The 86,084-nt window shown below is 64.0% G+C and carries 82 protein-coding genes, 1 tRNA gene, 1 rRNA gene, 1 pseudogene and 1 riboswitch (1 of these 86 only partly in view); of the genes and pseudogenes, 48 read left to right on the top strand and 37 right to left on the bottom strand.

Annotated elements, in window-relative coordinates; translation table 11 throughout:
• Positions 1 to 1,081 (top strand): annotated as a pseudogene (locus AC0L3J_RS13520) (caspase family protein); the annotation flags it as partial.
• A 32-nt stretch (positions 1,082 to 1,113) separates the two neighbouring features.
• On the opposite strand, the gene AC0L3J_RS13515 reads toward AC0L3J_RS13520, so the two are convergent.
• Entirely contained in the window at positions 1,114 to 1,632 is a 519-nt protein-coding gene (locus AC0L3J_RS13515; RefSeq protein ID WP_473347305.1) for an Ig-like domain-containing protein, read from the bottom strand.
• A 236-nt stretch (positions 1,633 to 1,868) separates the two neighbouring features.
• Between AC0L3J_RS13515 and AC0L3J_RS13510 the strand changes: the two genes are divergently transcribed.
• On the top strand, positions 1,869 to 3,701 hold the full coding sequence (locus AC0L3J_RS13510; RefSeq protein ID WP_473347304.1) for a caspase family protein: 1,833 nt from the start codon (positions 1,869 to 1,871) through the stop codon (positions 3,699 to 3,701).
• A 64-nt stretch (positions 3,702 to 3,765) separates the two neighbouring features.
• Here AC0L3J_RS13510 and AC0L3J_RS13505 read toward each other — a convergent pair whose 3' ends face one another.
• The 3 genes from AC0L3J_RS13505 to AC0L3J_RS13495 form a co-directional block, all read right to left on the bottom strand.
• Positions 3,766 to 3,999: a hypothetical protein gene (locus AC0L3J_RS13505; RefSeq protein WP_473347303.1), complete on the bottom strand. Its 234-nt coding sequence runs from the start codon at positions 3,997 to 3,999 to the stop codon at positions 3,766 to 3,768.
• A 161-nt stretch (positions 4,000 to 4,160) separates the two neighbouring features.
• The gene (locus tag AC0L3J_RS13500) at positions 4,161 to 4,463 is read right to left on the bottom strand and encodes a hypothetical protein (RefSeq protein WP_473347302.1); all 303 of its coding nucleotides are present in this window, start codon (positions 4,461 to 4,463) and stop codon (positions 4,161 to 4,163) included.
• A gap of 193 nt (positions 4,464 to 4,656) precedes the next feature.
• Positions 4,657 to 4,741: transfer RNA gene (locus tag AC0L3J_RS13495), tRNA-Leu, on the bottom strand.
• Between the two features lie 153 nt (positions 4,742 to 4,894).
• On the opposite strand from AC0L3J_RS13495, the gene AC0L3J_RS13490 reads away from it, so the two are divergent.
• Positions 4,895 to 5,434, top strand: a complete 540-nt coding sequence (locus AC0L3J_RS13490; RefSeq protein ID WP_473347301.1) for a disulfide bond formation protein B — start codon at positions 4,895 to 4,897, stop codon at positions 5,432 to 5,434.
• 3 nt (positions 5,435 to 5,437) lie between these two features.
• Here AC0L3J_RS13490 and AC0L3J_RS13485 read toward each other — a convergent pair whose 3' ends face one another.
• Together AC0L3J_RS13485 and AC0L3J_RS13480 are read right to left on the bottom strand one after the other, a co-directional pair.
• Positions 5,438 to 6,523 (bottom strand): AbrB family transcriptional regulator, encoded by a 1,086-nt coding sequence (locus tag AC0L3J_RS13485; RefSeq protein ID WP_473347300.1) that lies wholly within the window; start codon positions 6,521 to 6,523, stop codon positions 5,438 to 5,440.
• A gap of 97 nt (positions 6,524 to 6,620) precedes the next feature.
• Positions 6,621 to 6,902, bottom strand: a complete 282-nt coding sequence (locus AC0L3J_RS13480; protein ID WP_456767509.1) for a PsiF family protein — start codon at positions 6,900 to 6,902, stop codon at positions 6,621 to 6,623.
• 202 nt (positions 6,903 to 7,104) lie between these two features.
• On the opposite strand from AC0L3J_RS13480, the gene AC0L3J_RS13475 reads away from it, so the two are divergent.
• Complete coding sequence (locus AC0L3J_RS13475; protein WP_007615347.1) at positions 7,105 to 7,596, top strand: hypothetical protein; 492 nt, start codon at positions 7,105 to 7,107, stop codon at positions 7,594 to 7,596.
• Positions 7,597 to 7,643: 47 nt separating this feature from the next.
• Here AC0L3J_RS13475 and AC0L3J_RS13470 read toward each other — a convergent pair whose 3' ends face one another.
• A complete protein-coding gene (locus AC0L3J_RS13470; RefSeq protein ID WP_473347299.1) occupies positions 7,644 to 8,192 on the bottom strand; it encodes a TetR/AcrR family transcriptional regulator in 549 nt (182 codons plus the stop codon).
• A 108-nt stretch (positions 8,193 to 8,300) separates the two neighbouring features.
• On the opposite strand from AC0L3J_RS13470, the gene AC0L3J_RS13465 reads away from it, so the two are divergent.
• From AC0L3J_RS13465 to AC0L3J_RS13455, 3 genes are all read left to right on the top strand, one after another.
• Positions 8,301 to 8,729 (top strand): acyl-CoA thioesterase, encoded by a 429-nt coding sequence (locus AC0L3J_RS13465; RefSeq protein ID WP_473347298.1) that lies wholly within the window; start codon positions 8,301 to 8,303, stop codon positions 8,727 to 8,729.
• Positions 8,730 to 8,732: 3 nt separating this feature from the next.
• Complete coding sequence (locus AC0L3J_RS13460) at positions 8,733 to 9,209, top strand: PaaI family thioesterase (RefSeq protein WP_456767511.1); 477 nt, start codon at positions 8,733 to 8,735, stop codon at positions 9,207 to 9,209.
• Between the two features lie 98 nt (positions 9,210 to 9,307).
• Positions 9,308 to 9,967: a DsbA family protein gene (locus AC0L3J_RS13455; RefSeq protein WP_473347297.1), complete on the top strand. Its 660-nt coding sequence runs from the start codon at positions 9,308 to 9,310 to the stop codon at positions 9,965 to 9,967.
• 81 nt (positions 9,968 to 10,048) lie between these two features.
• On the opposite strand, the gene AC0L3J_RS13450 is transcribed toward AC0L3J_RS13455, so the two are convergent.
• From AC0L3J_RS13450 to AC0L3J_RS13440, 3 genes are all read right to left on the bottom strand, one after another.
• Complete coding sequence (locus AC0L3J_RS13450) at positions 10,049 to 10,255, bottom strand: hypothetical protein (protein ID WP_027514183.1); 207 nt, start codon at positions 10,253 to 10,255, stop codon at positions 10,049 to 10,051.
• Between the two features lie 82 nt (positions 10,256 to 10,337).
• A complete protein-coding gene (locus tag AC0L3J_RS13445) occupies positions 10,338 to 11,408 on the bottom strand; it encodes a phospholipase (protein WP_473347296.1) in 1,071 nt (356 codons plus the stop codon).
• A 28-nt stretch (positions 11,409 to 11,436) separates the two neighbouring features.
• A complete protein-coding gene (locus AC0L3J_RS13440; protein ID WP_473347295.1) occupies positions 11,437 to 12,408 on the bottom strand; it encodes a S1C family serine protease in 972 nt (323 codons plus the stop codon).
• Between the two features lie 269 nt (positions 12,409 to 12,677).
• Here AC0L3J_RS13440 and AC0L3J_RS13435 point away from each other — a divergent pair, with 269 nt between their 5' ends.
• From AC0L3J_RS13435 to AC0L3J_RS13400, 8 genes are all read left to right on the top strand, one after another.
• A complete protein-coding gene (locus tag AC0L3J_RS13435; RefSeq protein WP_473347294.1) occupies positions 12,678 to 13,295 on the top strand; it encodes a hypothetical protein in 618 nt (205 codons plus the stop codon).
• Positions 13,292 to 13,681, top strand: a complete 390-nt coding sequence (locus AC0L3J_RS13430; protein ID WP_473347293.1) for a hypothetical protein — start codon at positions 13,292 to 13,294, stop codon at positions 13,679 to 13,681. Before AC0L3J_RS13435 ends, AC0L3J_RS13430 begins: the two co-directional genes overlap by 4 nt.
• 153 nt (positions 13,682 to 13,834) lie before the next feature.
• On the top strand, positions 13,835 to 15,253 hold the full coding sequence (locus tag AC0L3J_RS13425) for a M20 family metallopeptidase (RefSeq protein ID WP_473347292.1): 1,419 nt from the start codon (positions 13,835 to 13,837) through the stop codon (positions 15,251 to 15,253).
• 261 nt (positions 15,254 to 15,514) lie between these two features.
• Complete coding sequence (locus AC0L3J_RS13420) at positions 15,515 to 17,305, top strand: peptide ABC transporter substrate-binding protein (protein WP_456767518.1); 1,791 nt, start codon at positions 15,515 to 15,517, stop codon at positions 17,303 to 17,305.
• A 28-nt stretch (positions 17,306 to 17,333) separates the two neighbouring features.
• A complete protein-coding gene (locus tag AC0L3J_RS13415; protein ID WP_106941042.1) occupies positions 17,334 to 18,293 on the top strand; it encodes an ABC transporter permease in 960 nt (319 codons plus the stop codon).
• Entirely contained in the window at positions 18,259 to 19,176 is a 918-nt protein-coding gene (locus tag AC0L3J_RS13410; RefSeq protein WP_007597392.1) for an ABC transporter permease, read from the top strand. The genes AC0L3J_RS13415 and AC0L3J_RS13410 overlap by 35 nt, the downstream gene beginning before the upstream one ends.
• Positions 19,176 to 20,171: an ABC transporter ATP-binding protein gene (locus AC0L3J_RS13405; RefSeq protein WP_473347291.1), complete on the top strand. Its 996-nt coding sequence runs from the start codon at positions 19,176 to 19,178 to the stop codon at positions 20,169 to 20,171. The genes AC0L3J_RS13410 and AC0L3J_RS13405 overlap by 1 nt, the downstream gene beginning before the upstream one ends.
• Positions 20,168 to 21,136, top strand: coding sequence for an ABC transporter ATP-binding protein (locus tag AC0L3J_RS13400; RefSeq protein WP_473347290.1), 969 nt, complete (start codon positions 20,168 to 20,170; stop codon positions 21,134 to 21,136). Before AC0L3J_RS13405 ends, AC0L3J_RS13400 begins: the two co-directional genes overlap by 4 nt.
• Positions 21,137 to 21,167: 31 nt before the next feature.
• Here AC0L3J_RS13400 and AC0L3J_RS13395 read toward each other — a convergent pair whose 3' ends face one another.
• The 3 genes from AC0L3J_RS13395 to AC0L3J_RS13385 all read right to left on the bottom strand — a co-directional run bounded on the left by AC0L3J_RS13395 (position 21,168) and on the right by AC0L3J_RS13385 (position 24,175).
• Positions 21,168 to 21,815 carry an HAD family hydrolase gene (locus tag AC0L3J_RS13395; RefSeq protein ID WP_473347289.1) on the bottom strand — a complete coding sequence of 216 codons (648 nt, stop codon included), beginning with the start codon at positions 21,813 to 21,815 and terminating at the stop codon, positions 21,168 to 21,170.
• Positions 21,816 to 21,880: 65 nt separating this feature from the next.
• The gene (locus AC0L3J_RS13390; RefSeq protein WP_473347288.1) at positions 21,881 to 23,785 is read right to left on the bottom strand and encodes a diguanylate cyclase domain-containing protein; all 1,905 of its coding nucleotides are present in this window, start codon (positions 23,783 to 23,785) and stop codon (positions 21,881 to 21,883) included.
• A gap of 168 nt (positions 23,786 to 23,953) precedes the next feature.
• Positions 23,954 to 24,175 (bottom strand): dodecin, encoded by a 222-nt coding sequence (locus AC0L3J_RS13385; RefSeq protein ID WP_018453224.1) that lies wholly within the window; start codon positions 24,173 to 24,175, stop codon positions 23,954 to 23,956.
• A 297-nt stretch (positions 24,176 to 24,472) separates the two neighbouring features.
• Between AC0L3J_RS13385 and AC0L3J_RS13380 the strand changes: the two genes are divergently transcribed.
• Positions 24,473 to 25,474: a glycoside hydrolase family 16 protein gene (locus tag AC0L3J_RS13380; protein ID WP_473347287.1), complete on the top strand. Its 1,002-nt coding sequence runs from the start codon at positions 24,473 to 24,475 to the stop codon at positions 25,472 to 25,474.
• Positions 25,475 to 25,548: 74 nt separating this feature from the next.
• On the opposite strand, the gene AC0L3J_RS13375 is transcribed toward AC0L3J_RS13380, so the two are convergent.
• From AC0L3J_RS13375 to AC0L3J_RS13340, 8 genes are all read right to left on the bottom strand, one after another.
• Positions 25,549 to 26,106 (bottom strand): HNH endonuclease, encoded by a 558-nt coding sequence (locus tag AC0L3J_RS13375; RefSeq protein ID WP_007597381.1) that lies wholly within the window; start codon positions 26,104 to 26,106, stop codon positions 25,549 to 25,551.
• 212 nt (positions 26,107 to 26,318) lie between these two features.
• Positions 26,319 to 27,296, bottom strand: coding sequence for a peptidyl-alpha-hydroxyglycine alpha-amidating lyase family protein (locus AC0L3J_RS13370; RefSeq protein ID WP_473347286.1), 978 nt, complete (start codon positions 27,294 to 27,296; stop codon positions 26,319 to 26,321).
• A 135-nt stretch (positions 27,297 to 27,431) separates the two neighbouring features.
• Positions 27,432 to 29,207, bottom strand: a complete 1,776-nt coding sequence (locus AC0L3J_RS13365) for an NAD(P)/FAD-dependent oxidoreductase (protein ID WP_473347285.1) — start codon at positions 29,205 to 29,207, stop codon at positions 27,432 to 27,434.
• A gap of 250 nt (positions 29,208 to 29,457) precedes the next feature.
• Positions 29,458 to 30,087: a hypothetical protein gene (locus AC0L3J_RS13360; RefSeq protein ID WP_473347284.1), complete on the bottom strand. Its 630-nt coding sequence runs from the start codon at positions 30,085 to 30,087 to the stop codon at positions 29,458 to 29,460.
• A 12-nt stretch (positions 30,088 to 30,099) separates the two neighbouring features.
• A complete protein-coding gene (locus tag AC0L3J_RS13355) occupies positions 30,100 to 30,420 on the bottom strand; it encodes a hypothetical protein (protein WP_473347283.1) in 321 nt (106 codons plus the stop codon).
• A gap of 223 nt (positions 30,421 to 30,643) precedes the next feature.
• Positions 30,644 to 32,152, bottom strand: coding sequence for an acyl-CoA synthetase (locus AC0L3J_RS13350; protein WP_473347282.1), 1,509 nt, complete (start codon positions 32,150 to 32,152; stop codon positions 30,644 to 30,646).
• Between the two features lie 22 nt (positions 32,153 to 32,174).
• Positions 32,175 to 33,359 (bottom strand): ABC transporter substrate-binding protein, encoded by a 1,185-nt coding sequence (locus AC0L3J_RS13345; protein WP_473347281.1) that lies wholly within the window; start codon positions 33,357 to 33,359, stop codon positions 32,175 to 32,177.
• A 33-nt stretch (positions 33,360 to 33,392) separates the two neighbouring features.
• The gene (locus AC0L3J_RS13340; protein ID WP_473347280.1) at positions 33,393 to 34,367 is read right to left on the bottom strand and encodes an NAD(P)H-dependent flavin oxidoreductase; all 975 of its coding nucleotides are present in this window, start codon (positions 34,365 to 34,367) and stop codon (positions 33,393 to 33,395) included.
• Between the two features lie 176 nt (positions 34,368 to 34,543).
• On the opposite strand from AC0L3J_RS13340, the gene AC0L3J_RS13335 reads away from it, so the two are divergent.
• Positions 34,544 to 35,431, top strand: a complete 888-nt coding sequence (locus AC0L3J_RS13335) for a LysR family transcriptional regulator (RefSeq protein ID WP_473289794.1) — start codon at positions 34,544 to 34,546, stop codon at positions 35,429 to 35,431.
• Between the two features lie 95 nt (positions 35,432 to 35,526).
• On the opposite strand, the gene AC0L3J_RS13330 is transcribed toward AC0L3J_RS13335, so the two are convergent.
• Positions 35,527 to 36,180: a DNA-3-methyladenine glycosylase family protein gene (locus tag AC0L3J_RS13330; protein WP_473347279.1), complete on the bottom strand. Its 654-nt coding sequence runs from the start codon at positions 36,178 to 36,180 to the stop codon at positions 35,527 to 35,529.
• Positions 36,181 to 36,291: 111 nt separating this feature from the next.
• On the opposite strand from AC0L3J_RS13330, the gene gluQRS reads away from it, so the two are divergent.
• Together gluQRS and AC0L3J_RS13320 are read left to right on the top strand one after the other, a co-directional pair.
• Positions 36,292 to 37,164, top strand: coding sequence for a tRNA glutamyl-Q(34) synthetase GluQRS (gluQRS, locus tag AC0L3J_RS13325; RefSeq protein ID WP_473347278.1), 873 nt, complete (start codon positions 36,292 to 36,294; stop codon positions 37,162 to 37,164).
• Between the two features lie 104 nt (positions 37,165 to 37,268).
• Positions 37,269 to 38,576: an ATP-binding protein gene (locus AC0L3J_RS13320; RefSeq protein WP_473347277.1), complete on the top strand. Its 1,308-nt coding sequence runs from the start codon at positions 37,269 to 37,271 to the stop codon at positions 38,574 to 38,576.
• Here AC0L3J_RS13320 and AC0L3J_RS13315 read toward each other — a convergent pair.
• Positions 38,503 to 39,396, bottom strand: a complete 894-nt coding sequence (locus tag AC0L3J_RS13315) for a YihY/virulence factor BrkB family protein (RefSeq protein ID WP_473289803.1) — start codon at positions 39,394 to 39,396, stop codon at positions 38,503 to 38,505. The two genes, AC0L3J_RS13320 and AC0L3J_RS13315, sit on opposite strands and share 74 nt — an antisense overlap.
• Positions 39,397 to 39,600: 204 nt before the next feature.
• Here AC0L3J_RS13315 and AC0L3J_RS13310 point away from each other — a divergent pair, with 204 nt between their 5' ends.
• The 6 genes from AC0L3J_RS13310 to AC0L3J_RS13285 all read left to right on the top strand — a co-directional run bounded on the left by AC0L3J_RS13310 (position 39,601) and on the right by AC0L3J_RS13285 (position 43,529).
• The gene (locus tag AC0L3J_RS13310) at positions 39,601 to 39,795 is read left to right on the top strand and encodes a twin transmembrane helix small protein (RefSeq protein WP_247427614.1); all 195 of its coding nucleotides are present in this window, start codon (positions 39,601 to 39,603) and stop codon (positions 39,793 to 39,795) included.
• A gap of 1 nt (position 39,796) precedes the next feature.
• Positions 39,797 to 40,369 carry a cob(I)yrinic acid a,c-diamide adenosyltransferase gene (locus AC0L3J_RS13305; protein ID WP_473347276.1) on the top strand — a complete coding sequence of 191 codons (573 nt, stop codon included), beginning with the start codon at positions 39,797 to 39,799 and terminating at the stop codon, positions 40,367 to 40,369.
• Positions 40,370 to 40,494: 125 nt separating this feature from the next.
• On the top strand, positions 40,495 to 41,244 hold the full coding sequence (locus AC0L3J_RS13300) for an electron transfer flavoprotein subunit beta/FixA family protein (RefSeq protein ID WP_018453239.1): 750 nt from the start codon (positions 40,495 to 40,497) through the stop codon (positions 41,242 to 41,244).
• Complete coding sequence (locus tag AC0L3J_RS13295) at positions 41,244 to 42,188, top strand: electron transfer flavoprotein subunit alpha/FixB family protein (RefSeq protein WP_027514159.1); 945 nt, start codon at positions 41,244 to 41,246, stop codon at positions 42,186 to 42,188. The genes AC0L3J_RS13300 and AC0L3J_RS13295 overlap by 1 nt, the downstream gene beginning before the upstream one ends.
• Positions 42,189 to 42,381: 193 nt before the next feature.
• Complete coding sequence (locus tag AC0L3J_RS13290; RefSeq protein WP_456767537.1) at positions 42,382 to 43,263, top strand: 3-hydroxybutyryl-CoA dehydrogenase; 882 nt, start codon at positions 42,382 to 42,384, stop codon at positions 43,261 to 43,263.
• A 71-nt stretch (positions 43,264 to 43,334) separates the two neighbouring features.
• Complete coding sequence (locus tag AC0L3J_RS13285; protein ID WP_007597338.1) at positions 43,335 to 43,529, top strand: putative motility protein; 195 nt, start codon at positions 43,335 to 43,337, stop codon at positions 43,527 to 43,529.
• Between the two features lie 11 nt (positions 43,530 to 43,540).
• Here the strand turns inward: AC0L3J_RS13285 and tlpA are convergent, their stop codons facing one another.
• Entirely contained in the window at positions 43,541 to 44,242 is a 702-nt protein-coding gene (tlpA, locus tag AC0L3J_RS13280) for a thiol:disulfide interchange protein TlpA (protein WP_473347275.1), read from the bottom strand.
• A 94-nt stretch (positions 44,243 to 44,336) separates the two neighbouring features.
• On the opposite strand from tlpA, the gene argH reads away from it, so the two are divergent.
• The 3 genes from argH to lysA all read left to right on the top strand — a co-directional run bounded on the left by argH (position 44,337) and on the right by lysA (position 47,407).
• Positions 44,337 to 45,734 (top strand): argininosuccinate lyase, encoded by a 1,398-nt coding sequence (gene argH / locus AC0L3J_RS13275; RefSeq protein WP_473347274.1) that lies wholly within the window; start codon positions 44,337 to 44,339, stop codon positions 45,732 to 45,734.
• A gap of 93 nt (positions 45,735 to 45,827) precedes the next feature.
• Positions 45,828 to 46,118 (top strand): LPS translocon maturation chaperone LptM, encoded by a 291-nt coding sequence (gene lptM, locus AC0L3J_RS13270; RefSeq protein WP_473347273.1) that lies wholly within the window; start codon positions 45,828 to 45,830, stop codon positions 46,116 to 46,118.
• Between the two features lie 23 nt (positions 46,119 to 46,141).
• The gene (gene lysA / locus AC0L3J_RS13265) at positions 46,142 to 47,407 is read left to right on the top strand and encodes a diaminopimelate decarboxylase (protein WP_473347272.1); all 1,266 of its coding nucleotides are present in this window, start codon (positions 46,142 to 46,144) and stop codon (positions 47,405 to 47,407) included.
• 57 nt (positions 47,408 to 47,464) lie between these two features.
• On the opposite strand, the gene AC0L3J_RS13260 is transcribed toward lysA, so the two are convergent.
• On the bottom strand, positions 47,465 to 47,983 hold the full coding sequence (locus AC0L3J_RS13260) for an SRPBCC family protein (protein ID WP_473289816.1): 519 nt from the start codon (positions 47,981 to 47,983) through the stop codon (positions 47,465 to 47,467).
• Between the two features lie 182 nt (positions 47,984 to 48,165).
• Between AC0L3J_RS13260 and AC0L3J_RS13255 the strand changes: the two genes are divergently transcribed.
• Positions 48,166 to 48,864 (top strand): winged helix-turn-helix transcriptional regulator, encoded by a 699-nt coding sequence (locus tag AC0L3J_RS13255; RefSeq protein WP_456767543.1) that lies wholly within the window; start codon positions 48,166 to 48,168, stop codon positions 48,862 to 48,864.
• Positions 48,865 to 48,998: 134 nt separating this feature from the next.
• The gene (locus tag AC0L3J_RS13250) at positions 48,999 to 49,325 is read left to right on the top strand and encodes a DUF1330 domain-containing protein (RefSeq protein ID WP_219680482.1); all 327 of its coding nucleotides are present in this window, start codon (positions 48,999 to 49,001) and stop codon (positions 49,323 to 49,325) included.
• A gap of 74 nt (positions 49,326 to 49,399) precedes the next feature.
• Here AC0L3J_RS13250 and AC0L3J_RS13245 read toward each other — a convergent pair whose 3' ends face one another.
• Positions 49,400 to 50,296 carry an NAD(P)-dependent oxidoreductase gene (locus tag AC0L3J_RS13245; RefSeq protein WP_473347271.1) on the bottom strand — a complete coding sequence of 299 codons (897 nt, stop codon included), beginning with the start codon at positions 50,294 to 50,296 and terminating at the stop codon, positions 49,400 to 49,402.
• A gap of 227 nt (positions 50,297 to 50,523) precedes the next feature.
• Complete coding sequence (locus tag AC0L3J_RS13240) at positions 50,524 to 50,907, bottom strand: carboxymuconolactone decarboxylase family protein (RefSeq protein ID WP_007615302.1); 384 nt, start codon at positions 50,905 to 50,907, stop codon at positions 50,524 to 50,526.
• A 176-nt stretch (positions 50,908 to 51,083) separates the two neighbouring features.
• Here AC0L3J_RS13240 and AC0L3J_RS13235 point away from each other — a divergent pair, with 176 nt between their 5' ends.
• Complete coding sequence (locus AC0L3J_RS13235; RefSeq protein WP_473347270.1) at positions 51,084 to 53,018, top strand: TIGR02302 family protein; 1,935 nt, start codon at positions 51,084 to 51,086, stop codon at positions 53,016 to 53,018.
• Positions 53,006 to 54,166, top strand: coding sequence for a DUF4175 family protein (locus tag AC0L3J_RS13230; protein WP_473347269.1), 1,161 nt, complete (start codon positions 53,006 to 53,008; stop codon positions 54,164 to 54,166). The genes AC0L3J_RS13235 and AC0L3J_RS13230 overlap by 13 nt, the downstream gene beginning before the upstream one ends.
• A gap of 105 nt (positions 54,167 to 54,271) precedes the next feature.
• Here the strand turns inward: AC0L3J_RS13230 and AC0L3J_RS13225 are convergent, their stop codons facing one another.
• Together AC0L3J_RS13225 and AC0L3J_RS13220 are read right to left on the bottom strand one after the other, a co-directional pair.
• Positions 54,272 to 54,646 carry a response regulator gene (locus AC0L3J_RS13225; RefSeq protein ID WP_063994095.1) on the bottom strand — a complete coding sequence of 125 codons (375 nt, stop codon included), beginning with the start codon at positions 54,644 to 54,646 and terminating at the stop codon, positions 54,272 to 54,274.
• A gap of 59 nt (positions 54,647 to 54,705) precedes the next feature.
• Positions 54,706 to 55,587, bottom strand: coding sequence for an MJ0042-type zinc finger domain-containing protein (locus AC0L3J_RS13220; protein ID WP_473347321.1), 882 nt, complete (start codon positions 55,585 to 55,587; stop codon positions 54,706 to 54,708).
• Between the two features lie 189 nt (positions 55,588 to 55,776).
• On the opposite strand from AC0L3J_RS13220, the gene ftsE reads away from it, so the two are divergent.
• The 4 genes from ftsE (at position 55,777) to AC0L3J_RS13200 (ending at position 59,186) form a co-directional block, all read left to right on the top strand.
• The gene (ftsE, locus tag AC0L3J_RS13215) at positions 55,777 to 56,436 is read left to right on the top strand and encodes a cell division ATP-binding protein FtsE (RefSeq protein ID WP_008135325.1); all 660 of its coding nucleotides are present in this window, start codon (positions 55,777 to 55,779) and stop codon (positions 56,434 to 56,436) included.
• A complete protein-coding gene (locus AC0L3J_RS13210; protein WP_027514144.1) occupies positions 56,429 to 57,397 on the top strand; it encodes a cell division protein FtsX in 969 nt (322 codons plus the stop codon). The genes ftsE and AC0L3J_RS13210 overlap by 8 nt, the downstream gene beginning before the upstream one ends.
• A 277-nt stretch (positions 57,398 to 57,674) precedes the next feature.
• Positions 57,675 to 58,379, top strand: a complete 705-nt coding sequence (locus tag AC0L3J_RS13205; RefSeq protein ID WP_473347268.1) for a YdcF family protein — start codon at positions 57,675 to 57,677, stop codon at positions 58,377 to 58,379.
• 33 nt (positions 58,380 to 58,412) lie between these two features.
• Positions 58,413 to 59,186 carry a lysophospholipid acyltransferase family protein gene (locus AC0L3J_RS13200; RefSeq protein WP_473347267.1) on the top strand — a complete coding sequence of 258 codons (774 nt, stop codon included), beginning with the start codon at positions 58,413 to 58,415 and terminating at the stop codon, positions 59,184 to 59,186.
• Here AC0L3J_RS13200 and AC0L3J_RS13195 read toward each other — a convergent pair.
• A complete protein-coding gene (locus AC0L3J_RS13195; protein ID WP_473347266.1) occupies positions 59,183 to 59,794 on the bottom strand; it encodes a gamma-glutamylcyclotransferase in 612 nt (203 codons plus the stop codon). The two genes, AC0L3J_RS13200 and AC0L3J_RS13195, sit on opposite strands and share 4 nt — an antisense overlap.
• A gap of 110 nt (positions 59,795 to 59,904) precedes the next feature.
• On the opposite strand from AC0L3J_RS13195, the gene AC0L3J_RS13190 reads away from it, so the two are divergent.
• From AC0L3J_RS13190 to AC0L3J_RS13170, 5 genes are all read left to right on the top strand, one after another.
• Positions 59,905 to 61,089 (top strand): DUF2125 domain-containing protein, encoded by a 1,185-nt coding sequence (locus AC0L3J_RS13190; protein WP_473347265.1) that lies wholly within the window; start codon positions 59,905 to 59,907, stop codon positions 61,087 to 61,089.
• A 242-nt stretch (positions 61,090 to 61,331) separates the two neighbouring features.
• Positions 61,332 to 62,675, top strand: coding sequence for a GDSL-type esterase/lipase family protein (locus tag AC0L3J_RS13185; protein ID WP_473347264.1), 1,344 nt, complete (start codon positions 61,332 to 61,334; stop codon positions 62,673 to 62,675).
• A 191-nt stretch (positions 62,676 to 62,866) separates the two neighbouring features.
• Positions 62,867 to 63,094, top strand: a complete 228-nt coding sequence (locus AC0L3J_RS13180; protein WP_456767553.1) for a hypothetical protein — start codon at positions 62,867 to 62,869, stop codon at positions 63,092 to 63,094.
• Between the two features lie 105 nt (positions 63,095 to 63,199).
• The gene (locus tag AC0L3J_RS13175; protein WP_473347263.1) at positions 63,200 to 63,352 is read left to right on the top strand and encodes a hypothetical protein; all 153 of its coding nucleotides are present in this window, start codon (positions 63,200 to 63,202) and stop codon (positions 63,350 to 63,352) included.
• 28 nt (positions 63,353 to 63,380) lie between these two features.
• Positions 63,381 to 64,949: a hypothetical protein gene (locus tag AC0L3J_RS13170; protein WP_473347262.1), complete on the top strand. Its 1,569-nt coding sequence runs from the start codon at positions 63,381 to 63,383 to the stop codon at positions 64,947 to 64,949.
• A 114-nt stretch (positions 64,950 to 65,063) separates the two neighbouring features.
• On the opposite strand, the gene AC0L3J_RS13165 is transcribed toward AC0L3J_RS13170, so the two are convergent.
• From AC0L3J_RS13165 to AC0L3J_RS13155, 3 genes are read right to left on the bottom strand one after another with little or no spacing between them, the layout of a single operon-like run.
• Positions 65,064 to 65,999, bottom strand: coding sequence for a prephenate/arogenate dehydrogenase family protein (locus AC0L3J_RS13165; RefSeq protein ID WP_473347261.1), 936 nt, complete (start codon positions 65,997 to 65,999; stop codon positions 65,064 to 65,066).
• Positions 65,996 to 67,090, bottom strand: coding sequence for a histidinol-phosphate transaminase (gene hisC / locus AC0L3J_RS13160; protein WP_473347260.1), 1,095 nt, complete (start codon positions 67,088 to 67,090; stop codon positions 65,996 to 65,998). The genes AC0L3J_RS13165 and hisC overlap by 4 nt, the downstream gene beginning before the upstream one ends.
• A gap of 34 nt (positions 67,091 to 67,124) precedes the next feature.
• Positions 67,125 to 67,973 (bottom strand): chorismate mutase, encoded by an 849-nt coding sequence (locus tag AC0L3J_RS13155; protein ID WP_473347259.1) that lies wholly within the window; start codon positions 67,971 to 67,973, stop codon positions 67,125 to 67,127.
• Positions 67,974 to 68,177: 204 nt separating this feature from the next.
• Positions 68,178 to 68,257: riboswitch (SAM riboswitch) on the top strand.
• A gap of 92 nt (positions 68,258 to 68,349) precedes the next feature.
• Between AC0L3J_RS13155 and metX the strand changes: the two genes are divergently transcribed.
• Both metX and metW read left to right on the top strand, forming a co-directional pair.
• Positions 68,350 to 69,549: a homoserine O-acetyltransferase MetX gene (metX, locus tag AC0L3J_RS13150; RefSeq protein WP_473347258.1), complete on the top strand. Its 1,200-nt coding sequence runs from the start codon at positions 68,350 to 68,352 to the stop codon at positions 69,547 to 69,549.
• A gap of 13 nt (positions 69,550 to 69,562) precedes the next feature.
• Positions 69,563 to 70,225 carry a methionine biosynthesis protein MetW gene (gene metW / locus AC0L3J_RS13145; protein WP_007597293.1) on the top strand — a complete coding sequence of 221 codons (663 nt, stop codon included), beginning with the start codon at positions 69,563 to 69,565 and terminating at the stop codon, positions 70,223 to 70,225.
• 123 nt (positions 70,226 to 70,348) lie between these two features.
• Here metW and AC0L3J_RS13140 read toward each other — a convergent pair whose 3' ends face one another.
• A complete protein-coding gene (locus AC0L3J_RS13140) occupies positions 70,349 to 71,212 on the bottom strand; it encodes an alpha/beta fold hydrolase (protein ID WP_473347257.1) in 864 nt (287 codons plus the stop codon).
• Between the two features lie 200 nt (positions 71,213 to 71,412).
• On the opposite strand from AC0L3J_RS13140, the gene AC0L3J_RS13135 reads away from it, so the two are divergent.
• On the top strand, positions 71,413 to 72,237 hold the full coding sequence (locus tag AC0L3J_RS13135) for a TIGR02594 family protein (RefSeq protein WP_473347256.1): 825 nt from the start codon (positions 71,413 to 71,415) through the stop codon (positions 72,235 to 72,237).
• A gap of 113 nt (positions 72,238 to 72,350) precedes the next feature.
• On the opposite strand, the gene AC0L3J_RS13130 is transcribed toward AC0L3J_RS13135, so the two are convergent.
• The gene (locus AC0L3J_RS13130) at positions 72,351 to 73,139 is read right to left on the bottom strand and encodes an MOSC domain-containing protein (protein ID WP_473347255.1); all 789 of its coding nucleotides are present in this window, start codon (positions 73,137 to 73,139) and stop codon (positions 72,351 to 72,353) included.
• Positions 73,140 to 73,396: 257 nt separating this feature from the next.
• Here AC0L3J_RS13130 and clpB point away from each other — a divergent pair, with 257 nt between their 5' ends.
• The 3 genes from clpB (at position 73,397) to AC0L3J_RS13115 (ending at position 79,905) form a co-directional block, all read left to right on the top strand.
• Positions 73,397 to 76,036, top strand: a complete 2,640-nt coding sequence (gene clpB / locus AC0L3J_RS13125) for an ATP-dependent chaperone ClpB (RefSeq protein ID WP_473347254.1) — start codon at positions 73,397 to 73,399, stop codon at positions 76,034 to 76,036.
• 380 nt (positions 76,037 to 76,416) lie between these two features.
• Positions 76,417 to 77,748 (top strand): hypothetical protein, encoded by a 1,332-nt coding sequence (locus AC0L3J_RS13120; RefSeq protein WP_473347253.1) that lies wholly within the window; start codon positions 76,417 to 76,419, stop codon positions 77,746 to 77,748.
• A 42-nt stretch (positions 77,749 to 77,790) separates the two neighbouring features.
• Positions 77,791 to 79,905, top strand: coding sequence for a DUF2272 domain-containing protein (locus tag AC0L3J_RS13115; RefSeq protein WP_473347252.1), 2,115 nt, complete (start codon positions 77,791 to 77,793; stop codon positions 79,903 to 79,905).
• A 148-nt stretch (positions 79,906 to 80,053) separates the two neighbouring features.
• Here the strand turns inward: AC0L3J_RS13115 and AC0L3J_RS13110 are convergent, their stop codons facing one another.
• Together AC0L3J_RS13110 and AC0L3J_RS13105 are read right to left on the bottom strand one after the other, a co-directional pair.
• On the bottom strand, positions 80,054 to 81,673 hold the full coding sequence (locus AC0L3J_RS13110) for a hypothetical protein (protein ID WP_473347251.1): 1,620 nt from the start codon (positions 81,671 to 81,673) through the stop codon (positions 80,054 to 80,056).
• Between the two features lie 155 nt (positions 81,674 to 81,828).
• Positions 81,829 to 83,892 (bottom strand): peptidoglycan DD-metalloendopeptidase family protein, encoded by a 2,064-nt coding sequence (locus tag AC0L3J_RS13105; protein WP_473347250.1) that lies wholly within the window; start codon positions 83,890 to 83,892, stop codon positions 81,829 to 81,831.
• A 1,033-nt stretch (positions 83,893 to 84,925) separates the two neighbouring features.
• Here AC0L3J_RS13105 and AC0L3J_RS13100 point away from each other — a divergent pair.
• Positions 84,926 to 86,084 (top strand): 16S ribosomal RNA (locus tag AC0L3J_RS13100); it runs 330 nt beyond the window's last position.

Below are 86,084 nucleotides of genomic sequence, written 5' to 3'. Positions count from 1 at the left end.
GCTGAAGAGCACGGGGCGGCGGCAGGAGCCCTTCGTCTACGGATCGCTCGGCGGCGATACCGTGGCGCTGGTGCCGCAAATTGCCCCAAAGGTCGATCCGGACGCGGAGTCCCAGCGGGACTACGAATTTGCAGCGCAGATCGGCACAAGGGAGGCATGGACCTCGTTTCTCGGCGTTCACGGTAGCGGCCCCTACGCTACGTCTGCTCATACGGCCCTCGACAAGCTGAATGCGGCGGAGAAGGCCCGTGAAAACGCAGACTTGCTGAGGCGGCAAGCCGAACAGCAGGCGAGGCAGAAGAACGAGGACGCCAAGAAGCAGATCGAGGAGCAGGCTGCGCGCCAGGCCGAACAGGCCAAGCTTCAGATCTCCGAGCAAGCCGGGCGCGATCTGGAGAAGGAGCGCCAACGCATCGCCGACCAGGCCAAGCGCGAGCTCGACGATGCCCGGCGGCAGGTTGCGGAGGCGCGCCGGCAGGCCGAGGACGCGGCCCTTCAGGTCGAGCAGGCGAAGAAGCAGGCCGCGCTGGACGCGCAGCAGCAGATCGAGGCCGCAAGGCGCGAACAGGAACAGCGCGAGCGGGAGCGACAGGCCACACTCGCCGCGCTAACTCCGCCGGCTGCGCCCGCCCCTGCGCCGGTTGTCGTACCGGCAATGGATCCAGCGGATATTGCACGCCTGCTCCAGGCCCATCTGAAGCGCGTCGGCTGCGATCCCGGGACTACCGACGGTGCCTGGACGGCGCCGTCGCAAAAGGCGCTCGACAATTTCAACCGAAACGCCGGCACCAAATTCGACGTCAAAGTTGCAAGCCTCGACGTGCTCGATGCGGTGCGCGGCCGGCCCGATCGTGTCTGTCCGCTGGTGTGCGCCAAGGGACAAAAGGCAGAAGGCGATCGTTGCGTCCAGATCGTCTGCGACGGCAATGACGTGCTGGATGCTCAGGGCGTGTGCCGCCGGCGCCCCGATCCGCCGCAGCAGAAGCCAAAGGCGGTATCGCGCCAGGAGCCGAGCCCGCGCGGTCGCGCACGTCCGTCCGGCGGAGCCGATTCATGCGGAGGCAGCTGTGAGGGCGATTGAGACCGGTGCCGAGGGCACGGTGCCTCGGCAGCTCACAGGCTGGGAACGACGTTGACGTTGACTTTCAGATTCAGGAACGTGCGCTTGCCGGCACCGTCCTCGAAGTAGAGACGGCTCTCGAAGCGGTCGCTGCCGGTAAAGCCGGAGTTCGGCCGGTACACAGCCTTTGTCGAGTTGACCAGGCTGTAAGACCCGTTCGCCGGAGCGACGACGACGTCCTGGCCCACGAACGGACCCAGCGACTGGAAATTGAATCCGCAACCGCGATCCTGCGCGACCCGCATCGGGATGACGACATTGCAACCCTGGCAGATGTTGAAATGCGGGCGACGGCAAGCGGTGTTGGCATTCAAACCGTGAGCGTTTTGGTAGCTCTTGTAGCCTGGGCGCATCTTGTCGGCGCTCGCAGTGTCGGAAAGCAGCAACAAGGCGGGGGTTGCGAGCGACAACACAATTGTCATGAAAGGACGGATCATTCTGAACACCCCTTGTCTGAAAACCCCTTGGCGGCCAATGAAGCAAAAGCGATTTATGCCGACATAGAAGCTCAAGCGCCCGAGGGAGGCAAGTATCCCCGGAAGGTTGCAGGACGGCTTCCCAATGCCATGCCCCTTCCACTATCATTTCGGGCAGGGAGTCGCCGGCAGGACGCGGCGCGGCGGCGACCGTCCGCCTGAAGGCCGGGCTGATATGTGACCGATGGCACAGACCTAAGGGCGGACCGCTACCGAAATAGTATTCATACAGATTGCAGCCCATTGCCGAAGCGTGGAACGAAGCCCGCATCATGGTCCGATTGAGCCCTTCAGTCCCGACGTTGCGCTCGAGCCGGTTGGCCTGCCGGCTGGCGCTATCGGTCTTGTGGATGCTGGTCGCGGCGTCGACCGCGCAGGCCGACAGGCGGGTGGCGCTGGTCCTTGGCGTGTCCAACTACCAGAGCGTCGCGCGGCTAGCCAATCCCGACAACGACGCGGCCGCTATCAGCGACGTCTTCAAGCGGATGGGGTTCGACGTCGTCGATCTGCGCCGGGATCTCGGCGTCATCGAGATGCGGCAGGCGGTGCGCGATTTTGCTGCGGTTGCTGCGGATTCCGATATGGCGGTAGTTTATTACGCCGGTCACGGCATCGAGGTGAACGGCGCGAATTTCCTGATTCCGGCAGATGCCAGGCTGCAGAGCGATTTCGACGTCGAGGACGAGGCGGTCCCGCTGGACCGGATTCTCCAGGCGATAAATCCGGCGAAGCGGCTGCGGCTCGTCATCCTCGATGCCTGCCGCGACAACCCGTTTGCGGAGCGGATGACACGCAGTGTCGCCACGCGTTCGATGAACCGCGGCCTTGCCAAGATCGAGCCTGCGACGGCGGATACGCTGATTGCGTTCGCCGCCAAGGCCGGCGCGGTCGCTGGCGACGGCGACGGTGCGCACAGCCCGTTTGCGACCGCGCTTCTCAATCATTTGGCGACGCCGGGCCTCGACCTTCGCCTGACGCTTGGCCGGGTTCGCGACGAGGTGCTGAAGAGCACGGGGCGGCGGCAGGAGCCCTTCGTCTACGGATCGCTCGGCGGCGATACCGTGGCGCTGGTGCCGCCGGTTGCGCCGCCGGTCGATCCGAACGCGGGAGCCCGGCGGGATTATGAGCTTGCAGCGCAGGCCGGTACCAAGCAGGCTTGGCTTTCCTTTCTCGCCGTTCATGCCAGCGGCATCTATGCCAACTTTGCGCATGCGGCGCTCGACAAGCTCGATGCCGCCGAAAAAATCAGCGAGAACGCCGATGCCGTACAGCGGCAGGCTGAGCAGCAGGTCCGGCAGAAGAGCGACGATTTCAGGAAACAGATCGAGGAGCAGGCGGCGCGCGAGACCGAACGGGCCACGCAGCAGATCTCCGAGCAAGCCCGGCGCGATCTGGAGAAGGAGCGCCAACGCATCGCAGACCAGGCCAAGCGCGAGCTCGATGATGCCCGGCGGCAGGTTGTGGAGGCGCGCCGGCAGGCCGAGGACGCGGCAGCTCAGGTTGAGCAGGCGAAGAAGCAGGCCGCGCTCGATGCGCAGCAACAGATCGAGGCGGCGAAGCGCGAGGCGGAGCGGCGCGAGAAGGAGCGCCAGGCTACGCTTGCCGCCCTGACCCCGCCCGCCGCGCCGCCTCATGCTGTCGCCGTGGTGCCGACCACTGCGCCGGCGATGGATCCTGCGGACGTCGCCCGCCTGCTCCAGGCGCACCTGAAGCGCGTCGGCTGCGATCCCGGTGCGGCCGATGGCGCCTGGACGACCCCGTCGCAAAAGGCGCTCGACAGCTTCAACAGCTATGCCGGCACCAAGTTCGATGTGAAGGTCGCAAGCCTCGACGCGCTCGATGCGGTGCGCGCCCGGCCCGATCGCATCTGTCCCCTAGTTTGTGCGAGGGGGCAAAAGGCGGTCGGCGACCGCTGCGTCCAGATCGTCTGTGACAACAATTTCGTGCTGGATGCCCAGGGAATATGCCAGCGGCGTCCCGATCCGCCGCCCCAGAAGCCAAAGGCCGTATCTCGCCAAGAACCGAGCCAGCGTGCGCCGTCTGCTCCGGCCAGCAACGAAGGCGGCAAATGTTATACCTATGGCGGAAAGCAGTACTGCCAGTGATGCGGCGGTGCTGGCCCTGGGTTGAGGGCCGGCGAGATCCTCGCGTCCGTCCAGGATGGCCCGTCTACGAAGCCTCTCCCCGCGGCGGCGGATATCGCCGGGCCAGCGCCGACAACGGCAAGTGTCGCTCGCCCTCCGGCAGCGCCAGATAGGCGAGCACGAGCGGCCGTTTCCAGTCACCGACGCCGAAATCCATCGCCATCCATTTCTGCGGTTCGGGGCCTTCGAGGCCCCGGACCCAGACGAAGAAGCGGGGGAGATCGTCGGCTTCCGCTTCCGTCGCGCGTCTCCTGGCCATCGAAGCTGCTCGCTGCATCAACATACGTTGCCGCACGATATAGGGACTGGCTCTGCGAAGTCGAACCCGTCGAGGAAGGCTCGTGCAGGGAAGCACGCGGCCCTCTCCTGGCGAAGTGTCCCCAGGGATGCGGATGCGAGCCGTATGGCGGCCCGCTCTCGTCACTGCCAGAGTTCGCAGGTCGCAACCCGGTTGATGTCAGCGAGCCGCCGGCTGGTGTCGCCCTCGAGATCGATGTTTGCGACCAGCGCCAGCAGGCGATGATAGGCGCCGTCAGCGACCTCGACGGGCAGCGGGGCCTCATCGAAGGTCTCGACATAGCTGCCGACGAGACCGCTCAACAGACGGCACAGGCCGCGCTGTTCGGGGTCGTCGCGGCCGAGCGTCTCGAGCTTTTGCTGAAAGATCCGGAAGGTGCGCAGGCCGTGGTGCTGTTGCGAAAGCCACGTGTGCAGGTCGTTCATATGAGCTCCTTCGAATTGCGGAAGAAGCTACCGGTTTATACAGGTGGGATGTGACGATTGCCAGGGAGGGGGAGGTACTGGACTCGTTGAACCAGTCCGCCTTCGCCATGGCTTCGGCGGGACAGCCTTCGCTGCTTCGCATGGCTAGGATTTAGCCCGGCTTGCCAAGCCGTAGCTGCGAAGCAGCGAAGGCTGGTGCCCCTGGCCGGAATCGAACCAGCACTCCTTGCGGAACTCGATTTTGAGTCGAGCGCGTCTACCAGTTCCGCCACAGGGGCCCTCGGTCGGCCCTAAGCGGGCGTCGCGAAGCCGGCGGACTATAGCCATGGACCGGACCGGGTCAACCCGCGCCAAAGTGATCCCGCCCGTTCTCGACAGCCGCATGGGGCGGGGCTAGAGGCTTAGTCCGCATCCATCCGGAAGAGGCCGCCGTGACCAGTCAGAGTGCCGCAATACCTGCATTCAAACCGGCGGCCACGAGCCCCGCGCTGGTCGCTTCGCTCGCGGTCACGCTGATTGCAGCCGCGACCATCGCGGGCGCCTGGTTCTTCCAGCTGGTGCTCGGGATCGTGCCCTGTCCGCTCTGCCTGGAGCAGCGCTACGCCTATTACCTCGCGATCCCGCTCGGCCTGCTCATCGCACTCGCGGCGCGGGGCGGTGCACCGAGGCCGCTGCTGTTCGCTGGCCTTGCGATCCTTGTGCTGGCGAGCCTCGCCAATGCCGGACTCGGCACCTATCACGCCGGCGTCGAATGGGGCTTTTGGAAGGGGCCGACCGACTGCTCCGGTCCCGTCGTCAATCTCGGCAGCGCCACCGACCTGCTGTCGCGGCTCGACACCGTGAAGGTGGTCCGCTGCGACGAGGTGCAGTGGCGCTTCCTCGGCCTCTCGCTTGCCGGCTACAATTTGCTGATCTCGCTCCTGATGGCTGCGATCGCCGCGTGGGGATTCGTTGCAACGGCAAAGCGCTAAGGCTCAATCATCCACGTCGTCCTGCGTCCGGCCGAACAGGTGCACGATGCCCGGCGTCGCGATCGTCACGAAGACGAAACGCGAGAGGTGATGGGCGCCGACGAAAATCGGGTCGATGTGCAGCGTCAGGGCCAGCGCCAGCATGGCGTCCATAGCGCCCGGTGCATAGGCGACCACGACGTCGGAGAATTTCACCTGCGTGGTGAGCGCTACGATGCCGACGAAGATCGCGGAGACGGCGATGGCGACGGCAAACGAGCCCAGCGCCGCGTTGATGTGGCCGGCGAGCGTCTTGATCCGCATCCGTGCGAAGCGGCTGCCGATCAGGGCGCCGATGCCGACCAGCGCCACGCCGCGTACCCAGTCCGGCAGGCCGCCCTCGACCCAGCCTGCGCCATGCAGCACGCTTGAGCCGATCATCGCACCGAACATCCAGCTCGCCGGAAACTTGATCAGCCGCAGGAGGAGTGCCGCGGCCAGCGAGGCCGCGACCAGCTCGACCAGGTCGAGCGGTGAGGCGATGGTCGTCGTCAGCGACGGCGCGACGGAGGGGGCGACGCCGGCGAACGCCAGCACCATCGGCAGCGCTGCGGTGAGGATGATCACGCGCATGGTCTGCACCACCGCGATGCCCGGCAGGTCGGCGCCGCGCTCGACCGCCAAAATCGTGATCTGCGACAGCGCGCCGGGGCTGCCGGCGAGGAAGGCCGAGGTGCGGTCCCAGCCGTGGATGCGCTGGAGATAATAGCTGGAGCCGAAGGTCGAGCAGAAGGTCGCGAGCGCGAGCAGCCCGATGGTGAGCGGATAGGCACCGACCTGTTGAAGCAGGTGGCGCGAGACGACTGATCCTAACGAAATGCCGAGCAGCACCAGCACGGTCTGGGTCAGGATCGGCGGCAGCGTCAGCTGGCGACCGGCGATCGCAGCGATCCCGACCGCGATCATGGAGCCCGAGATCAATCCCCCCGGAAGGCCCGCGAGCAGAAACACGAGCCCCCCGGCGGTGCCGATGACAAGCGTTTCCACCGTGCTCAAGATCTTGGCACGGCTCGGCCATTCGAACGGCAGGGAGGCGGTGATTTGCTTCACACCGCCTTATCGCAAATCAGCGAGAGGCGCACAATTGCGGCCACGTCATGCCGCAATGCGCGCGCCTCTCCCGAAGCCGGCGAAAATCGTGACGGGTTTACTTCTTATCAGCAGGGGCAGCGGTCGCGCCGGCCTTGGCTTCCTTCATGCATTCGCGGCGGAATTTCTTGCGCTCCTTACCCTTCAATGCCTTGGCATCCGCCTGCTTGGAGCATTCGAGTGACTCGGCCGAGTGCTCCTTCGGCGCTTTTTTGTCGGCGGGGGCGGTAGTGGTCTTGGTGTCGGTCTTTGCTGCCGGCGCGGCGGTCTGTGCGAAGGCGGTGCCGGTGGCGAGCAGCGAGGCGAGAGCGACGACGGCGAGGCGGGAGGTGAAGGTCATTGTGCTGCACTCTATCTTGCGGGAATTGCGAAGGGCGCGAAAGTCGGCTGGCGTTGCTGAACGCGACATGAATAATTCGAACGTGGGGGATCACTATATTTTGGCGGCAGCAGCCATCGCTTCCTTGTCGCGAGCGGGCGGCACGCTAGGATAGCAATCCTCGGTTCACTTCCCTCGGGGAAGATCAAGGAGGAGACCAAGGATGACCATTCAATCAAAGTTGCTGTGTGCAGTTGCGCTGTCGGGCTTTGCCGCGCTGGTGGCGAGTGCGCCGGCGCAGGCGCTGACCTCGCAGGAGTGCAGCGCGAAATACCAGGCCGCCAAGAAGGACGGCTCGCTCGGCACCACGAAGTGGAATGACTTCCGCAAGGCCCAGTGCGGCGCGGATGCGACGCCAGCGGCTGCACCGACCGCGGCCGCTCCTGCTGCGCCCGCCGCTCCCGCCGAGCCGAAGCAGGCGAAGAAGGAGGCCGCCCCGGCTGCCGCGCCGACCCTGCCGGCCGGCCCCGCGATCTATCCGAACGCGGTCGATCCGAAATACGCCAAGGAGACCCCCGGCAAGGGACGCCTGCACACCTGCGTCGACCAGTACAACGCCAACAAGACCACCAACGGCAATGGCGGCATGAAGTGGATCGAGAAGGGCGGCGGCTATTACAGCGAATGCAACAAGAAGCTGAAGGGCGCCGCCTGAGGCTTCAAGACGACGCAGAGGCCGGAGCCTGGCTCCGGCCTCTTGCTTTAATCCAGTAGCTTCTCGGCCGATTTCGCCACGAGCTGCGATCGCTTGCGCGGGCCGCGCTCGACGAACAGCAGGCTCTGGCCGAAGATGAAGCAGTAGAACAGAAAGGCCTGCGCTTCAGCCGCCTCGGTATCGAGGCCGGTCGCGCGATAGAGTTCAGCGACGTGCTTCAGCCGCGCCGCGTCCACATTCGCCACCGCTGCCGCCGCGCCCTCGTCCGAGCGGGCCCATTGCCGGATCGCAAGCTCGATTGCCATCCCGTCCGGATTGAGCCGCTCCGAATAGAGCTGGATCACTGCCCGCAGCCGTTCACGGGGCTCTTGGCCATCGAGACTCGTCTGCTGCGCGATCGCCGTGGAGCGCCCCTCGCGCCAGCGCTCCAGCATGGCACCGAGCAGCGCGGCACGGTCGGCGAAACGGCGGTAGAAGCCGCCCTTGGTGACGCCCAAATTCTTGGCGAGCACCTCGACCCGAACCCCCTCGACCCCAGATCGGGCGAGCTCGGTGAACCCTGCCTCGACCCAGACATCGCCTTTGCCGTCACTCATGCAGGAAGCCTCGCCGATCCTTGATACGGTACCGTATTGCTAACGCGGGAGGAGGTTGATACGCTACCGTATCAACAATCAAAGCCAGAAAAGGCCAGGAGAATTGCGATGGAGCAGGAGGCGACCTATCGCGGCACGGTTTATCCGTGGCAGTGCGATCACGTCGGCCACATGAACATCATGTGGTATGTCGGCAAATTCGACGAGGCCAACTGGAATCTGTTCGCCCGCCTCGGGCTGACGCCGAGCTATCTGCGCGGCTCCGGCCGCGGCATGGCCGCCGTGCAGCAGAACATCACCTACAAGCGCGAACTGCTCGCCGGCGACATCGTCGAGATCCGCAGCCATCTGCTCGAGATCCGCGACAGATCGATCCGCTTCCGGCACGACATGACCAATGCCGAGACCGGCGAGATCGCCGCGTTCTGCGAGATCACGGGCGTGCACATGGACCGCAGCCAGCGCAAATCGGTGCCGTTCACGGACGCCATTCGCGAGATCGCCTTGAGACATCTCGCCGAGCCGGCGGAGGCCTGAGCCATGGCCGCATACGAGCCGAAGAACCCGGGCTATCGCGCGGCTGCCATCGCCATGTTCGATCGCCAGCCGGCAATGCACACGCTCGGCATCGCGATCGTCCGCCTTGCGCCGGGCGAGGCTGAACTCGCCATGCTGCATTCGCCGGCCCTCACACAGCAGAACGGCTTTGTCCACGCCGGCATCATTACCGCAGGACTCGACAATGCCTGTGGTGTCGCCGCCTTCACCCTGATGCCGCGCGAGGCCGATATCCTCACCGTCGAGTTCAAGACCACGCTGCTCGCGCCGGCACGGGGCGAGCGTTTCGTCTTCAAGGCCGAGGTGGTCAAGCCAGGCCGCACGCTGACCTTTTGCGAGGCCAAGGCGTTTGCCGAGCACGACGGCAAGGTCACGTTGATCGCCACGATGACCGGGACGCTGATGGCAATGCTGCCCCGCGTTGCGGCTGCGCAAGCGCCGACCCCGATACCCGCATAGCGTGGCCATGACATCGGCGCCGCGACACTCTATATGAGCTGTAACAATTCCCAGTCTCGAACCGTATCGCCGGAGATGGGACCGAAATGGAAAGAGATATGGCTGGATTCAGGAATAAGGGCCTTGTGCCGACGCGGCGCGCGGCGCTGACGCTGATCGGGGCGGGCGCCCTTGTCGCGGGTGGGATCACCGCGGCGCGCGCGGCGACCGACGAAGACGAGGTGCTGACCGAAGCCAAGGTGCTGCGCGACCCGGATGTTCCCGTCGCCGGCAATCCCGACGGAAATGTCAGCATTATCGAATGGTCCGACTATAACTGCCCCTATTGCCGCAAGCTCGAGCCCGAGTTGCGTCAGGTCATCCAGGACGACGGCAAGGTCAGGCTGGTGATGAAGGACTGGCCGATCCTCGGGCCGGTCTCGGTCACCGCGGCGCGGGCGGCCCTCGCGGCGAAATTCCAGGACAAATACCACCAGGCCCATGACGCCATGATGGGCGTCAGCTCGCGCCTGACCGAGCCACGCATCAACGAGTTGCTCGCGGCCGCCGGCGTCGACATGGATCGGTTGAAGCGCGATCTCGCCGACCACGCCAAGGACATCGACGCCGTGCTCAAGCGCAACAACGAGCAGGCCGAAGCCTTCGGTTTCCGCGGCACGCCATCCTTCATCGTCGGCAAGTACCGCGTACCGGGCGTGCTCAGCATGAACGAGTTCGAGCAGGTCATCGCCGACGCCCGCAAGGCCAAGATGAACTGAGCCGAGCGATATTCGCCGCGCAATACGAAGGCGCCGCCGCGGACCCGCGACGGCGCCTCATTTCATCATGATGCCACCTCGTTACTTCGAGGAGATGCGGACCCAGTCCTTGTGCGCGCGATCGCGCAGCGCGTCCCAATCGGCCTTGGCGACATCCCAGTTCACGATGGTGCGATTGGTGGTCGCGACCTCGCCATTGGCAACCGACGACGTCTGCATGGAGTCATAGACATACACGCCGCAGCCGAGCAGCAGCGCGCCCAAAATCATTCCAAGAAACATCCGCATCGCGAAACCTCCAATGACGGGCGATAACGTCGACCCGGATCGATTGTTCCGCGACAGTGCGGCGCAGGTAAGGAGAGGTTGTTCATTCTCCGTTCAGCCACTGCATCAGCTCCGCGTTGATCTCGCGAGGATAGGTGTGGCTGAGGTCGTCGATCTCGCGATAGGTGACATTCGCGCCGGCGGCGGCGAGGGCTGCCTGCGTCTGCCGCGCGGTCTGCACCGGAAACATCCAGTCGAGCTTGCCGTGCGTGATGAAGATCGGCAGGCGCTGCAGGCGTGTGGCGTCGGCCATCTCCGCCATCAGCGGGTGGAAGGTCGCCGACACTGGCGCGAGATGCGTGAAGGGCGAGGCGCCGTCAAGCCCGGTGACGTAGCAGAAGGTGCCGCCGTCGCTCATGCCGGTGAGCAGCATGCGCGAGGCGTCGATGGTCCAGCGGTGGCGCACGGTATCGAGAATGCGCATGAGGTTGGGCGTGTCGGAATCGTCACCCATCAGCGCCCAGGTCGGGCCGGTCGCGGTCGGCGCCACCAGGATCGCACCAAGACTGCGGGCGTCGCGCAGCCAGCTCCACAGAAAACCGCGGCCGTTGCCGCTGCCGCCATGCAGCGCCATCACCAGCGGCATGGCGCGATCGGGCGTATAATATTCGGGCACGTAGACCGAATAGCCGCCGCGGCTGCCGGGCTCGTTTTGATCGTGGATGATGCCGGTGTGCGCGTCCGCGCCGGCTTCGAGCCGTGACAACAGGTCGGCGTTCTCGCGATTGGCGGCGTTGAGGAAGAAGCTGCTGACCGGCGGAAACTGCACGGCCAGCGGATAGAGTGCCTCCTGCGCGCGCGGCAGATGGCGCAGCGCGCGGAAGACCGCGACGAGGTCGCCATTGCCACGCTCGACCTCGCGCAGGCCGGCAAAGGCGGCGAACGTTTCGTCGCAGGCACGATCGAGCCGCTGGCGCAGTCCGGTAAACTGCTCCGGCCATTCTCCGATTGCCGCGCGCGCCGTTTGCAACGCCTCGTCGGGAGCGCCGATCGCGTTCATCACGGAGCCGAAGGCCGGTGGGTGCAGGTTGCGCTGAAAGAAGGCGAGCGCTTCCAGCGCATTGAGCAGCGGCGGCAGCACGGCCAAGATGTCGTCAACGACGGCCTCGCTCATCGTCGTTTCCCTGCGTCAGTTCGCCTTGTCAGTGCAGCTTCGGCGCCTTCAAGAGCTTGAAGCGGTCGGTCGAGGTCACTGTGACATCGAAGGTGACGCCTTCATGATGTACCGTCAGCGGCACGTCGACGCCGGCAGCGCCGAGGCCCCACAGCTTCTTGTAGAAGCCGGTCTGACTTGTGACCTTCTCGCCGTCGACCGCGAGGATGACGTCGCCGGTCTTGAGCTCGGCGCGGGCGGCGGGACCATTGGCGGAGATCCCGATCACCACCACGCGGTTGTCGATCTCGGTCGAAAAGAGTCCGAGCCACGGCCGTGCCGGCTTGTTGACGCGACCGAACCTGCGCAGATCGTCGAGGATCGGCTTCAACAGGTCGATCGGCACGATCATGTTGACGTGCTCGGCCTTGCCGTCGCGCTCGCGTTCGAGCTGGAGCGAGCCGATGCCGATCAGCTCGCCGCGCTCGTTGAGGAGCGCCGTGCCGCCCCAGTTCGGGTGCGCGGGATGGGTGAAGATGGCCTCGTCCAACAGATATTCCCAGTAGCCGGCGAATTCCTGCTTGGCCACGATCTGGCTCGCGACCGAGCGCGTGCGTCCGCCAGCGCCGCCGACCACGACGCGGTCGCCGAGCCTGGTCTCGGCCGAGACACCGAGCGGCAAGGGGGCAACGTCGAGCTGGCCGAGCGCCTGCACCAGGCCAAAGCCGGTGACGGCGTCGAAGCCGAGCACATGTCCCTCCACCACGCGCCCGTCTCCGACATGCAGCCACACGGACTCTGCCTCGGTGATGAGATAACCGATGGTGAGCACCAGCCCATCGTCGATCACGACGCCGTTGCCGGCGCGTTCGGTCCCCAGCGTCTCGGCGCTGAAGGCGTCCGGCGGGATGATGGCATGCAGGCCGACGACGGAGGCGAGCGCGCGGTCCAGATCGAAACCGTAATCGCTCGCACGCGGTTGATTGGCCGGCGGCACTCTCCATTCGGTCAGGGCGGGCATCGAGTTCTCCTGGCTGAGAGCATCGCTCCGCTGTGGCTAGCGGAACGACGCACGAAGCAGAATTAATCTAAGCTGCGAATGATCGATTTTAAAGACTTGTCGCGACCATTTGCAGGAGATTGAGCACGATCCTCGCAAGTCCAGGCAGGAACGCCCCTTGGATCGGTCTATTCCCCAGTCGTTTCGATGGCCGGCGAGCTGCCGGGTGCGGAAGGCTATTGTCGGCCTTCTTTTGCAGACGTATCGTTCTGCGAGCCGCGGAAGAAACCATGAGCGACGACAAGAATTTCGATAGATCCACTCTGGAGTATGCGCTGGCTGAACTCGGCCGGAGGGCTTTTGCGGCCGGTCGCACCGTTGAAATCGTGATCTACGGTGGATCGGCCCTCCTGCTGACCTTGAACCGGCAGATCAACACCGGAGACGTCGATGCGGTATTTGAAGGAAACGGGGGGTTCATTAAGAAGCTGGCAGCCGAGATGGCCGAGGAGCTCGGGTGGGACGAAAACTGGTTGAACGATGGTGTGAAGGGGTGGCTGAGCAAGAGGGACGCTGATCCGGATGTGAAGGCTTTGTTTAAGACGTATCCAGCTGAGGACGAGCCCGGCCTCCGGGTCTATACGGCAAGACCGGAATACCTGTTCGCCATGAAATGCCGCGCCATGCGTGTCGGTGGCGTCGAATCGAACTCAGACATCGACGATATCAAGCTCCTCGCCCGCGCCATCGGTATCAAGAATAGCCAGGAGGCGTTGACGCTGGTCGAAAAATTTTATCCACAAAACATGCTTCAACCCAAAACACGGTTGGGTCTTGAGGAGATTTTTTCAAATCTCGAAGTTGGCCCCGACAATGATCAAACGCCCTCTTTGCCGAGTCAGCCATGAGCCTGTTTGACAAGAAGCCCGCAACGCTGAATGAGGTGGTTCGCCGCGCAAAAGCTGGCGAGCAGAAGTTTGACCCGTCGCTCCGCGAATTTCTCGATTGGTTTTACACGAACCCGCACGCGCGCCGGGAGGCGATCGAGGAACGGCCCGCTTCGATCGATGCCGTGCACGACGCCTATGCGGCTGCAGTGGCGGAGCACCTTGCGCGCGTTTACGGATTACAAATACCGGAATGGACCGAGGTTCACGGCAACGGGCTTCGCGAACCATTCTTCGCAGGGGGTCTGCAATCTCTGAAGGGAGTGCTGGTTGCCGAGAGCCCGACGGCCTTTCGGCGACGCCTCCTGTTCGTGAGCAAAGACGCGCTGTCGAGGCCGAGAATGTAGTCTCGCCGCGGCTTCGCGAGGCCAATCGCCTTGAGCCGTGCTATGAGACCCTGCCGGGGCCGCATGGCTGGTGTCCCCGCCGCTGCTAGGCGGACCATGCCGAAGCTGCTAACCATTGCCGCTTCGTTTGACCTAGGGATCACGGACCGAAGCATGGACAACCGCAGCGACATCTGGCGTGGCATCGACACGATCAAGGCACGTTTCATCGACCTCAGCGACAAGGTCTGGGGCATGCCCGAGGTCTGCTACACCGAGGCGCGGTCCGCCGCCGAGCATCTTGCCGAGTTGCGTCATCAGGGCTTTCGCATCACAGAGCAGGTCGCGGGCATCCCGACCGCGGTGATGGGCGAATGGGGCGAGGGCGGACCGGTCATTGCCTTCATGGGGGAATATGACGCGCTGCCGGGCCTCAGCCAGGAGGCGGGCGTCGCGGAGCATCGTCCGGTCGAGACCGGCGGCCACGGCCATGGCTGCGGTCACAATCTGCTCGGCTCGGCGGCGCTGCTGGCCGCGACCGCGGTGAAGGACTGGCTTGCCGAGAACAAGGTGCCGGGCCGCGTGCGCTATTACGGCTGCCCCGCGGAGGAGGGCGGCGCGGCAAAAGCCTTCATGGTGCGCTCCGGCGCATTTGAAGACGCCGACATCGCCATCACCTGGCACCCGAGCAGCTTCTGGGAGGTGGCGGTGACGCCGTCACTCGCCAACACCCGCGCCGATTTCATCTTCACCGGCCGCACCTCGCATGCGGCGGCCTCGCCGCATCTCGGCCGCTCCGCGCTCGACGCGGTGGAACTGATGAATGTCGGCGTGAACTATATGCGCGAGCACATGCCGAGCGATGCGCGCGTCCACTACGCGGTGCTCGATACCGGTGGCATCGCGCCGAACGTGGTGCAGGCCCACGCGCGTGTGCGCTATTCGATCCGCGCCCGCGACCTGCCCGGCATGAACGAGCTGGTCGGGCGCGTGAACAAGATCGCGCAGGGTGCAGCCTTGATGACCGAGACCAAGATGGAGATGAAGATCGTTTCCGCGGTCTCCAACATCCTGCCCAATGCTCCCTTGGAGCAAGCGCTGCACCGGATCATGGAAGAGCTCGGCCCGCCGCATTTCGACGACGCCGACAAGAACTTCGCGACCCAAATCCGCGCAACGCTGAGCGACAAGGACATCGCCGCGGTCTATTATGCGATTGGCATGGAGCCGACCGAGCGGCCGCTGGCCGACTTCCTGGTGCCGCTCGATGCCAAGCGTAACCCGCAGGTTGGCTCGACCGACGTCGGCGACGTGAGCTGGGTGGTGCCGACCGTGCAGGTCCACGCACCCACGGTTGCAATCGGCACACCCTTCCACACCTGGCAGGTGGTCGCGCAGGGCAAGAGCGCGCATGCGCACAAAGCCATGGTGCAGGCCGCCAAGGCGATGGCCGGCATCGGCATCAAGGCGCTGACGGACCCGGAGCTGATCAAGGCTGCCAAGGCTGACCTTAAGAAGCGGACGGCCAAGACGCCCTACGTCTGTCCGCTGCCAGACCACGTCGCGCCGCCGCTCGACATGTCCGTGGCGTAGAATTTCGCCTCGATACTTCGTCTGATGCGGCGATCAAATTTTCTGCAGTGCAGCGCGGAATTCAGCGTGTTTTGATGCTGGATTGCCGAACGGATGGGCTGCGGAATATGGTTTTGCCCAACAGACAGTCAGAAGACCGTTTGCATACACACGGTCGCAGTTGACGCGCACCCCATTCGGTGTGCCATCTACCGCCAGCCAAGCCCGGTGGTTGCCTCGCGCGACCGCCTGCATCCATACGGGAACCAGACGGGGACAACCATGCTGGACAAAGAACTGCGTTCGATGATCGGTGACGTGAAGGACGGGCGGATGGATCGCCGCGGCTTCATTCAGCGCCTGGCTGCCGTGGGTCTCACTGCGCCTTTGGCGAACCAGATCCTCGCGCTTGGCGGCGTCGCGATGGCCGAGGGCGTCTCGACCTACAAGCCGACCAAGCGCGGCGGTGGTGGTGCGCTCAAGCTGCTGTGGTGGCAGGGGCCGACCCTGCTCAATCCGCATTTCGCCACCGGCACCAAGGACCAGGACGGCGCGCGCCTGTTCTACGAACCGCTCGCCTGTTGGGATCCCGACGGCAACATGAAGCTGGTTCTGGCCGCCGAAATTCCCTCGATCCAGAACGGTGGCCTCGCCGCGGACGGCAAGTCGGTGACCTGGAAGCTCAAGCCCGGCGTCAAATGGCACGACGGCACGCCGTTCACAGCCGACGACGTCGTCTTCAACTGGGAATATGCCAAGGATCCGGCGACCTCCGCGCTGACCATCGCGACGCTCCGCGACATCACGGTCGAGAAGGTGGACGACCTCACGGTCCGCATCCTCTTCAATAAACCGACGCCGTTCTGGGCCGACGCCTTTGTCGGGGCTCCCAATACCATCATCCCGAAACATCTGTTCAAAGACTACATGGGGTCCAAATCGCGGGAGGCGCCGACCAACCTCTCGCCGGTCGGCACCGGCCCCTACAAGTTCGTCGAGTTCAAGCCGGGCGATCTTGTCCGCGGCGTGATCAATCCCGATTATCACATGGCCAACCGGCCCTATTTCGATTCGATCGAGATGAAGGGCGGCGGCGATGCCGTCTCTGCCGCACGCGCGGTGATCCAGACCGGCGAATATGATTTCGGGTGGAACATTCAGGTCGAAGACGACGTGCTGCTGCGCCTGGAGAAGGGCGGCAAGGGAAAGACCGTCTACGCCGTCGGCGGCGACACCGAATTCATCGCACTGAACTTCACCGATCCCAACACCGAGGTCGATGGCGAACGCTCCTCGATGAAGACCAAGCACCCGCTGTTTTCCGATCCGGCGGTGCGCAAGGCGCTCTCGCTGCTGATCGATCGCGAGTCGGTCAAGAAGGCGATCTACGGCCGCGCCGGCCGCACCACCGCCAACTTTCTCAACGGGCCCGAAAAATTCGTGTCCAAGAACACCTCGTGGGAGTTCAGCGTGGAGAAGGCCTCGAAGATCCTGGACGACGCCGGCTGGAAGCCGGGCGCCGACGGCATCCGCGAGAAGGACGGCAAGAAGCTGAAGCTCCTCTACCAGACCGCGATCAACGGGCCGCGCCAGAAGACGCAGGCCATCGTCAAGCAGGCCTGCCAGAAAGCGGGCATCGACGTCGAGCTGAAATCGGTCGTCGCCTCCGTGTTCTTCTCCTCCGACGTCGGCAATCCCGATACCTATTCCAAGTTCTACGCCGACATGGAGATGTTCCAGATCCCGCTGAGCCAGCCCGATCCGTCGCAACACATGCGGCGCTATCTTTCGAACCTCGTCGCGACCAAGGAAAATAAGTGGCAGGGCACCAACTTCCCGCGCTGGGTCAACAAGGAATACGACGCGACCATTCTGGCCGCGGATGGCGAGATGGATCCGGTCAAGCGCGCGGCGTTCTACATCAAGGCCAATGACCTGATGTACCAGGACATCGTGTTCATCCCGGTGCAGCACCGCCTGAAGGTGGAGGCAGCCGCCAACAACCTGCGCCCGGTCGTTTCCGGCTGGGCCAACGAGACCGACAATTTGTTCGACTGGTACCGCGAAGAATGATCACGCACGCCTAGAGCGGTCCTTCTTCATGAGCCAGTATGTCCTGCGTCGCCTCCTGATCGCGATTCCGAGCCTGCTCGGAATTTCGCTGGTGCTGTTCGTCGTGCTCGCACTAGCCCCGGGCGATCCCTTCTCGGAGCTGGCGACCAATCCGAACGTGCCGCCCGAAGTCGCTCTCGCGCTTCGGGCGAAGTTCGGCCTCGACGATCCGATCTACCTCCGTTACCTGCACTGGCTCAACGCCATGCTGCACGGCGACTGGGGTTTCTCCTTTGTCAGCCGGATGAACGTCGACACGCTCATTCTCCAGCGACTGCCAACGACGCTCTACGTGATCGGCTCGGCGCAGATTCTGGCGCTCCTGATCGCGATCCCGGTCGGAGTCTATGCCGCAACGAAACCTTATTCGCTGTTCGACCAGGTTGCCAACACGCTCGCCTTTGTCGGCTTCTCGCTGCCGACCTTCTTCACCGGCATCCTGTTCATCCTGATCTTCTCGGTCACGCTGGACTGGCTGCCTTTCGTCTACACGACCGACATCAAGGGCACCGGTATTCACTGGCTGGCGGAGACGATCCGTCAGGCGATCATGCCGGTGGCGGTGCTGGGCCTGTTCCAGGCTGCGTCGATGACGCGTTTCGTGCGCTCGGCGATGCTCGACGTGATCCGGCTAGACTATGTCACCACCGCGCGCGCCAAGGGCATCGGCCAGCGGCGGGTGATCATCAAGCATGTGATGCGCAACGCGATGATCCCGGTCGTCACGCTGATTGCGTTGCAAATCCCGGCGGTGTTCGGCGGCGCCATTGTCACCGAGCAGATTTTTCGCATCCCCGGCATCGGCTCGCTGCTGATCTCCTCCATCCTTTCCAACGACACGCCGGTGGTGATGGCCGTCACCTTCGTCTTCGCGTGCCTGGTCGTGCTGTTCAATCTCATCGCGGACGTTCTTTATGGCTGGCTTGACCCTCGCATCTCCCTCCGCTGAGCGGCGCGTCTACTCGCCCTGGCGCGAGACGTGGCGGCGCTATAGCCGGCACAAGCTTGCCGTGGTCAGCGCGTTCCTGCTCCTCGTTCTGATCCTGGCGGTGGTGGTCGGCCCCTTTATCTGGCGGGTCAAGATCGACGACATCGATATCGTGGCGGGCATGCAGGGGCCGTCGCTGGCCCATCCCTTTGGTACCGACGATCTCGGGCAGGATATCCTTGCCCGCATGATCTATGGCGGGCGCATCTCGCTCGCGGTCGGTCTCGCCGCGATGCTGGTCTCGGTCTTTGTCGGGGTGCTGATCGGCGCGCTCGCAGGCATGTCGCGCGGCGCGCTCGGTCATGGGCTGATGTGGCTCACCGATCTCTTTCTGTCGTTGCCGCAATTGCCCCTCCTGTTGCTGCTGATCTATCTCTTCCGCGACGGGCTGAAGGCCGCGTTTGGCCCCGAGGGCGGCATTTTCATCCTGATCGTGCTCGTGATCGGCGGCTTGCGCTGGATGCCGGTCGCCCGCCTCGTTCGCGCGCAGTTCCTGTCGATCCGTGAGAAGGAATTCGTCGAAGCCGCGCGCGCGCTCGGGGCAAGCCCGGTGCGGCAGGTGGTGCGCCATATCCTGCCTAATGCGCTGGGTCCGGTGATCATCGCCGGCACCATCGACGTGGCCGCCGCCATCATCGCGGAATCGACGCTGTCCTTCCTCGGCCTCGGCTTCCCTCCGGATACGCCGACCTGGGGCCGGCTGCTCTATGATGCCAAGGATTTTCTCGACATCGGCCCGCACTGGGCGCTGTTTCCGGGCGGCGCGATCTTCATCGCGGTGGTCGCCATCAACTTCATCGGCGACGGCCTTCGTGACGCGCTCGATGCGCGGCGGGTGATCTGATGGCGCCGTTGCTCGAGATCAAGGGACTGAAAACCCACTTCTCCACCGACGACGGCATCCTCCAGGCCGTCGACGGTGTCGATATCTCCATCAACCGGGGCGAGACGCTCTGCGTCGTCGGCGAATCCGGCTGCGGCAAGACCGTCACCGCGATGTCGATCCTGAAGCTGATCGCGATGCCGCCGGGCCGCATCGCGGCGGGCGAGATCATCTTCGAAGGCCGCGATCTCGTGCCGCTGACGAGCAGTCAGCTCGACGAGATCCGCGCCAAGGAGATTGGCTTCATCTTCCAGGAGCCGATGACCTCGCTCAATCCGGTGCTCACCATCGGCGAGCAGATCGCCGAAAGCCTGCGCCGCCATGAGAACGTCACCAGGAAACAGGCGCTCGAGAGCACCATCGAGATGCTCAAGCTGGTGCAGATACCCAACGCCGAAGGCCGCGTGCACAACTATCCGCATCAGTTCTCCGGCGGCATGCGCCAGCGTGTGATGATCGCGATGGCGCTCGCCTGCAAGCCGAAACTGATCATCGCCGATGAGCCGACGACGGCTCTCGACGTCACCATTCAGGCGCAGATCCTCGACCTGCTCCAGGACATGAAGGAACGCTTCGGCATGGCGGTGATGCTGATCACCCATGCCATGGGCGTCGTCGCCGAGACCGCGCAGCGCGTCGTCGTGATGTATGCCGGCAAGGTGGTGGAGGAGGCGTCCGTCGACGAGCTGTTCGGCAATCCCGGCCATCCCTATACCCAGGGACTGATCCGCTCGATCCCACGCATCGATCTCGCCAGCGAGCACAAGCTGCGGCTGGAGGCGATCGGCGGCTCGGTACCGATCCTGATCAATCCGCCGGTCGGCTGCCGCTTCGCGCCGCGCTGCCGCCACGCGATGAGCGTCTGCACCGAGAGGGAGCCGCTGCTGCGCGAGATCGCGCCTGGCCACCGCATGGCCTGTCATCTGGGCGATACGCAGTTGGGAGGCGCAGCATGACCGAGCCCTTGCTCCGCGTCAGCGGCCTGAAGAAATATTTCCCCGTGCATGGCGGACTGTTGTCGCGACAGGTCGGCAGCGTTTATGCGGTGGACGGGGTCTCGTTCTCCGTCAACCGCGGCGAGACGCTAGGCCTCGTCGGCGAATCCGGCTGCGGCAAGTCGACGACGGGACGCTGCGTGCTGCGCCTGATCGAGCCGACCGACGGCGAGGTCGTGTTCGACGGCCAGGATGTCGGCCAGCTCAGCGGCACCGATTTGCGCGCGATGCGGCGGAACATGCAGCTCGTGTTCCAGGATCCGTTCGCCTCGCTCAACCCGCGCATGACGGTCGGCGCCATCCTCGGCGAGGCGCTGATCATCCACAAGCTCGGCTCATCCGCCAAGGAGCGCGAGGATCGCGTCGCGAGCCTGCTGGTGAAGGTCGGGCTCAAGGCCGAGCACATGCGGCGCTATCCGCATGAGTTTTCCGGCGGCCAGCGCCAGCGCATCGTGATCGCGCGCGCGCTCGCGGTCGAGCCGAAGCTGATCGTCTGCGACGAACCTGTGTCCGCGCTCGACGTCTCGATCCAGGCGCAAGTCATCAACCTGCTGGAAGATCTCCAAGCCGAACTGAACCTCACCTACCTCTTCGTCGCGCACGATTTGTCGGTGGTTGAGCACATCTCCGACCGCGTCGCGGTGATGTATCTTGGCCGTATCGTCGAACTCGCCAAGGCCAGCGACCTCTACCGCAATCCGCAGCATCCCTACACGAGGGCGCTGTTATCAGCGGTGCCGGTGCCCGATCCGAAGCTCAAGCGCGAGCGCATCCGGCTCAAGGGCGACGTTCCGAGCCCGATGAAGCCGCCGTCGGGCTGCCACTTCCACACCCGCTGTCCTATCGCCCAGCCACGTTGCGCGGAAAGCGCACCGGAGCTGAAGGAAGGAGCGGGCGGGCACTTTGTGGCGTGCCATCTCGCCTGACGCCTGACGCCGAGAAATCCGGAGCGCGCATTCAAGCGTGAAGCAAGCCGTGCTCCGAAAGGGCCTGCCTGAAAGCCTCAACCGAGGTGTGGTGATGCGCGAACAGGCCCGCCTCCCGCGCGCCGGCGACATTGGCCATGAGATCGTCGACGAACAGGACACTCTCCGGTTTGACGTCGAGCTCCGACAGACAGAGGCGGTAGCAGCGCGGGTCCGGCTTCGCCGTCTTGAACCGGGCCGAGGCGTAGATCCGCGCGCCGAACAGCGGCGGCAATTCCGGCAGCAGCGCAGCGATATGGTCGGCGACCAGCGTGGTGTTGTTGGTCAGGACGGCAATGTCGACGGTTTGACGCAAGCTGCCGGCAATCTCCAGCATGGCATGATCGGCCTGCATTGACCGGCGTCGCGCCTCGATCCACTCGTCCAGTGACAGCGGATAGCCAATGCGGTCGCCGAAACCCCGCAAATAGTCCGCGGCATCGAGAGTGCCGGAATCGCCGAGCAGCTCGAAGCCGCTGTCCCAGATCGCCTTGTGGACGGATTCGCTCGTCGTCCCCGCAAGCTTCGCCAGCCATGCGACACGCTTTGCCCTGTCGTAGTCGCAAAGGACATTGTCCATGTCGAAGAGGACGAGCTTGATTCTACCAGTCACAGCGGCACTCTCGGATGGGCCGAACATCCGGCCGTGATCCAAGCCATACCGCGCTGAAGCGCCGGCGACAAATCGGGCCAGCGGTCGATCCGTCACGCGCTCCTGGCGGGCCAGGGAACGACCTGTCCCGACATCACCAGCCGGTCACGGCCGTTGTCCTTGGCGGCGTAGAGCGCGCGGTCGGCGGCGGCGACCAGCGTGCTGCAGTCCGTCGTGGTTTGGGATGGAAGGCTCGTCGCGCCGCCGACGCTTGCAGTCACCAGGCGGGAAGGGGGACTTTGCGCATGCAGCATGGCGAGATCGTGCAGGGCCTTGCGAATCCCATCGCCGACCTCGGCGCAGCCCTCGGGACCGGTGTTCGGCAACAGCACGGCGAATTCTTCGCCACCATAGCGTGCCGCGAGATCGGCCGGGCGCTTGGTGTGCGCGGACAGGATTCGGGCCAGCGCGCGCAGGCATCCGTCACCGGCCAGATGGCCGTATTGGTCGTTGAATTTCTTGAAATGATCGACATCGATCAGCAGGAGCGAGAGCTGCGTGCCGTCGCGCCTTGCGCGCGCCCATTCGTCTGCGAGACGCTCGTCGAAAGCGCGCCGGTTGGCGAGGCCGGTGAGGCCGTCGGTCGTTGCAAGCGAGGCGAGCTTGTCCTGAAGATCCTTTTGCTCGGTCATGTCGCGCACCACCGCGACGACGCCGTCGATCTCGCCGCTGTCCGACGCCAGGGTCACGTGCAACGCCGCCTCCGCCCAGATCTCGCCCTTGTCGCGATGACGCTGGCGATAGACGAACCGCGTCTCCTCGGCCTCGCCATTCTTCAGCGCGGCGATAGCCTGCTCGACCCGCTCCATGTCGTCGGCGTGAATGCCGGCCAGGGCCGAGGTGGACAGCAGTTCGTCGGAGGACCAGCCCGTGATGCGCACGCACGAGGGGGAAACGTAGAGCAGCCGGTTGTCCAGCCCGATCCGGGTCACCATGTCGCTGGATTGCTCGGCCAACAGGCGGAAGTTTGCTTCGCTGACGACAAGGGCCTGGGCCATGCGCTGCCGCTGCACGAGCTGACGGACCAGGTAAAAGCCGATCACCGCGATCAGCAGCACGAGGCCGAGGACGAAGATGGTGCGCGCAGCCGCGGCTTGCCGCCAGGGCGCCAGCACGTCGTCCCGCGACTTGCTCGCCAGCACCATCAGGGGATAGCGGCTGCTGCGTTGGTAATAGCTCAGCCGCTGGACGCCATCGAGCGGCGACTTGAAATAGTAGACTGCCGCGGCGGGACGACTCTCCCATCCCTTGAACAAGGGCGCACTGGACAGGTCGCGTCCGACAAAGGCGCCGCTGTCGTCGCGGCTGCGCGCCAGCATGATGCCGCTATCGTTGAGCAGCGATGCCGAGCCGTTGGTACCGATGTCAAACCGCTCGTAGAACTTGACGAAATAGCTGACGTCGATCGTGAGCAGGGCAACGCCGGCGAAGCCGCCGTCGGCATCGTTGATCCGGCGGGACGCGGTGACGACCCATTGGCCCCCGGCTCGACTCTTCACGGGCGGTCCGATCAACGTGCCCATCTCGGGCGAGTCGCGATGACGCTGGAAATATCCGCGGTCGCTGTTGTTGAGCTTGGAGAAGTCGAGCCGCTCGGTCGTGGCAAGCCACTGCCCGATCGCGTCATAAACGAAGATGCCGCGGATGCGGTCCGATGATTTCCGTGTCGGCAGATAGGCCTGAAGCTTGGTAATCGTGTCCGGACCCGTGCCGTCGAGTTCGAGCCGATGGACTAACCCGACGAGGATCGTATCAACGAGTTCGAAGGTGTCGTCCGCGTGCTGGATCAGCGAATGCGCCAGATTGGCGACGTCGATCTCGGCGTTCTTGAGATCGGCATTGCGTGTTTCCCATTCACGCCAAGCGCTCAAGCCGAGGATGGCGAAGCAGGTCAGAATGACGAAACCCGCTGCCCAGAGCGGAAGGCGCGTCTTTCCGAGTTCGCGGCCCGTGGTCATCAGGCTTGCTCCATTTCGGCGCAAACCTCTCACTTTGGCCTTAACGGCCTGTTGCAACATCCGCGCGGATTGTGCGCTTCCGGTTGGAACAATCCTCGGCAATGGACAGGCTATTGTCGAGCTAACCAGGCTGGCCCCTGGCGTCGGCTTCGCCCGGCGTTTTCTGCCTTACTCATCCAGCGTGAAGCCGACCCGTAGCGTCACCTGGTAGTGGCGCACGGCACCATTCTCGATATGGCCGCGCGTTTGCACCACCTCGAACCATTTCATCTCGCGAACGGTCTTGGCGGCCCGGCTGACCGCGTTCTTGATCGCGTCCTCGATCGATGTCTCGGACGATCCGACCAGTTCCAGGATCTTGTAGACGTGATCCGTCTCGCTTGTGGCCATGACTATTCTCCCCTTGTGCTGTGGCGGGGCCGGATATGTCTGTCGCGGACAACTGGCGTCCGCGCGACATCCGGCCTCGACTCTGAACGGATGCCGGCGCTTCGAGTTCCGTCCCCGAGGGAGACCCGCCGGTCGCCTGCCGCGTGCGGTGCTCCATTTTTTATAACTGCACGAAAATCTGGATGGTGTGGGCGGGTGGCGCTCCCGAATTGGTGCGCGGTCGCGGGCCCGCTCTTGCCCGTCCCGATATGGGCGAGCTAGCTTCCGGCCTTCCTCTGGCATCTTCGAAGAGCGGTGATGATCGCGCGTTGGACGAGGGGCGCTCTGGCTGCGATCGGTCTCTGCGTAGTGCCTGCGCTGGCCATCGCGCAGGACGATCTCGACGGTGCCTCGGTGAGCATGTCGCTGCAGGTGACGACCGATCCCTCCACCATCGAGTGCCGTCGGCTGGAAACGGTCAATCCGGCCTCGCTGGTCTTCTTGCCGCTACGCCGGACCTTCAACGAGGATTTTGACGAGCATCCGCTGGCGAACGGACGCTGGGTGCCGCATTACGCTGGCGGTGCGGCCTGGCCGGAGGCGCGCTATTGGGGTGGCGACGGCTCCGAGTTCAAGCGCAAGACCAGCGCCAATGGCGAGCAACAGATCTATGTCGATCCGCGCTACGCCGGGCGCGCGGCGGCGCCGCTCGGGCTCGATCCCTTCAAGGTCAAGGACGGCGTGCTGTCGATCGTCGCCAGCCGTACGCCGCCGGAATTGAAACCGGCGCTGTTCGACAACGAGTACATCTCCGGGATACTGACGACCCAGGGCACGTTCGCGCAGAAGCACGGCTATTTCGAGATCCGCGCCAAGGTGCCGGTCGGGCACGCGGTGTGGCCGGCGTTCTGGATGCTGGCGGATGACGGCGGCTGGCCGCCGGAGGTCGACGTGCTGGAAGGCCGCGGCGAAAAGCCGGGTGATCTCGTGATGACGACGCATTGGCGGATTCCCTCGACCCAGAAGATCCAGTCCTGCGGCTTCGACTTCGCGGTCGGCGACGCGTCGAGCACATTCCACACTTACGGTGTGCTGTGGGAGGAGGATCGCCTGGTCTATTTCATCGACCGCAGGCCGGTGTCCGACATCAAGGTCCCGATCGGTTTCGACGATCCCATGTACATGATCGTCAATCTCGCGATCGGATCGAAATTCTTTCTCGGCGTCGGACCGGTCGACGCGGAGTCGCCGCCTACCGTCGCATTCGAGATCGACCGGATTTCCGTCTATCAGATCGATCTGGAGCAGGCGCGCAGATAGCGACGCTCGCTGATCTCTCCCGGCGTTGAGCGGCGCGAGTCAACGATGGACTGCCGCGGGCCTGCGCGCCGACGCTACGGATCCAGCTCCGTATCCCAGTAGAGGTAGTCCAGCCAGCTGTCGTGCAGATAGTTCGGTGGGAACAGCCGGCCGTTACGGTGGAGCTGGTGCACGGTCGGCGCGAACGCGTGCTGGCGTGGAAACATCTTGGCTTGCACCGGCGTCAGATTGCCCTTGCGCAGATTGCAGGGCGAGCACGCCGCGACCACATTCTCCCAGGTGGTCTGGCCGCCTTTGCTGCGCGGGATGATATGGTCGAAGGTGAGGTCTTCGGGCGAGCCGCAATATTGGCAGGCGAAACGATCGCGCAGGAAGACGTTGAATCGGGTGAAGGCAGGGTGGGTGGTCGGCTTGACGAAGGATTTGAGCGAGACGACGCTCGGCAGCTGCATTTGCAGCGTGGGACTATGGACCGCCTGATCGTAATGCGCGACGATGTTGACGCGGTCGAGGAATACCGCCTTGATCGCGTCCTGCCACGACCACAAAGACAGTGGGTAGTAACTCAGCGGCCGGAAGTCCGCATTCAGCACCAACACCGGCCAATGGCCTTGCGAGACATGTGCGTTCAAGTAACGCTCCTGGCCTCCAATGTACGCTGCGAAGCAGCACGTAACTCACATACTACATGCAGCGTGACGGGATTGTGAAGCCCGGTGAGCGACTTATTCCGGCGCAAGCAATGCGGCCGGGGGGTGGCAAAGCGCGCAAAACGCCGTGATTTCCAGGTCCGAGGCGGTGGGCAGCGTCGTTCTGACAGCGCGACGTCGATGTGCCGAGGCAGCTACTCCCGCACCCGCTCCAGCTTCTGAAGACATCGCGTCGCGCGCACCGCGGCCGGCATCTCCTCATCCGGAAAGCTGGTCTTCCAGTCGGTGACGCCGACCTCGCCGACATAGATGTCGCCCCTGGAATCCAGTGCAATGCCGTGCGGCGCCAGGAATTTTCCGCTCGCAACGCCCGGGCCTGCCTCGCCGCCGAGCCGCGCGATGCGGTTGCCCTTGGCGTCCACGATCGAGAGCCGCGGGCCGAGATTGGGCACCTTGCGGTTGACCGCGAGGCCGGGGCCGAGTTCCCCGATAACGAAGGTCGGGCTCTTAGGCCCACCGCAGCAGCATAGCGCACAAGGGCGGTGCAGATTGTTCCATTGCGTCTCGTACTTGCCGTCGCCGTCGAACACCTGCACGCGGTGGTTCTCGCGGTCGGCGACATAGACAAAGCCGTCGGCATCGGTGGCGATGTTGTGCACGATGTTGAACTGGCCGGGATCGGTGCCAGGCTCGCCCCAGCTCGTCATCAGTTTGCCGCCGGGCGTGAACTTGTGCACGCGCGCATTGCCATAGCCGTCGGAGACGTAGATTTCGCCCTTGGGCGACAGTGCGGTGTGGGTACAGCGGTGGAACGGATCGCCGCTCATGAACGGCGACGGTTTCTCGGGGATGCCGATCGTCAGCAGCACCTTGCCGTCGGTGGTGCATTTGCGCACGGTGTGGTCGCCGTCATCGGTGCAATAGAGATTGTCGTCGGCATCGATGTGCAGGCCATGGGCGCGCGAGAACAGGCCTTCGCCCCAACTCCGGAGAAAATTGCCCTCGCGGTCCAGCACGACCATCGGATGGGCACCGCGATTGAAGACGTAGACGCGGTCCTTGCTGTCGACCGCGACCGAGGCGACGTCGGTGAGCTGCCATCCGTCCGGCAGCTTTGCGAAGTCTTCAACGACGCGGTAGCGGTGCTCGCCGGTGCCGAGAATGGCTGGCATGGGTGTTCTCCTCTTATTCATGTCGGCAATGCGCGATCGTCTCCACACTGTCATTGCGAGCGCAGCGAAGCAATCCAGTCTGTCTCCGGGGAAAGACGCTGGATTGCTTCGCTGCGCTCGCAATGACGAGGAGGCTCAAATTGCGCCCGCCTCACGCCCCAAAATCCCTTCCTCGATCGCCTTGATCTGGAGCGCGAGATATTTCGAGTTGATCCGGCATTGCGCGAGGCTGCCGGCGATGAACCAGAGGCCGGGCTGTCTGGTGCGCACGTACATGTTACGCAGCTCGAGGCCGTCGCCAAAGCCCCAGATCGGGCCGACCCGGTCGGCGACGCCGTCGCCGAACAGTTTCCGCACCAAATATTCCTGTGTCTTGTAACCGGTCGAAAGCACGATCAATTCGGCCGGAAGGATCGTGCCGTCCTTCATCCGGACGCCCTCGGTGATGAAGCCCTCGATGTCGGAAAACTGCCTGAGCTTGATCGCGCCCTCGACGATGAGGTTGGAGCAGCCGACATTGAAATAATAGCCGCCGCCACGGGTGAGATATTTGAACTGCCAGCCGGTGCCGGCCTCGCCGAAATCGAGCTTGAAGCCGACGCGCCGCAATCCCTCGAGCAGCTCCTTGTCGAGCTGCTTCGACTGCTCCGTCAGCATCACATGGGTCTTCTTCGCCAGCGGCGTCGGCATCGAGGTGGCGATCAGATCATTGTCCTCGAGCGTGCCCTCATTGTAGGTGGCATAAGCGAGTTGTGCCGACGGCTCGATATTGGTGACGAGCGTAGGTGAACGCTGCACCAGCGTTACGTCGGCGCCGCTGGAGTGAAGATCCTGCGCGATGTCGTGACCACTATTGCCGGTGCCGATGACGATGGCGCGTTTGCCTGTCCAGGTCTCGCCGTCCTCGTAGCGGCTCGAATGCAGCAGCGTGCCCTTGAAGTTATCGAGGGTTGGGATGACAGGCACATTGGCGATGCCGCTGACGCCGGTCGCCATTACCACATGGCGCGGGCGCATGGTCCGTTTGCCACCGTCGGCGCCTCGCAATGTGACGGTCCAATTGCCATTGGCATCGTCATAGGCGCCGCCTTCGAATTCGGTGCCGGTCCAGAAGTTCAGCTCCATCGCCTCGACATAAGCCTCGAACCAGTTGGCGAGTTTGTCCTTGGGAATATAGGTCGGCCAGCTCGGAGGGAACGGCATGTAAGGCATGTGATTGACCTGCACCTGGTTGTGCAGGGTTAGCGCATGATAGCGCTTGCGCCAATTGTCCCCGATCCGTGTCTCGCGATCGACGATCAGGGTGTCGATCTTCAACTGCTTCAGCCGCGCGGCAATCGCGAGCCCGGCCTGGCCGCCGCCGACCACCAGCACGGTGGGATCGCGATCGGCGTAGTCGCGCGAGGCGTTGCGCAGGTCGAGCCAGTTCGGTCCGCGGAAGTCGCGCGAATAGGCATGGCCGCGCGGCCGCGAGGTGCCGAGCTGCTCCTCGAAGCCCTTGAGCTCGTCGAGCGCGGTGAGGAGCGTCCACGCTTTCAGGCGATCGCCGTCGGCGGCGTCGGGTACGAGCCGGACGATGCCGCTACCGCGGCCGATTGCGGTCTCGAAATTGAAGATGGCTTCGATATTATTGGTGCCGGCACGCGTGACCCAGCGCGGTCGCGCCCGGTTCGGCGCGATCTTGAAGCTGCCCGGCGCGACGCCTGCGGCGAGCGTTGTCAGCTCCTGCTTGATCGAGTCGCCGCCGGCGATCGTTTGCAGGTTCCAGCTGAGTGCCAGCACGTCGCGCCAATAGCTGTAGGCGAGGAAAAGACGATCCAGCCCAGCGCCATCAGGTGCGACAAGCGTGCGCTCAAATTCGTCGAGCCAGGCTTGCGCGAATGCGGCAATGTCCTTCGTCCTGTCCAGCATGCGACCTCGTGCCGTCTTCGCGGCGTTTCCTCTGGGGTCGAACGCTATACTGTTTCGCAGCCGGCCAATAGCCGATTACCCGAGCAGTGAGAACATGTGCCCCTGCTTCAGCGGAATGCGCCCGTTGAGAGAGACCTGCGGCACCCTCATGGTGTTCGAGGAGGGCACGCGAAAAAGGCTCCACCTTGGTGGAGCCTCCCTCGCGCTCTTGGCATTCACAGCCGCTCGCGTAGCGGCGAGCGGAACATCCCTACCTACCCCGCACCCCAGTGCCGTACAGCTCGCGCTCACGGCCGACATCGTCAGGCGACAAGGGCGGGCTTGCGGCATCGAAGCCGTTCCAGCCGGACTTCTGCCAGGCGGTGCTGCGTTCCTGCAGGTTCACGGCCTTCTCGTGCAAAAGGGCATCGAGACGTGTGCGGTCCTGGTGGGGTACCCGCGCCGATACCAGCGTTCCGCCGCGACGGACGCCTTCCGCGTAGCGCGACGCATCGTCCTTGGAGACGCCGGCTTCGGTCAGCGCGCCAACGATGCCGCCCGTCGCGGCGCCGGCCGCGGCACCAACTGCGGTCGAAGCCAGCCATCCGGCGGCAACCACCGGTCCGAGTCCCGGAATAGCCAGCAAGCCGAGTCCTGCAAGCAGGCCCGCCGCGCTGCCGAGGCCAGCGCCGATCCCGGCGCCCGTGCCGGCACCTTCGGCGCGATCGTCGACGCCGTCGCGATCGCGGTCGACCTTGCCGGTGGAGGAGCCGTACCAATTATCGGAATTGTTCGCGACGATGCTGATGTCGGAGTGCGGCACGCCCGCGGCCTCCAGACGCCTGACCGCACGTTCCGCATCCGAATAGGTGTCATAAAGTCGAGAAATGGTGGTGGTCATGTTTTATCCTCCTTACTTGGCGGGGTTCACGTTGCCCTGGAAATCGACGCTCACGTCCGCCTTGGTCCCGGCCTTGTCGGCCTTGCCGCGCCAGACGCCATTGTCGTCCTTTTGCAGGCCGGAAACATTGGAATAGCCCGCGCCCTCGATCTTCGACTTCGCCTGTCCCTCGGTGAAGCTGTTGCGGCCTGCGACGGGTGCGTTTGAGTTGTTATGATCAGAGCTGTTGACGGCGTTGTTGCCCGGGGCGCTTTGTGCCTTTTGCGACTGCGCGCTTACGGGCATTGATCCGAGCAGCAGGACAGCCGCAGCGAGCGAAATTAGACGTGACATAGTTTATCCTCCGGCAGTGATTGTGCCGGTCGACAACAGACGAGATTCGAATTGGTTGCGGTTGCTCGGAAATCGAAGCGCGTGGATTCAACGTTCGCGAATTCTCAAGACTCCAGGAACGATTGCCGCTCTTTCCCGTTTATGCAGACTGCACTTTTGCCTGAGAAGTTCGTATTTCGAAAAGCTCGGCTGCATCGATCATGGGCCAAAGTGAGCTCCCGGCTCACGTGGCCCAATAGGACTCCCGCAGCTTGCGTTTGAAAATCTTTCCCGTTGCCTCGCGGGGCAGCGCGTCGCGGAATTCGACGTCCTTGGGCACCTTGAAATTGGCAAGCCGCTCGCGCAGGAACGATCGGACAGCGTCGGCCGAGAGCTCGGCATCCGCTTCAGGCTCGACAAAGGCGCACAGCCGTTCGCCGAATTCCGCGTCGGGGATGCCGAACACGGCACAGTCGCGCACGCCGGGCATTCCGATCAGCACGTTCTCGATCTCGGCGGGATAGATGTTGACGCCGCCGGAGATCACCATGTCGCGCTTGCGATCGCACAGGAACAGATAGCCGTCCGCGTCGAGGTAACCGACGTCGCCGACGCTGACGAGGCCGTCACGGCCGGCCTCGGCCCTTGCCTGCGACCTGCCGTGGTAGTCGAAATCGGGCACCGCCGTCTGGCGCATGTAGATTTCGCCGACTTCGTTGGCACCGCACGGGCTGCCGTCGTCGCGGAAGATCCTGACGATGCCGCCCTCGATGGCACGGCCGACCGTGCCGGGCTTCTTCAGTGCTTCCTCGGCCGAGTGCCACACCGGGATCCCGGTCTCCGTGGAGCCGAAATATTCGTTGATGACCGGTCCCCACCAGTCGATCATGGCGCGCTTGACGTCCGGCGGGCAGGGCGCGGCGCCGTGCACGACGAAGCGCAGCGACGACAGGTCGTAACTCTGCCTGACCGCTTCGGGCAACCGCAGCAGCCGGACGAACATGGTCGGTACCATGTGAATGTGCGTGACGCGGTGGCGCTCGATCAGCGCCAGCAGCTCCTCGGCATCGAACCGCGCCTGGAGGATGATGGTGCAAGCGCTGCGGAACGCCAGCATGCCGTAAGAATGCGGCGCCGAGTGATACATCGGCCCGTTGATCAGCACGATTTGGTCTTCGCGCGGCTTGATGCCATAGGCGATCCCGCCCACGCGTTCCGAGGCGGCCGCCTGTTCGGGCTGCATCGGCATGCGCCGCACACCCTTCGGCATGCCCGTGGTGCCCGATGTATAGATCATCGCTGCGGCCCGCCGCGGCGGCTCCTGCGCTTGCGGATGGTCGTCGCGCCAGCGGTCCCAATCGGTCAGTCCCACCGGGATCTCGGTCAGCTCCCGAGGGATCGAGAAGGTCGCCGCGAGTTCGGGCGGCGTCGCAACGACCAGGAGAAGGACATCCGCCGGTATGCCGTCGCGGATCTGCGGCAGCAAATCGGCATGGCAGACCAGGATCTTCGCCCCGCTGTCGGCCAGGATGTAACGCACCTCCTCGGCTTTGAGGTGCCAGTTGATCGGCACCACCGGACTGCCCAGCGCGGCGGAAGCGGCAACCACCTCGAACAGGGCGAAATCGTTGCGCAGCATCATCGCGACCGGCGCTGCCTCCGCAAGCCCGAGGGCGCGGAAGCCGCTCATCGCCCGCCTGATCCGGGCCCGGATGTCGTCATAGCTGATCTGGCGTTCGCCGCTGATGATCATGGCGTCTCCTCATCCCGCTCGTCTAGCGATCATCCAGCACGTCGCCGAAGCCGACCCAGCTCTTGCCGTTGAAGCGCCGGAGCTGAAGCTGCTGGAACGGTAGATAGTCGTCGGGGCCGGTCGCAACAGCCATTCCCGGCAGCAGCAGCGGCAGCTTCACATCCTTCAACGAGGCCGCCTGGCGCATGATGTTGTCGCGGCTGATATCATCCTTGCACGCGTTGAGCACCGTCATCAGCAGCGTGGCATAGTGATAGCCCGCGGCGTAGTTGGAGTTGGAGAGGTCCGCGGTCGGCATGTAGCGCTTCATGAAGGCGAAATATTCCTTCACGCCGGGATCGTCGGCCCATTGTGGGTCCATCGTGTCCTTCTGGTTGCTGGACGAGATCAGGCCGACCGCGTTGTCGAGCCCTGCCGGTTCCAGGAAAGAGATCGACGACGCCGAGGTCGGCACGAAGAACAGCTCCGGCTTCCAGCCGATCTCGGCCACGCCCTTGACCATCTGCGAGGTGAACTTGCCGAGCACGACGCCGAACAGCACGTTGGCGCCCGAGGCCTTCAAGGTCGAGAGCTGCGAGCTGATCGTCGGCGCGCTGGTCTCGTAGCTCGCTTCCGCGATGATCATGCTTGCGGCCTTGGTCCCGAGCGCGCGTTTGAACCCCGCGACATAGTCGCGGCCGAAATCGTCGTTCTGCGAGAGGATCGCGATCTTGGCGTCGGGCTTGGCCTGCAAAATGTATTTGGCATAGACCACGCCCTCGGATTCGTAGGCCGCCATGCCCGGCATGGTCCACGGGTTCTTCTGCGGATCGGCCCATTTGGTGGCGCCGGAGAGCACGAACAGCTGCGGCACTTTCTTGGCGTTGAGATAGCGCTGCACGGCGCTGTTGGTGGCGGTGCCGAGCGAGCCGAACATCATCAGCACCTCCTCTTGCTCCACCAGCTTGCGGGTCTGCTCAACGGTCTTCGGCGGCGAGTAGGCGTCGTCCAGCGTGATGAACTTGACCTTGCGGCCGTTGATGCCGCCTTCGGCATTGACCTTCTCGAAGAACGCTTCCTGCGTCCGTCCGATCGCGCCGAAGCCAGACGCCGGACCGCTGTAGGGCAGGGTCTGCCCGATGCGAATCTCGTCGCTGCCTTCGGCATGAGCACTGCCGCCCGCGAGCGTCAGCAACGACATGCCGATCAGTGCGGCTGCCAGCTTCATGGTGTCCTCCCGTTTTATTGTCGGTCCGAGCCCTTAGGCGCTGACGCGCATCAGGAAATCCTGTCGGGCCTGGTCGAACTCCCGTTTCATCCGATCGACGAGCTCGGCGACCGGCGGCGCGTCTGCGATCTGGCCGATACCCTGGCCCGAGCCCCAGATGTCGCGCCACGCCTTGGACTTCATGTTGCCACCGGATCCGAAGTTCATCTTCGTCTTGTCGGCGGCCGGCAGATTGTCCGGATCGAGCCCGGCCGCGGCGATCGAAGGCCCGAGATAGTTGCCGTGCACGCCGGTGAAGAGGTTGGTGTAGACGATGTCGTGTGCGGCGTGCTGTGTCAGGGCGGACTTGTAGGCTTCGTCGGCATTGGCTTCCTTCGTCGCGATGAAGCGCGTGCCCATATAGGCGAGGTCGGCGCCCAGCGTCAGCGCGGAGGCAATTGCGAAGCCGTCGCTGATTGCGCCCGACAGCAGAATCGCGCCGTCGAACCATTGCTTGACTTCACGTACCAGCGCGAAAGGCGAGAGCGTTCCTGCATGTCCTCCAGCGCCTGCGCAGACCAGGATCAGGCCGTCGACACCTTGCTCGGCGGCCTTGCGCGCGTGCTTGACGTTGATGACGTCGTGGAACACGAGGCCGCCGTAGGAATGTGCGGCCTCGACGAGCTCGGCGGGCGGTCGCAGCGAGGTGATGATGATGGGCGCCCTGTGCTTCACACAGGTCTCCATGTCCTTCATCAGCCGGTCGTTGGAGGCGTGGCAGATCTGGTTGACGGCGTAGGGTGCGACCTTCTTGCCGGGATTGCGCGATTTGTATTCACCGAGTTCGTCCTCGATGCGGCTCAGCCACTCGTCGAGCTTTTCCACCGGACGGGCATTGAGCGCCGGAAACGAGCCGACGATGCCGGCCTTGCACTGGGCGATCACCAGCTCAGGGCCCGAGACGAGGAAGAGCGGCGAGCCGACCACGGGCAGCTCGAGCGAATCCTTCAAGAGAGCGGGCAGCGCCATGATGTCCTCCCGGAAACGCAGTCCGCCGGCAGGCGGATGACGAGGCGTTTCCCTGTTGATCGTCGCGGGCGAGTTGCCGCCCATGTTTCATTTCACGCCATTATAGGGGTTGGAGTGCGGCCTCCCATCGTTCAATATTGAACGAACGACTATTCAGATTTGAACAGAGGCCGCTCATGGACTGGGACCTTTGCAAGACCTTCGTCGCGGTCGCTGATACCGGCAGCTTCACCGGCGCGGCGCGCCGGCTGCACAGCAGCCATCCCACCGTCAGCCGCAAGATCGCGGCGCTGGAAGCCCAGCTCGGCACCAGGCTGGTGGCACGCGCCGCCGATGGCTTGGCGCTCACCGCGGATGGACGGACGCTGCGCGAGCACGCTGAAGCGATGGCGGCGGCCGCGCTGAGGGCCGAGACGGCAGTCTCGGCCGGAGGGCATAAGGCGCGCGGAACCGTCAAGCTGTCGATCGGCGCGACGCTGGCGTCGCATTGGCTGATGCCGTGCCTGCCTGCTTTCCTGCGCGCGCATGATCACGTCCAGCTCGAGATCATCACCCATCCGTTTCCGGCGAGCGTGCGCCGGCGCGAGGCGGACGTGGTGCTGCGGCCCTTCGACAGCGGCGAGGAAAATCTGGTCGGCCGCAAGATCGGCCGTCTCGGCACCGGGTTCTACGCCTCGCGGGACTACGCCGGCGGGCGGTCCTTGCCGGAACGGCGCGGCGAGTGGAAGGGGCACAGCGTCATCGGTTTCGCCGATCAGACCTCCAACGTCCAGCTTGCGCGATGGAGCGACGTCGTCACGCGTCAGGCCAGGGTGGTGATGCGCTGCTCGTCGCAGGGCGACATGCTGGCGGCAGTCCGCGCCGGACTCGGAATCTCCGCCCTGTCGTGTTTTGTCGCCGAAAGCTATCCCGATCTCGTGCGTGTCGCGCCGCAGAAGCTCGCCAGCGTGGCGGACCTGTGGCTGCTCGCCCATCCCGACCTCGTCGAGCTGCCGGCGGTGCGGGCCGTCATCGACTTCGTCGCCGATTGCGCCCGGACCGATCGCGTCAGGCTGCGGGGCTAGAGCGTTTTCGAGCGAAGTGGACACCGGTTCGCGTCAAGAAAACGCGTCAAAACAAAATAGAGCCCAGTTCCGATTCCATCGGAACGGAACTGGCTCTAGGTTGATCCCGCGATGACGCCCTCACGTTTTTTCACCGCGCGATAATAGCTCCACCACAGATGCGCCGCCGCGCCGCGCAGGGGGCGCCAGGGTTCGGCGAGCGGCGCCATCTGCTTCTCCGTCGGCCGCGCCTGCAAGCCGAGCCCGATGCGGATGCCTTCCTGCACGGCGAGGTCGCCGGCCGGCCAAGCGTCGCCATGGCCCAGGCAAAACAGCAGATAGACGTCCGCGGTCCACGGTCCGATGCCGGGCAGCGCGATCAGCGTGTGATGCGCGGCATCGGCGTCTTCTTCTGCGAGCACGTCGAGGTTCAGCCGCTGTGCGGTGATCTCGCGCGCGAGATGTTTCAGCGTCTTGATCTTGGCGGCGGACAGGCCGAGCCGCCCCAGCCGGTCGGTGCGGGCGCGGCGGATCGCCTCGTGGTCGAACGGATCGAACGCGGCGGACAGCCGTCCCCAGATCGCTGCGGCGCTTGCTGTGGAGAGCTGCTGCCCGCAGACGATATGGGCAAGCCCCGCAAAGCCCGGCTCGCGCCGCCGCAACCCCGGCATGCCGGCGATTGCGAGCACCGGCTTGAGCCGCGGATCACGCTTGACCAGTGCGTGGACGGCCTCTTCGAGATCGGATTGGGTTTCGAGGTGGATGGTCATCGCTTGCTCAACTTGTCATGCGCGGACTTGACCCGCGCTTCCATCTCCTATCGTAACAGAGTGTTGGAGATGGATGATCGGGTAAGTCCGGCCATGACGAGATTTGTGCATATGTCGCCACCCGTTTTCCGATTTGCTCCCAGTCCGAACGGCTACCTGCACCTCGGCCACGCCTATTCCGCGCTGTTGAATTCCGACCGCGCGCGCGAGACCGGTGGGCGGCTATTGCTGCGGATCGAGGACATCGACGCGACGCGTTGCCGGCCGGAATATGAGACAGCGATCTACGAAGACCTCGCCTGGCTCGCCATCGCCTGGGAGACGCCGGTGCGGCGGCAGTCGGAGCATCTCGACGCTTATCGCGCGGCGCTGGACAGGCTCTCGGCGCTCGGCCTGGTCTATCCCGCCTTCGAAAGCCGCGCCGAGATCGCAAGGCTGGTTGCGGCGCGTGAAGCGGATGGGCCGTGGCCTCGCGATCCCGACGGCGCGCCGCTCTATCCCGGCGACGCAAGATTGCTGTCCGCCGACGAGCGCGACCGCCTTATCGACACCGGCGCGCCTTATGCGCTTCGGCTCGACATGGCGGCGGCCTGCCGCCGCGCCGCCGGCCTGAGCTGGAACGAACTGGGCGAGGGGCCCGATGGTGAGCGTGGCGTCGTCCCGGCGCGGCCAGAAGCCTGGGGCGACGTCATTCTGGCCCGCAAGGAGACGCCGACCAGTTATCATCTGTCCGTCGTTGTCGACGATGCGCTCCAGGACATCAGCGAGATTGTGCGGGGCCAGGACCTGTTCCACGCCACCTCGGTCCACCGTCTGCTGCAGGTTCTGCTCCGCCTGCCCGAACCCGTCTACCGCCACCATGGGCTACTTCGCGACGAGGGCGGCCGGAAACTGTCGAAATCAACCAGCTCGACTGGCCTTCGTGAGCTGCGCGCTGCCGGCGCCACGCCGCCCGGTATCCGCCAGTTGGTGGGATTAGATTAAGTTTCTCTGGGGGTTAGCCAAACGCCGCCGTGACTCCGGGTGTTCCGCCGTGCCATGCTCACCTGACGGCCCGGGGTTCGAAGGGGATACTTCGAAGGGGAGTTATGGCGGCGAAAACGCGCGCAGCGCGCACTACGGGGACGTCCAAGCGAGTGGCTCGGAAGCGCTCCGGGCCGACTGCCCGGTTGCGCAAGCGCAGCACCAAGCGGGTCGAGCCGGACGTCGTCCAGGCCGCGCTTGCCGCCTTTGCCCATGAGGTCCGCACCCCCCTGACCGGCATTCTCGCGATCAGCGACCTGCTCGCGACTTCGGATCTCGGGGAACGGGAAAGACGCTGGGCCGACACGATCAAGGCCGGGGCCGAGCATCTGGCGAACCTTGCCACCCTGTTCGTCGATGCCGCCCGAAGTGGCAAGGGGACCGGAAAGACGGTCGGGGGTGGAAGCTCGCTGCGGCAGGATTTGTTCGACCTGCGGACGCTCGCCCGCAACGCCGGCGATTCGCTGGCCGGTCGCGCCGCGGCCAAGGGCCTCCAGGCCGAGGTCAATATCTCGGAGAAGCTGCCGGGGCTGGTGGTCGGTGATCCCGTCCGCCTGCGCGCGGCGCTCGAGAACCTGATCGACAATGCCGTGAAGTTCACCGAGCACGGCGGCGTGGCGCTCACGGTCGCGCCTTGGCGTTCCGGCAAGAGCAACAGCAAGGGCAACACCAAGAGCAAAGGCAAAGCAAAGAGCAAAGGCAGCGTCGGTGTCGCCTTCGCGGTGTCCGACAGCGGCATCGGCCTCACCATGGCCGAGATCAAGCGGCTGTTCCGGCCGTTTACCCAGGCCAATGTGACCATTGCCTCGCGCTTCGGCGGCGCCGGCCTGGGCCTGTCCTCGGTGAAGCAGTTGGCGCGCGCGATGGGCGGCGATATCACGGTCGCCCCTCGGCCCGGCGGCGGCGCCACCTTTACGTTGACGGTGTCGGTGGATGCCACGGGATCGGGCAAGTCCCGCAAGTCGAAGGGCGAAGCCGAGATGGATGCGGTCCCGGCGCTGCGCTTGCTCAGCGTCGAGGACAATCCGTTCGGCCGCGTCGTGCTCAACACCATCCTGACCGAGCTCGGCCATCATGCCGAGTTCATCGGGCGCGGCGAGGACGCGGTAAACCGGCTCGCGCAGGGCGCCTTCGACGCGGTGCTGATGGATATGGTGCTGCCGGGCATCAATGGCGTCGAGGCGATCAGGCGGATCCGCACCATGGCGACGCCGCTGGCTCAGATCCCCATCATCGGGGTGTCCGGCCGCGGCGAAGACGAAGTCGCCTCACGCGAGGCCGGCGCCGACGCATTTCTGGTCAAGCCTGTGTCTCCGCGGGCGCTAGCGACTGCGCTGCTTGCAGCGACACGCCGTGAGGAAGCCGCGACTTGATGATCGCGGCATTGAGCTCGCCGCCGAAAACGAAGATCGCGGCGATGAAGTACAGGAACACCAGCGCGATGATCACCGAGGCGAGCCCCGCATACATCGTCACGTAATTGTTGGCGAAGCGTGCCAGATATTGCCCGAACACGATGCCGGATATCAGCGACGCCACGATGGTGAAGACGATGCCGGGCAGGATCTGGAGGAACCGGCGCCGTCCCGCCGGCAGCCAGGTATGCAGGATGATGAGCGCCACCACCAACGCGCCGACGGTGATGCCGTAGCGCAGCCAGGTGAGGATCCTCTCGTTGGATTCAACGAACAGGGGAATGTGGGCGCGCGCGGCCTCGATGAGCAGCGGCCCGAGCACGATCAGGAATGCCATGGCGAGCGCGGTGAAGGCCGCAATCAGCGTGTAGGCGATCGATTCCAGCCGTAGCCAGTACCAGGGCCGCATCTCCACGACCGCATAGGCGCGGTTCAGTGCGACCCGCAGCGCCTCGACGCCGTTGGAGGCGAAGTAGACCGACAGCACCGCGCCGATGGTGAATAGGCCGGTGCGGGTCGTGGTCAGCACGTCGTGGACTTCCCCCGAGATCGAATCCGCGACCTGCTTGGGCCAGACCTGGAGCATCAGGCTTGCAGCCTGGTCCGCGAGTTCCTTGGAGCCGAAGAAGCCGGCGAGCGAGGTCAGCACGATCAGGAACGGGAACAGCGCCATCAGCGTCGACAGAGCGATGTGGCTCGCGATCGCCCAGCCATCGTCGGCCAGGAACGTGTAGAACGCGTCCATCGCGACGACGTAGATGGCACGGATTGCCTTCACGCACCACCTGCACTGCTGTTGTCGTTTCCTCTTCCCGCGCGGGGGAAACGCATTCCGACCTCTCGCCGCAGGCGGGGAGAGGCGAAGAGGATGGGCAATTCGCGCAAATCCAGATTCATCCAGCTAGCTTCTGATATTATTGGCTTAAAAGCCAGATCGGGAACGCCATGGCGGACCGGCGCGGAGGGTGTTATTTACCCTCGAATGGCATCTCTTCTGAGTACTTTCATCCTGCCGATCGCGGTCGGCGCCGTGGCGTTGGTGCTGCTGCTAGGTCTCATCAACATGATGCGCGGCGGCTCGCCCAGCACCTCGCAGAAGCTGATGCGCTGGCGCGTGCTGCTTCAGTTCGTGGCGATCGTCATCGCGATGGTCGCCGTGTGGGCGATGGGGCGTTAACATGGTCGTGCTCAACCGCATCTATACGAAAACCGGTGACGACGGCACGACAGCGCTCGGCTCGGGCGAGCGCCGGCCGAAATACGATCTGCGCATCGAGGCCTATGGCACGGTCGACGAGACCAATGCCGCGATCGGCGTGGTCCGGCTTCACACCAGGGATGCGCCCGAGCTCGACGCGATGCTTGGCCGCATCCAGAACGATCTATTCGACCTCGGCGCGGACCTCGCGGTGCCCGAACGTGAGGGCAAGGCGGAGCGGCTGCGGGTGGTGGCGAGCCAGGTCGAGCGGCTCGAGCGCGACATCGACGCGCTCAACGACAAGCTGGCGCCCCTGACCTCCTTTGTGTTGCCGGGCGGCACGCCGGCCGCCGCCTACCTCCATGTCGCCCGTACGATTTGCCGCAGGGCGGAACGCATAATGGTGGAACTGGCGGCCCGGCCGGAAGAGCCTGTTGGTATCGCTGGCATCCAGTATATGAATCGCCTGTCAGACTTCCTGTTCGTGGCCAGCCGCGCCGCCAACGATGACGGCGCCGGCGACGTGCTCTGGGTTCCGGGCCAGAATCGCTGACCCATTAGGCGGCGCATTTCTGAGCGCCAAAATTAGACCCCTTCGCGCGTTGACCGGGCCGGATCAGGCCTTTAGGTTCCGCGCCAGTTGATAAATCCCCTCCCAGATTGAGTGAAAGAGGATCGATGAAGGTCTTGGTGCCGGTAAAGCGGGTGGTCGATTACAACGTCAAGGTCCGCGTCAAGAGCGATGGATCGGGCGTTGAACTCGCCAATGTCAAAATGTCGATGAACCCGTTCGACGAAATTGCGGTCGAAGAAGCGCTGCGCCTGAAGGAAGCCGGCAAGGCGACCGAAGTCGTGGTGGTCTCCATCGGACCGGCGCAGGCGTCGGAGACGATCCGCACCGGTCTCGCCATGGGCGCCGACCGTGGCATCCTGGTGAAGGCAGAGGGCGCCGTCGAGCCGCTCGCCGTCGCCAAGATCCTGAAGAAGATTGCGGACGAAGAGCAGCCGGGCCTGATCATTCTCGGCAAGCAGGCAATCGACGACGACAGCAATCAGACCGGCCAGATGCTGGCCGCGCTGCTCGGCTGGTCGCAGGCGACCTTCGCCTCGAAGCTCGAGGTCGAAGGCAGCGACTTCAAGGTCACCCGCGAAGTCGACGGCGGCTTGCAGACCGTGAAGCTGAAGGGACCGGCAATCGTCACCACCGATCTCCGTCTCAACGAGCCGCGCTATGCCTCCCTGCCCAATATCATGAAGGCCAAAAAGAAGCCGATCGCAGACAAGACCGCCGCCGATTACGGCGTCGATCTCACCGCGCGCCTCGAGGTTCTCAAGACGACCGAGCCGGCGGGCCGCAAGGCGGGCGTCAAGGTCAAGGACGTCGCCGAGCTGGTGTCGAAACTCAAGAACGAAGCCGGGGTGCTCTGATGACGACGCTTCTGATTGCCGAACACGACAATGCGTCGCTCAAGGATGCGACCAACAAGGCCCTGACCGCGGCGGCCGCGCTCGGCGCGGACGTCGAGGTTCTGGTGGCCGGCGAGAACGCCAAGGCCGCGGCGGACGCAGCCGCAAAGCTTGCCGGTGTGAAGAAGGTGCTGCTCGCCGACGGCGCGCTTTACGCGCACGATCTGGCGGAGCCACTGGCCGCGCTGATCGTCTCGCTGGCGCCGTCCTATGACGCCATCGTCGCGCCCGCGACCTCGCGCTTCAAGAACGTGATGCCGCGCGTCGCGGCCCTGCTCGACGTCATGCAGGTCTCGGAGATCACCAAGGTGGTCGCCCCCGACACCTATGAGCGTCCGATCTACGCCGGCAATGCCATCCAGACGGTGAAGTCGAAGGACGCCAAGAAGGTTATCACGGTGCGCACCTCTACCTTTGCCGCAGCCGGCGAAGGCGGCAGCGCGTCGGTCGAGAGCGTCGCGGCGGCGGCGGATCCGGGCCTATCGTCCTTTGTCGGCGAGGAAGTCGCAAAGAGCGACCGTCCCGAGCTGACCTCGGCCAAAATCATCGTCTCCGGTGGCCGCGCCATGCAGAGCCGCGAGAACTTCGCAAAGTACATCGAGCCGCTCGCCGACAAGCTCGGCGCCGGCGTCGGCGCTTCGCGCGCGGCAGTGGATGCGGGCTATGCGCCGAACGACTGGCAGGTCGGCCAGACCGGCAAGGTCGTAGCGCCCGAGCTCTATGTCGCGGTCGGCATTTCCGGCGCGATCCAGCATCTGGCCGGCATGAAGGACTCCAAGGTGATCGTCGCGATCAACAAGGACGAGGACGCGCCGATCTTCCAGGTTGCCGATTACGGCCTGGTCGCCGACCTCTACCAGGCGGTTCCGGAGCTGACGGCCGAACTCGGCAAGCTCGGCAAGTAAAACGCGCTAAAACACCGGCCGGAGCTATAAACTCCGGCCGGTGTTGCTTTTTGAGGCGTTTTCTTTGGCGCGGGACACGCCTTCGAAGCGATCCAATCTAGGTTTCGAGGCCGGGTTCTGATTAAATCAGACCTCCCGGCTCAGGGGGATAGGCAGGCGCGGTTGATAGCGCGCCGTTCCGGTGGATGACATTATGGCGGCAGTAATCAAGAAGGTCGGCGTGATCGGCGCGGGGCAGATGGGCAATGGCATCGCGCATGTCGCTGCGTTGGCCGGCTTCGACGTGGTGCTCAACGACATTTCGACCGACCGCCTCAAGTCAGGCATGGCCACGATCAACGGCAATTTGGCGCGCCAGGTCTCCAAGAAGGCCGTCAGCGAGGACGACAAAGCCAAGGCGATGGCGCGTATCGTGGCCGGCGAGAAGCTGGACGACCTCGCGGACTGCGATCTCGTGATCGAGACCGCGGTTGAGAAGGAAGAGGTCAAGCGCAAGATTTTCCATGATCTCTGCGCCGTGTTGAAGCCGGAGGCGATCGTTGCCTCCGATACCTCCTCGATCTCGATCACGCGGCTCGCCGCCGCCACCGACCGGCCCGAACGCTTCATCGGCATTCACTTCATGAATCCGGTGCCGCTGATGGAGCTGGTGGAGCTGATCCGCGGCATCGCCACCGACGACCAGACCTTCGAGGCGTCAAAGGAATTCGTCGGCAAGCTCGGCAAGCAGGTCGCGGTCTCCGAGGATTTCCCGGCCTTCATCGTCAACCGCATCCTGCTGCCGATGATCAACGAGGCGATTTACACGCTGTACGAAGGCGTGGGCAACGTCGAGGCGATCGACGCGGCGATGAAGCTCGGGGCGCACCATCCGATGGGCCCGCTGGAGCTCGCCGATTTCATCGGCCTCGATACCTGCCTGTCGATCATGCAGGTGCTGCATGAGGGCCTCGCGGACTCCAAGTACCGCCCGTGCCCGCTACTGGTGAAATACGTCGAGGCGGGCTGGCTCGGTCGCAAGACCCAGCGCGGTTTTTACGACTACCGCGGCGCCAAGCCGGTTCCAACGCGCTGATCCGCTTCGTGACAATTCATGTCCCGTTAACCGCTCGCATCTAGGTTACGCGCGGTACGAGGGTTTGCGTAATGGACATGATGGCGATGGTCAGCAGCATGCTGGCCTCTCAGCAAGGCGCGCTGCAGTCGAATATCTCGGCGACGCTGATGAAGCAGAACGCGGATGCGGAGAAATCCACCGTCCTGACGCTGCTCGGCGCCGGACAGCCATCGCTCGCCAATGTCGGCGCCGGCGTAGGCGGCAACATCAACGTCACCGCCTAAAACATCATCGCTTAGAACGACGCGGCGGCTTTGCCCGTCGCAGCCCGGATCAGCTTGAGCGCATCCTCGCTCGCCCATTCCGCCGGCCCCGCGATCGTCGCGATCTCGCAGCCTTGGGGATCGACCAGCACCGAGGTGGGCATGCCCAAGGCTCGGCCTATCGCCTTAAGATCCTGAAAAACCTTGGCTTTTTGGTCGTTGAAATAGCCGAGCCTGATAAGATTGGCCTCTTTCAGGAACGTCTTGGGCTTCTCGGGGTCGCGGGTGTCGATATTGATCGCCAGCACCTCGAAATTCGGACCTGAAAGCTTGCCCTGGAGCTCGTCCAGCGCCGGCATTTCCTTGCGACAGGGCACGCACCAGGTGGCCCAGAGGTTCACCAGCAGCGTCTTGCCGCGGAAATCCGACAGCTTCTTCGGCTTGCCGTCGGCGTCCTCGAAGGCCAGGTCCGGCAGCTTTAGCGGTGCCGTTGCCATGGTCAGCGCCGCCACCTCGCCATGGGCGAGCGGGGCGATCTTCTGTGCGGTGTTCACCGCCGCACGGCAGGCGGGATCGCCGGAGGGGGCCCGGCCAAGGCCGAGCCCGTACAGCGCGGCAAAGCCAGCCAGGCCCCCGACCACGACGGTAGCGATGACGACGGGGATGCGGCGCGTGGCCGACCCTGCTTTCGTTTGGTCGAGCCTGTCGTTGGGGTCGAGCATATCGTTTGTCATCCGGTCGCAGATATGGCTATCAGAGGCCTCTTAATACGGCTGGCAGCCGTCAGCAAACGTGTGGCGGCGACAGGCAAGGCGTGAGCAGGGGATCATGAGCAACAAGATGTGGGGCGGCCGGTTCTCGGAACGTCCCGACGAGATCATGGAAGAGATCAACGTCTCCATCGACGTCGATCGGCACCTCTTTGCCCAGGACATTGCCGCGTCCAAGGCCCACGCCGCGATGCTGGCCGCACAGGGCATCATCACGGCCTCTGATGCGAAAAATATCGGCAAGGGTCTAGACACGATTTTGTCAGAGATCGGCAAGGGCACCTTCGAATTCAAGCGCGCGCTCGAGGACATTCACATGAATGTCGAGAGCCGCCTGTCCGAGCTGATCGGCCCTGCCGCCGGCCGCCTGCACACCGCGCGCTCGCGCAATGACCAGGTCGCGACTGATTTCCGTCTCTATGTCCGCGATGTTCTCGATGAGACCGACGCCGCGCTCGCCGCATTCCAACGGGCGCTGGTGGAGCGCGCGCTGGTGCATGCCGGGACGGTCATGCCCGGCTTCACGCACCTGCAGACCGCGCAGCCGGTGACCTTCGGCCACCATCTGCTCGCCTATGTCGAGATGGCCGCGCGCGATCGCGGCCGTTTCCAGGACGCGCGCAAGCGGCTGAACGAATCCCCGCTCGGAGCTGCAGCGCTCGCCGGTACCTCGTTCCCGATCGATCGTCACGCCACGGCGAAGGCGCTCGGTTTTGATCGTCCGATGGCCAACTCGCTCGATGCGGTTTCCGATCGCGACTTCGTGCTGGAGACGCTGTCGGCGGCCTCGATCTGCGCCGTGCACATGTCGCGCTTTGCCGAGGAGATCGTGATCTGGACCTCGCCGCTGGTCGCCATGATCCGCCTCAGCGACAAGTTCACCTCGGGATCCTCGATCATGCCGCAGAAGCGCAATCCCGACGCCGCCGAGCTGGTGCGCGCCAAGACCGGCCGCGTCATTGGCGCGCTCAACGGCCTGCTGATCGTGATGAAGGGCCTGCCGCTCGCCTATCAAAAGGACATGCAGGAGGACAAGCAGGGCGCCATGGAAGGCTTCGCCGCGCTGTCGCTCGCGATCCGCGCCATGACCGGCATGGTCCGGGATCTCGTACCTGATGAAGCGAAGATGAAGCTTGCTGCAGGCGAGGGCTACGCCACCGCGACCGATCTTGCCGACTGGCTGGTGCGGACGCTGAAGATGCCGTTCCGCGAGGCCCATCACGTCACCGGCCGCATCGTCGCGAAAGCCGCCGAGGGCGGCGTGGCGCTGCACGAGCTCCCGCTCAAGGAGATGCAGGCGATCGAGCCGAAGGTTACGAAAGACGTGCTTGGCGTGCTCTCGGTCGAATCGTCGGTCAAGAGCCGGACCAGCTTCGGCGGCACCGCGCCGAAGAACGTGGCGGCGCAGGCCAAGGCCTGGCTGAGGCGGCTGGAAAAAGAGCGAAAATTGGGCTGAGGGCAAAATTTCGCTTATGTTTCATGGTCATCCGGGTCTCGCCAGAGCGCGCCAATCTCTGTATGGTGCGCCGCGCGTAGTGGGGATTTCGTCGTGACGTCAAAGTTTCGCCCGGCCGGCTCGGGGTGGGCCATCATTGTCTTGAGCCTGACGGCGCTCGCGCTGGCTGGCTGTGGCCGCAAGGGCCCGCTGGATCTGCCGCCGACCGCTTCGAGCGCGTCCACAGCCAACGTCGCACCGCCGACCGACACCGAGGCCGAAACCCAGAGGACGCCGAGCGTGTTCAATCCCACCTATGGCGCGGACGCCGCACCGGCGGCGACCAAGGGCAGGAAGAAACCGTTTATCCTCGACCCGCTGCTGGACGAAAGACCCAGCCGATAGGCTGGGGCAACTGAGCCAACGCCATGAACCATTTTGACTATCGCAACGGCGTGCTGCACGCCGAGGCAGTGAACCTGTCCGAGCTGGCTGCAACCGTCGGCACGCCGTTCTATTGCTATTCGACCGCGACGCTCGAGCGGCACTATCGCGTTTTCACGGACGCCTTCGCCGGGGAGAAGGTGCTGGTCTGCTACGCCATGAAGGCGAATTCCAACCAGTCGGTGCTGCGGACACTGGCCAGGCTCGGGGCCGGCGCGGACGTGGTCTCCGGCGGCGAATTGAAGCGCGCGCTGGCCGCCGGCATTCCCGCAAACAAGATCCTGTTCTCCGGCGTCGGCAAGACGGAAGACGAGCTGCGCACCGCGCTGGCCGCCGACATCCTCTGCCTCAACGTCGAATCCGAGCCGGAGCTCGAGCTGCTGTCGCGCGTTGCGACCGAGACGGGCAAGACCGCGCGGATCTCGATCCGTGTCAATCCCGACGTCGATGCCGGGACGCACGCAAAGATCTCGACCGGCAAGTCCGAGAACAAGTTCGGCATCCCGATCGCGCATGCCCGCGAGGTCTATGCCCGCGCCGCGAAGCTGCCGGGCATCGAGGTCACAGGCACCGACGTGCATATCGGCAGCCAGATCACCGACCTCGCCAAGATGGAGATCGCGTTCCGGATCCTCTCCGAATTCGTGCAGACGCTCCGCGCCGACGGCCACAACATCTCGCATGTGGATTTCGGTGGCGGTCTCGGCATTCCCTATTACATGGACCGCGAAGCGCCGCCGGCGCCCGATGCGTATGCCGCGATGGTCAAGCGCGTCAGCCACAATCTCGGCTGCACGCTGATGTTCGAGCCAGGCCGCATGATCGTCGGCAATGCCGGCATCCTGGTCGCCAAGGTGATCTATGTGAAGCACGGTGACGGCAAGAATTTCGTCATCATCGACGCCGCGATGAACGATCTGATCCGTCCGACGCTGTATGAGGCCCATCACGACATTCTGCCGGTGACGCAGCCTGCGAAGGGAGCCGCGACCATCATGGCCGACGTCGTCGGCCCGGTCTGCGAGACCGGCGACTACCTCGCGCTGGATCGCACGCTGCCGACGCCAAAGCCCGGCGACCTCATCGCCATCATGACCGCCGGCGCTTATGGCGCAGTGCAGGCCGGCACCTACAATACGAGACCGCTCGTGCCCGAAGTGCTGGTAAAGGGCGACCAGTACGCGGTCGTGCGTCCGCGCATCGAGGTCGAGCAATTGATCGCGATGGATGCGCCGGCGCCGTGGCTGTGAGGCTGTGATTGTCCACGATGAGCGCAGCTACCGCTGCGCCCATCGCTGCATTGACCCCTACTTCTTGAACCGGTCCCTTATCGCGGCGAGGCCGGAATCATAGACGCCGCCGAGGGCATCGACCGCTTCCTTCTCCCGCCCCGGGTCGGGCGTGTAGGTGCCGGTCCATGTCACCACCGACGCGCCTTCACCCTTTGCCATGACCTTGATGGTCGACTTGTACTGGCTCACCGGCAGTGGGCTCGACAGGAACGCGTAGGAATAGCTGTAGTCTTTGTCGTTCCGCGCAGTCTGCGTCTCCACGAACGAAGCCTTGCCGTCCCTGGTGACGAGCGTCCGGGTTGGCGGCGACTTGCCGTCCACAATGCACTGCCCCACCGGCGGCAGCCAATCCTTGATCGCGCAGAACGGCCCGATGACGGACCACACCTCGGCCGCAGCACTGCTGACCTCGATGCTCCTCGTCAGATTGGCTGCGGACGCCGGCATGACGCCGACGCCCAGGCCGAGGGTGCAAATCGCGGCGCTGCGAACCGAAACGAGCAATCTGGAAGCCGCTGAATCGTATTTCTTCATGGTAATCTCCTGTGTCCGGCGGGCCGCGATTGCGGCGGCCGGCTTGCCAATGCCGGTCGAATAGACGCTCACCACGGTCCGCGGCCAGTTCAGAGAATGAATCGCTGCTGATACAGAAACTGAACTAGGAAGCCGCGCGCCGCGGCCCTAAGGTTGCGCCTTCGCTTGTCACGGAGGCCCGCATGACCATCGGCAGCTACAGGCAGTTCTGTCCGGTCGCGATGGCGGCCGAGATATTATGCACGCGCTGGACCGTCGTGCTGCTACGTGAACTCATTGCCGGCTCGACGCGCTTCAACGAGCTGCGCCGCGGCGTTCCGCGGATGTCGCCTGCCTTGCTCTCGCAACGTCTAAAGGAGCTCGAAGCCGCCGGCATCGTTACGCGCCGGGCGTCGGCTTCCGAGCGCGGTATCACCGAATATCTGCTGACCACAGCCGGACGCGAACTCGGCCCAATCGTGGAGGCGTTCGGCATCTGGGGCCAGCGCCGCATCGAGTCGGATCTGTCGCTTCAGCATCTCGATGTCCAGCTGTTGATGTGGGACATGCGGCGGAATTTGAACACCACGCCGATGCCGACTCGCCGCAGTGTGCTGCAGTTCGCCTATCCGGAATTGCCTTCGACGCAGCGATTGTGGTGGCTGATCGTCGATCCCGACGACAGTGTCGACCTCTGCTCGATTGATCCCGGTTTCGACGTCGACCTTTACGCGTCGGTTGATCTGCGCACCATGACGGCGATCTGGATGGGACTCGATACCGTGCGCGCGGCCGTCGCAAGCCGGCGGATGCTGCTCACCGGCGACCGGCAGCTTGCCGCAGCCATGCAAAGCTGGCTGGGCCTCAGCCCGTTCGCCAAGGAACGCAAGCTGGCGAGCTGATCCAGGGCGGCGCAATTCAGTATTTGTATCGCCCCGCTACAGTTCCCGTACTGGCGAGCCCGCGCCGTGTTCTGGCACCCAAGTGATGCCCGCCTGTATCAACGCGGAGCTGAACTCGAGCCAGGAGACACGACATGACAGCGTATCTGATCGCGGACATCAAAGTGACTGACGGAAAGTGGGTGCCGGACTACGCCGCGTCCGTCCACGAGCTGGTGCACAAGCATGGCGGCAAGTATCTTTCCCGCAGCGGCAATGTGAAAACCCTTGAAGGTGCCCCTCTCGACACCTCGCTGATCGCGATCATGTCGTTTCCAACGGCGAAGGCAGCAGAGTCCTTCGTCGCTGATCCCGCCTACGGCCGCTTCGCGGCAGCGCGCAGGGGCGGCAGCGAGAGCCGCTTCCAGTTGATCGACGATACCGACTTGGCCGGCACGATCCCCTATCTCGCCAAGGCTTGAACTGCGTCTTCGTCAGATCGATCCAAGGAGGACAGCGCAGCGCCGGTTGTCGGCGCTGCGTTCTCGTGTTGGCGCTAGCTGGGTGGCCTGCCGCCAACCACGACGCCCGCTTTCTTCTCGATCGGCTTGATCGCCGCGGTGAAATCGGACTCGGCGCCTTCTGCGCTGATGACCGTCTCCCACAACCGGCCGACCGCATCCGCGACTTCCATCGACAGGCCGAGCTGCTTCATCTCCTCCAGCGCCAGCCGCACGTCCTTCACCATCAGTCCCGTGGCGAAGCCGAAGTCGAAGCTGCGCGGCAGCACCGAGCGCGGAAACTTGTCGCGGCTCGCGGTGTTCATGCCGGAGCCGGCATTGATGACGTCGATCATCACGGCGGGATCGAGCCCTGCCTTGACGCCCATCACCATCGCTTCCGAGGTCGCCACGATCGCGGTGGCCGACAGGAAGTTGTTGGCGAGCTTCATGGTCTGCGCCGCGCCGGGCTTCTCGCCGATGAAGAACACTTTCCCGATGATGTCGAGCGCGGGCTTGAGCAACTCGAACTCGGTCTTCGGCCCCGAGACCATCACCGCCAGCGTGCCCTTCTCCGCGCCGCCGACCCCGCCGGAGACGGGGCAGTCGATCTGCACGATGTCATGCTTGGCGAGCAGGCCGTGAATCCTCACCGCCATCGCCGAGCCGACGGTGGAGAGATCGATGAAGCGCTTTATGCGGCTTCCCTCGATCACGCCGTTCGGCCCCGTTGCAACCGCGAGCGAGGCCTGCAGCGAGGGCAAGCTCGCCATGACGGTCTCCACCTGGTCGGCGACGTCCTTCGGCGACGTCGCCGCAGTGGCACCGCGCGCCACCAGTCTGTCGACGACCTCCTGGCGCGTGTCGAACACGACGAGCCGGTTGCCGGCCTCGATCAGTCGCCGCGCCATCGGGAAACCCATGTTTCCGAGGCCGATGAATCCGATGTCCATGGTGTTTCCTTGTGTTTGTTATTCGTCGTTGTACCGCGACCCACGAGCCACACACTCGCTGTCGTCCTGGCGAAAGGCCAGGACCCATTACCCCAGGGAGAGGTTGTGGTGCGAAGTGGTAACTCCGAGTCCTCGTAACCACACCTGCCGGTGGCTATGGGTCCTGGCTTTCGCCAGGACGACGTGAAGGAGGGACGTCGCGTCCCCGTCCCTCACGCCGGCACCCCTCACGCCTTGGCGTCGATCTCCGCGAACACCTCGCGTGCGATCCGAAAACTGTCGACGGCTGCCGGCATGCCACCATAGATTGCGACCTGCATCAGGATCTCGCGGATCTCGTCGCGGCTGACGCCGTTGGTGAGTGCGCCCTTCAGATGCGCGCGGAATTCGTGCTGCCGATTGAGAATCGCGATCATCGCGATGTTGAGCATGCTGCGTGTCTTGCGCGGCAGCTCCTCGCGGCCCCAGACCGTGCCCCAGCAATATTCGTTGAGCATCTCCTGGAACGGACGGTTGAAGTCGTCGACGGTCTTCAGGGCGTTGTTGACATAGGCCTCGCCCAGCACCGCTTTGCGAACTTCCAGGCCCTTGTCGTGCATCTTCTTGTCCATGGCGTTTCCTTTGCTTCTCTTGCGTTTTCTTGGCTGGCGGCGCGGAAATTACGGGGTTGCGGCGGGCCAGTCACGTCCTCGTGTTATGCGGGAAAAGGGGTGTCTCCCGTACAGGAACGGATGCCTCAGTGCTGCCGTTGTGGTACGCTTCTCTACCGGGCAACCTGGAGAGTTGATTGAACGGCGTCACCCCCGACCCGTCAGACCCGATCCGCGATGGCGACGCTCTGTCGCGGCTGAAGCTGGCGCAAGCCCTGCAGCGGGCCACATATGCCATCGCGTGGGAGCGTGCCTGGCCAAATTTGGCGCGGCTTCTCACTGTCGCCGGTCTGTTCCTGGTGGTGTCCTGGGCCGGCCTCTGGCTGGCGCTGCCCTTCATTGCCCGCGCCATCGGGCTCGTGGTTTTCGCCGGCATCGCGATTGCCGTCCTGTTCCCGTTGAGTCGCTTTCGCTGGCCGAGCCGCGAGGAGGCTCTGGCCCGGCTCGACCGCGGCTCCGGCATCCGTCATCGGCCGGCCACCACGCTGACGGACACGCTGAGCTCGCAGGACCCGGTTGCGCAGGCCTTGTGGCGGGCGCAGCGTGAGCGCACGTTGGCTTCGATCAAGCGCATCCGCGCCGGTCTGCCGAAGCCCCGGCTCGCTCTGCATGATCCCTGGGCGCTGCGCGCGCTGGTCATGGTGATGCTGGTTGCGACCTTCTTCGCCGCTGGCGACGAGCGTGCGATGCGGCTCGGAGCCGCCTTCCACCTGAACGGCGTGCTGGCGCCGGCGAATGTTCGCGTCGATGCCTGGGTCACGCCACCGCTTTACACCGGCAAGCCGCCGGTCATCCTATCGGCCGCGAACAAGGAGGCCGCCGCGCTGCCGGCCAGCGGCCCGCTCGCCGTTCCTGCAGGCTCGACCCTGATCGTTCGCTCCTCCGGCGGCAGCCTTGATGTTGTCGTCTCCGGCGGCCTCAAGGAAGTCGCGCCCACCGAAGCCGCACCCAAGGGCACCAACGAGAAGCATTTTGCCATCAGCGGCGACGGCACCGCGCATGTCCGCGCACCCTCCGGCCAGCCGCAATGGGCGTTTGCGGCAACGCCGGACCGCGCGCCGACGATCGCGCTGGCCAAGGATCCCGAGCGCCAGGCCCGTGGCGGACTCCAGCTCACTTACAAGGTCGAGGACGATTACGGCGTCACCGGCGCCGACGCGCAAATCGGCCTGCGTCCCGCCGATGCCAAAGATGGCAGCAAGGAGGCCGAGACCAAGGCCGCCGCGCGGCCGCTATTCCAGCCGCCGCAATTCCCGCTCGTGCTGCCGAATGCACGCACCCGCAACGGCGTCGGCCAGACGGTGAAGGACCTCAGCGAGGATCCCTATGCCGGCGCCGACGTCACGCTGACCCTCACCGCCAAGGACGAGGCCGGCAACGAGGCCAGGAGCGAGCCCTTCAACATGCGCCTGCCCGAGCGGCTGTTCACCAACTCGCTCGCGCGCGCGCTGGTCGAGCAGCGCCGCATCCTCGCGCTCGACGCCAACAAGAATTCGGATGTCTACGCCGCGCTCGACGCGCTGATGATCGCACCCGAATTGTTCACGCCGGATGCGGGCTGCTATCTCGGCCTGCGTAGCCTGGCGCTGCAGCTGGAAGCCGCCCGCACCGACGACGCGATGCGCGATGTGGTGAAAAGCATGTGGGCGTTCGCAGTCACCATCGAGGACGACGGTGTCGCCGGCAGCGTCAACGCCGCGCTGCGTTCGGCGCAGGACGCGCTCAAGCGGGCGCTGGAACGCGGCGCCAGCGAGGACGAGATCAAGGCGCTGACGCAAAAGCTTCGCGAGGCGATGGCCGGCAAAGTGCGCGATCTCGCCCGGCGCGCCGAGCAGAATCCGCTTGGGCCCCGGCAGCCTTTCCCGGCAGAGGTTCAGCTCATCCTCGACAAGTCTGTCGAGCTGAAACAAAAGACCCAGAACGCCACGCCCGAGCAGCTCGAAGAGCTGGCGAAGCAGCAGGACGCGTTGCGCGAGCAGCTTCAGGCCTATCGCAAGTCGGCGAACAACCGGGCGAAGCCGGGCAACGACGGGGCCAACCAGTCGACGCGAGACCGTAAATGCGGAAGCTAGCACGCGTGCCAGTCTTGAAGGCGATCTCGATCGCCTGCCTCGCCTTCCTGTTGGGAGGCGTCTCGCCCGTGGCTGCCCAGCAGGATCAGGATGTCGATGCCCTGCTCGATGGCGCTGAAAAGGCGATGCAGGATTCCGGCGACAGCCTCAGGCAGAAGGAATCCGGCAAGAGCCTGAACAATCAATCCGATGCGATTCAGAAGCTCGAGGACTACAAGCGCGCGACGGAAAAGAGCCAATCCTCCAATCGCGATCGTTCCGTCATCACGCAGCGCGACCTGGACGAATTGCTGAAGCAGATCGAGAAGGCGGCGCGCGAAGGCAATAAAGAAGCGGCCCAGCGCATGCTCGAGCAGCTCGCGCAGATCATGGAAAATCTCCAGATGGCGCAGCCCGGGCAATCCGGCGACAGCGACATGGAGCAAGCGCTCAACGAGCTCAGCGACATGATCCGCAAGCAGCAGCAATTGCGCGACAAGACTTTCAAGCAGGGCCAGGATTCCCGGCGTGAGCGCTCGCGCGGCAAGCAGCAGGGCGACCAGTCGATGTCGGACCTCCAGCAGGATCAGCAGTCGCTGCGCGACCGGCTGAAGAAGCTGCAGGACGAGCTCGCCAAGCGCGGCCTCACGCAGAAGGGGCAAAAAGGCCAGAAGAGCCAGGGTCAAAAAGGGCAAAAGGGTCAGCAGGGCGAGCAGGGACAGCCGGGCCAGGATGGCGATCAGGACGGCGACCAGGGCGATGACGACGGCAGTCTGGACGCTGCCGACGGGGCCATGGGCGATGCCGGCTCGCAGCTTGGCGAAGGCAATTCGGACGGTGCCGTGGACGCGCAGGGGAAAGCGCTCGAGGCCTTGCGCAAGGGCGCGCAGAAGATGGCCGAGGCGATGCGGCAGGGCGATGGCGACGGGCAGGGCGATGGTCCCGGCAACCGGCCCGGCCGCCAGCAGAGCGGCGGCAATCAGACCGATCCGCTCGGTCGCCCCCTTCACGGCCGCGATCTGAGCGACGACTACACGGTCAAGATCCCCGGCGAGATCGACGCCCAGCGCGTCCGCCGCATCCTCGAGGAGCTCCGCCGCCGCTTGGGGGACAGCTCGCGCCCGCAGATCGAACTTGACTACATAGAGCGGCTGCTGAAGGATTTTTGAGGCTGACGCAGGTCGCGTAGCCCGGATGAGCGAAGCGATTTCCGGGGCCGCCGGTCCCGCATGTCGCTGCGCTCATGCGGGCTACAAGCTACGAACCCGACGCTGCTACCCCTTCTTCGCCGCCAGCGCATCCGCCACCGCCGTGCGAATGTCGGCGACCGAGAACGGCTTGGTCACGACGTCATGCACCAGCGCATTGAGGTTCGAGGCGCGCTCGCGCTGGTCGGCAAAGCCGGTCATCAGCAGAATGGTCAAGTCGGGGAAATCGCGTGCGACGGAAAGCGCCAGCGCGATGCCGTCCATCACCGGCATCTGGATATCGGTGAGCAGCAGGTCGAACCCGCCGTCCGCGCGCGTGAGGATCTCCAGCGCCTCGGCGCCGTCTTGCGCGGTGACGATTTCGTGCCCGTCCATGGCGATGGCGCGCGCCACCAGCTGGCGCATCGAATCCTCGTCGTCGGCGATCAGGATCTTGGACATGAGACGAACCTCGGGATCAATCTCGCCACCAACTTTGCCTGCGAGACCTTCGAAATCGATTATACGCTGCCGCCGGCGATGTCGCGCCGGTTGAAGAAGCGAACGTCGATATTGCGGCCCTCCGGCGGCGGCGAGGCCAGGCGCGAGCGGAAGAAGGCGCGCTCGCCGGGCTGTAGCACGGTCTGTTCCAGAACCGCGTTCCAGGCGTAGATTTCCGCGCCTTGCGCATCGCGCACCGCGAAGCGCAGCCGGGGAATGTCGAGCGGCTTCTTGCCCTGGCCCACGATCACCCCCTCAATCACCAGCACCTGCTTACCGTCCACGGTCTCGCTGGAGAGCTTGACGTCCTTGAAGGCCAGTGCGCGCAGGTTAACTTCAAGGCCGACCATCCTGTAGAAGGCGGCCGTCTGCGGCAACAGCCGCACCATGTCGCCGCGCCAGATCACCAACGCCAGCACCAGCGCGCCCATGGCGGCGCAAGCGGTTGGCAGGCCGAAATGGGATTTTCGCGGGGCCGCGGTGGCCACCGGACGGCGCACTCGGGCGCCGCGGCGACTGCCGAACAGGCCACGGAACCATGACTGGTGCTGCTCGCCGACGACTTCCTCCTCGACGGACCGGGCGGCCGCGGACCATTCGTCCTCGGTGTCGGTGGTTTCCTGGTCCGGCCAGTCACTGGCGATCGAGGGGCTGTCAACGACAGGCGCGTCAGCGGCGCCGTCGTCCTGGGCATAGGAGTTCCACTGCTCGGCGAGATCGGACTGGTCGTCGGCCCGGCTGGCCGCGGCCATGGCCGGGACAGATGCCTCCTGAATGGCATCCTCGGCATGGGCGACCCAGGTTTCCTTGCAACGGGAACAGCGCACGGTCCGGCCGTTCGTCCCAAGGCTCGTGGGCTTGATGGCGTAGGATGTCGTACAATGAGGGCAGACGATATGCATGGACGAGCCCTGATGCATGGCCAAGTCGTGACGGTGACACGGTCGCGGAGAACCGAGCGGGAAAGATGCTACCAATTATGCTACAGGACGACCGTTAACGAACCGGAAACCATAACGGCCGCAAAACCCGCTGATCGCGTGTGGCGGCACAGCCGTGCGGCCCGCGGCCTCTCTCGAACGGAGCTGAGCTTGGTTCGGTTCGAAAATGTCGGATTGCGTTACGGCCTGGGGCCAGAGGTCCTGCGCGACCTCAACTTCCAGATTCCGGCGCATTCCTTCCAGTTTCTCACCGGCCCGTCCGGCGCCGGCAAGACCTCGTTGCTGCGCCTGTTGTTCCTGTCGCATCGCCCGACGCGGGGCCTCGTCAATTTGTTCGGTCACGACATCTCGCAACTGGGCAAGGACGAGATCGCAGACTTGCGCAAGCGCATCGGCATCGTGCTCCAGGATTTCCGCCTGCTCGACCACATGACGACCTATGAGAACGTCGCGCTGCCATTCCGCGTCATGGGTCGCAGCGAATCGAGCTACCGCAAGGAGGTCATCGATCTCCTGAAATGGGTCGGGCTCGGCGAACGCATGGACGCGCTGCCGCCGATCCTGTCTGGCGGCGAGAAGCAGCGCGCGGCGATCGCGCGCGCCGTGATCTCCCGGCCGCAGCTGCTGCTGGCCGACGAGCCGACCGGCAGCGTCGATCCGACGCTCGGCCGCCGCCTGCTGCGGCTGTTCATCGAGCTCAACAAGTCAGGTACCGCCGTCATCATCGCCACCCACGATATCGCCCTGATGGACCAGTACGAGGCGCGACGCTTCGTGCTGCACCAGGGACGGCTGCACGTCTATGAGTAGGCCCGACGAGCGCGGCGTGCTGGTCGATCTCGGGCAGGAGGGGCCGCCGCTTCCGGCCCGAGCGCGCAACATGTCGCCGATCGTGCCGCGCGCCTCGATCCACGGCCGCGCGCTCGTCGCCGTCGTCGCCATCATGACCTTCCTGGCGTCGATGACGACCGGCACGGTGCTGCTGGTGAGCGCCTCCGCCGCTGAATGGCAGTCGGATGTCGCGAGCGAAATCACCATCCAGGTCCGCCCGCAGACGGGCCGCGATCTCGAGCGCGACACCGCGGCGGTGACCGAGGCCATGCGCGCGCAAGCCGGCATCGTCGAGGTCAAGCCGTTCACGAAGGACGAGAGCGGCAAGCTGCTCGAGCCCTGGCTCGGCACCGGGCTGTCGATGGACGATCTGCCGGTGCCGCGCATGATCATCGCGCGCGTGCAGCCCGGCACGGCGCTCGATCTCGGCGCCTTGCGCGCCCGCGTGACCCAGGTGGCGCCAAGCGCCAGCGTCGACGATCACCGCGCCTGGATCGAGCGTATGCGCTCGATGACCAACGCGACCGTGCTCGCCGGTCTCGGCATCCTCGCGCTCGTCATCGTCGCCACCATCATCTCGGTATCGTTCGCGACCCGGGGCGCCATGGCGGCGAACCGTCCGATCGTCGAGGTGCTGCATTTCGTCGGCGCGGGCGACCGCTATATCGCCAACCGCTTCCTGCGTCATTTCCTCAGGCTGGGGCTGGAGGGCGGCGTGATCGGCGGCGGCGCCGCCATGCTGGTGTTCGGCTTCTCCGAGTCGATTGCAGGCTGGTTTTCCGGCACCCCCGTCGGCGACCAGTTCGCCGCGCTGCTCGGGACTTTCTCGCTGCGGCCGTCCGGCTACATCGTGCTCGCGGTGCAGGCCGTGCTGATCGGCGCCATCACCGCGGTCGCCTCGCGCCAGACGCTGTTCGCGACGCTGAATGATGTCGATTGAGATGGTTTTCTTCCTTCTCCCCTTGTGGGAGAAGGTGGCGCGAAGCGCCGGATGAGGGGTTCTATCCACGTGCACGAACGTCGAGGCGAGTTCGCGGAGACATACCCCTCACCCGTCTCGCCGCTATCGCGGCGAGCCACCCTCTCCCACAAGGGGAGAGGGGAAATCTGGTTCGCGGCCCCAGTGCTCCGCCACATAGTTTGAGGCTGACAAACCGGACTCCACTTCGCCTCAAAACGTCCTAAAATCACCTCTGGGAAGGGATCACCGACATCACATGACCGCGCCGACCGACGATCGATCGCCGAAACTGCCGCGCGGCTGGCTGCGCGCGGCCGTCATGTCGACGATTGCGCTCGCCTTCGTCGGCGCGGCTGCGGGCTTCATCGCGTTTCTGTCGCAATTGCGCGGCGCCGAGATCGCGCCGGACCGCAGGGCGGACGGCATCGTGGTTCTGACCGGCGGCTCCTCGCGGGTGTCGGATGCGATGGAGCTGCTCGCTGCCGGTTACGGCAGGAGGCTCCTGATCTCCGGTGTGCACCCGACCTCGACGGCGAGCGACATCTCCCGGACGTTGCCGGAGAATCAGTCCTTCATGCGTTGCTGCGTCGATCTCGACCGCACGGCGGTCTCGACCCGCGGCAATGCCGCGGAAGCGCGGCGCTGGGCCGCGGGACGCGGCTTCAAATCGCTGATCGTGGTGACCTCGAACTATCACATGCCGCGCGCGCTGGTGGAATTCTCGCATGCGATGCCGGAGACGACACTGATCCCGTTCGTGGTGGTCGGCGACAAATGGCGCGAGGAGCCGTGGTGGACCTCTGCGTCCACCTTGCGGCTGCTGCTGTCGGAATATGTCAAGTACATCGCGGCCGAGGTCAGGGTGCGGCTGGAGGATTTCGGGATTGACCTTTCGCCCGAGATGTCGGAGCAGCCTTCCGGGCTGCAGCCGAAGCGGCCCGCCACCGCACAGGCCAATTGATCGGCAACTGATCGGCAATTGATCGGATCCTCGATGTTCTTGATTTTCCTGCGATCGCTCGTGTTCAACGTGCTGTTCTACACCGTGCTGGTGTGCCTCGCGATCGTGGCGCTGCCGACCTTCGCATTGCCGCCGCGCGCCATGCTCACGGTCGCGCAATGGTGGGCGAAGGCGACGCTGTTTCTGATGCGGGCTGTCTGCAACATCAAGGTGGAATTCCGCGGCCTCGAAAAGATTCCGGCGGGACCATTGGTCGTCGTGGCGAAGCACCAGTCGTTCTGGGAGACGTTCGTCTTGCCGGGCTTCTTCGACCGTCCGATCTTCATCCTCAAGCGTCAGCTCATGCAGATCCCGGTGTTCGGTCAATTCCTGGTCAAGACCGGGATGATCGCGATCGACCGCAACGCCGGCGTCAAGGCGCTGCTGGACATGACGCGGCGGGCGCGGGAGGCGGTGCGCAGCGGCGGGCAGCTCGTGATCTTTCCCGAAGGCACGCGCCGCGCTCCGGGCGCGCCACCGGACTACAAGAGCGGCTTTGCGCAGATCTATTCGTCCTGCGGTGCGCAGTGCCTGCCGATCGCGCTCAATTCCGGCCTGTTCTGGCCGCGCCGCACCTTCATGCGCTATCCCGGCACGCTGGTGGTGGAATTCCTCGATCCGCTGCCGCCGGGCTTGCCCAAGGACGAGTTTCTCTCCCGTGTGCAAACGGTGATCGAAGACGCGACCGGCCGCCTCGTGGAAGCGGGCCGCAAGGAGCAGGAGCAGCTGATCGGCTCGGCGCCGAGCTATGCGCCGTCGGAGAGCTAGCGGTTTTCCCGATCGTCCACCGCAGCCGGGGCGTGCGGAGAATGCGCATCACCATGCAGCATCATGGCAAGCTGATGCAGCGGCGCATCGCGAAAACCTTCGGCCTCGATCGCCTTCACCGTCGCGGTCACGTAGTCGCGATTGGCGCCGGACTGGCCGTGGCCCTGGAGCACGTGGCGATGCTGGTCGGTGAGCGACAGCCGGCCGGCATATTGCACATGGCCGCGGTCGACGACATAGGCGAGCGCGGAGACGCGCTGCCGCGAGTCGTTCTCCAGCCACACCGAGCGCATGACCTCGCGATAGACCGACGTCACCTGCTCGCGCGCGCGCAAATAGGCGACGACGTCGGCGCGGTTCTTTTCGGCGACGCGGAAGGCGATGCCGCGGCAGGCGCCGCCGCGGTCGAGGCCGAGAACCAGACCCGGCTTCTCCGGCGTGCCACGGTGGACGAAGGAATAGACACAGAGCGCGCGATGCTCGCCGACCAGCCGCGCCGGGACGCGCTCCTCGAATTCGAAGCCCGGCCGCCACATCAGCGAGCCGTAGCCGAACACCCAGAGGTCGCCCTTGGCAGTGGTGACGGAGGGGAGGGTGATTTCCGACATTTCGGGCACGGCTACCAGAACCGCGCTCCCAAGCGAAGCGAATTCTCCGCCTTTCGGAGCAAGCCAACCTCGCTTACATTTGACAAAATCAGGGGTCAAAGGGTCGCCGCATGTCCGATATGACCGTTGCCGCACGCCGGCGCTCCCGCTGGGGCCTTTTCATTGCCCCTGTCATCCTCCTGATCCTCGCGGTGGCGTGGAGCGGCTTCTGGTTCTATGCGGCGTCGCAGGCCGAAATCGCCGCCGATGCCTGGCGCGCGCAGGAGGCCAAATCCGGCCGCATCTATGATTGCGCCAAGCGCTCGATCGCGGGCTTCCCCTTTCGCTTCGAGGTCCAGTGTTCGGGCGCCAGCGTCGCCCTGGTGTCGCAGAATGCCAGCAAGACGCCGTTCACGGCGAAGCTCGACAACATCCTGGTCGTCGCCCAGGTCTACGACCCCAAGCGCGTCATCGCCGAATTCACCGCACCCGCGACGCTCACTGACGGCGTCACGCAAAGCACCTTCGTGGTGAACTGGAGCAAGGGTCGCAGCAGCGTGGTCGGCCTGCCCGCCGTGCCGGAGCGCGCCTCGATCGTGTTCGAGGAGCCGACCGTCAATCGTGTCGACGGCAGCGTGCAGGTGCCGCTCGCGCGCGCGAAACAGGTCGAGCTGCATGGACGCCTCGCGGATGGATCGCCGTCCGATCATCCCGTGATCGAGACCGTGCTCCAGATCGCGCAGGGCAGCATTCAGGGTGTTCATCCGCTGCTCGCCGAGCCGTTCGAGGCCGACACCCGGGCGAAGATCACCGGACTGTCCGACCTCACGCCAAAGCCGTGGCCGCAGCGCTTCCGCGAGATCCAGGCCGCCGGCGGCCATATCGAGATCGTGCAGTCCCGGATCCAGCAGGGCGAGATGATCGCGGTTGCGGCCGGCACGCTCGGGCTCTCGGCTAACGGCCGTCTCGACGGCGAATTGCAGATGACGGTGACGGGCCTCGAGCGCGTGATCCCCGCGCTCGGCATCGAGAAGATGCTGGAGGAGGGGGTGCCGCAGGCAACCCTCGATCGCGTTGCGCCCGGCGTGAAGTCGCAGGACCTCAACAATCTGTTCGGTGCGCTCGACCGTGCCGTTCCCGGCCTCGGCAAGGTCATCAAGCAGAATGCCAATGCCGGCGTGGCAGCCGGCATCAACTCGATCGGGACCGAGAGCACGCTGGAAGGCAAGAAGGCTCGCAGCTTCCCGCTGAAATTCGTCGACGGCGCCGTGCTGCTCGGCCCGGTCAAGGTCGGCCAGATCCCGCCGCTGTATTAGGTCGTGAATTCATAAATCTGCCGGTCGGACAGCTTGGTCCGCCTGACGCGTTTGAAGCTGTGAACAGATCGCTTCCGAAGGGTGTCTTGTCGGCGCCGGTGACGCAACCTGCGAGGTCCTATCCGGCGTCGGGCGAGGAGTGTGTCAGTTGCGGCTGGACAGGTAGCGTTCTGCCGCCCTATTGAAGGCCAACTGACGGCTCTAAGGTCGCGCCCAAATTATTTGGGGGTTCGGGGGAAACAATGCACGCGTTGAATTGTCTCGTGGCAGCATCGCTGCTCGTCGCCTCGCTTCAGACCGCAACCGCCAAGGATGGCGAACATTGGGTGGTGTCCTGGACGGGCGCGGTTCAGGGCCCATACCCCGTCGGCAATCCGTCTGCCCAGCCCGAACAGAAATTCGCGTTTCCCGAGCCTGCGGCCGGTGCGCGGGACCAGACCTTTCGCCTGATCGTTCGGCCGGATATCTGGGGCCGTCAGGCCCGCATCCGGCTCAGCAACGCCTTCGGCACCAAACCCGTCACGTTTGACGGCGTTTACGTCGGCCTGCAGTCGGGCAGTGCCGCGTTGATCCGCGGCTCCAACACTCCGGTTACGTTTGCCGGCACGGCTTCCGTTACGGTGTCACCGGGAAATTCGGTCTGGAGCGATGCGATCGCGCCGCCGTTTGCAAAGCGGCCTGATGACCTCGCCGGCCGCCGGCTTGCGGTCAGTTTTCATGTCGCCGGCCAGAGCGGTCCGATGACCTGGCACGCCAAAGCGCTGACCACCTCCTATGTCAGTGCGCCCGGCGCCGGCGCGAAGGGCGCCCTCGAAGACGAGGCTTCCTTCCCCTATGCGACTGCGTCGTGGTTCTTTCTCGATGCCATCGAGATGACTGCGCCTGCCGATGCCTTCGCCATCATGGCGTTTGGCGATTCGATTACCGACGGGACCGCCTCAACCATGAATGGCGACGATCGCTGGCCCAACGTGCTGTCGCGTCGCCTGAAGGCGGTCTACGGCAACAAGGTCGCCGTCGTGAATGGCGGCATCGGTGGCAACCAAATCGCAGGCCCCGCCGAATATAGTCCCGACAAACCGTACGCAGGCGGCCCCGCTTCGGGCCAGCGGCTCGAGCGCGACGTGCTGTCGCTGTCCGGCATATCGAGCCTGATCTGGCTGGAGGGCATCAACGATTTCAGCAAGAACGGCAATTTTACCGCCGACCAGGTCATCGCCGCGATGAAGGACGGCGTCGCGAAACTACGTGCGAAATGGCCGCAAGCCCGGATCATCGGCGCCACCGTCGTTTCGGCATTGGGCAGCACCAGCGCGGCCCATGGTTTTCCCGAGCAGGATGACAAGCGCAAGGCGCTCAACGAATTCATCCGTAGCTCGGGGACATTCGACGGTGTGATCGATTTTGATCGGGCGACGCTCGATCCGGCCTCGGGTGGTCTCAAGCCGGAGTTCGTTCCCGAAAGCACGACTGGCGGCGCCGGCGACAAGCTTCATCCCAACCGCACCGGATATCTGGCGATGGGACAGGCCATCGACCTCGATCTGTTCAAGCCGGCAAAGTTTGGTCGCAGCGCGAAGCAGTAGGATGAATTCAGAGTCGCCTCTCTCCATTCGCCGCCCTCAGTTGTCGTAACTCCTCCATCCGCGTTACGAGCTGAACTCACGGCCGCTTCGCCGGATCGTGATGACCCGCCGGGAATGCGGAGCCGCAAACTCCGCTCTCTCTCCATGTCGGCCGCACGATGATGCGGTCCGCTCAGGCAGGAGAGATAATCATGATGAAGTCCAAACTGTTCGTTGCCGTCGTCGCCATCTCGGCCGCGATCGCGACGCCCGCCTTCGCGCAGTGGCAATGGCAGTCGCAGGAGCCGGCCGCATACGCCTCGATGTATCCGAACGGTGATCGCAACATCTCGAATCCCACGACGCGGGAGACGATGGCATTCGTCCCCTCGCCGAAATCACCGCGCCCAACGGTGATGCGCGCGACCAAGGGCAAATAGCCGCCATCCACCACTTGCCCGTCGTGAACTGGGCCCGGTCATGTCCCGGCCGGGCCCGATGCGCGTTGCCTTGAAAGTTGCCTTGGACAATCACGACAATCGCGCGTGCGGATCGGCAGCCAACGAAAATATTCCGAACAGGATCGTCAGGAAAAAGTGATGCAGAAGATGCCCGGCGCCGCGAATAACCGCAGCCGCATTCAAATCACTCCACACCAGGGAAGCATGCATGCGCCGGAGACGGCGCGCGGAACCTAATCCGCTTCCCAAATGGAGGAAGCTTCAAGTGCGGATCATCAATTGCGGGCTGATGCTGGGTATTCTCGCTGCCTGTTCAGGGCAGGCGCGTGCCGACGACAATGTCACAACCGAAATCCAGTCGCTGAAGGCGAAACTGAAGGAGCTCCAGCAGCGTGTGGACTCCGAGGCGCGCAAGACGCGACAGGTTGAAGCGCAGGCGAAAACCGTTCAGTTACCTGCAAGCTATAAGGCGCTCGCCGCCGATCCATGTGCGGCCGGCAAGGTCTGCTACAAGGGGGTGACGTTGACCTTCGGTGGCTGGGTCGATCTCACCGGCATCTACCGCTCGCGCAATCTCGCCTCCGATACCGGCTCGGTCTACAACTTCATCCCCTATCAGCAGAGCCGCAACTTCAACATCCCGGAAACACGCTTCTCCGCGCGCCAGAGCAGGTTCTCGGTCTTGGCGGAAGGCAATGCCGATGCCGACACGCACCTCGCGGGTTATGGCGAGATCGATTTCGAAGGTGCGGCTCAGACGGCGAGCTCGGTTGCGACCAACTCGTTCAATCCGCGCATGCGGCAGCTTAGCCTGGAACTGGACCGCAGCGATCTCGGTCTTCACTTCCTTGCCGGGCAATCCTGGTCGCTCAACGCGCCGACCAAGTCCGGCATCGATCCTCGTGGCGTCGACGCGCCCGGCGTGATCGACTTCGAATCCGTTCCGGGATTTCTTGCGGCACGGCAGCCCGGGCTGCGCGTCTGGCAGGAAATCGGACCGGAGTTCAAGCTGGCTGCCTCGGTCGAGAATGCCCAGACAGCGTTCTTCGGCGGCAACGTCCCGGCCGTCGGCACACCCGCCATCGGACCACAGGGCGTGCTGAACCCGAACCTTCAGGTCAACCTGACCGGTCCCGGCGGCAGCTTCTTCAACAACCTCAACAATGTCAGTCTGAATCAGGTGCCCGACGTCACCGTCAAGGCAGCCTGGGACCCAAGGCTCGGGCCCAATAAGTTGCATGTCGAGGCGTGGGCGCTCTACCGCCAGCTGTTCGACCGCTTCAACAACGCCAATCACACCTATGACACCGCAAGCTTCGGCGGTCACATCTTCGCCGAGCTGATTCCGAAAACCCTCGATCTTCAGCTCTATGGCTCGCACGGCGTGCTCGGCCGCTTCACGGCAACGCCGTTCCCCGATGCGGCAGTGGCGCAGGACGGCACCATCCTCCCGCTGACGATCACGGCGGCCGCCGTCGGCCTGATCTGGCACGCGACGCCGAGTCTCGATGTCTATTCCTATGCGGGCCTGGAAAAAGCCAAGGCGAATTTCGCCAATGTTGGAACGGTGCCCTTCGGCTACGGCAATCCGCTCTACAACAACACCGGCTGCTTGACCGAGAACTCGCCCGCCGCGACCTGCAACGGCAACACCAGGGAGGTCCGGCAGATCACGGCCGGGATCTACGACACCATCTACCAGGGCAATTTCGGTACGCTCAAAGCCGGCCTGCAATATTCCTACACCCAGCGGGTCGCGTTCGCCGGCGTCGGCGGCGCTCCGAGGACGGACGACAACGTCGTCATGACGCAGATCCGGTACTACCCGTTCTAGTCACGGAGCCACGCGGGCTCGTAGCCTGGATGGAGCGAAGCGCAATCCGGGAATCTCGCCTCAAGCGGCGGAGGTCCCGGATTACGCTTGCGCTCCATCCGGGCTACTTCAGCGCTACGGCTTTTTCAGCGCCGCGTGTGGCCGGCCGAAGTCGGGTGCGGCCGAGTCCTGGCCGATTTCGACGATGCCGCGGCGGATGGCGCGGGTGCGGGTGAAGTGGTCGAACAGTGCCTCGCCGTCGCCGCGGCGGATCGCGCGGGTGAGCTTTGCCAGATCCTCGGTGAAAGTGCCGAGCATCTCCAGCACGGCTTCCTTGTTGGCGAGGAAGACGTCGCGCCACATCGTCGGATCGGATGCCGCGATGCGCGTGAAGTCGCGAAAGCCGCCGGCGGAGAACTTGATGACCTCGGACTCCGTCACCTGCGCCAGCTCATCGGCGGTGCCGACGATGGTGTAGGCGATCAGATGCGGCAGATGGCTGGTGATCGCGAGCACGAGATCATGATGATCCGGCGTCATGATTTCGACCTTGGCGCCCATCGCGGCCCAGAACGCACGCAGGCGATCGGTGGCAGCCGCATCAACGCCCTCCGGCGGGGTGAGGATGCACCAGCGGTTGATGAAGAGCTCGGCGAAGCCGGAGTCCGGACCCGAGTGCTCGGTGCCAGCGACCGGGTGCGCCGGCACGAAATGGATGCCGTTCGGCAGATGCGGCGCCATATCCCTGACGATGGCGCCCTTGACGGAGCCGACGTCGGAGATGATCGCGCCGGGCTTGAGATGCGCGGCGATCTCCTGCGCCACCGGCCCGCAGGCGCCGACGGGAATGCAGAGGATGACGAGATCGGCGTCCTTCACGGCTTCTGCATTGGTCGCCACGACCTGATCGACGATGCCGAGCTCCATCACGCGTGCGCGCGTCTTCTCCGAGCGCGCGGTGGTGACGATCTCGGAAGCCAGGCCCTGGAGCTTCGCGGCGCGCGCGATCGAGCCGCCGATCAGGCCGAAGCCGATCAGCGCGACGCGCTGGAAGTGCGGGGTCGCGCTCATCGTCCGGCCATGAAGTCGCGCAGGCCCTCGACGACGAGGCGGTTGGCCTCCTCGGTGCCGATGGTCATGCGCAGCGAATGCGGCAGGCCGTAGTTCTTCAAGCCGCGCAGCACCAGCCCGCGCTTGGTGAGGAAGGCGTCGGCTGCGTCCGAAGTCTTGCCCTCGGTCGGGAAGTGGATCAGCACGAAATTGGCGACGCTCGGCGTCACCTTCAGCCCGAGCTTGCCGATCTCCTCGGCGAGCCAGCTGCGCCAGGTCTCGGTGAACTGCTTCGACATGGCCTGGTGCGCGGTGTCCTCGATCGCGGCAACGGCGGCGTACATCGCCGGCGTCGATACGTTGAAGGGACCGCGGATGCGGTTGACCGCATCGATGATGTGCTCGGGGCCGAACATCCAGCCGATGCGCAGTGCCGCGAGACCATGGATCTTGGAGAAGGTGTGGGTCACGACCGTGTTCTCGGTGGTCGCCACCAGCTCGATCCCCATCTCGTAATCGTTGCGCGAGACATAGTCGCAATAGGCTGCGTCCAGCACCAGCAGCACGTGCGAGGGCAGGCCGGCGCGCAGGCGCTTGACCTCGTCGAACGGCACGTAGGTTCCGGTCGGGTTGTTGGGGTTGGCGAGCCAGACCAGCTTTGTCTTCGGCGTCACCGCCTTGAGGATGGCGTCGACATCGCAGGTGAGGTTCTTCTCGGCCGCGATGACATTCTTCGCGCCGACCGCCATGGTTGCGATCGGGTAGACCAGGAAGCCGTGCGTGGTCGAGATCGCCTCGTCACCGTGGCTGAGATAGGTGTGGGCGAGCAGGTTGAGGATCTCGTCCGAGCCGGCGCCGCAGATGATGCGGTTGGGGTCGAGCCCGAAGGTGCGCCCGATCGCTTCGCGCAGCACGCGCGAGGTCCCTTCCGGATAGTCTTCCAGATGATCCGCCACGTTCTTGAACGCCTCGATCGCCTTCGGCGAGGGCCCGAACGGCGTCTCGTTGGCCGAAAGCTTGAACACCTTGCGGCCGGGCTCTGCCACCGGAGTCTTGCCGGGCGTGTAGGGCGCAATATCAAGAATGCCGGGATTCGGCACGGGGCGGGACATCTTCAACTCCGGACTGGCTTAAGCGGTTCGCGACTTACGATTTCGACCCGGTCGGGGGCACCGTATAGCGCGTTGCGTGGCTGCCGACGAGGGCCGTGGAGCGCACCGAGGCTCCCGCTTCGATCAGGGCTGCCTTGATTTTGTCGAGGCTGCTCGTCGCGGTGACAGAGACCAGCAGCGCGGCGCCGTCGAAGGCGGTGTCGGGCACCGCCACGATCTCGGCGAGCGGCGACAGGGCGCGCGCGACCTCCGCATTCCACCCAGAGACGCGGACGCTGAAGGTCTCGACCTCCGTCACCAGGGCGCTGTCGGCGACGCGCGAGACCGCGAACACCGGCAACGCCGCCGGATGGTCGGCGCGCTCGACGAAGGGCAGCCGCGCGATGATCTTTGGCGCGCCGGCTTCTTCCAGCGACAGCCACCACGGCGTGCGGCTCGAGGTCGCCGAGACCAGCGCCAGATCGCCCTTGGACTTCGCGACGGCCTCGACCGCCGCCTGCGCGCTGAAATGCGCGACGTAAGGCACCGTGAAGCCGAAATGGAATCGCGCGGAATCGCGCATGGCCGGCTCGCTCGCCGAGATGTCGGCGTGGACCGAGAACGGCGCCTGGACATAAGTGAACGTCGCGATGATGACGCGCCAGATGCTCTCGACCGTGTCGAGCGGCAGGATCCCGCGATGGCGCTGCACGAGGTCGCGCATCATGGAGGCCTCACGTGCCGGGCGGAACGCCGAGCCGACCTCCTGGGTCTGCTTCACCTGGATCAGGCGGTCGATGATGTCGCCGCGCTGCATCAGCAGGCGATGCATGCCCTCGTCGATCGCGTCGATCTCCTTGCGCAATTCCTGGAGTGATGGTGGCGCGGGCGGACGTTGGGACATGTCTGAGAGGTGCTGTTGAGAGGCGTTCCACTGCGGATCAGTCGAGCCGTCACCGCTGTGATGGATATCCTGATTAGGCAGTCGGGGCTGCGAAAGCAAAGAGAAATGCAAAGGGAAATCGGGCCCTTTCCGCCCGTGGCGCGACAGGCGAATTTGGTTGATCTGGGCCGCGACTTGACGAAAACCGTCCAAGACGGTAGTTTTTACCCGTTCCGTGGTCATTTGAGCCGGCCGGCTTGCAGCCACGTTAAAAAACTCGCTAAACAGGCCGGGGACCCTTTCGATCCCGGCCGAACCTATCGTTCAGGCCGGGTTTTTCATGGCCTGATGTCAGTCGCGGTCGGACCCCCGATCGCAAACGAGTCAGTGGTCAGAGATGGGCATCAAGTCAATTCCCAGTCCCGCGATCAGCGCCGACGAGCGCTCGCACGAGGTCGATCATCCGAGCTCCCAGGTCGCACGCTTCGGTGCCGACCAGCCGCTGCCGCTTGATTGCGGCGTCGATCTCACCCCGTTCCAGATCGCATATCAGACCTATGGCGAGCTCAATGCCGAGCGGTCCAACGCCATCCTGATCTGCCATGCGCTGACGCTCGACCAGCACGTCGCCAATGTGCACCCGCTGACCGGCAAGCCGGGCTGGTGGGAAATCATGGTGGGGACCGGCCGCCCGCTCGACACCAACAAGTATTTCATCATCTGCTCGAACGTCATCGGCGGCTGCATGGGCTCGACCGGCCCCGCGTCGACCAATCCGGCGACCGGCAAAGTGTGGGGCCTGGATTTTCCGATCATCACCATCCCCGACATGGTGCGAGCCCAGGCCATGCTGCTCGACCGCCTCGGCATCGATACGCTGCTCTGCGTCGTCGGAGGCTCGATGGGCGGCATGCAGGTGCTGCAATGGACTGCGGCCTATCCGCATCGCGTCTTCTCCGCGCTCCCGACCGCATGCAGCACGCGCCATTCGGCGCAGAATATCGCCTTCCACGAACTCGGCCGGCAGGCGGTGATGGCCGATCCGGAATGGCATGGCGGACGCTACGTTGATCACGGCACCCATCCGCATCGCGGCCTCGCCGTCGCCCGCATGGCCGGGCACATCACCTATCTCTCCGACGCCGCGCTGCATCGCAAATTCGGACGGCGGATGCAGGACCGCGAGCTGCCGACCTTCTCGTTCGACGCCGACTTCCAGGTCGAGTCCTATCTGCGCTACCAGGGCTCGTCCTTTGTCGAACGCTTCGACGCCAACTCCTATCTCTATCTGACCCGCGCGATGGACTATTTCGACATCGCCGGCGACCATGGCGGCGTGCTGGCGAAGGCGTTCGCGGGAATCCAGACCCGGTTCTGCGTGGTCTCCTTCACCAGCGACTGGCTGTTCCCGACCTCGGAATCGCGGGCGCTGGTGCACGCGCTGAACGCGTCGAGCGCGCGGGTGTCGTTCGCCGAGATCGAGACCGATCGCGGTCACGATGCGTTCCTGCTCGACGTGCCCGAGTTCTTCGACATCGCCCGTGCATTCTTGCAGTCGGCAGGCAAGGCGCGCGGGCTCACCGCCAAGAAAGCTTAAAGGACGGCTAGTCATGTCTGTACAGGAAGCGCTGCCGCTCGGCGGCCTTGCGACCGGGCAGCCCGGCGATTTTCGCGCCGACCATGTGCTGGTGGCCGAGATGGTCAAGCCGGGCTCGAAAGTGCTCGACGTCGGGTGTGGCGAGGGCGACCTGCTCCAGCTGCTGGAAACCCGCGGCATCGACGGCCGCGGCATCGAGCTGTCGCGCGAGGGCGTCAACCGCTGCGTCGCCAAGGGTCTTGCGGTGGTGCAGGGCGATGCCGACACCGACCTCGTGAATTATCCGGATGACGCCTTTGACTACGTGATCCTGTCGCAGACGTTGCAGGCAACGCGGCAGCCGAAAGTGGTGCTGGAGAATTTGCTGCGCATCGGCCGCCGCGCCATCGTGTCGTTCCCGAATTTCGGCTTCTGGAAGATGCGGCTCCAGCTCCTGATCGGCGGCCACATGCCGCGCACGGAGAACCTGCCGGCAAGCTGGTATGACACCGCCAACATCCATTTCTGCACCATCAAGGATTTCGTCGAGCTCTGCGACGCGATCGACGTCAAGATGGAACGTGCCGAGGCGCTCGACCTCTACGGCCGCCCGCTGCGTCTGCGGATGCCCTGGTGGGTGTGGAATCTGTTCGGCGAGCAGGGCGTGTTCTTGCTGACGCGAGGCGGCAGGAAGTAGGTCCGCCCGTAGCCCGGATGGAGCGCAGCGCAATCCGGGATTCTATCCGCGGACGCGAACGCCCCGGATTACGCTTTCGCTCCATCCGGGCTACGCGACGGAGCGTGTGGTGACGCCGTCGCGCTAATGCGCCGCCAGTGACCTCGGATCGCGCGCTGGCCATCTTCCCGCTTCCACCAGCGTGACGAACCGTTCCACCGTTTCGTTGAACAGCGCGGGCTCTTCGAGATTGAGCACGTGGCCGGACTTCGGAAACATGGCGAGCCCTGCCGCAGGCAGGTGCTTCTTCAGGAACAGGCTTGCGCCCACGCACGGATCGTCCTCGTCGCCGCAGATGATGAGTGCCGGCGTCGTGGCGGCCCTGATCGCGTCCGTCATCGTAAAGATCGAGGGACGGCCCGCCTGGAAGCCGCGCATCGTCCGCGCCGATCCCTTGGCGTCGTGCCGCGCCAGGGCAGCGTAGAAATCGGCGTGGCCGCGCGGGTCCTTCACCAGGAAGGGAATCCGGCTCGGCGCCTCGCGCGTGACTTTTGCGACTTCGGCTGAGCCGAGCATCTCGAATTGCTCCGCGTTGGCGCGGCACTGCTGGCGCCATGCGTCGAGGTTCTCGATCTCCGAGCCCGAGCCGACGCCGGCGAGCGTCATCGACAGCGCACGTTGGGGCGCGTTGAGCCCGATCTGGAGTGACGAATAGGCGCCCATCGAGAGGCCGACGAAGTGCGCGCGGTCGATCTTCAGATGATCGAGCACCGCGAGCGCATCGGTATAGAAATGCGTGTAGCCGTAGACCTCGCCATCAGGCACGTCCGATGGCGTGTAGCCGCGCGCGGAATAGGTGATGCAGCGATGGCCGCGCGAAAAGTAGCGCATCTGCGGCTCCCAATTGGTGTAGTCGGCCGCGAATTCGTGCAGAAAAATAATCGGCGTGCCGGTGCCTGCTTCTTCGAAATAGAGGCGACAATTGTCCTTCGTGAGGGCGTGAGGCATCCGGTTTTCTCCCTGAGGTGGCTGCGGCATTGGAATGCCGTCCTGCGGTGAGCGCATACGACCCTAACACTTATTAATCATCGTCGAAAATCTCCGCGACCGCGTCTTGTTCTCGCCACATCAGGATACTGATACAGCCCGCGGATGTCGGCCACCGCACGGGCCGACGGGGAAGTGGGGGTGTCAACGAAGGATGAAGAATGTTCGAGTTGTTTGCGTCTCGCCTGTCGCGCTGTGTCGTCGCGTTGGCTGTTTTCTTCGCGGCGGTGGCCGCGCTCACCTCGCCGGCGTCAGCACGATCTCATCGTCATAGCGCAGAGCGGCACGCTTACGCGCATCACGCCAGCAGATATCATCATTACCGGCATGCACGCGGTTCGCGCTTCGAGCGCGGCGCGGCGCAATTGCAGGCGAGCGGCTTCGGCAACACCTTCGCCAGCTATGACCCGAACGCCAATAGCGGCGGCATCGCCATGAGCGGCAGCGGTGGAGTGGCCATGAGCGGCGGCGGTGGAATGGCTATGAGCGGCAACGCTGGAATGGTTACCAGAGATAGCGGTGGGATGACCACGCGCGCCAGCCGTCGAATCGCCACGAGGCGTGGCGGTGGGATGGCCACTGAGGCGAATGTCGGCGGCTTGGCCAATAGCGCCACGAGCAGCGGCGGCTTCGGTGGCGGATCGGGCCTCGTGTCCGAGGCACGCCGCTATGTCGGCGGCAATCCGACCGGCCGCGGCAGCCTGTGGTGCGCGCGGTTCATGAACATGGTGCTTGAGAAGACCGGTCACCGTGGCACCGGCTCCGATATGGCGAATTCGTTCGCGCATTACGGCACGCGCGTCTCCGGTCCGCAGGTCGGCGCCATCGCAGTGATGTCGCGCGGTGGTCGGGGTGGCCATGTCGGCATCATCACCGGCATCGACGCGCAGGGTAATCCGATCATGATCTCCGGCAACAACGGCAACCGCGTCCGCGAAGCGCCGATCTCGCGCGGCCGGATCTATGCGTATGTGATGCCGAATTGAGGAGGGCCCGTAGGGTGGGCAAAGGCGCGTTAGCGCCGTGCCCACCAGCGGTGCGTCAACGTTCGTAAGCTGGAATGGTGGGCACGCTACCGCTTTGCCCACCCTACCGCAGCTCAGACGAGTCTCGGCTCTTCCAATGCAACCGCGTCGCCCACGCCGATATCGCCGTCGGCGATCACCTCGGCATAGATGCCGCAGTCCATGTGGCCGAGATTGCTCGAGAGCGTGGTCGGGATTTCGAGATCGCGCCTGGCGGTCTGAGGGTCGACATTGGTGGCCGGGCAGCGCTTGATGCGCTTGACCACTTCCAGCCGGGCCTGTCCGATCGCGAGCGTCTGGCCGACGAGGTCGAGCTCCGACCAGGCCGGCCAGCCCTTCACGTAGAGATTGGCCCGGAAGCGCAGCGGGTGGACGGCTGCGCCGCCGAGCATGGTCTCGAGCGCGCGAACGCTGTCGAGATTGATGATGGACACGACCTTGCGGGCGACGTCGGAAAAGCTGTGGTCGCGGCCGGACAGGATTTTGGGCGGACCCTTCAGCTCCGGTTGAAAGTTCTCGCTGAAATAGGCCTCGATGGCGGCGCGCCCGGCCGCGGTCTCGAGATCGCCGCTGGCGACGATCTGGCCGTCCTTGCGGATGGTCAGGCGGTTGGTCGCGTCCTCGAACCGGCTGTTGAGCGAAGCCAGCCGCTCATTGCGCGCCAGCATCAGGAACTGGATCTTCGGCTTCCACTGCGGCTGGCCCGGATCGAAGCCGCTGGGGCCGTTCTCGATGGCGTAGCGGCGGTCGGCGGGCAGGGTCTGGCCGGTTCGCAGGGAGACGCGGGGCAGCGGCTCCGGCGTCAGGCCCTTGATTGGATAACGGTAGAGGCCGGTGATCTCGGCGGTCTGGCTGGCTGTCATTGCGTTAGGGGTCATGCCGCTACTTAGGGGATTCGGCCCATCGGCGCCAAGCGGGCGGATCCGCGCACGAAATTGTGAACTCGCCTCTTCCGGTCCGAGGCCTCGCTTCCCACATCTGGGTCAGGCCGGCGCCAGCGCCGGCTGGTAACGACCGTTGCCGGTTGAGAAACGTCAATGCGGTCATCGGAAACCCAATGAAGATGCCGTTTGGAGTGCCTTAGAGGGCTCCAGGGGCAGGCCGAGGGAAAGACCACGATATGAATATCGAAAAATATACCGAACGCTCCAGGGGCTTCGTCCAGTCCGCGCAGTCGCTTGCGGTGCGCGAAGGGCACCAGCAGTTTTCGACCCTGCACGTCCTGAAAGTGCTGCTGGACGACAATGAAGGCCTCGCTGCCGGTCTGATCGACCGTGCCGGCGGCAATTCCCGCGCCATCCTGAAGGCGACCGAGGACGCCCTGAACAAGGTGCCGAAGGTCTCTGGCGGCGGCGCCGGCCAGATCTATCTGGCGCCTGAGCTCGCCCGCACCTTCGACGCCGCCGAAAAGGCCGGCGAGAAGGCCGGCGACAGCTTTGTCACGGTCGAGCGGCTGCTGCTCGGCCTCGCGCTGGAGAAGACCAGCGAGGCCGGCGCGATCCTGGCCAAGGGCGGCGTCACCCCGCAAAACCTCAACGCGGCGATCGAGGCGCTGCGCAAGGGCCGGACCGCGGACTCCGCCACGGCCGAGAACGCGTATGACGCGCTGAAGAAATATGCCCGCGACCTCACCCAGGCGGCGCGCGATGGCAAGCTCGATCCGGTCATCGGCCGCGACGAAGAGATCCGCCGTACGATCCAGGTGCTGTCGCGCCGGACCAAGAACAATCCCGTCCTGATCGGCGAGCCCGGTGTCGGCAAGACCGCCATCGCCGAGGGCCTGGCGCTGCGCATCGTCAACGGCGATGTGCCGGAGAGCCTGAAGGACAAGAAGCTGCTGTCGCTCGACCTCGGCTCGCTGATCGCGGGTGCAAAATATCGCGGCGAGTTCGAGGAGCGGCTGAAGGCCGTGCTGCAGGAGGTGACCGGGAGCGAGGGCAATTTCGTCCTGTTCATCGACGAGATGCACACGTTGATCGGCGCGGGCAAGGGCGACGGCGCGATGGACGCGTCCAATTTGCTCAAGCCTGCGCTCGCCCGCGGCGAGCTGCACTGCATCGGCGCCACCACGCTCGACGAGTACCAAAAGCACGTCGAAAAGGACGCGGCGCTGGCGCGGCGTTTCCAGCCGATCTTCGTCAGCGAGCCCTCGGTCGAGGATACGATCTCGATCCTGCGCGGGCTGAAGGACAAGTACGAGCAGCATCACGGTGTGCGGATCACCGATTCCGCGCTGGTCGCCGCCACGACGCTGTCCAACCGCTACATCACCGACCGCTTCCTGCCGGACAAGGCCATCGACCTCATGGACGAGGCGGCGGCGCGGCTCAAGATGCAGGTCGACTCCAAGCCGGAAGAGCTGGATTCGATGGATCGGGAAATCATCCGGCTGAAGATCGAGCAGGAAGCATTGAAGAAAGAGAGCGATGCCGGTTCGAAGAGCCGCCTGCAGACGCTGGAGAAGGAGCTGGCCGATCTCGAGGAGAAGTCCGCGGCGCTCACCGCACGCTGGAGCGCGGAGAAGAACAAGCTCTCCGACGCCCAGAAGCTGAAGGCCGAGCTCGACGGCTTACGGGTCGAACTCGCCAACGCGCAGCGGCGCGGTGAATTCCAGAAGGCCGGCGAGCTGGCCTATGGCCGGATCCCCGAGCTCGAAAAGCAGCTCGCAGACATCGAGGCCAAGGAGAACTCCGGCGAGATGATGGAGGAGGCGGTCACCGCCAACCACATCGCGCAGGTGGTCTCGCGCTGGACCGGCGTGCCCGTCGACAAGATGCTCGAAGGCGAGAAGGACAAGCTGCTGCGGATGGAGGACTCGCTCGGCAAGCGCGTCGTCGGCCAGGCCGAAGCCGTGCGTGCAGTCGCGACCGCGGTGCGCCGTTCGCGCGCGGGGCTGCAGGATCCGAACCGGCCGACCGGCTCGTTCATGTTCCTGGGGCCGACCGGCGTCGGCAAGACCGAGCTGACGAAAGCGCTCGCCGAATATCTGTTCAACGACGAGACCGCGATGGTCCGCCTCGACATGTCCGAGTACATGGAGAAGCACTCGGTCTCGCGGCTGATCGGCGCGCCTCCGGGCTATGTCGGCTATGACGAGGGCGGTGCGCTGACCGAAGCGGTGCGGCGCCGGCCCTACCAGGTGGTGCTGTTCGACGAGATCGAGAAGGCGCATCCCGACGTGTTCAACGTGCTGTTGCAGGTGCTCGATGACGGCCGCCTCACCGACGGCCAGGGCCGCACCGTCGACTTCCGCAACACGCTGATCATCATGACCTCGAACCTCGGTTCGGAGTTTCTGGTGAACCAGCCGGAGGGCGAAGACACCTCGGCCGTGCGCGAGCAGGTGATGGGAATGGTGCGGTCGCACTTCAGGCCAGAGTTCTTGAACCGCGTCGATGAGATCATCCTGTTCCACCGCTTGCAGAGGAGCGAGATGGGCCGGATCGTCGAGATCCAGTTCGCGCGGCTGCAAAAGCTTTTGACCGATCGCAAGATCGTGCTGACGCTCGACGCTGCGGGCCGCGACTGGCTCGCCGCCAAGGGCTGGGATCCCGCCTACGGCGCACGGCCGCTCAAGCGCGTGATCCAGCGTCATGTCCAGGATCCGCTCGCCGAGATGATCCTGGCCGGCGACGTCAAGGACGGCGATACCGTTGCAATCTCGTCCGAAGGCAACGTGCTGACCTTCAACGGCAAGGCGCCGCAGACCGCGGAGATCGCCCAGTTCGAGGCGCCGGTGTCGAAGCGGAAGCTGAACTGAGCGTCCAAAACAGCACATTGAACCTGCTCAAACCTCCCCGCGACGCGGGGAGGTTTTTTCGTACCGGCAACGCGCGCAATCTGCTTCGCCCGACGCGCAATCAGGTGTCGCGCTATATGCGTGACAAGCATCACAACCGCTGGCTGCGTCGTTGCGACGCACGCAAAAGCCGTGTGTTATAAATGAAACACGTTCCGCGCTTTCGCTGAGAGCGTGCATGAATCTTCTTGAACAATCCGGTCGAGGCTCGCCACAATCCCCCAAGATTTAAGGGGCTGTGGCGACGCTCGGTATTTTCCGGAATGTTGCTCGCGTGAGGCTGTCGCTCACAGTGACAGAGTTAGCGCGCCATAGTCTGAAAGATATTGTGGGAGCGTGCGATGCGTGCGGGTATCGTTGCGATTTGCATTGCGTTGGCGTTAGCGCTCAGCGGTTGTCTCTCGGTCGAAGAGAAGCTGATTCAGGAAGGCATTGGCACTGAGTTGCCAGCCGAGGATATGGCGGAGTCGACCCGCCGACTTGAAGTCTATCTTTCGTACCTGTGTGTGCAGGCCGGTGGGGTGAAGATCGTCGATCCGGTCTCTGATGCCATCGTCTCCTGCGACGTAAGCCGATACGGAAGCGCCCAATGGGCAGCTTTGGTAAGTGCTGGCTTCAACGATATCGACCGTCGATGCGACAGTTATCTTGCCTGGCTAGCCAGCCGGCGTCGTGACCGCAGCGCCATCCTGAGCCAGATTCACGACACGCGGACTTTTACCGAAGCGCTGTTGTACACAACCGGTGTTGGCGCCGCGCCGATCGCCATAGCAGGTCTCGCCTTCGGTCTGGCTAGCAATTCCTTCACCAACTACTACTCGCGGCTGCTGTTCGAAATCGAGAAATCGACTGTCTCGCTTCTGGTGCGTGAGAAACGCTTGCAGTACCGCGAGACACTGAAAGTGCGGATTGCATATCAGCCAGACGCCGTGCACGTGCTCCGGGAATATATGCTGATTTGTACGCCATTCTACATCGAAGACCTGGTCAATCAGCGGACTCGCGACAGTGTCGCGGGCAACACGTCGCCCGACAAAGGCAACGCAGAACAGATTCGCAGATCATTGGTGGCGGGTGCCTTGCTCGATTCGATTCCAGCAAAGCCACGTGATCCGCTGCCGGGAGTCAACACCAACCCCCTCATCCGCGAAGAAAAAATGACGGGCGGAGAGACCGATAGCGAGCGAGGTACACCCAAATCAGCCGGGCAATCAATTCAAGCGAACCTGTGCGTGCCGATTGGTGCGGCTTTCGATGCAATAACGAGGGAAGCTATCCGGCAGGCGAAGGTTGGCGGCAACAATAGTAGTGCCAACGCCAAGCCATTCACGAACGTCAAGAACCAGATCACAAGTGCGGCCGAGGTTCAGATTTTTTTGGGAGCGCGTCCGTGCAGCGTCGATATGTCCGGGACGGATCGCGGATACCGGACGGCCTTTGAGAAATTCCGTTTCGCGGATGAAAATGGAGTCAAAATACTCCAGGGCATTCTTGCGATTTGCGATCCTACTTTTAGGGACAAGGCATCCGGCAAATTTGATGCCGCGACGCGAGCCGCAATCAAAATTGCAAAGAGTAAGATGTCAGAAGCGAGGAAGGCCGAGATCGCGGATCGCGATACGGAAACGTTGACTGACAAGTCATTCAGGAACGTTTCGCTGACATGCACGTGACGTGATTTCCTCGCCTGAGATTCTTTTGCCGGAGAAAGATTTATGCCCGAGGTCAAAAAAATTCTGTTTGATCAGTTCTTGCGCAAAAATGGAAAGGACGATTCTGCCCTCGTCGAATTGGATGAGCAGGAGCTCCAGGTCTTTGCCGGCGAAAAAGTGGACACCGGTGCCAAAGACCCAGTGACCGAAACGATTGGCGGCAATCCTGTGACGTGGGTTTTCGTCAGTGCAAAGGGCGGCAACGATGCCGATAAGCGGAAGGGATTCGTAGCGACAAGATTTCTCGTCGATGAGGGTACCGAGGTTCTGGCGTCAGGCGGTTTCCAGCCATTTCCGGTTGAAGTCGAAAAAGCGGCGTTTGCAGATGCTTGCTACGTGCAAGCTGAGCTGAACAAGACCAATCCGGCCTACCTTTACGCGCTGGCATTCGTCCTAAGCGGCGATCAATGGAGCGATACCCACGTCAAGGCCATTGATCCGGCGGATGCTGTATCGTTCGGGGTATACCGATTCACGAAAGACCTCTGGGCTAAATTGTTGATCCTGCCCGAACTCGCCGGACTTACTCCGGATCATATCCGATTCCCAACGGCGCAATGCGTCGCTGCGGGGGTTCTTGCGGCGAAATCGGCAACACTGCTCAAAGGATTGGTCACCGATCACGGATTGAGCGCGATTGATCTCTTTCTTGCGCACATTTTCGCGGACGACGATACGTTTGGCTCAAATGCAGCTGATAAAATTCTTCAGGCCGAGAAAGCCAACCCGGCTCAGTCGTCGCTGAATGTGATCAAGCAAATCTATCCGGATGATGACGACCGAACGGCGTTCCTGAAGCGCAACAAGGCGATCTTCAAGGAAGATGGCTCGGCAACGATCCAAGAGGCCCTCCAGACTTGCGTAGACAAGTTCAGTGCTGCCTTCGAGGAAGTGAAGAAGCTCGCGCATGAGATCGAAAAGAGCGTGCCATCCGACGTCAATAATCCGATTTTTGGCATTCAGTTCAGCGGGAAGATGGTTTCGGTCACGGATCAGGACGTGGACGCCTTGGCGAGGGTCAGTGAAAGTGAGGTGGGCAACTTCGGGGTGAAATTTGGAGAGCCTGTGCTAACTGATGCGATGGGCGCGGTGATCGATACTGTTTTCAATCGCGTCGTGTATCCGAGCACGGAATTCCCAAAGACAATTCAGGGGGTCATCAATCAAAAGAGCCAGTTTTCGGCCATCAATGATCTGGGAACTTGGGAGAAGCTGCCGAAGCCATCGGACAAGCATATCGAGATCGCGCTTCACCATATTCAGAACCGCGCGCGCGGAACGGCCAGCAAGATCAAGGGGGCGACCCATTTCTTCAATCCTCAATCCCATCCGAGTTGGGGAGAGCCGATCAGGGCTCACCCGATAGCTTCCTATGGGGTGCCGCCGGATTCTCATATTCACGGCTTTCCGGAAAACTATCATCCCCCGGAGGCCCATGCGATTCAGCTTGGTCAGGACGCATGGGTGTTCTCGGGAGATGGGCAACCGCAAGGTCCACTCATCAGCCCGGACAAGTCCGCATCGGCGATCATTGCCGCAGCGACGAAGGAATGGGAGTTTTGGGGTAGATCGATCCCCGGGAGGATCGGACACGTCGACAATGAGGCGCCGTTCGCGACCTATGTTCGCGATACCTATTGCAGGCTGTTGGGGTCGCATCCCTCGTTGGAGGATATCGAAAGAGACGTCTACTTCTGGTCGGCGGTTACGATCTGCTACATGATCAGGCAGGCCGGCATTCAAGCCTCGGCCTTTACGATCTCGGAACGGCATTCCACATATATCCGCGAGGCGATCAAAGCCCAGCAACAGCAGGACACGAGCAAGGCCTATTGGGGCTTCCGTCTGAGCGACAAGGAGGCCGTCGTGGCAGTTGGGGACATTATCGGAGCCGGACGGACCAAGGGGATGACCTTTGACCAGGCGCAGGCTCTCTTTGACAAGACGGAGGACTATGACAGTCACAGTGACATCGTTGTTGCGGTCAGAGAAGGGGAGGCCGATGTGATCGGTGGCAACGTTTCCGATTCCGTGACGAAAAAGACGATCGTCTTGGATGCGAAAGGCAAGGTCAAAGACAGGAAGAATCTGTCTTTCGTTGTGATGAAGAAGCGCTGATCTCGGGAAGGTCCGGTCCTTACGCCCACTCCAGTCCCCCGCTGCGGACAGCTTGACCCGGCGCTATCCGGCCCTCTCCGAGATCCGACAAGACGTCCACTGGCTCGCGCGCGTTCCTACCGCCAAGGGCAGAGTCGATTGGCAGCCGCTACTTCTTCACCACCCTATAAATCGCGTTCTCGACATCCGAGCTGAAGTAGATCACGCCGGAAGCGCCAATCGCCACGCCCGTCGGAATATGGGTCGGCAGGCCGCCGGGCGCACCCACGAGGCCGATCGGGAGATTGGCCGCGATCTCGGTGATCGTGCCGCTCTCCGGTGCGATCTCGATCAACCGCTTGGCGCCGACCTCCGCCACGATCAGCTTGCCGTCGCTGGCGCGGGCGATGCCTTCGGGCATTTTCAGGTCCTTGGCGATGACCGTCTTTTCGCCGTTGCTTTCGATCATCGAGACGACGCCGGAAAAGGCTTCGGTGGCATAGACCTCGCCGCGCGATCCGGCGACCAGCCCGACCGGGCCCTCCAGGCCGCCGATCAGTGTGGTGCGGTCCTTGCCGTGCTCGCCGCTGACGCGGACCAGCGATTTGGTGCCGAGCTCGGTGACCAGAATGCTGCCGTCCGCGAGCACGAGCGCGTCGTGCGGCGCCTTGAAGCCGTGCAGCATGTCGCGGGTGGCGCCGGTCTTGCCGTCGATCACCTGCACCGTGCCGGTGAACCAGCTCGACAGCACCACGTCGTTGCCCGTCGCCGTTGCACTCATCGGGTATTCGAGCGTGACGCCGGCGGCGTGCATGCGGGCCTTCTCGGTGACCTCGCCGGTCGCGCCGTCCACCGTACGATAGGCGAACACGTCGGCGACGTGGATCGTATCCTTGCCGTTCTCCGACGTGACGCCGATGCCGCCGGGCAAGGCGAGCTTGCCGATGATGACCTGCCGCGCCTGGCCGGTCGCGGGATCGACCTCCTGGATGCCGTTGTCGGCCATGTTGGAGACGTAGATCCGGTCCTTGTCGTCGATCGCGAGATTGTCCAGCGACGGCTTCAATTGCGCGACCATGGTCTTGGCGCCCGATTTGGGATCGACCCTAACGAGTTGCCCGAGTGCGGTGTCGACCACCCAGAGATTGCCCCTGGAATCGAAGTTCACCGCGGCCGGGACCTTGAAGCCGTCGGCAACGACGGTCAGTTCGGCCTTGTCGACGTCGACCTTGGCGACCTGGCCCTTGAACCAGAGTGGACCGTAGAGCTTGTCGTCCGGACCGAACTCGAAGCCGTTGAGGCCGCCCATCTTCTCCATGATCTGGCGCGGCGGTTTGACGCCCTCGACGTCGATCTCATAGAGCGTGTCGCCGAGGAAGACGGTGGTGGCGTAGAGCCTGCCGTCCTTGCGGTAAGCGAGCGAGTTGATGCCGGGAAGGCCGGAAGCGAGTTTCTTGATCGGGCCGTCGCCCTTGCGCGAATAAAGATCTCCAGCCAGGAATCCGGTCCATGCCATGGTGCCGTCGGGCGCGAATGCGATGTCGTCAGCCATTCCGATCGGGGCGGGGATTGCAACCTTGGCGGTGCCGCCGGCGATGTCGACCTCGTAGAGCGCCGCGCCCGCGACGCTGCCGGCAAACAGATGGCCGGCCTTGTCGATCGCAAGCCCGTGCACGCCGTGGAACGCCGAGCCCGGGACGAGCTTGGTGACCTCCCAGTTTTCGGCCGAAACACTGGTGGCGGAGACAATCGCAGCGACGAAGGCTGCGCAGGCGAGCCTGTTGTTCATGGCGAGACCTCCCGTTTTTTGGAAAGTATTCGCTCCTCATGCCGCTTTGGCAAACGAAACTTGACGTTGTGATGCGGCCAAGCGGCCTCGCGCGAGGACGTCAAATCCGGATCGTCTTTGAAGATGATCGGCCGATCTCTGCCGGTTCGCCGGCTTTACCGGTTGGTGACCTGCAGCGGACCGCCGGTGGCGTCCGACATCCGGGCGATGGCGCCGGCGCGGCCGCTCATCATGCCGTCGAGCCGGTCGCGCTCCTTCTCGAAGCCGGCCAGCATCGGGCCTTCCAGCGAGCGGCCGCGCGGCAGTTTCACGCGCAGAGGATCGACGAAGCGACCGTTGACCAGGATTTCGTAGTGGACGTGCGGGCCGGTCGACGCGCCGGTCGAACCGACGAAGCCGATCACCTGGCCCTGCCGCACCTTCTTGCCGGGCTCCATACCCTTGGCAAAGGCCGACATATGGCCATAGGCGGTCTCGTAGCCGTTGTTATGCTTGATGCGGATGTATTTGCCGTAGCCGCCCTCGGGGCCGGCCTTCTCGATCACGCCGTTGCCGGAGGCGAAGATCGGCGTGCCGTAGGAGGTCGCCCAGTCGACGCCGGTATGCATCTTCACATAGCCGAGGATGGGGTGACGGCGACCGCCGAAGCCGGAGCGCATGATGGCGTTGTTGACGGGCTTGCGCACCAGGAACTTCTTCGCGCTCTTGCCGGTCTCGTCATAATAGTCGACGACGCCGTCGTCGGGGCTCTGGTAGCGGTAGTATTTCTTGGTCTCGCCGCCGAGCGTGAGCGAAGCGAACAGCACGTCGTTCTTTTCGCTCGCGGTCACGCCTTCGTCTTCGCCGGCGTAGAACACGTCGAATGAATCGCCCGGCGCCACCTTGCGCTGGAAATCGACGTCGTAGGAGTAGATCTTGATCATGTCGTCGATGACGGGCATCGGCACCTTGTTGCGCATCGCGGTCTCGTAGATGCTCTGGTAGAGCCGCACGCCCGTGCCGTCATCGTCGTCATCGTCGTCGCTGTTGGCGTTCGCCGCCGCGTCGGCGACGGTGTTCATGCTGGAGACGTCGACCGCGACGTATTTGCCGAGATCTGACAGCGCCGCGATCGCCTCGACCATGGTCTCGTTGGCGATGACGACGCGGTAGGGCTGCAGACGGGCGCCGGGGCTTGCGGGCGCCATCAGGATGCGCAGCTTCTCGCCTTCCTTCAGGCCGCCGTCGCGGCCGCGCGGACCGAGCGTCGCGGTGATCGCCTTGATCTCCTCGGCCGTGGCGCCGAGATCGCGCAGCACGCCGGCGACGCTGTCGCCCTTCTTGACCACGTGGATGCGTTCGCCGTTGGGATTGCCGCCGGTGATCTGCTCCTTGGTCTTCGGCAGCAGCGTGACGTTTTCCGGCACCACGCGCGTCTCGAAGCCGGCATAGGGATCGGACGGCGACACTTCGGTGGCGTAGGCGCTTCGGATGTCGGACGGGCCGGTCGCGCCGGAGACGTCGGCCGCAGCATTGGAGAGCGCGGCGTAGCGCACCCCGCCATTGCCGCGCCAATTGGCGGCATCGCGGACCCGCATCAGGATGTCGTCGAGCGCCACCACTGCGGAAATCTTGGCTTTCGGCAGCACCTGGGAGAGGTCCTTGGTGACGAACGAGACCTCGGCGTCGGGTTCGACGGCTTCCGGATTATTCGGATCCTCGGATGCCGTCTTCGGATCGGAGCCGACGTCGGTGAGAAGGCGTTGGGCGTTGAACGGCGGGATCTTTGCCGACAGGTCGCTCGTCGTCATCGATAGATTGCCGGCGATCCGGATGAAGGGACGTACCCGCATCACGTCGCGGTTGCCGACGCGGGCGACGGTCGAGACGCGCACGATGTTGCGCGAGGCCGTAGATTCGTTCGGGGGCGGCAGGCGGTCGCTCTTGTGCAGCGTGGCGGCGCGGTCGGCTGCGCCGAATGCGCCGCGCAGCGCGCCTTCGACGCGCTCCGGCACCTTGGCGAAGGTCATCTCGCCGTCGAGCGAAGCGAAAACGGCGCCGCCGATCAGGGCTGCGCCGCAAAGTCCGGTTAGAATCGTCCCGCTGAACCATTGCACCGAGACGCGGCGGCGATCGATGACGGCGGCTTCGGAACCATCGACGGACAGCGGCGGCTCGTGGCCGAGATCGATGATCCCGGTCTCACGCCCGTAAGCGCCGCGTGACGTCCTGTGGTTCAACCCAAGTCCCCCAATCAACGACCCGAGAGCCCGATTTCGAGCAGCCCCGTTCTGAGCAGCCCCTGTTTCGAGCCCCTCCTTACGCCGCCCTCTCTGGGGCGTCTCCGGAAAAGGCAAGCCGCATAGGCGTCCGCGGTCAGAAGGCCCAGATGACGGACCGGCCGAAATTACGAACAGCTAAGCGGAAAAAAGATCTCTCGATGTGTCTCGAATGTCTGAAGAAGGCTGCTTCATCGGATGATCGCCTTCCTCTGACCCCACACAAACCGCCGGCAGCCCCCACTGGCATCCCTGCGATTCAAGCTTTGTCTGTACCAGAACGCCGGGGGATTGTGGCTCAAGTACGGCGCCTAATATGGAAAAGTTTCCGGAAACGACTGGGCGTCGGGGCCTTCCAGGGGCGGGCGCTCCAAGCCGCGGCCAAGGCGCCTCCATGCCCCCTCCGGAGCCCCCTCGGGCCCAAACTTTTTTTGGGTTTTTTCTCCGCGCTGGCCCGATCCAGTGGCTCGGTGACTTTCTAACCTGCTGTAATCGCGTGGATTTTTCGAACAATCCACCGTGCGACGATTTTCTGACAATGGTCGTTGACAACCCCGATGGGTGGGGCCTATAACCCGACCACTGAGCGCGGCGCCGCCGGGTCACTGACCAAGGCGAGCGAACGCGCCACTGATGCTCCTCACCTTGTTGAGTGACACAACAGTCGACGTAAGTCGATTGGAGTTCATCCATCGTCGGTAAGGGTGTCGGAACCCTTCCTCTCTGGAAGGTTGGGGCCTCCTGGTCCCGGGCTGTTTGACAAGTGAAGATGAAGAAAGAGAAACGTGGACGGCGGAGTCCTTGCGCCTCTCGGGTACTGAAGAGCTTCGGCTTTTGAGTTCTGAGAGGGGACGAAAGACTTCGGCGGTACACGTTTTAAGGTTACACCATCGTTGCCAGCGATGTGAATCGCGGGCAGCTCATCGACTTCGGTCGATGAAAAATGGTGGGACCTCGTCAAAACGTTGTGATCAGCCGGTTCAAAGTTCAAGTCCAACTTGAGAGTTTGATCCTGGCTCAGAGCGAACGCTGGCGGCAGGCTTAACACATGCAAGTCGAGCGGGCGTAGCGATACGTCAGCGGCAGACGGGTGAGTAACGCGTGGGAACATACCTTTTGGTTCGGAACAACACAGGGAAACTTGTGCTAATACCGGATAAGCCCTTACGGGGAAAGATTTATCGCCGAAAGATTGGCCCGCGTCTGATTAGCTAGTTGGTGAGGTAATGGCTCACCAAGGCGACGATCAGTAGCTGGTCTGAGAGGATGATCAGCCACATTGGGACTGAGACACGGCCCAAACTCCTACGGGAGGCAGCAGTGGGGAATATTGGACAATGGGCGCAAGCCTGATCCAGCCATGCCGCGTGAGTGATGAAGGCCCTAGGGTTGTAAAGCTCTTTTGTGCGGGAAGATAATGACGGTACCGCAAGAATAAGCCCCGGCTAACTTCGTGCCAGCAGCCGCGGTAATACGAAGGGGGCTAGCGTTGCTCGGAATCACTGGGCGTAAAGGGTGCGTAGGCGGGTCTTTAAGTCAGGGGTGAAATCCTGGAGCTCAACTCCAGAACTGCCTTTGATACTGAGGATCTTGAGTTCGGGAGAGGTGAGTGGAACTGCGAGTGTAGAGGTGAAATTCGTAGATATTCGCAAGAACACCAGTGGCGAAGGCGGCTCACTGGCCCGATACTGACGCTGAGGCACGAAAGCGTGGGGAGCAAACAGGATTAGATACCCTGGTAGTCCACGCCGTAAACGATGAATGCCAGCCGTTAGTGGGTTTACTCACTAGTGGCGCAGCTAACGCTTTAAGCATTCCGCCTGGGGAGTACGGTCGCAAGATTAAAACTCAAAGGAATTGACGGGGGCCCGCACAAGCGGTGGAGCATGTGGTTTAATTCGACGCAACGCGCAGAACCTTACCAGCCCTTGACATGTCCAGGACCGGTCGCAGAGATGTGACCTTCTCTTCGGAGCCTGGAACACAGGTGCTGCATGGCTGTCGTCAGCTCGTGTCGTGAGATGTTGGGTTAAGTCCCGCAACGAGCGCAACCCCCGTCCTTAGTTGCTACCATTTAGTTGAGCACTCTAAGGAGACTGCCGGTGATAAGCCGCGAGGAAGGTGGGGATGACGTCAAGTCCTCATGGCCCTTA

It is taken from the genome of Bradyrhizobium sp. Kon37, assembly GCF_055807535.1.
Note: the sequence above shows the minus strand (reverse complement) of the source record. Positions and strands in the feature narration are given on the sequence as shown.

Bases quoted from the DNA above. Each gene is read 5' to 3' on its own strand.
- AC0L3J_RS13305 (WP_473347276.1), top strand. From the start codon at position 39,797: ATGGTCGTGCTCAACCGCATCTATACGAAAACCGGTGACGACGGCACG.
- AC0L3J_RS13450 (WP_027514183.1), bottom strand. From the start codon at position 10,255: ATGCGGATGTTTCTTGGAATGATTTTGGGCGCGCTGCTGCTCGGCTGC.
- metX (WP_473347258.1), top strand. From the start codon at position 68,350: ATGGGCATCAAGTCAATTCCCAGTCCCGCGATCAGCGCCGACGAGCGC.
- argH (WP_473347274.1), top strand. From the start codon at position 44,337: ATGAGCAACAAGATGTGGGGCGGCCGGTTCTCGGAACGTCCCGACGAG.
- AC0L3J_RS13415 (WP_106941042.1), top strand. From the start codon at position 17,334: ATGAGCCAGTATGTCCTGCGTCGCCTCCTGATCGCGATTCCGAGCCTG.
- AC0L3J_RS13205 (WP_473347268.1), top strand. From the start codon at position 57,675: ATGACCGCGCCGACCGACGATCGATCGCCGAAACTGCCGCGCGGCTGG.
- AC0L3J_RS13255 (WP_456767543.1), top strand. From the start codon at position 48,166: ATGACCATCGGCAGCTACAGGCAGTTCTGTCCGGTCGCGATGGCGGCC.
- AC0L3J_RS13250 (WP_219680482.1), top strand. From the start codon at position 48,999: ATGACAGCGTATCTGATCGCGGACATCAAAGTGACTGACGGAAAGTGG.
- AC0L3J_RS13240 (WP_007615302.1), bottom strand. From the start codon at position 50,907: ATGGACAAGAAGATGCACGACAAGGGCCTGGAAGTTCGCAAAGCGGTG.
- AC0L3J_RS13165 (WP_473347261.1), bottom strand. From the start codon at position 65,999: ATGAGCGCGACCCCGCACTTCCAGCGCGTCGCGCTGATCGGCTTCGGC.
- AC0L3J_RS13110 (WP_473347251.1), bottom strand. From the start codon at position 81,673: ATGAACAACAGGCTCGCCTGCGCAGCCTTCGTCGCTGCGATTGTCTCC.
- AC0L3J_RS13440 (WP_473347295.1), bottom strand. From the start codon at position 12,408: ATGCCCGCCCTGACCGAATGGAGAGTGCCGCCGGCCAATCAACCGCGT.
- AC0L3J_RS13195 (WP_473347266.1), bottom strand. From the start codon at position 59,794: ATGTCGGAAATCACCCTCCCCTCCGTCACCACTGCCAAGGGCGACCTC.
- AC0L3J_RS13480 (WP_456767509.1), bottom strand. From the start codon at position 6,902: ATGACCTTCACCTCCCGCCTCGCCGTCGTCGCTCTCGCCTCGCTGCTC.
- AC0L3J_RS13410 (WP_007597392.1), top strand. From the start codon at position 18,259: ATGGCTGGCTTGACCCTCGCATCTCCCTCCGCTGAGCGGCGCGTCTAC.
- AC0L3J_RS13395 (WP_473347289.1), bottom strand. From the start codon at position 21,815: ATGTTCGGCCCATCCGAGAGTGCCGCTGTGACTGGTAGAATCAAGCTC.
- AC0L3J_RS13420 (WP_456767518.1), top strand. From the start codon at position 15,515: ATGCTGGACAAAGAACTGCGTTCGATGATCGGTGACGTGAAGGACGGG.
- AC0L3J_RS13180 (WP_456767553.1), top strand. From the start codon at position 62,867: ATGATGAAGTCCAAACTGTTCGTTGCCGTCGTCGCCATCTCGGCCGCG.
- AC0L3J_RS13130 (WP_473347255.1), bottom strand. From the start codon at position 73,139: ATGACAGCCAGCCAGACCGCCGAGATCACCGGCCTCTACCGTTATCCA.
- AC0L3J_RS13285 (WP_007597338.1), top strand. From the start codon at position 43,335: ATGGACATGATGGCGATGGTCAGCAGCATGCTGGCCTCTCAGCAAGGC.
- AC0L3J_RS13365 (WP_473347285.1), bottom strand. From the start codon at position 29,207: ATGCTGGACAGGACGAAGGACATTGCCGCATTCGCGCAAGCCTGGCTC.
- AC0L3J_RS13300 (WP_018453239.1), top strand. From the start codon at position 40,495: ATGAAGGTCTTGGTGCCGGTAAAGCGGGTGGTCGATTACAACGTCAAG.
- AC0L3J_RS13320 (WP_473347277.1), top strand. From the start codon at position 37,269: ATGGCGGCGAAAACGCGCGCAGCGCGCACTACGGGGACGTCCAAGCGA.
- AC0L3J_RS13135 (WP_473347256.1), top strand. From the start codon at position 71,413: ATGTTCGAGTTGTTTGCGTCTCGCCTGTCGCGCTGTGTCGTCGCGTTG.
- hisC (WP_473347260.1), bottom strand. From the start codon at position 67,090: ATGTCCCGCCCCGTGCCGAATCCCGGCATTCTTGATATTGCGCCCTAC.
- AC0L3J_RS13190 (WP_473347265.1), top strand. From the start codon at position 59,905: ATGTCCGATATGACCGTTGCCGCACGCCGGCGCTCCCGCTGGGGCCTT.
- tlpA (WP_473347275.1), bottom strand. From the start codon at position 44,242: ATGACAAACGATATGCTCGACCCCAACGACAGGCTCGACCAAACGAAA.
- AC0L3J_RS13260 (WP_473289816.1), bottom strand. From the start codon at position 47,983: ATGAAGAAATACGATTCAGCGGCTTCCAGATTGCTCGTTTCGGTTCGC.
- AC0L3J_RS13335 (WP_473289794.1), top strand. From the start codon at position 34,544: ATGGACTGGGACCTTTGCAAGACCTTCGTCGCGGTCGCTGATACCGGC.
- clpB (WP_473347254.1), top strand. From the start codon at position 73,397: ATGAATATCGAAAAATATACCGAACGCTCCAGGGGCTTCGTCCAGTCC.
- AC0L3J_RS13220 (WP_473347321.1), bottom strand. From the start codon at position 55,587: ATGCATATCGTCTGCCCTCATTGTACGACATCCTACGCCATCAAGCCC.
- AC0L3J_RS13310 (WP_247427614.1), top strand. From the start codon at position 39,601: ATGGCATCTCTTCTGAGTACTTTCATCCTGCCGATCGCGGTCGGCGCC.
- AC0L3J_RS13185 (WP_473347264.1), top strand. From the start codon at position 61,332: ATGCACGCGTTGAATTGTCTCGTGGCAGCATCGCTGCTCGTCGCCTCG.
- AC0L3J_RS13155 (WP_473347259.1), bottom strand. From the start codon at position 67,973: ATGTCCCAACGTCCGCCCGCGCCACCATCACTCCAGGAATTGCGCAAG.
- AC0L3J_RS13470 (WP_473347299.1), bottom strand. From the start codon at position 8,192: ATGAGTGACGGCAAAGGCGATGTCTGGGTCGAGGCAGGGTTCACCGAG.
- AC0L3J_RS13370 (WP_473347286.1), bottom strand. From the start codon at position 27,296: ATGCCAGCCATTCTCGGCACCGGCGAGCACCGCTACCGCGTCGTTGAA.
- AC0L3J_RS13225 (WP_063994095.1), bottom strand. From the start codon at position 54,646: ATGTCCAAGATCCTGATCGCCGACGACGAGGATTCGATGCGCCAGCTG.
- AC0L3J_RS13355 (WP_473347283.1), bottom strand. From the start codon at position 30,420: ATGTCACGTCTAATTTCGCTCGCTGCGGCTGTCCTGCTGCTCGGATCA.
- AC0L3J_RS13405 (WP_473347291.1), top strand. From the start codon at position 19,176: ATGGCGCCGTTGCTCGAGATCAAGGGACTGAAAACCCACTTCTCCACC.
- AC0L3J_RS13210 (WP_027514144.1), top strand. From the start codon at position 56,429: ATGAGTAGGCCCGACGAGCGCGGCGTGCTGGTCGATCTCGGGCAGGAG.
- AC0L3J_RS13360 (WP_473347284.1), bottom strand. From the start codon at position 30,087: ATGACCACCACCATTTCTCGACTTTATGACACCTATTCGGATGCGGAA.
- AC0L3J_RS13330 (WP_473347279.1), bottom strand. From the start codon at position 36,180: ATGACCATCCACCTCGAAACCCAATCCGATCTCGAAGAGGCCGTCCAC.
- AC0L3J_RS13345 (WP_473347281.1), bottom strand. From the start codon at position 33,359: ATGAAGCTGGCAGCCGCACTGATCGGCATGTCGTTGCTGACGCTCGCG.
- AC0L3J_RS13350 (WP_473347282.1), bottom strand. From the start codon at position 32,152: ATGATCATCAGCGGCGAACGCCAGATCAGCTATGACGACATCCGGGCC.
- metW (WP_007597293.1), top strand. From the start codon at position 69,563: ATGTCTGTACAGGAAGCGCTGCCGCTCGGCGGCCTTGCGACCGGGCAG.
- AC0L3J_RS13115 (WP_473347252.1), top strand. From the start codon at position 77,791: ATGCCCGAGGTCAAAAAAATTCTGTTTGATCAGTTCTTGCGCAAAAAT.
- AC0L3J_RS13500 (WP_473347302.1), bottom strand. From the start codon at position 4,463: ATGAACGACCTGCACACGTGGCTTTCGCAACAGCACCACGGCCTGCGC.
- AC0L3J_RS13340 (WP_473347280.1), bottom strand. From the start codon at position 34,367: ATGGCGCTGCCCGCTCTCTTGAAGGATTCGCTCGAGCTGCCCGTGGTC.
- AC0L3J_RS13140 (WP_473347257.1), bottom strand. From the start codon at position 71,212: ATGCCTCACGCCCTCACGAAGGACAATTGTCGCCTCTATTTCGAAGAA.
- AC0L3J_RS13380 (WP_473347287.1), top strand. From the start codon at position 24,473: ATGATCGCGCGTTGGACGAGGGGCGCTCTGGCTGCGATCGGTCTCTGC.
- AC0L3J_RS13430 (WP_473347293.1), top strand. From the start codon at position 13,292: ATGAGCCTGTTTGACAAGAAGCCCGCAACGCTGAATGAGGTGGTTCGC.
- AC0L3J_RS13295 (WP_027514159.1), top strand. From the start codon at position 41,244: ATGACGACGCTTCTGATTGCCGAACACGACAATGCGTCGCTCAAGGAT.
- AC0L3J_RS13510 (WP_473347304.1), top strand. From the start codon at position 1,869: ATGGTCCGATTGAGCCCTTCAGTCCCGACGTTGCGCTCGAGCCGGTTG.
- lysA (WP_473347272.1), top strand. From the start codon at position 46,142: ATGAACCATTTTGACTATCGCAACGGCGTGCTGCACGCCGAGGCAGTG.
- AC0L3J_RS13505 (WP_473347303.1), bottom strand. From the start codon at position 3,999: ATGGCCAGGAGACGCGCGACGGAAGCGGAAGCCGACGATCTCCCCCGC.
- AC0L3J_RS13400 (WP_473347290.1), top strand. From the start codon at position 20,168: ATGACCGAGCCCTTGCTCCGCGTCAGCGGCCTGAAGAAATATTTCCCC.
- AC0L3J_RS13460 (WP_456767511.1), top strand. From the start codon at position 8,733: ATGGCCGCATACGAGCCGAAGAACCCGGGCTATCGCGCGGCTGCCATC.
- AC0L3J_RS13475 (WP_007615347.1), top strand. From the start codon at position 7,105: ATGACCATTCAATCAAAGTTGCTGTGTGCAGTTGCGCTGTCGGGCTTT.
- AC0L3J_RS13230 (WP_473347269.1), top strand. From the start codon at position 53,006: ATGCGGAAGCTAGCACGCGTGCCAGTCTTGAAGGCGATCTCGATCGCC.
- AC0L3J_RS13385 (WP_018453224.1), bottom strand. From the start codon at position 24,175: ATGGCCACAAGCGAGACGGATCACGTCTACAAGATCCTGGAACTGGTC.
- AC0L3J_RS13435 (WP_473347294.1), top strand. From the start codon at position 12,678: ATGAGCGACGACAAGAATTTCGATAGATCCACTCTGGAGTATGCGCTG.
- gluQRS (WP_473347278.1), top strand. From the start codon at position 36,292: ATGTCGCCACCCGTTTTCCGATTTGCTCCCAGTCCGAACGGCTACCTG.
- AC0L3J_RS13245 (WP_473347271.1), bottom strand. From the start codon at position 50,296: ATGGACATCGGATTCATCGGCCTCGGAAACATGGGTTTCCCGATGGCG.
- AC0L3J_RS13455 (WP_473347297.1), top strand. From the start codon at position 9,308: ATGGCTGGATTCAGGAATAAGGGCCTTGTGCCGACGCGGCGCGCGGCG.
- AC0L3J_RS13200 (WP_473347267.1), top strand. From the start codon at position 58,413: ATGTTCTTGATTTTCCTGCGATCGCTCGTGTTCAACGTGCTGTTCTAC.
- AC0L3J_RS13120 (WP_473347253.1), top strand. From the start codon at position 76,417: ATGCGTGCGGGTATCGTTGCGATTTGCATTGCGTTGGCGTTAGCGCTC.
- AC0L3J_RS13425 (WP_473347292.1), top strand. From the start codon at position 13,835: ATGGACAACCGCAGCGACATCTGGCGTGGCATCGACACGATCAAGGCA.
- AC0L3J_RS13390 (WP_473347288.1), bottom strand. From the start codon at position 23,785: ATGACCACGGGCCGCGAACTCGGAAAGACGCGCCTTCCGCTCTGGGCA.
- AC0L3J_RS13290 (WP_456767537.1), top strand. From the start codon at position 42,382: ATGGCGGCAGTAATCAAGAAGGTCGGCGTGATCGGCGCGGGGCAGATG.
- AC0L3J_RS13465 (WP_473347298.1), top strand. From the start codon at position 8,301: ATGGAGCAGGAGGCGACCTATCGCGGCACGGTTTATCCGTGGCAGTGC.
- AC0L3J_RS13445 (WP_473347296.1), bottom strand. From the start codon at position 11,408: ATGAGCGAGGCCGTCGTTGACGACATCTTGGCCGTGCTGCCGCCGCTG.